At 37.1% G+C, this 115343-nt stretch carries 99 protein-coding genes, 14 tRNA genes, 3 rRNA genes, 1 pseudogene and 1 riboswitch (2 of these 118 running past the window's edge); of the genes and pseudogenes, 96 read left to right on the forward strand and 21 right to left on the reverse strand.

The features are described 5' to 3' along the window. The 13 genes from MKY30_RS14815 to MKY30_RS14875 all read left to right on the forward strand — a co-directional run. Positions 1–506: the 3' portion of a YfkD famly protein gene (locus MKY30_RS14815; RefSeq protein ID WP_246145265.1), read on the forward strand. It extends 235 nt beyond the left edge of the window; the window shows 506 of its 741 coding nt (coding positions 236–741); the start codon falls outside the window, past its left edge; the stop codon is at positions 504–506. Positions 507–855: 349 nt separating this feature from the next. Then, a complete protein-coding gene (locus MKY30_RS14820; RefSeq protein ID WP_341084484.1) occupies positions 856–2163 on the forward strand; it encodes a Na+/H+ antiporter family protein in 1308 nt (435 codons plus the stop codon). Between the two features lie 61 nt (positions 2164–2224). Next, positions 2225–3007 (forward strand): delta-lactam-biosynthetic de-N-acetylase, encoded by a 783-nt coding sequence (gene pdaA / locus MKY30_RS14825; protein WP_156987190.1) that lies wholly within the window; start codon positions 2225–2227, stop codon positions 3005–3007. A gap of 398 nt (positions 3008–3405) precedes the next feature. Then, positions 3406–5550 (forward strand): ATP-dependent Clp protease ATP-binding subunit, encoded by a 2145-nt coding sequence (locus tag MKY30_RS14830; RefSeq protein ID WP_341084485.1) that lies wholly within the window; start codon positions 3406–3408, stop codon positions 5548–5550. A gap of 445 nt (positions 5551–5995) precedes the next feature. Further along, positions 5996–7000: a LytR/AlgR family response regulator transcription factor gene (locus tag MKY30_RS14835; protein WP_341084486.1), complete on the forward strand. Its 1005-nt coding sequence runs from the start codon at positions 5996–5998 to the stop codon at positions 6998–7000. Between the two features lie 81 nt (positions 7001–7081). Then, positions 7082–10114: a hybrid sensor histidine kinase/response regulator gene (locus MKY30_RS14840; RefSeq protein ID WP_341084487.1), complete on the forward strand. Its 3033-nt coding sequence runs from the start codon at positions 7082–7084 to the stop codon at positions 10112–10114. Between the two features lie 582 nt (positions 10115–10696). Then, complete coding sequence (locus MKY30_RS14845; RefSeq protein WP_341084488.1) at positions 10697–13753, forward strand: hybrid sensor histidine kinase/response regulator; 3057 nt, start codon at positions 10697–10699, stop codon at positions 13751–13753. Positions 13754–14024: 271 nt separating this feature from the next. Then, positions 14025–15023, forward strand: coding sequence for a response regulator (locus MKY30_RS14850; RefSeq protein ID WP_341084489.1), 999 nt, complete (start codon positions 14025–14027; stop codon positions 15021–15023). Between the two features lie 530 nt (positions 15024–15553). Next, positions 15554–23272, forward strand: coding sequence for a Cna B-type domain-containing protein (locus MKY30_RS14855; RefSeq protein ID WP_341084490.1), 7719 nt, complete (start codon positions 15554–15556; stop codon positions 23270–23272). 762 nt (positions 23273–24034) lie between these two features. Beyond that, positions 24035–24232, forward strand: coding sequence for a DNA-binding anti-repressor SinI (locus tag MKY30_RS14860; protein WP_156987180.1), 198 nt, complete (start codon positions 24035–24037; stop codon positions 24230–24232). 277 nt (positions 24233–24509) lie between these two features. Further along, positions 24510–25388 (forward strand): ComEC/Rec2 family competence protein, encoded by an 879-nt coding sequence (locus tag MKY30_RS14865; protein WP_341084491.1) that lies wholly within the window; start codon positions 24510–24512, stop codon positions 25386–25388. Positions 25389–25462: 74 nt separating this feature from the next. Further along, positions 25463–26308, forward strand: a complete 846-nt coding sequence (locus MKY30_RS14870) for an SPFH domain-containing protein (RefSeq protein ID WP_147212376.1) — start codon at positions 25463–25465, stop codon at positions 26306–26308. Positions 26309–26320: 12 nt separating this feature from the next. Further along, complete coding sequence (locus MKY30_RS14875) at positions 26321–26500, forward strand: Arc family DNA-binding protein (RefSeq protein ID WP_077603689.1); 180 nt, start codon at positions 26321–26323, stop codon at positions 26498–26500. Between the two features lie 61 nt (positions 26501–26561). Here the strand turns inward: MKY30_RS14875 and MKY30_RS14880 are convergent, their stop codons facing one another. Continuing rightward, on the reverse strand, positions 26562–27125 hold the full coding sequence (locus MKY30_RS14880) for a GNAT family N-acetyltransferase (protein ID WP_147212377.1): 564 nt from the start codon (positions 27123–27125) through the stop codon (positions 26562–26564). Between the two features lie 494 nt (positions 27126–27619). Between MKY30_RS14880 and MKY30_RS14885 the strand changes: the two genes are divergently transcribed. Continuing rightward, the gene (locus tag MKY30_RS14885) at positions 27620–28762 is read left to right on the forward strand and encodes an Rpn family recombination-promoting nuclease/putative transposase (protein WP_341084492.1); all 1143 of its coding nucleotides are present in this window, start codon (positions 27620–27622) and stop codon (positions 28760–28762) included. A gap of 188 nt (positions 28763–28950) precedes the next feature. Here the strand turns inward: MKY30_RS14885 and MKY30_RS14890 are convergent, their stop codons facing one another. Next, positions 28951–29844: a TIGR01777 family oxidoreductase gene (locus MKY30_RS14890; protein ID WP_341084493.1), complete on the reverse strand. Its 894-nt coding sequence runs from the start codon at positions 29842–29844 to the stop codon at positions 28951–28953. Between the two features lie 82 nt (positions 29845–29926). On the opposite strand from MKY30_RS14890, the gene recX reads away from it, so the two are divergent. Together recX and MKY30_RS14900 are read left to right on the forward strand one after the other, a co-directional pair. Further along, entirely contained in the window at positions 29927–30748 is an 822-nt protein-coding gene (recX, locus tag MKY30_RS14895; protein ID WP_339285565.1) for a recombination regulator RecX, read from the forward strand. A 60-nt stretch (positions 30749–30808) separates the two neighbouring features. Further along, positions 30809–31141 (forward strand): YfhH family protein, encoded by a 333-nt coding sequence (locus MKY30_RS14900; protein WP_341084495.1) that lies wholly within the window; start codon positions 30809–30811, stop codon positions 31139–31141. 149 nt (positions 31142–31290) lie between these two features. Here the strand turns inward: MKY30_RS14900 and MKY30_RS14905 are convergent, their stop codons facing one another. Next, positions 31291–32280, reverse strand: coding sequence for a metal-dependent hydrolase (locus MKY30_RS14905; protein WP_147212381.1), 990 nt, complete (start codon positions 32278–32280; stop codon positions 31291–31293). A 72-nt stretch (positions 32281–32352) separates the two neighbouring features. Here MKY30_RS14905 and mutY point away from each other — a divergent pair, with 72 nt between their 5' ends. The 5 genes from mutY (at position 32353) to MKY30_RS14930 (ending at position 37167) form a co-directional block, all read left to right on the forward strand. Next, positions 32353–33429 (forward strand): A/G-specific adenine glycosylase, encoded by a 1077-nt coding sequence (gene mutY / locus MKY30_RS14910; protein WP_341084496.1) that lies wholly within the window; start codon positions 32353–32355, stop codon positions 33427–33429. Positions 33430–33602: 173 nt separating this feature from the next. Beyond that, the gene (locus MKY30_RS14915; RefSeq protein WP_147212383.1) at positions 33603–33779 is read left to right on the forward strand and encodes a gamma-type small acid-soluble spore protein; all 177 of its coding nucleotides are present in this window, start codon (positions 33603–33605) and stop codon (positions 33777–33779) included. A gap of 367 nt (positions 33780–34146) precedes the next feature. Continuing rightward, a complete protein-coding gene (gene ntdP / locus MKY30_RS14920) occupies positions 34147–34680 on the forward strand; it encodes a nucleoside tri-diphosphate phosphatase (RefSeq protein WP_147212384.1) in 534 nt (177 codons plus the stop codon). 177 nt (positions 34681–34857) lie between these two features. After that, positions 34858–36606, forward strand: a complete 1749-nt coding sequence (locus tag MKY30_RS14925; RefSeq protein ID WP_341084500.1) for an ABC transporter ATP-binding protein — start codon at positions 34858–34860, stop codon at positions 36604–36606. Positions 36607–36651: 45 nt separating this feature from the next. Then, positions 36652–37167: a GNAT family N-acetyltransferase gene (locus MKY30_RS14930; protein ID WP_147212386.1), complete on the forward strand. Its 516-nt coding sequence runs from the start codon at positions 36652–36654 to the stop codon at positions 37165–37167. A gap of 69 nt (positions 37168–37236) precedes the next feature. On the opposite strand, the gene MKY30_RS14935 is transcribed toward MKY30_RS14930, so the two are convergent. Then, the gene (locus MKY30_RS14935; RefSeq protein WP_147212387.1) at positions 37237–38535 is read right to left on the reverse strand and encodes a glutamate-1-semialdehyde 2,1-aminomutase; all 1299 of its coding nucleotides are present in this window, start codon (positions 38533–38535) and stop codon (positions 37237–37239) included. A 346-nt stretch (positions 38536–38881) separates the two neighbouring features. On the opposite strand from MKY30_RS14935, the gene MKY30_RS14940 reads away from it, so the two are divergent. The 4 genes from MKY30_RS14940 to perR all read left to right on the forward strand — a co-directional run bounded on the left by MKY30_RS14940 (position 38882) and on the right by perR (position 40964). Beyond that, on the forward strand, positions 38882–39316 hold the full coding sequence (locus tag MKY30_RS14940) for a potassium channel family protein (RefSeq protein ID WP_147212388.1): 435 nt from the start codon (positions 38882–38884) through the stop codon (positions 39314–39316). Positions 39317–39381: 65 nt separating this feature from the next. Then, positions 39382–39855, forward strand: coding sequence for a thioredoxin-dependent thiol peroxidase (bcp, locus tag MKY30_RS14945; protein WP_341084502.1), 474 nt, complete (start codon positions 39382–39384; stop codon positions 39853–39855). Between the two features lie 27 nt (positions 39856–39882). Then, positions 39883–40440, forward strand: coding sequence for a cob(I)yrinic acid a,c-diamide adenosyltransferase (locus MKY30_RS14950; RefSeq protein WP_339285569.1), 558 nt, complete (start codon positions 39883–39885; stop codon positions 40438–40440). Positions 40441–40538: 98 nt separating this feature from the next. Further along, entirely contained in the window at positions 40539–40964 is a 426-nt protein-coding gene (gene perR, locus MKY30_RS14955; RefSeq protein WP_341084503.1) for a peroxide-responsive transcriptional repressor PerR, read from the forward strand. A gap of 281 nt (positions 40965–41245) precedes the next feature. On the opposite strand, the gene MKY30_RS14960 is transcribed toward perR, so the two are convergent. Further along, positions 41246–41617, reverse strand: coding sequence for a DUF2614 family zinc ribbon-containing protein (locus MKY30_RS14960; protein ID WP_156987178.1), 372 nt, complete (start codon positions 41615–41617; stop codon positions 41246–41248). Between the two features lie 246 nt (positions 41618–41863). Between MKY30_RS14960 and MKY30_RS14965 the strand changes: the two genes are divergently transcribed. The 24 genes from MKY30_RS14965 (at position 41864) to MKY30_RS15080 (ending at position 55735) form a co-directional block, all read left to right on the forward strand. Then, the gene (locus MKY30_RS14965) at positions 41864–42745 is read left to right on the forward strand and encodes a nucleotidyltransferase-like protein (RefSeq protein WP_147212392.1); all 882 of its coding nucleotides are present in this window, start codon (positions 41864–41866) and stop codon (positions 42743–42745) included. Positions 42746–43752: 1007 nt separating this feature from the next. After that, a 16S ribosomal RNA gene (locus MKY30_RS14970) occupies positions 43753–45315 on the forward strand. Between the two features lie 254 nt (positions 45316–45569). Next, positions 45570–48486: ribosomal RNA gene (locus tag MKY30_RS14975) — 23S ribosomal RNA — on the forward strand. A 130-nt stretch (positions 48487–48616) separates the two neighbouring features. Then, positions 48617–48732 (forward strand): 5S ribosomal RNA (rrf, locus tag MKY30_RS14980). Together the 16S, 23S and 5S rRNA genes with 14 tRNA genes alongside form the textbook arrangement of a ribosomal RNA operon. 67 nt (positions 48733–48799) lie before the next feature. After that, positions 48800–48874: transfer RNA gene (locus MKY30_RS14985), tRNA-Asn, on the forward strand. Between the two features lie 3 nt (positions 48875–48877). Beyond that, positions 48878–48969 (forward strand) — tRNA-Ser (locus tag MKY30_RS14990). Between the two features lie 15 nt (positions 48970–48984). Next, a tRNA-Glu gene (locus tag MKY30_RS14995) sits at positions 48985–49059 on the forward strand. Positions 49060–49064: 5 nt separating this feature from the next. Then, positions 49065–49140 (forward strand) — tRNA-Val (locus tag MKY30_RS15000). 22 nt (positions 49141–49162) lie between these two features. Then, a tRNA-Met gene (locus tag MKY30_RS15005) sits at positions 49163–49239 on the forward strand. 4 nt (positions 49240–49243) lie between these two features. After that, positions 49244–49320 (forward strand) — tRNA-Asp (locus MKY30_RS15010). A 23-nt stretch (positions 49321–49343) separates the two neighbouring features. Continuing rightward, positions 49344–49416, forward strand: a tRNA-Phe gene (locus MKY30_RS15015). Between the two features lie 16 nt (positions 49417–49432). Next, positions 49433–49517: transfer RNA gene (locus tag MKY30_RS15020), tRNA-Tyr, on the forward strand. Positions 49518–49532: 15 nt separating this feature from the next. Next, positions 49533–49606: transfer RNA gene (locus tag MKY30_RS15025), tRNA-Trp, on the forward strand. Between the two features lie 5 nt (positions 49607–49611). Further along, positions 49612–49684 (forward strand) — tRNA-His (locus MKY30_RS15030). 36 nt (positions 49685–49720) lie between these two features. Beyond that, positions 49721–49795 (forward strand) — tRNA-Gln (locus MKY30_RS15035). Between the two features lie 5 nt (positions 49796–49800). Next, positions 49801–49875: transfer RNA gene (locus MKY30_RS15040), tRNA-Gly, on the forward strand. An 8-nt stretch (positions 49876–49883) separates the two neighbouring features. Continuing rightward, positions 49884–49957, forward strand: a tRNA-Cys gene (locus tag MKY30_RS15045). 7 nt (positions 49958–49964) lie between these two features. Beyond that, positions 49965–50048: transfer RNA gene (locus MKY30_RS15050), tRNA-Leu, on the forward strand. 256 nt (positions 50049–50304) lie between these two features. Next, the gene (locus tag MKY30_RS15055; protein WP_339233414.1) at positions 50305–51510 is read left to right on the forward strand and encodes an ISL3 family transposase; all 1206 of its coding nucleotides are present in this window, start codon (positions 50305–50307) and stop codon (positions 51508–51510) included. 183 nt (positions 51511–51693) lie between these two features. Further along, positions 51694–52350, forward strand: a complete 657-nt coding sequence (locus tag MKY30_RS15060) for an SDR family oxidoreductase (protein ID WP_339285573.1) — start codon at positions 51694–51696, stop codon at positions 52348–52350. 358 nt (positions 52351–52708) lie between these two features. Then, complete coding sequence (locus tag MKY30_RS15065; RefSeq protein ID WP_339285575.1) at positions 52709–53227, forward strand: AAA family ATPase; 519 nt, start codon at positions 52709–52711, stop codon at positions 53225–53227. 75 nt (positions 53228–53302) lie between these two features. Continuing rightward, positions 53303–54226, forward strand: a complete 924-nt coding sequence (locus tag MKY30_RS15070; protein WP_341084512.1) for a GNAT family N-acetyltransferase — start codon at positions 53303–53305, stop codon at positions 54224–54226. 28 nt (positions 54227–54254) lie between these two features. Further along, complete coding sequence (locus MKY30_RS15075; protein ID WP_339285579.1) at positions 54255–55169, forward strand: serine hydrolase domain-containing protein; 915 nt, start codon at positions 54255–54257, stop codon at positions 55167–55169. 56 nt (positions 55170–55225) lie between these two features. Continuing rightward, positions 55226–55735: a hypothetical protein gene (locus tag MKY30_RS15080; protein WP_147208786.1), complete on the forward strand. Its 510-nt coding sequence runs from the start codon at positions 55226–55228 to the stop codon at positions 55733–55735. Positions 55736–55781: 46 nt separating this feature from the next. On the opposite strand, the gene MKY30_RS15085 is transcribed toward MKY30_RS15080, so the two are convergent. The 4 genes from MKY30_RS15085 to MKY30_RS15100 form a co-directional block, all read right to left on the reverse strand. Next, positions 55782–56129 (reverse strand): hypothetical protein, encoded by a 348-nt coding sequence (locus MKY30_RS15085; RefSeq protein ID WP_341084516.1) that lies wholly within the window; start codon positions 56127–56129, stop codon positions 55782–55784. Positions 56130–56206: 77 nt separating this feature from the next. Beyond that, entirely contained in the window at positions 56207–56713 is a 507-nt protein-coding gene (locus MKY30_RS15090; protein ID WP_341084518.1) for a GNAT family N-acetyltransferase, read from the reverse strand. Positions 56714–56976: 263 nt separating this feature from the next. Next, positions 56977–57507, reverse strand: a complete 531-nt coding sequence (locus MKY30_RS15095; protein WP_341084519.1) for a DinB family protein — start codon at positions 57505–57507, stop codon at positions 56977–56979. A 12-nt stretch (positions 57508–57519) separates the two neighbouring features. Continuing rightward, complete coding sequence (locus MKY30_RS15100; protein WP_341084520.1) at positions 57520–58287, reverse strand: DUF2087 domain-containing protein; 768 nt, start codon at positions 58285–58287, stop codon at positions 57520–57522. A 311-nt stretch (positions 58288–58598) separates the two neighbouring features. Here MKY30_RS15100 and MKY30_RS15105 point away from each other — a divergent pair, with 311 nt between their 5' ends. The 11 genes from MKY30_RS15105 to MKY30_RS15155 all read left to right on the forward strand — a co-directional run bounded on the left by MKY30_RS15105 (position 58599) and on the right by MKY30_RS15155 (position 66826). Continuing rightward, positions 58599–59642, forward strand: coding sequence for an ArsR/SmtB family transcription factor (locus tag MKY30_RS15105; protein ID WP_339285586.1), 1044 nt, complete (start codon positions 58599–58601; stop codon positions 59640–59642). Between the two features lie 5 nt (positions 59643–59647). Further along, positions 59648–60880, forward strand: coding sequence for an MFS transporter (locus MKY30_RS15110; protein ID WP_341084522.1), 1233 nt, complete (start codon positions 59648–59650; stop codon positions 60878–60880). A 181-nt stretch (positions 60881–61061) separates the two neighbouring features. Next, positions 61062–61193, forward strand: a complete 132-nt coding sequence (locus tag MKY30_RS15115; protein ID WP_339285589.1) for a hypothetical protein — start codon at positions 61062–61064, stop codon at positions 61191–61193. Between the two features lie 155 nt (positions 61194–61348). After that, positions 61349–61504, forward strand: a complete 156-nt coding sequence (locus MKY30_RS15120) for a hypothetical protein (RefSeq protein ID WP_341084524.1) — start codon at positions 61349–61351, stop codon at positions 61502–61504. Between the two features lie 117 nt (positions 61505–61621). After that, a complete protein-coding gene (locus MKY30_RS15125) occupies positions 61622–62014 on the forward strand; it encodes a RidA family protein (RefSeq protein WP_147208774.1) in 393 nt (130 codons plus the stop codon). A 296-nt stretch (positions 62015–62310) separates the two neighbouring features. Further along, a complete protein-coding gene (locus MKY30_RS15130; RefSeq protein WP_339286286.1) occupies positions 62311–63555 on the forward strand; it encodes an MFS transporter in 1245 nt (414 codons plus the stop codon). 75 nt (positions 63556–63630) lie between these two features. Continuing rightward, positions 63631–64530: a PhzF family phenazine biosynthesis protein gene (locus tag MKY30_RS15135; RefSeq protein ID WP_339285591.1), complete on the forward strand. Its 900-nt coding sequence runs from the start codon at positions 63631–63633 to the stop codon at positions 64528–64530. Between the two features lie 65 nt (positions 64531–64595). Next, positions 64596–65075: a GNAT family N-acetyltransferase gene (locus MKY30_RS15140; protein WP_339285592.1), complete on the forward strand. Its 480-nt coding sequence runs from the start codon at positions 64596–64598 to the stop codon at positions 65073–65075. Positions 65076–65108: 33 nt separating this feature from the next. Then, on the forward strand, positions 65109–65552 hold the full coding sequence (locus MKY30_RS15145) for a GNAT family N-acetyltransferase (protein WP_341084526.1): 444 nt from the start codon (positions 65109–65111) through the stop codon (positions 65550–65552). Positions 65553–65581: 29 nt separating this feature from the next. Next, the gene (locus tag MKY30_RS15150) at positions 65582–66454 is read left to right on the forward strand and encodes a DNA-3-methyladenine glycosylase family protein (RefSeq protein WP_339285596.1); all 873 of its coding nucleotides are present in this window, start codon (positions 65582–65584) and stop codon (positions 66452–66454) included. 51 nt (positions 66455–66505) lie between these two features. Beyond that, positions 66506–66826, forward strand: a complete 321-nt coding sequence (locus MKY30_RS15155; RefSeq protein WP_339285598.1) for a hypothetical protein — start codon at positions 66506–66508, stop codon at positions 66824–66826. Between the two features lie 316 nt (positions 66827–67142). Here the strand turns inward: MKY30_RS15155 and MKY30_RS15160 are convergent, their stop codons facing one another. Beyond that, positions 67143–68411, reverse strand: coding sequence for an aminotransferase class I/II-fold pyridoxal phosphate-dependent enzyme (locus MKY30_RS15160; RefSeq protein WP_147208761.1), 1269 nt, complete (start codon positions 68409–68411; stop codon positions 67143–67145). A gap of 732 nt (positions 68412–69143) precedes the next feature. On the opposite strand from MKY30_RS15160, the gene MKY30_RS24175 reads away from it, so the two are divergent. From MKY30_RS24175 to MKY30_RS15185, 6 genes are all read left to right on the forward strand, one after another. Beyond that, positions 69144–69434: a Pr6Pr family membrane protein gene (locus MKY30_RS24175; protein ID WP_445667720.1), complete on the forward strand. Its 291-nt coding sequence runs from the start codon at positions 69144–69146 to the stop codon at positions 69432–69434. Further along, positions 69341–69595 (forward strand): hypothetical protein, encoded by a 255-nt coding sequence (locus MKY30_RS15165; RefSeq protein ID WP_341084531.1) that lies wholly within the window; start codon positions 69341–69343, stop codon positions 69593–69595. Before MKY30_RS24175 ends, MKY30_RS15165 begins: the two co-directional genes overlap by 94 nt. A gap of 27 nt (positions 69596–69622) precedes the next feature. Continuing rightward, positions 69623–71092, forward strand: coding sequence for an ATP-binding cassette domain-containing protein (locus MKY30_RS15170; protein ID WP_341084534.1), 1470 nt, complete (start codon positions 69623–69625; stop codon positions 71090–71092). 95 nt (positions 71093–71187) lie between these two features. Continuing rightward, complete coding sequence (locus MKY30_RS15175) at positions 71188–71403, forward strand: DUF3923 family protein (RefSeq protein WP_341084537.1); 216 nt, start codon at positions 71188–71190, stop codon at positions 71401–71403. Between the two features lie 122 nt (positions 71404–71525). Further along, positions 71526–72005, forward strand: a complete 480-nt coding sequence (locus tag MKY30_RS15180; protein ID WP_341084539.1) for an NUDIX hydrolase — start codon at positions 71526–71528, stop codon at positions 72003–72005. A 149-nt stretch (positions 72006–72154) separates the two neighbouring features. After that, positions 72155–72643 (forward strand): NUDIX hydrolase, encoded by a 489-nt coding sequence (locus tag MKY30_RS15185; RefSeq protein WP_341084542.1) that lies wholly within the window; start codon positions 72155–72157, stop codon positions 72641–72643. A gap of 193 nt (positions 72644–72836) precedes the next feature. On the opposite strand, the gene MKY30_RS15190 is transcribed toward MKY30_RS15185, so the two are convergent. Beyond that, positions 72837–73412: a nucleotidyltransferase family protein gene (locus MKY30_RS15190; RefSeq protein WP_341084545.1), complete on the reverse strand. Its 576-nt coding sequence runs from the start codon at positions 73410–73412 to the stop codon at positions 72837–72839. Between the two features lie 208 nt (positions 73413–73620). Here MKY30_RS15190 and MKY30_RS15195 point away from each other — a divergent pair, with 208 nt between their 5' ends. From MKY30_RS15195 to MKY30_RS15225, 7 genes and pseudogenes are all read left to right on the forward strand, one after another. After that, positions 73621–74568: a phosphotransferase enzyme family protein gene (locus MKY30_RS15195; RefSeq protein WP_341084546.1), complete on the forward strand. Its 948-nt coding sequence runs from the start codon at positions 73621–73623 to the stop codon at positions 74566–74568. A gap of 88 nt (positions 74569–74656) precedes the next feature. After that, a pseudogene (locus MKY30_RS15200) lies at positions 74657–75168 on the forward strand (ClbS/DfsB family four-helix bundle protein). A gap of 152 nt (positions 75169–75320) precedes the next feature. Beyond that, entirely contained in the window at positions 75321–76085 is a 765-nt protein-coding gene (locus MKY30_RS15205; protein WP_339285614.1) for a MerR family transcriptional regulator, read from the forward strand. Continuing rightward, complete coding sequence (locus tag MKY30_RS15210) at positions 76082–77098, forward strand: C45 family peptidase (protein WP_339285615.1); 1017 nt, start codon at positions 76082–76084, stop codon at positions 77096–77098. The genes MKY30_RS15205 and MKY30_RS15210 overlap by 4 nt, the downstream gene beginning before the upstream one ends. A 194-nt stretch (positions 77099–77292) precedes the next feature. Further along, positions 77293–78015 (forward strand): class I SAM-dependent methyltransferase, encoded by a 723-nt coding sequence (locus MKY30_RS15215; RefSeq protein ID WP_341084549.1) that lies wholly within the window; start codon positions 77293–77295, stop codon positions 78013–78015. Between the two features lie 363 nt (positions 78016–78378). Then, entirely contained in the window at positions 78379–79803 is a 1425-nt protein-coding gene (locus MKY30_RS15220; protein ID WP_341084550.1) for an MDR family MFS transporter, read from the forward strand. 237 nt (positions 79804–80040) lie between these two features. Further along, positions 80041–81048 (forward strand): ketoacyl-ACP synthase III, encoded by a 1008-nt coding sequence (locus MKY30_RS15225; RefSeq protein WP_341084551.1) that lies wholly within the window; start codon positions 80041–80043, stop codon positions 81046–81048. Between the two features lie 103 nt (positions 81049–81151). On the opposite strand, the gene MKY30_RS15230 is transcribed toward MKY30_RS15225, so the two are convergent. The 4 genes from MKY30_RS15230 to MKY30_RS15245 all read right to left on the reverse strand — a co-directional run bounded on the left by MKY30_RS15230 (position 81152) and on the right by MKY30_RS15245 (position 84602). Next, positions 81152–81871 carry an ABC transporter permease gene (locus MKY30_RS15230; protein ID WP_147208735.1) on the reverse strand — a complete coding sequence of 240 codons (720 nt, stop codon included), beginning with the start codon at positions 81869–81871 and terminating at the stop codon, positions 81152–81154. After that, a complete protein-coding gene (locus tag MKY30_RS15235; RefSeq protein ID WP_339286288.1) occupies positions 81864–82784 on the reverse strand; it encodes an ABC transporter ATP-binding protein in 921 nt (306 codons plus the stop codon). Before MKY30_RS15235 ends, MKY30_RS15230 begins: the two co-directional genes overlap by 8 nt. Positions 82785–82858: 74 nt before the next feature. Continuing rightward, a complete protein-coding gene (locus MKY30_RS15240; protein ID WP_341084555.1) occupies positions 82859–83899 on the reverse strand; it encodes a sensor histidine kinase in 1041 nt (346 codons plus the stop codon). Continuing rightward, entirely contained in the window at positions 83889–84602 is a 714-nt protein-coding gene (locus MKY30_RS15245; protein WP_156985574.1) for a response regulator, read from the reverse strand. Before MKY30_RS15245 ends, MKY30_RS15240 begins: the two co-directional genes overlap by 11 nt. A gap of 419 nt (positions 84603–85021) precedes the next feature. On the opposite strand from MKY30_RS15245, the gene map reads away from it, so the two are divergent. After that, a complete protein-coding gene (map, locus tag MKY30_RS15250) occupies positions 85022–85762 on the forward strand; it encodes a type I methionyl aminopeptidase (protein ID WP_341084557.1) in 741 nt (246 codons plus the stop codon). A 511-nt stretch (positions 85763–86273) separates the two neighbouring features. Here map and MKY30_RS15255 read toward each other — a convergent pair. After that, the gene (locus MKY30_RS15255; protein WP_341084560.1) at positions 86274–87752 is read right to left on the reverse strand and encodes an amidase family protein; all 1479 of its coding nucleotides are present in this window, start codon (positions 87750–87752) and stop codon (positions 86274–86276) included. A gap of 608 nt (positions 87753–88360) precedes the next feature. Between MKY30_RS15255 and MKY30_RS15260 the strand changes: the two genes are divergently transcribed. Both MKY30_RS15260 and MKY30_RS15265 read left to right on the forward strand, forming a co-directional pair. Next, positions 88361–89695: a hemolysin family protein gene (locus tag MKY30_RS15260; RefSeq protein WP_147208723.1), complete on the forward strand. Its 1335-nt coding sequence runs from the start codon at positions 88361–88363 to the stop codon at positions 89693–89695. Between the two features lie 365 nt (positions 89696–90060). Next, positions 90061–91485, forward strand: a complete 1425-nt coding sequence (locus tag MKY30_RS15265) for an aspartate ammonia-lyase (RefSeq protein WP_341084562.1) — start codon at positions 90061–90063, stop codon at positions 91483–91485. Positions 91486–91594: 109 nt separating this feature from the next. Here MKY30_RS15265 and MKY30_RS15270 read toward each other — a convergent pair whose 3' ends face one another. Beyond that, positions 91595–92128, reverse strand: coding sequence for a 2TM domain-containing protein (locus MKY30_RS15270; RefSeq protein WP_147208719.1), 534 nt, complete (start codon positions 92126–92128; stop codon positions 91595–91597). 95 nt (positions 92129–92223) lie between these two features. Between MKY30_RS15270 and MKY30_RS15275 the strand changes: the two genes are divergently transcribed. After that, positions 92224–92820 carry a TetR/AcrR family transcriptional regulator gene (locus MKY30_RS15275; RefSeq protein ID WP_147208718.1) on the forward strand — a complete coding sequence of 199 codons (597 nt, stop codon included), beginning with the start codon at positions 92224–92226 and terminating at the stop codon, positions 92818–92820. Between the two features lie 384 nt (positions 92821–93204). On the opposite strand, the gene MKY30_RS15280 is transcribed toward MKY30_RS15275, so the two are convergent. Then, entirely contained in the window at positions 93205–94434 is a 1230-nt protein-coding gene (locus MKY30_RS15280; protein WP_339285631.1) for an MFS transporter, read from the reverse strand. 104 nt (positions 94435–94538) lie between these two features. Here MKY30_RS15280 and MKY30_RS15285 point away from each other — a divergent pair, with 104 nt between their 5' ends. Further along, positions 94539–96302 carry an ABC transporter substrate-binding protein gene (locus MKY30_RS15285; protein WP_341084566.1) on the forward strand — a complete coding sequence of 588 codons (1764 nt, stop codon included), beginning with the start codon at positions 94539–94541 and terminating at the stop codon, positions 96300–96302. Positions 96303–96362: 60 nt separating this feature from the next. Continuing rightward, positions 96363–97238 (forward strand): phosphotransferase family protein, encoded by an 876-nt coding sequence (locus tag MKY30_RS15290; RefSeq protein WP_339285635.1) that lies wholly within the window; start codon positions 96363–96365, stop codon positions 97236–97238. Positions 97239–97326: 88 nt separating this feature from the next. On the opposite strand, the gene fabF is transcribed toward MKY30_RS15290, so the two are convergent. After that, complete coding sequence (gene fabF, locus MKY30_RS15295; RefSeq protein ID WP_341084569.1) at positions 97327–98553, reverse strand: beta-ketoacyl-ACP synthase II; 1227 nt, start codon at positions 98551–98553, stop codon at positions 97327–97329. A 109-nt stretch (positions 98554–98662) separates the two neighbouring features. Between fabF and MKY30_RS15300 the strand changes: the two genes are divergently transcribed. From MKY30_RS15300 to MKY30_RS15375, 16 genes are all read left to right on the forward strand, one after another. Then, positions 98663–99520: a helix-turn-helix transcriptional regulator gene (locus MKY30_RS15300; RefSeq protein WP_260052014.1), complete on the forward strand. Its 858-nt coding sequence runs from the start codon at positions 98663–98665 to the stop codon at positions 99518–99520. A 298-nt stretch (positions 99521–99818) separates the two neighbouring features. After that, positions 99819–100652: a GNAT family N-acetyltransferase gene (locus MKY30_RS15305; protein ID WP_260052015.1), complete on the forward strand. Its 834-nt coding sequence runs from the start codon at positions 99819–99821 to the stop codon at positions 100650–100652. A 95-nt stretch (positions 100653–100747) separates the two neighbouring features. Then, positions 100748–101275: a ClbS/DfsB family four-helix bundle protein gene (locus MKY30_RS15310; protein WP_260052128.1), complete on the forward strand. Its 528-nt coding sequence runs from the start codon at positions 100748–100750 to the stop codon at positions 101273–101275. 528 nt (positions 101276–101803) lie between these two features. Next, on the forward strand, positions 101804–102256 hold the full coding sequence (locus tag MKY30_RS15315) for an NUDIX hydrolase (RefSeq protein ID WP_260052016.1): 453 nt from the start codon (positions 101804–101806) through the stop codon (positions 102254–102256). A gap of 682 nt (positions 102257–102938) precedes the next feature. Next, the gene (locus tag MKY30_RS15320) at positions 102939–103517 is read left to right on the forward strand and encodes a type 1 glutamine amidotransferase family protein (protein ID WP_260052017.1); all 579 of its coding nucleotides are present in this window, start codon (positions 102939–102941) and stop codon (positions 103515–103517) included. 205 nt (positions 103518–103722) lie between these two features. Further along, positions 103723–104088: a hypothetical protein gene (locus MKY30_RS15325; protein ID WP_339285641.1), complete on the forward strand. Its 366-nt coding sequence runs from the start codon at positions 103723–103725 to the stop codon at positions 104086–104088. A 286-nt stretch (positions 104089–104374) separates the two neighbouring features. Next, positions 104375–104848: a hypothetical protein gene (locus tag MKY30_RS15330; RefSeq protein ID WP_339285643.1), complete on the forward strand. Its 474-nt coding sequence runs from the start codon at positions 104375–104377 to the stop codon at positions 104846–104848. 114 nt (positions 104849–104962) lie between these two features. Next, a riboswitch (SAM riboswitch) is annotated at positions 104963–105065 on the forward strand. Between the two features lie 95 nt (positions 105066–105160). Then, positions 105161–106276 carry a 5-methyltetrahydropteroyltriglutamate--homocysteine S-methyltransferase gene (locus MKY30_RS15335; protein ID WP_260052022.1) on the forward strand — a complete coding sequence of 372 codons (1116 nt, stop codon included), beginning with the start codon at positions 105161–105163 and terminating at the stop codon, positions 106274–106276. Between the two features lie 205 nt (positions 106277–106481). Then, positions 106482–106955 (forward strand): GNAT family N-acetyltransferase, encoded by a 474-nt coding sequence (locus MKY30_RS15340; RefSeq protein WP_339285644.1) that lies wholly within the window; start codon positions 106482–106484, stop codon positions 106953–106955. Between the two features lie 39 nt (positions 106956–106994). After that, positions 106995–107795: a GNAT family N-acetyltransferase gene (locus MKY30_RS15345; RefSeq protein WP_339285646.1), complete on the forward strand. Its 801-nt coding sequence runs from the start codon at positions 106995–106997 to the stop codon at positions 107793–107795. A 34-nt stretch (positions 107796–107829) separates the two neighbouring features. Next, on the forward strand, positions 107830–108204 hold the full coding sequence (locus MKY30_RS15350) for a cupin domain-containing protein (protein WP_339285648.1): 375 nt from the start codon (positions 107830–107832) through the stop codon (positions 108202–108204). A 2-nt stretch (positions 108205–108206) separates the two neighbouring features. Further along, positions 108207–108887, forward strand: a complete 681-nt coding sequence (locus MKY30_RS15355; protein WP_339285649.1) for a response regulator transcription factor — start codon at positions 108207–108209, stop codon at positions 108885–108887. Positions 108888–108993: 106 nt separating this feature from the next. After that, on the forward strand, positions 108994–109911 hold the full coding sequence (locus MKY30_RS15360) for an ABC transporter ATP-binding protein (RefSeq protein ID WP_341084581.1): 918 nt from the start codon (positions 108994–108996) through the stop codon (positions 109909–109911). Further along, positions 109908–110657: an ABC transporter permease gene (locus tag MKY30_RS15365; RefSeq protein ID WP_339285652.1), complete on the forward strand. Its 750-nt coding sequence runs from the start codon at positions 109908–109910 to the stop codon at positions 110655–110657. Before MKY30_RS15360 ends, MKY30_RS15365 begins: the two co-directional genes overlap by 4 nt. Before the next feature lie 17 nt (positions 110658–110674). Then, entirely contained in the window at positions 110675–111583 is a 909-nt protein-coding gene (locus MKY30_RS15370) for a sensor histidine kinase (protein ID WP_339285653.1), read from the forward strand. 245 nt (positions 111584–111828) lie between these two features. Next, the gene (locus MKY30_RS15375) at positions 111829–112701 is read left to right on the forward strand and encodes a helix-turn-helix domain-containing protein (protein ID WP_339285654.1); all 873 of its coding nucleotides are present in this window, start codon (positions 111829–111831) and stop codon (positions 112699–112701) included. Positions 112702–112819: 118 nt separating this feature from the next. On the opposite strand, the gene MKY30_RS15380 is transcribed toward MKY30_RS15375, so the two are convergent. Together MKY30_RS15380 and MKY30_RS15385 are read right to left on the reverse strand one after the other, a co-directional pair. Next, entirely contained in the window at positions 112820–113566 is a 747-nt protein-coding gene (locus MKY30_RS15380) for a hypothetical protein (protein ID WP_339285655.1), read from the reverse strand. A gap of 354 nt (positions 113567–113920) precedes the next feature. After that, complete coding sequence (locus MKY30_RS15385; protein WP_175637156.1) at positions 113921–114070, reverse strand: hypothetical protein; 150 nt, start codon at positions 114068–114070, stop codon at positions 113921–113923. A 222-nt stretch (positions 114071–114292) separates the two neighbouring features. Here MKY30_RS15385 and MKY30_RS15390 point away from each other — a divergent pair, with 222 nt between their 5' ends. Continuing rightward, positions 114293–115343, forward strand: partial view of a DNA topoisomerase gene (locus MKY30_RS15390; protein ID WP_339285656.1) — the 5' end (the start) only. 1115 nt of this gene lie beyond the right edge of the window; the window shows 1051 of its 2166 coding nt (coding positions 1–1051); it begins with the start codon at positions 114293–114295; its stop codon lies off the right edge, out of view.

The following is a 115343-nucleotide window of genomic DNA, read 5'->3' on the forward strand; positions in this document are numbered from 1 at the left end:
TTGGCTACCGCGGTATGGTTTATCTGGGAAGGTGGCCGATAAATTATCAATCCAGTGAATCAAATGTCAACTGGGAATATCAATTGATTAATAAAAATGAAATGAATAATATCGGTGGTGACCAGGCACAAGAAATGAGTTATTACCAACAGGAGCAAAAAGAAGTAAAAGGTGCTTTAACCAGTAAAATAAGTAATCCAGAACAGGTAAAAACAATGATGTTATTAAAGGCAAGCGAAAAAACAAAGCTGCCTCTCTCTTATCAAACCGTTATTGGGCATAATACAAAATTGGCAAATTCATATAACATCCCGGTTCAGAAGCATGGAATACTTGATGCCTATGCTCCTGCAGTTAATGAAAAGGGCCAGGTAACATTTGGAGAAGTCTATATTGAATTAAAAGGCTCCAATAAAACCATTCAAATTAAAAATGTAACAAAACAAGGAATTGGTGCCTGGATACCAGTACAGGATTATTTGTCCTTTTCATTCAAAGTCAAATAATAGCTCAAATTGTGATGGTCTGTCTTAAATCTTCTCGATTTTCGTTTGGGGCTGACATCAGTTATTTCTAAATAAAAGGAACAGATGGAACTGAGATTGGGAGTAGGACTGCGATTACCCACTCCATCTAATCCATTTATAAAACTCTAAGATATCTTATTCTAATAACAAAGGATTGTCTGAAGGCAGTCCTTTTTATCAATTTCTGGAAAAAACTTTCTGCCTCTATGCATGAGGGGAGTGTGGGAGTATTTCAAATGAGTATAAAAATTCCTTGCAATTTTATCTTTGTTGCTTTATCATGATAAAGTGTTAAAGAAATTGATGGTTATTTATTGGAGGAAGAAAAATGGAATGGGTTGTTCTTTTAGCAGTCCTATTAATGACTGTTTTATGTTTATTAAAGGTAAATGTTATTTTATCTATTTTAATTTCAACGATTGCTGCCGGATTAATGAGCGGTTTAGGATTTACGGATTCTGTTAAATTAATGGTGGCTGGGATGGGGGACTCTGCAAATACAGCACTCAGTTATATTTTATTAGGTGCTTTTGCAGTTGCCATCAGCTACACAGGTATTACTAAAATATTAGTCAATTTTATTATTCGTATATTGACAGGGAAGAAAACAATAATGCTATTTGCGTTAGCTGGTGTTGCGTGTTTATCACAAAATTTAGTGCCGGTGCATATCGCTTTTATTCCTATTTTAATTCCTCCCTTATTAAAATTATTTGATCAAATGCGGATGGATCGCCGGGCAGTAGCAGTAGCGCTGACATTTGGTTTGAAAGCACCCTATATTATGATTCCAGTAGGATTCGGTCTGGTTTTCCAAGACTTAATTTTAAAAGGGGTAAATTCAAACGGTGCAGAAATTACTTTGCATGAAGTAACATTATCTATGCTGATACCTGGTGCCGGGATGATTGTTGGGTTGTTAATTGGAATCTTATTTACTTATAGAAAAGATAAAGATCCTAAAGATACAGTAAAAGAAAATAAAATTAAACCAGAGGATTTAGTAGAAGAAGTAACATTCAATAAACAGCATTTAATGACGATTATTGCAATTATATTAGCTCTTATTGTTCAAATTATTACGCAAGATTTGATTTTGGGAGCATTAACTGGAATTATAGCTATGTTCGTTCTGGTAGCATTACCATTTAAAGTCTTGGACCGGGTGATGACAGAGGGTATCTCCATGATGGCTACCATCTCTTTTATTATCCTGGTAGCTGCAGGATTTGCAAATGTTCTGCAGAAAACCGGAGCAATAGGAGAATTAGTGGAAGTATCGATTTCTATGCTGGGAGATAATAAACCGCTGACTGCGTTTGTATTATTATTACTTGGATTGATTATTACGATTGGTATCGGAACTTCCTTTGGAACCATTCCAATTATTGCAGCATTATTTGTTCCAATTTGCCTTGCAGCCGGTTTCTCACCGCTTGCAACAGCATCTTTAATTGGAACAGCCGGAGCATTAGGCGACGCAGGCTCTCCAGCTTCAGACAGTACGCTGGGGCCAACCTCGGGGCTTAATGCAGATGGAAAGCATGATCATATCTGGGGTACCTGTGTACCGACATTTATACACTATAATATTCCTTTATTTATTTTCGGCTGGATTGCTGCAATGGTATTATAAAAAAAGCGTATAAAAGTAGAAGCAAAAGGAAAAGGTAAGAGAAAAACTGGGTGGGATTTGAATGAAACAACTAATCGCTTTCCTGTTATCACTTGCCTTTTTCTTTTGTGCTTTCACATGGAACACAGCTTTTGCGTATGGATGGGGCTACCAGAAAAATAATAATCATACGCCTCCGGAGATAGGGTCATATCAGGAAGTATTGGATAAATATAATGCGTTCTATCTGGATGACAGCGGGGAGAAAAACCTTTATCTCACCTTTGACAATGGCTACGAGCAGGGCTTTACCTCTGACATATTAGATGTATTAAAAAAAGAAGAAGTTCCAGCAACTTTTTTTGTAACAGGACATTATGTAGAAAGTGAGCCTGATTTAGTCAAAAGGATGGTGGAGGAAGGGCATATTATTGGAAATCACTCCTACCATCATCCAGACTTTACAATTATGAATAAGGAAGCCATTGAAAAAGAACTGACAGATTTAGAACAGGCAGTTGCCGAGATAAGTGATCAAGATGAATTAATATTTGTCAGACCTCCACGGGGGACATTCAGTTCAGATACATTGAAATGGTCAACAGAACTCGGACTTGTTCATGTGTTTTGGTCACTGGCTTTTAAGGATTGGGAAACAAACGCACAAAAAGGTGCAGATTATGCCTATGACGAGATTATGAAACAGATTCATCCCGGAGCAATTATTTTACTGCATGCTGTCTCCAGTGATAATGCAGCTGCCCTGGAAAAAGTAATTCAGGATTTAAAAGAAGAAGGGTATCAATTTAAAAACTTAGATGATTTATGGATGCGTAATCAATTGCCAAAGCAGTTTCCTTATTAAAGTAAACTGTCCTTTTATAGAAGAAAACGTAGTTATTCAGAAGAGTATATTCTGATAAAACGTTACGCTTCTAAAAGGACAGTTTTTTTGATATACTGCAAAAACAAATTCTCCTTATGAAAAAAGAAAGTCATTCTTTTCATAAGAAATTTGTATTTTTGAACCTCTTTGATCAGAAATCTGATAAACAGATAACTTGCTAAATCTCTTATGTAATAAGGCGTTGGCCTATATTCAATCTATCATAAATACAAAAGGTCAAAAAAAAATAAAAAAATTTGACTAAAACACTTGAAAGTCAAAGAAGGTCAGAGTATAATGTAATTATAGTCAAAGATAGTCAAAGTCAAAATAACGAATAAATAAGCTATCTGACTAATTTAAAGGAGGAATGAGAAATGAAATGTCAAAACTGTGGACAAAATGAGGCAACGATTAATGCACAAATGCAAATGAATGGACAACGTATGGAAGTGCATCTTTGCCATGAGTGTTTACAAGAAATACAAGGAAATATGATGAACAGTGACTTTTTCTCTAATTCTCCATTTGGCAATATGGATCAATCATTTGCCAACAACTTTTTCCAAGGTAATCAACAAAGTGGTGCAAGTGCACGCACTAGAACGAAACAAAAATCAAACAATGGAAATGGCTTAATTGATCAGTTAGCAAAAAATATTACTGATCAAGCGCGAGCAGGGAAGATTGATCCTGTCATTGGTAGAGATAAAGAAATTAAACGAGTTATTGAAACATTGAATAGAAGAAATAAAAACAACCCGGTATTAATCGGTGAACCAGGTGTTGGTAAAACCGCAATTGCAGAAGGACTGGCAGTAAATATTGTCGAAGGTAATGTACCTGCTAAATTAATGAACAAAGAAATTTATCTGCTGGATGTAGCTTCTTTAGTTGCAAACACTGGTATCCGAGGTCAATTTGAAGAGCGGATGAATAAACTGATTGCTGAATTACAGGAGCGTAATGATGTAATTGTATTTATTGATGAAATTCACCTTCTTGTCGGCGCGGGGACAGCAGAAAGCTCACAAATGGATGCGGGCAACATCTTGAAACCGGCTCTTGCACGTGGTGATTTGCAGGTAATTGGTGCAACAACATTAAAAGAATATCGTCAAATTGAAAAAGACGCAGCGTTAGAACGACGCTTACAACCTATTATCGTGAAGGAACCATCATTAGAAGATGCAGTAAAAATCTTGAAGGGAATTAAAGACCGTTATGAAAAATTCCATGAAGTACGTTATTCTGATGAAGTAGTCGAAGCATTTGTCGGTTTATCCAACCGCTATATTCAGGACCGCTTTTTACCAGATAAAGCAATTGACTTGATGGATGAGGTTGGTTCCAGATTGAATCTGGCAAACGCACAAAAAGATTCTGATTCATTACAGCAACGCTTAGATGAAGTTGTGAAACAAAAACAGGAAGCAGCAGAAAAAGAGGACTATGAGCGCGCTGCAAATCTCCGTTATCAGGAAATTCAATTACAAAAGCAATTGGATAAAGTAGAAGACGGAGAAAAAACAATGGATGTGGATATTTCTGATATTCAATTGATTGTAGAAGAAAAAACGGGTATACCAGTAACTAAAATGCAAAAAGATGAAAAAGAAAAAATGAAAAATCTGGCTGATGATCTTCGTGCCAAAGTAATCGGACAGGAAGAAGCTGTAGCAAAAGTTGCTAAATCAATTCGCCGAAGCCGTGCCGGATTAAAAGCAAAAGAACGTCCAATCGGTTCTTTCTTATTTGTCGGCCCTACTGGTGTCGGAAAAACAGAATTAACGAAGGTACTGGCAGAAGAATTGTTCGGCACAAGAGATGCCTTGGTCCGTCTGGATATGAGTGAGTATATGGAAAAACACGCAGTGTCTAAAATTATCGGTTCACCACCAGGATATGTAGGACATGAGGAAGCTGGACAGCTGACTGAACGCATCCGCAGAAGCCCATACTCTATTCTATTACTGGATGAAATTGAAAAAGCACATCCAGATGTGCAGAATATGTTCTTACAAATTATGGAGGACGGTCATTTAACAGATTCTCATGGCAGAAGAGTAAGCTTTAAGGATACAGTCATTATTATGACAAGTAATGCCGGAACTGGTGAAAAACAAGTGAATGTCGGCTTTAACAGCAAAACACATGAATCAGTTTCCACATTAGAAAATCTAAGTAACTATTTCAAACCAGAGTTTCTGAACCGTTTCGATGCTATTGTAAACTTTAATGAATTAAAAGAAGAAGATCTATTACAAATTGTTGACCTTATGCTGCATGATTTAGAAGCAACTATGAAGGAAAACCAAATCAGCATCACTATCTCTGACGAAGCTAAGCAGCGTCTTGTTAAATTAGGATACGATCCACGCTTTGGTGCACGTCCATTACGCCGTGTTATCCAGGATAAAGTAGAAGATCAATTAACTGATTTAATTCTCGAAGGGGAAGATGTAAAAGCAGTTCATGTGGATGTAAATGAAGAAGAAATTGTTGTTTCAAATGCATCTTAATAAAAAGTTAGAATAATTGCGTAAGGCATATTAAATAAAGGGATATACAAGGATCAGCTGACCCAATTAGTGGGTTAGCTGGTCTTTTTTTGTTAACAGGAAAGTTATAATAAAACTATGGTTTTAAAGGAACTGCGACTTAGCTCCCCCAAGTGTTCTTGTTCTGTATAAAGTGGCGGCTACGGATTTTTAGAGTATCTTCCGTAAATTAACAATAACAATAATTTTAAAAACGAAGGTTTTCTGAGTCGATATATGGTATAAAAAAATTAGATGTAATTTTTGTACAGGAATTATGATAAGGAGTTTTGAAAACCGATGCTTCATTCTGTATAGAATTTGTATAGAAAATTGTCGATTAAAGCTCTCATTATTATCATGTATGATATGTTTATATACTTTGTTTCTCAATGAAATTACAAACCTATTTTTAGGAGGCTATAAATTGAATATTTGTATCATCGATGATGAGCATTTAGCTTTAGAATACTTGGATTTTCTTTTTAATAAAATAGAAGGAGTACAGGTTACAGGCAAATATAACAGCCCTGGGGATCTAATAGATCATGTTCAAAGGGAAAGCATAGATGCTGTATTTATGGATATACATATGCCTGAGATAAAAGGGATTGATTTAGCGGAAAAACTATTAAACATACAGCCTTCCTTACAGATTGTTTTTGTAACTGCCTATAATGAATATGCAGTCAAAGCTTTTGAATTAAATGCATTGGATTATATTTTAAAGCCGGTTCAAAAAGTACGGTTAGAGATAACGATACAGAGGATAAAAGAAAGTAATTATATAAAATTAAATACAGCATTGGAATCAGATTCAGATAAAGCAAATTATAGAATTAAGAATTTAGGAGCTCTTCGCTTTTATAAGGAAAATAATCCAATCGAAGTAAAATGGAGGACATCCAAAGCGAAGGAGCTGTTTGCTTATTTTGTACAGAATCATGAAAATACAATTCGAAAAGGTGAATTAACAGATTTAATGTGGAGTAATCTTCCTTGGGAGAAGGCTCATTCACAGTTGTACTCCACTGTTTACCAAATTAGAAAGGTAACACAGCAAATTGGAATGCCGATTAAAATATCCAGTCAGGACGAATTCTATCATATAACTATAGAAGGTGTAGAAATTCAATCAGTTAAGTGGAAGCGTGCAGCATTGGATGTATTGAGAGATAACAATGTATCTGCAGCTGCATATTTTAAACTGTTAGAAGCATACCAGGGGAATTATTTGGAGGAAATTGAAGCAGCATGGGTTCTTAAAGAAAGACACAGTCTGAGAAAAATATGGCTGGGATTAATAGAAAATCTGGTTAAACATATCATTTATTACGAGAATCCTTCATCATATAATGCTTCCAAATTAAGTGCGCTTGTCAGCTCTGATGAGGAGGCTGTAATGTTATTGAATAAAAAATTACAACATTAGCAAAAGATTTTATCTCCAAGGACACCTCTATGTCGGCTGTGACATAGAGGTTGAAAATTGTATGTGGAAGAGTTGATAGGAATGAGAAAAAATTATATTCGACTGGGAGTTATTCTGCTCCTTTTTATTATTTGTTTATCTACTTTCCGCATGATTTGGATGGGGTTTTTTCAAAATGAGATTCAACCTGATATTCAAAATGGTGTTCTGGATATACAATCATGGGATCTGGGGGACAAAGAAACACTTGTTTTGGACGGGGAGTGGAAGTTCTATCCTTCTCAGTTTATTATGGAAGAAGTAAGCAGGGCAGGCAGTGAATCGGAAATTTTAGATGTGCCTGAAGGCTGGAATGATATCTTAAATTCTTCTTTTGGCTATGGTACCTATCGGTTACAAATCAAGGTTAACCCTGATATAGATCAGAATTATGGTTTATACATACCAAGTATTCGCAGTTCATCAGAAGTCTATGTTAATGGACGAAAGCTGTCTTCCTCTGGTGAGATAGCTTCAGATGAAGAGCAATATACAGCTAAAAATTTACCGCAAAACGTGGTTTTTACAGCAAATGAAGAAGGAAATATTGATATTGTTATACAAGCTGCCAACTATAAAGATATAAGAAGCAGCGGTATCATCCGTTCTGTGAAATTTGGTACGGAGCAGGCAATCTCAAGAGGAACACAGATATCCAGCTATTTTCAAATCAGTATCATTGTTATCTTTTTAATTCATGCAGTGTATACATTTATTTTATATCTGATAGGAAACCGGGATAAGTACCTATTCTATTTTTCCATTTTAATGTTATCGATAATCGTAACTTCTCTTTTAAGTAATGGAGATAAGTTAATTCATCAGTTTTTAAATATATCCTATGATTTTGATTTTCGTCTGGCAAACACCTTGCTCTTGGTGGGCTGTTATGCTTTGCTGCAATGTACGAATCACCTGGAGCTGCCATATTGGAGAAGGATATTTCCTTTTTATAAATGGAGTATATTCGGAATGGTGGGAATAACCTTATTCTTATCTATACCGCAGATCCTGTTCTTATTTCCTGTTTATTATCTGTTTGCTTTTATAGTGATTGTCGTTACATTTTGCTCGATTGCACGGATGTATAGACAAAATCCGGCGACAAATCTGTTCCTTGTCCTTAGTTTTTTTGCGGTTGTGCATCATTATATCTGGGATATAGGATGGAGGGAACAGAGTATCTATCTCACGTTTTATCCATTTGATCTGATTGTTGCAGTGGTTTGCTATATTACTGTCTGGTTCAAAGGTTATTTTCAAATGCATGAGGAGACCAAAGAATTGGCTGATAGTTTACAACGGATGAATCAGGAAAAGGATCAGTTTCTTGCTAATACGTCGCATGAGTTCCGCAATCCTTTGAATAGTATCTTATTACTTTCCAAGGCTGTTATGGACAGAGAAGAAACAGTATTGTCAGAGCGGAGTATAAGTGAGCTCCATACAGTATTGAATGTCGGAAAGAGAATGAATCTGTTATTAACCGATCTGCTGGAGGCAAGAAATTTAAATCGTACGAAACCGCGTTTAAATAAACAGGTAATTTCACTTGAACCAATTGCAACAGGAGTTCTTGACTTGCTACAGCTTTCATCAGATATGAAACAGTTGGAGATGATTAATAAGATTCCAAAGGAATTCCCGGCAGTCTATGCCGATGAAAATCGTGTTACGCAGATTTTATTTAATTTAGTTGGTAATGCCGTTAAATATACCAGTAAAGGCGGGGTAACTATATCCGCTGCGAAGAAAGAAAAGTATGCGGAAATTCATGTGACAGATACAGGTATTGGGATTAGTGGAGAGATGCAAAAGCGGTTATTTCTTCCTTATGAACAGGACAACGCAACAAGCGGCATGCAGGAAGGCGGGTTTGGTCTGGGATTGAGTATCACTAAGCAGCTGGTTGAGCTTCATGGAGGGAGAATTTGGGTCTCCTCGGAAGACGCAGAGAAGACAACCTTTACATTTACGTTGGAATTAGCTTCTCCGCAAGAAGCTGTACAGATGCCGGTGCAGACTGTGCGGACTGCTGGAAAGGGCGAAGAAAAAGTGGAATCCGGATTACCACAATTAAATGACGGCCGGGCCTCAGCAGTATTACTGGTTGATGATAATCCGGCCAGTTTATTAGCATTAAATTCAATTTTATCTGAGGATATGTATGATACTGTACCTGTTTCCAATGCGAATCAAGCACTGGAAGAATTGAAAAAACGGGAATGGGATATTGTTGTTTCAGACATAATGATGCCGGAAATATCGGGCTATAAGCTCACCGGTATGATTCGTGAACGCTATTCGCTGACAGAGCTTCCTGTCCTTTTACTTACCGGCGGGAATGCAGATATACAAGCAGCATTTCTAGCAGGAGCAAATGATTATATTACCAAGCCCGTTGAGCCGGTAGAGCTGAAAGCAAGAATGGATTCGTTAATAACCATGAAGCGGGTGGCAGAGCAGCAATTACAGTTTGAAACAGCATGGCTGCAGGCACAGATACAGCCGCATTTCTTGTTTAATACTCTGAATTCTATTTTGGCGCTGAGTGAATGGGATGTAGAGGAAATGAGAAAGCTGCTCAATGAGCTCAGTAATTTCTTGAGAAGTAAATTCCGGTTCCAGCGGATGAAAGACCTGATTCCGTTAGAAGAGGAATTAAACATTATTCGTTCCTATCTGTACATTGAACAGGTCCGATTCGGAGAAGCACTTCAGGTGAAATGGGAGCTGGAGGATTATCAAGGGATAAGCGTTCCTTTTTTATCGATTCAGCCATTAGTAGAAAATGCTGTACAGCATGGCATTCGAAATAGACAAGGAAAAGGCACAGTAGTAATCCGATTTAAAAAAGATACTGCCCGATCAAAAGCAATCATTACGGTAGAAGATGATGGGGCAGGGATAGAAACAGAAAATATTCCAAACATCCTGCAGGGGAATTCAGGCAGTGAATCAGGAGTCGGTATTCTAAATGTTGAAAAAAGACTGCATCAGCATTATGGAAAAGGATTAATGATTGACAGTTCTCTGAATAAGGGAACGAGCGTATCTTTTGAAATTGATATATAAACAAAACAAGACTTCATTCTGCAGAGGTGATTAAGCCCCGATTAGAATGGAGTTTTATTTTTATATAATCATTGTATGATTTTGAGTTGTATAGAATTTGTACATATTTATTTGGGAATATAGCTGCTTGGAACTGTTAAGATTTGTATAGTTTATTAAAAAAATAAATATATCCCGGAGAGCATATGACCGGCAATGGGTTGATTAATCATGCTCAAATAGAAATGCGGATGCTGTATTTGTAAATATACATTTGCCAAGTGAAAAGAGCATAAATTTTGTGAACAATTGTTGTATATAACCTTTATAAGTTTTGTTACCGCATATGATGAATACATGGTGAATGCGTTTAAACTAAATATAGAAAAATTATATTTGAAATCTTGTAAATAACAGAACGTTTATTGATATCCGTGAACTGGATAAAGAACAATTTATCATAAAACCAAGTATACAATCATCAGCATCAGCCTATAGAATAAAGAGTCTTATGCTTAAGCAGGAGAACTCTATCCAGTTCATTTGCCGTCAAAGAAATTTGAAGGATATATTTAAAATTTGACGTTAGAAGAGATGATATCAATGAGAAATAACTATATGAAGCTGGTGCTGATTTTACTGCTTGTTTTCGTCTGTTTATCAGCTTTTCGATTGATTTGGATGGAAGGTTTTCAAAATAGTACCCCGTTGGATATTCAAAATGGAAAGCTTGATTTAAGGGAGTGGAAAGCGGATGGGGACGAAACCTTGGTATTGGACGGGGAATGGGATTTCTATCCATCCATATTTATAATGGAGGAGAAGGGAGCAGTACTAGCAGATACAGAAACCATTCATGTGCCCGAAGGCTGGAATAATATATTGAATTCACCTATCGGTTACGGAACATACCGATTGCAAGTTCATGTGAATCCAGGTCAAGATAGTCATTATGAATTATATATACCGAGTATCCGCAGTGCCTCTGAAGTCTATGTCAATGGAAATAAACTCTCATCATCGGGAGAAATTGCCACGGAAGAAGAAGCATTTACCGCTGAAAACTCTCCACAAAAAGTCGCGTTTAAAGCAGATGAAAATGGCGTCATTGATATCATTATTCAAGCGGCCAATTTTAAAGATATCAGAAATTTAAATGGTGGCATTATTCGCTCGATTCAATTTGGAACAGAACAAGAGCTTACCAATGAATTGCAATTTTCGATTTACATGCAGATTGCCATGGTTGTTGTCCTGTTGATTCATTCAGGGTATGCTTTCATCTTGTATTTAATTGGAAACAGAAATAAACAGCTATTCTTTTTTTCTTTACTAACTTTTATATATGCTATTCTATTTCTTCTTAGTGGAAAAGATAAATTATTACATTCTTTTTTCTATGCACAGAGTGATTGGTGGAACCAGTTATTTGTAGCATTGATATTAATCGAGTGCTATGTTTTTCTGCAATGTACCAATCATCAAAAGCTTCCTTATTGGAATAAAATATTTCCTTATTTTCAATGGGGAGTATTTGGATTAGCCGGCGTTACGATATTTTTTCCTCTATCTCTGCCACAGCTGATTATGCAGCTGCCACTTTATCTGTTCGCTTGTTGTTCCCTGGTCGGTATTGGTGTTTTTGCAATAATACGGTCGTACAAACAGTCATTGAATACAGATTTCTTTTTAGTATTATCCGTTGCAGCAGCTATTCACCATGTTGTATGGGCTTTAATATGGAGAGGAAGCGGAGTATATATGCCGCATTATCCTTTTGATCTCATTTTTGCAGTGGTGTGCTTTATGATGGTTTGGCTTAAAGGATATTTTCGTACCTACAGGGAAACGAAAGAACTGGCCGAAACGTTACAGCGGATAAACCGGGAGAAAGATCAATTTTTAGCAAATACCTCTCATGAATTCCGCAATCCTTTAAACAGTATGTTATTACTTTCGAAGGGTGTACGCGATAGAGAGGAATCTGCTATAACAGAGCAAAGTATCAATGATTTAAATACGGTATTGAATGTAGGAAAGCGGATGAATCTACTGTTAACGGACTTATTAGAAGAGAGACAGCTGCAGCAGGGCAAGCCCAGACTAAACAAACAGGTTATTATTTTGGAACCGATTGTCACAGGAGTGATGGATTTATTACAATTTTCATTTGACATGAAGAAGGTTCAAATCATCAATCAAATTTCTAAAACATTTCCGGCAGTGTTCGCGGATGAAAATCGAGTGACGCAAATTTTATTTAATTTAGTCAAAAATGCTATAAAGTATACAGATCATGGAACCATTACTATATCGGCAGCTGTAAATGGAAATGTTGCAGAAATTCATGTTACTGATACGGGCGCGGGTATCAGTCCGGAGATGCAGAAGCGATTATTTCTTCCTTATGAGCAAGGAGATGCTCCGGAAGGGATAACACGGGACGGCGGTTTTGGGCTGGGACTAAGTATTACGAAACAACTGGTAGAACTTCATGGCGGGACCATTCAGGTTTCTTCCAAAAAAGGAGAGAAAACAACCTTTACCTTTACGTTAGAATTAGCATCATCCCGGGAAGCTGTTCATCTGCCTGAAGAGAATACACAAACAATCAGGAGGATCGAGGATTCGGAGCAATTGAAAATCCCGTCTTGGAAAAACGAACAAAAACCATCTGTTCTAGCAGTAGATGATGATCCGGCCAGTTTGTTAGCGTTACAAGCTGTACTGCCCGAGGATGCATATAATCTGGTTCTTGTTACCAGTGCCGTCCAAGCTTTGGAGAAGGTGGAAAAAGGAGGGTGGGATATTGTTATTTCCGATATTATGATGCCGGAAATCTCCGGATATAAACTCACCAGAATGATTCGTAAACGGTATTCTCTGACAGAGCTTCCTGTATTGCTGCTTACTGGCGGTAATTCAGATATACAAGCAGCTTTTGCTGCCGGTGCGAATGATTATATAACCAAGCCTGTAGAACCGGCAGAGTTAAAAACCCGGCTGGATTCACTAATCACTCTTAAGAAGGTTGCAGAGCAGCAATTACAATTAGAAACGCTGTGGCTTCAAGCGCAGATACAGCCACATTTCGTGTTTAATACTTTGAATGCTATCAAAGCATTAAGCGAATGGAATCTGGAGGAAATGAGACAGCTCCTGGATGAGCTTGGAAACCTGTTGCGAAGCAAATTTCAGTTCCAGCAAATGAATGCTTTAGTACCTTTAGAAGAGGAATTAAATATCGTCCAATCCTATCTGTATATTGAGCAGGTCCGTTTTGGAGAAGCCCTTCAGGTGAAATGGGAGCTGGAGGATTATCAAGAGATAAATATTCCATTTTTATCGATTCAGCCATTGGTGGAAAATGCTGTACATCATGGTATCCGAAAGGGAGATGGGAAAGGCTCAGTAGTAATCAGAATAAAAAAAGATTATACCCGTTCCAAAGCATTAATTACAGTAGAAGATGATGGAGTCGGAATAGAAACAACAGATATTCCGGGCATTTTACAGGGGAAATCTGACAGTAAATCAGGCGTCGGTATTTTAAATGTTGAAAAAAGACTGCATCGGCATTATGGAAAAGGCTTAACGATTAACAGTTCACATGGCCGGGGTACAAAGGTTTCTTTTGAAGTGGATTTAGCAGATAATTAAAATATTTATCCAGTGCATGACAAGACAAAAGATGTAACTTCATTTGATGGGAAAAAGATAGTATACCCATCAAGTGGAGTTTTATTTTTATTGGGCCATAATATAGTATTTTCAAGTATTGGAAGAAATAAAGGTAAGTGGAGGCGGGATAATTAGTAAACCAGAAAATTGTATAGAATTTGTTTAGAAAAAGGAAGATAGCTAATATTTATTGTCATGTATGCTTGAATTATACGTGATATATCGTGAAAATAATCAGGAAGGGGATTCTATGCTGCATATTGCTATCATTGACGATGAACATTTGGCATTACAATATTTGTATTTACTGTTGAATAAAATAGAAGGAGTACAGGTGACAGGAAAATATATAGACGCTGGCGACTTAATCCAACATGTACAGGTAACCGATCTAGATGCTGTATTTATCGATATACATATGCCCGTTATAAAAGGAACTGATTTAGCTGAACAATTGTTAGACATTAAACCTTCCTTACATATTGTTTTTGTTACGGCTTATGACAAGTATGCGGTCAAAGCTTTTGAATTAAATGCAGTAGACTATATATTGAAACCCGTAAAGCAGGAACGTTTACCAGTAACCATACAACGGATAAAGGAAAGAAAAGCGGTAGAACAGGAAATTGCGACCTGTAAATCATCGTTTGTTATTAAGGATTTAGGAGTGCTGCAAATTTATCATGGGAATAAATGGATAGAAGTAAAGTGGCGAACGTCTAAAGCGAAAGAATTATTTGCTTATTTTATCCATAATCATCAAAATACGATCCGGAAAAGTGAATTAATTGATTTGTTGTGGAGCAATCTACCTTGGGAAAAAGCAAATGCCCAGCTTTATACTGCCATATATCAGATCAGGAAGGTTATCCGGCAAATAGATGCTCCTATTAAAATCGTCAGCCAGAAAGAATTTTATCAAATAGATATGGGGGATGGCATACAGATTCAATCTCATGAATTTAAGCTCGATGCCCAATATTTATTAAAAGAAAATAAAGTAGATGTTGAACAATACTTTGCAGTGCTGGAAGTGTATGGAGGAGAGTATTTAGCTGAATTGAATTATTCATGGGCTGCTGCAGAGAGGAAAATGCTGAAAGATTTATGGGTTAAATTAATTAACAAATTTTCAGAGCATTTACACCTCCACGAAGAACCAGCATCCTATAATATTTCAAAAATGAAGGATTTAACAGGTTTTGATATAAAAGCAACAGATATTTTAAAAGAAAAATCCAGGGTTTAAAGAGGATGTTCAAGTCGGGTGGCGAACGGAATTTTAAATTATATATATCGAGAAATTCATGAAAATTCATTTTATAAAGCAGAAACAATGCTTTTATAAAATGAATTTTTTTGCTGACTTAATATAACCAAATATTGGGATATATTAGATTACCAGGATGTACAGAATTTGTATATATACACACTATTCTCTGGGACATATTCAGTAAGTTATTATGAAAATGACTACAGAGTCTCATTTCCAGTAACTCGATATTAATTGTAATTTTCTTCATAGAAACTAGTAAAAAGCTGCTGTATAGAGGATGAGTATGTAGTCAGAAGAGACTTTAAAATGTTTCTGTCAGTTGGATAAGGGTAATGCCAGGGCGTTTTCATAAATAGTGAATCTATTCATCTATTAGATAACGTTCTTTTACGCTTTTTCTGCAGAACAGAAATTATTTTAAAGATATAAAGATATTAGGAGGTGTTGGGTTTCACTATTCCAGCAGTTAATAAAAATAAAAAAGAAAAGGGGGACTGGACTAATTGAAGAGAAGAGCAAAAAGAGTAAGTATATTTATGATTTTTCTTCTTGTTATGCAGTCATTTGTAACAGGTTTTGCACCGATACAGACGGCATACGCAGAAGGAAATAAAAATGATACGTTCTTTGATTTTGAAAGCATTTCCGAGAGCTCTTTTACCGAGGAAGAAGATAGTCGGCTTCTACATATAGACTGGTCGCTTGCGGATTATGATCTAGAAGATGTAAGCCAACCTGTAGATTTCGATTCTCCTGTAGAATTAGCAGCGCAGAACGGCATCATCTCTTCAGATGAAGAAGCTGTGGAAATTGCTTCCTTTAAAACAACAGAAAATATGATTAGCGTCACGTTTAATGAAGTGGCGCTGGAGCATCCGGAAGCTGAAGGTACATTAAAGCTGCAGGTGCCTTTAGAGGAAGAGGAAGTTGTGGAGGAAGAAGAAGTAACTACTGAAGAATCTGTTGAAGAGGGGTCAACGGAAGAAGGAACCGGGGAAGTTGTAGAGGAAGAAGCGGTTGAAGAAGAAAGAACTGGGGAAGCAGTAGAGGAAGAAGTGGCTGAAGAAGGTGCCGAGGAAGCAGTAGAGGAAGAAGGGACTGAAGAAGGTGCCGAGGAAGCGGTAGAGGAAGAAGAGATTGAAGAAGGGACCGAGGAAGCGGTAGAGGAAGAAGAGACTGAAGAAGGGACCGAGGAAGCAGTAGAGGAAGAAGGGACTGAAGAAGGCGCCGAGGAAGCAGTGAAGGAAGAAGAGACTGAAGAAGGTACTGAGGAAGCTGAAGAAGAGAACACTGCGGCTTCTGCTGCATTTAATGTAGGACCGCAGGCTGAGTTAGGGAATATCTTTACCTTTGAAAGCTTAGAAATTGATGGTCAAACGATTGAAGATGGTGACATTATTTCCATCACTGAAGGTACTATTGCAGATCTTAGGTTTAGCTGGCATACACAAGGGATGAGTGCGAAAGCTGGTGACACAGCCGAGATTAGTCTTTCTGATGCCTTTAAGACGGTTACTACACCAGTTCAAGATCTCATAGTTGATGGAACAAAGGTAGGAACCTACCACGTTGAGGATGGTGTGTTAAAATTTGTATTTGATGAAGGCATTGAGACTTCAGACGTCCAAAACGGGTTTGTCAATCTTGGTTTAGAGTTCAATTTGGATAAATTCAGAGAAAATATTGAACAAGAGATTCCATTCAATGACGGTCACGAAAATAACATAACTGTCATTGCGCGGCCAAATATAGAACATAGCGGTATTGAAAAAGAAGGACATCCCGATACGGACCATGATGCAAGAGAAATTACATGGACGATTGACGTGGTCAATACTAATGATGAAGAGATAACGGAGGCAACATTAGCGGATAACATTCCTGGTGGATTAGGAGAAGCTAGAGATTTTGTTATCCATAAGCTAAACATTGGCTTTGATGGAGGTATAAGCGAAGGAGAAGACGTAACATCGACTCTAAATCCATCAGAATTCCCAATTGATTTAGGCACAATCGCACCTTTTAATGGCTATCGTGTCCAATATACGACAACCATTGAAAATTATGCAGAAGAATCATTTACTAATGACGCAACTTTTAAATACGGTGAAAAAAGTTTACCGGCTGAGGCTACCGTTGGAGGATTGACAAGAAGTAATCCGATTGAAAAGGATGGCTGGCAAGATGGAGACAGCGATGTTATTCAGTGGCAAATTGATGTTAATAAAAATGGAAGTCTTATTAATGAGGCTATAGTAGAAGATAGTCTGCCTCCTGGCTTAACCGTAGACCCAGATAGTATTGAAGTGGTTAGAATTACACAAAGTGAAGGAACTTGGACAGAAGGAGCTGCTCATGGCGGTTCGTTTATGGAGTTCCCGATAAACTTAGGGGCATTAGGACAGGATGATGCCTATCGAATTAAATTTAAAACAGATATAAATTGGGCAGATATCAATGATAGCAAATATCAAAAAGATAATGGCTTCTTAAATGAAGCAACCCTAAAAGATGGTGAAGATGAATTAAATAGTGATGATGCAACAGTTAACATTGTTAGAGATCCGGTCCTTCGCAAAGAAGGGGTATCCAATGTAGATTATGACAATAAAACGGTCAGCTGGACGATTCACGTCAATGAAGCAGGACACCCGATTGGGAATGCTGTGCTGACAGATTTAATTCCGGAAGGGTTAGCGATTTCTGAAAGTGATATTGTAATCACTGACGAAGAAGGCAATTCTTATACTCCTGTTAACATCAGCCTTGACCCTAATGCTGATGGTGGAACAGCAGTTGTTATTAACTTAGGAGATGTAGGTACACACAAGCTGAAAGTAGAATATACAACTGCGATTACCGATTTCACTAAAAATAATTTTAATAATAGTGTAGGTATGACAGGTGATGGTGTTGGTGAAGAGGGAGAAAATAGTAACGCTGAGATTAGACCAGCAGCTAACACCTATGGTAAGAGTTTCCGGGGAATAGATTATAATGCCAAAACGATGAATTGGCAATTAAATGTGAATCCAAGAAGAGAAGCAATTGATTCATTAGTAATAGAAGATACTTTCCCGAATAAAGGGATGATTCTATTGCCGGGTTCGGTAAAAGTAAATCATGCTGGGAACGAACTTGTAGAAGGTACAGATTACACGCTTGCACCTAGAACTGAAGATGGTGAAACAGGTTATCATAAAGGATTTACTATTACTCTTCTAGACAATGCGTTACCATTAAATGGAGGACAGCTAAGTGTTGATTATCAAACCTCTTATGACCCGCAAGAAGAAGTGGATGGTAATACGCTAGAACCTCATATATCTCGTGTAGGCGGAGAAAATCAAGATGGCGCCAGACTTTATGTCAATCATGCTCATTTTAAGGGAGAAACAGTAAATGAGAATCCGATTGATGAAACTCGTAATGCTGATACAAGGGTAAGAGAAGATTCCTGGAACAGCGGTAAAAAAGAAGGGCAGTTAGTCCATTTTGATGACGAAGGCAAAGCAGTAAATGGTTGGGTAAGCGGCAGTGAAAGAAAGGTCGCCTGGCAGTTGTACACGAATTATCAAAAACAAAACCTAGGATCAGATGTTTCGATAACAGATACGTTAGCTTATGCTGGAAATATTGATGCAGATAGTATCCGAGTATCGGTTTATAACGTAAATTCTAATGGTTCAACTGAAATTACTGGGCCAGTATTAGACCCGGGTAATTATTCAGTAGACGTTGATGGCGGCGAATTTACAATTACCTTTAACAATGAGGTAACAGAAAGATATGTGATTGAATTTACGACATCTGTACCAGACATCTCAAAACAAAGCTATACTAACAACGCAATAGTTAGTGTTGGAGATGTGGAATATCCTTATAGTGCTACCCTTAACTATGGTCAGTACGATGACTTCTTGAAAAAAGGAGCAATTGGTTTAAATGGTGATCGTGTATTCACAGGGGATGAAGTGGATTGGCAAGTTACGGTTAATGAGAGCCTTTCTATCATTAAAAATCCTGTGATTACGGATACCTTAAGCTCCGGTCACGTATATTTATCAGATAGTCTTGAAATCTATAGAGCGCAGGACTTAGAGAATGCTCTAGTAGAAGGAACAGACTATATACTTGATGTCAGCGCGACAGACGATGGTGAAAATGTTTTAACTATCAACATGGCAGAAGATTTACAAGATACCTTAGTTTTAAAATATACAACCGTTGTAACTGCAACAGATGGTGATATTGGTAACAGAATTTCATTGGATGGATCTGCTATTGATCAGCAATCTGTAGAGTCCAGTAAATTAAATGCCAGACAATTCTCTGATGCAGGCGGCGAATGGGCACCAAACAGAGGAGCTTTAAAAGTTACAAAAGTCGATGCAGAAGAAGAGGAAGTTATTGCAAATAACGAAGCGACCTTTACACTGTGGTACGATTTAAATGGAGAAAGAGTTCAATACACACAAGAAGAGGCATTTACTACGGTAGATGGTATCCTTCAAATTGGAAACTTACCACTTAGAACGTATTACCTAGTAGAGGAAGAAGCACCAGCAGGATATGTTATTTCTGAAGATGAGATAGAAATTGTTGTTAATAAAGCATATGGTAACGACGAAGAGAATATTGTGTCAATTACGTTTGAAAATACAAAAGAAAAAACTGACATAACAGGAACAAAAGTATGGGAAGGTGGGCCAAAGCCAACCATTGAATTGCAGCTGTACAGAGATGGTGAACCATACGGTGATGCAGTAGCGCTGGAAGATGGCGAAACAGAATATATTTGGTCTGAGCTAGACAAAACAGATATCGATGGGAATGAGTATAAATATACAATCGATGAAGTGGAAGTTCCTGATAATTATGAGAAGGCAATATCGGAAGATGGCCTAACTATTACCAATACTTTTGAATCAGGAGAAACAAGTATTAATGTAGCAAAGGTTTGGGAAGATGCAGATAACCAGGATGGTGTCCGCCCCGCGTCGATTACCGTTATATTGTTAGAAAACGATGAAGGAACAGAGCAATCAATCGTGTTAAATGAGAACAATAACTGGGAAGGCACATTTACAGGATTACCAGTCATCGATCAGACAGGTGCAGAAATTACCTATACCGTTAGAGAAATAGCTGTTGATGGATATGAAACAGAAACAGCAGGAAATTCTGCAGATGGTTATGTGATTACCAATACGCATGAACCAGCTATGATTGATTTAGAAGGTACGAAAACATGGGATGACGCCGATAACCAGGACGGTAAACGTCCAGAATCCATCACTGTTCGTCTGTTAGCAAATGGTGACGAAATAGAAGCTGTGGGAGTTTCTGAGGAAACAGAATGGAGTTATGTCTTTACAGATTTACCGAAATTTGATAATGGAGAAGAAATTAATTACACCATTCAAGAAGATAATGTAGAGGACTACTCTGCAGAAATTAATGGAATGGATATTACCAACAGCTACACACCAGAGCAAACAAGTATCAATGTAGTCAAAGCATGGGAAGATGCCAATAATCAAGATGGTGCACGCCCAGACTCGATTACTGTGAAACTATTGGCTAATGGTGAAGAAACAGGCCAAGAATTAACTCTAAACGAAACAAATAACTGGCAAGGAGACTTCATCGAATTAAATGTTTATAAAGATGGAGAAGAAATTCAATACAGCATAGAAGAAGTAGCTGTAGAAGATTATGAAACAGAAACAGCAGGAAATCCTGCAGACGGTTATGTGATTACCAATACCCATGAACCAGAATTAATTGATTTAGAAGGAATGAAAACATGGGATGACGCTGATAATCAAGACGGCAAACGCCCAGAGTCAATTACTGTTCGTTTATTAGCAAATGGTAGCGAAGTAAAAGCTGTAGAAGCTTCTGAGGAATCTGATTGGAGCTACATCTTTACAGATTTACCGAAATTTGATAATGGAGAAGAAATTAATTACACCATTCAAGAAGACAACGTGGAAGACTACTCTGCGGAGATTAATGGCCTGAACATTACCAATAGCTATACACCAGAACAAACAAGTATCAATGTAGTCAAAGCATGGGAAGATGCGAGTAATCAGGATGGTGCTCGTCCAGGTTCGATTACAGTGAAATTACTTGCAGATGGTGAAGAAACAGGTCAGGAATTAACTCTAAACGAAGCGAGTAACTGGCAGGGAGACTTTATTGAATTAGACGTCTATGCAGATGGAGAAGAAATTCAATACAGTGTTGAAGAAATAGCAGTTAATGCTTATGAAACGCAAACAGCAGGAAATCCTGCAGACGGTTATGTAATTACCAATATACATGAACCAGAATTAATTGATTTAGAAGGAACAAAAACATGGGATGATGCCGATAATCAAGATGGCAAACGCCCAGAATCCATTACTGTTCGTCTGTTAGCAAATGGTGATGAAGCAGAATCTGCGGAAGTTTCCGAGGAAACAGATTGGAGCTATGCCTTTACAGACTTACCAAAATTCGAGAATGGGGAAGAAATTAATTACACTATTCAAGAAGATAATGTAGAGGATTATTCAGCCGAAATTGATGGTCTGAACATTATCAACAGCTATACACCGGAACAAACAAGTATTAATGTAGTCAAAGCATGGGAGGATGCAAATAACCAGGATGGTGCACGCCCGGACGCGATTACAGTAAAATTACTTGCAAATAGTGAAGAAACAGGTCAGGAATTAATACTAAATGAAGCAAATAACTGGCAAGGAGACTTTACTGAACTAGACGTCTATACAGATGGAGAAGAAATTCAATACAGTATAGAAGAAGTCGCGGTAGAAGGGTATGCAACCCAAACAGCAGGGAATCCTGCAGATGGTTATGTAATTACCAACAGCTACGAACCGGTGCTAATTGACTTAGAAGGAACAAAAACATGGGATGATGCCGATAATCAAGATGGCAAACGCCCAGAATCCATTACTGTTCGTTTATCAGCAAATGGTAGCGAAGTAAATGCTGTGAAAGTTTCTGAGGAATCTGACTGGAGCTACACCTTTACTAACCTGCCAAAATTCGAGAACGGAGAAGAAATTAATTATACTGTTCAAGAAGATAATGTAGAAGATTACTCTGCTGAAATTAATGGTATGGATATTACCAACAGCTATACACCAGAACAAACAAGTATCAATGTTATAAAAAGCTGGAATGACGAAAATAATAAAGCTGGAAATCGTCCAGATTCCATTACAGTGAAACTATTGAAAAATGGAGAAGAAACAGGTCAGGAAATTACTCTGAGTGAAGATAATAACTGGCAGGCTGACTTCACTGGCTTGGACGTATACGCAGACGGAGACTTAATTGAATATACTGTTGAGGAAGAAGACGTTCCAAACTATGAAAGTAATGTAACTGCTGGTGAAGAGAATGGATATAATTTCACAGTAAAAAACAATTATAATCCGGCAAAAGTAAGTGTTGGTGACTATGTATGGTTTGACAAAAACAAAGACGGTTTACAAGACGAAACAGACATCCCGATTAAAGGAGTCGTCTTAACGATTGAAGATGAAGATGGAAATCCAGTAATAGATGTTTACGGAAATCCAGTAGGACCAGTAACAACAGATGAAAATGGATATTATATCTTTGAAAATCTGCCAATCGATAAAACGTACATTGTACGAATTGATCGGGAAGCATCTAAAGAAGCCTTGAAAGGGTATGTACCAACTCTGGAAGAGGTAGGCGATGATAATTCCATTGATTCCTCTTTATGGTTTGCGGTATCCCGTCATTTAACAGAAGACGGAGAACATGACCCGACATTAGACTTTGGTTTTGTAAAAGCAGAACCAGAAGAGCCGGGTAAAGAGCCAGAGGAACCTGGTAAAGAACCAGAGGAGCCGGGTAAGGAGCCAGAGGAACCTGGTAAAGAGCCAGAGGAGCCAGGTAAAGAGCCAGGAGAAGATCCAGGAGAAGATCCAGGTAAAGAGCCGGGAGAAGATCCAGGTAAAGAGTCGGGAGAAGATCCAGGTAAAGGATCAGCTGAAGTTTCAGGTAAAACGGATTCAGGTGATTCTAAAGAAACAGATAAAGGTGATGGTGAAACATTGCCGGGTACAGCAACATCTATGTTCAACTTATTGCTTATCAGCTTAGGTTTACTGGCAGCCGGTGCAATCTTAGTTATTGTCAACCGCTTCCGTAACCGTTCATCTGACTAGGTAAAGCAGATTTAAGTAAGAAAAAGGAGCTATTACTAATTTTCAGTAATAGCTCCTTTTTCAAATTTATTGGCAGGTATCTTCTAAAACATCTCCACTCCCCAGCTCCACCTTTTGTTTTTAGGGTTGATTACACATAATATGAAATCGGATATAATTATTCGCAAGAAATCAATTTTAATCAAAAAATACATAAACTATTAACATTCCTCAATATACAAATGTGTGAATATAGTTTATTATCCACATTAGATATATAATTCAGAAAAATTAACTGAATTATGACATATAACTATGAATAACCAGGAGGGGAAGGACTGATTTAGATAACTTTACACTGTCACGCATATTTACTTCTTTATCATATGTAAAGCTGATCAAAATGAAATGAGTATATAACATGATTAGTGTCCGGGAATCCAGATATCTTACTAAGGTTTACAGGAAGCTGCTATGGAAAAGCTTTAAAAGATAAGGGCATGAAAATTATTTTAAATGCAGTTGAATATAGAAAGCAGCTGAAAAGAAAAAGAGAATATATTAACTTGTTTTCTAACTGTTGTAAAAGAGCCGAGAAACAGTTAAATATAGTCATTCATACGTTGATTATCTTTTTTTACAAGAGGCAGGATGTCAATATTCGGAATAATCGGTCAATTATTTTATGTATGCTTCCATCTTGTTTGACAAAGTAGACTGTTTTTATACAACATGGGTGATGGAACATTGCTAATTATCTGGATTAATAATGGGGGCGAAAGTATGAAAAAGATAATTGAAAATGCTGCATATGATCAAGAATGGATTAGCTTAATTATAGAAGCGAAAAAACTGGGCATACCATTGCACGAGATTCGCCAGTTTCTGGATAGTGCAAATGAAAAATCAAAGTTCGATTTAATTTTCACAGATTTTACAAACAAAAAAACCCGCTCTTTCAGACGATTTGTTGAAAAATGAATGGAGCTTTCTAAAATAGTTAATTTTAAAATTATAGCAGTAAAATGCTTTAAAGGCTTTTAACCTATATAAATTAAAACAGGAACTTAAAAAGGTAAATCCTATTCCTTATTATGTTTTATTTTAACTGGAGAATAAATAATTATTCACGTAAGTTTTTTATATCCATTTTACTGGGCGCAAATAGAACCTTTTTCAACAATTACCAATCACCTTTCCTCATAGCATTCTTTTATTTTGTTTACACTAATGAAAAAGAAGGGGAGGTGTTTGAAGTTTGTGGAAAAAAGGTTTAATTTTTTTATTGCTTCTGACAGTTGTTCATTTTCATCATGCTTCACCCGCCCATGCAGAGCAGGAAATGCCGCCGCTGAAGGTACATTTTATTAATGTCGGTCAAGGAGATAGTATTTTAATCGAAACGCCTTTAGAACGGACCATTTTAATTGATGGAGGACCTCCGGAAGCTGGTAATGCTGTTGTTAAATATATAAAAGAGCTGCGGATTAATGAAATTGATTTAATGATTGCGACACATCCGGATATCGATCATATTGGCGGTCTAATCAATGTATTAGATGAATTTGAGGTGGGAAATGTGATTGATACAGGAAAGCTTCATCCGACAAAGACTTTTGCCTCGTATATGAATCGAATCCGTGATTTGCAAATCCCGGTTACTATTGCTGAAAAGGATACACCAATTGAAATAGACCCGACGATTTCTTTAGATATTTGGAATGCTGCACAGCCATTAACCTCTCCAAATGCATCATCTCTTGTATTAAAGCTCCGTTATGAAGAAACAGATATGCTCCTTATGGGAGATGTCGGTAAAAAGGAAGAAAAGGAAATACAGAGAATGCATAATGTGAATGCAGAAGTAATTAAAATAGGGCATCATGGCTCCAATACAAGCTCTTCAATGTCTTTTCTGAAAGAGGTAGATCCTGAAATAGCCATTCTAACCTACAGTAAAAATAATACCTATGGCCATCCTGTTTCCCGCGTTATCGACCATTTAAATGAAATAGACGCTTTGATTTATTCCACAGCAGCCTTGGACAGTATTACTGTTGAAACGGATGGCAGCGCAATAATGGTAAATCCTAAAATGAATCCAATCCAGAAGTTTATCGAGGAACAAGTTAGCTGATGATATATCATTTTACATTTTAATACAAAAGTGATATCATTATAGTATAATAAAGATATGGAGGAGAGGATCTCATGCAGGAACGTAAGGCATGGAGTATTAATGGTATTCTTGGAATAGGTTTAATCATCGTATTGCTGGCTTTAGGGGCATTCGGTATTTATCAGCAGTATTTTGCTTTAGGGATTGTGCTGATTCTGATTGCTGGTATTTTAATCAGCGGAATAACGATTGTACAGCCGAATCAGTCTATTGTTGTGATTTTTTTGGGGAAATATATGGGAACAGTACGTCGGGAAGGCATTTTGGTAACTGTACCATTTTCTGTACGCAGAACAATTTCTTTAAGAGTTCGTAACTTTAACAGTAACCGGTTAAAAGTAAATGATGTGAATGGAAATCCAATTGAAATAGCAGCAGTTGTTGTTTTTAAAGTGGTAGATGCAGCGAAAGCAGTTTTTGACGTGGACCAATACGAGGATTTTGTTGAAATTCAAAGTGAAACGGCTATCCGTGCAGTAGCGACAACGTATCCATATGATTCATTTACCAATGAAGAATTAACATTACGCGGGAATGCAGATGAAGTATCTAATCAGTTAACAGCAGAGCTGCAAGATCGCCTGCAGGTTGCCGGTGTGGAAGTAATTGAAGCACGGTTAACACATTTAGCTTATTCTACAGAGATTGCCCAGGCAATGCTGCAGCGACAGCAGGCAAGTGCAATTATCTCTGCCCGGGAGCAAATTGTTCAGGGGGCAGTTGGTATGGCGCAAGATGCAATAGCCCGCTTGGAAGCTGATAATATGGTGGAGTTAGATGATGAGCGCAGAGTGGCATTGATTAATAATCTGCTGGTTGCCATTGTCTCTGATCAAGGAACACAGCCGGTAATCAATACAGGATCGCTTTACCAATAAGCAGGGCTTACTATGGCTAAAAAGAAAAACTTTCCATTACGTATAGATCCCGAGCTCTATGATATTTTACAGCGTTGGGCAAAGGACGAGTTCCGGAGTGTCAATAGTCACGTTGAATTCTTGCTTAGAGAATCTGCCAAAAAGGCGGGAAGACTTCCAAAAAAGCATGATAAGAAAATAGGGGAAGATTAAATTAACCCTCAAAATATAAGCCTTAAGAAATCTGCTGCTGATTTCTTAAGGCTTATTTGATTTAAGATACTTCCTCATCAGAACTGACTGCGGTTTCCGAATGGAATTGCTGATAGGACAAATAATGCTCCTTCGTAATCACGAATAAATCATATATCACTTCATTGGAATTTGCATTAATACGTTCATACATAGATTGGTACAGTTCATTAGCAGCGGTGACATAGGGAAGCTTCAGGACGGCTTTCAATGAGCGTTTGTTGCTTTTTTGCACCTTCATAAAGACCCCGTCAATTTCCTTGGTTGTAAAAAGCTCGTGAAAGAAGGCATCTTTAGCTTGACGGTTATATCCTTTACCAAAATACGGTTTCCCAAGCCATGTAGCTAAAAAACCATAATTATCTTCAATATCAAAAAGGTTAATAGTGCCAATTGGCTGCTGGTATTCATCTAAGATGGTTCGTGAAATTAATTCGCCCCGCTCTTCCGCTTCTATCGTTTGTTTTGTTAAAAAATAGAATTCATCAACGGTTGTTGCTTTTTGTCTGACAAAAGGAAACACCTCAGGGGCAATCATAAGTTCAAATAACATAGGTACTTCAAGTAAATCACGTATTTTCAGCATGAAAATACCCTCCTTTTTTCCAGGCGGGTATTCTTACATGCAAAATAAACGCAGTAAGTGAGTCACCCACCCTCGAATTTTTATTTTAAAAGTAGCATTGAAACAAAAATTCGGGGTGGGAATCGAACCCACTAGAACCAGGAAACCCCGGTGGCGCACCATTTGCCTTCCCTATTTAATTGATTTTCTCTCAGTACAACCGAAACAGGCTGCTTATCAGCTCTTTTCAAATTCATTTTTGATAATTTTATTGTATGATTTTTTCAGTGAAATGCAAGTATTTTTTTATAAGAATACAAAAAATTTTACTTAGGAGTAATTGTGTCCAATTAAGTAACAGGGGAGATATATAAGGAAGAAGAGAGGATGATAAACACGTGAAAAAAGGTTTATCATTTAATAAAAACTTCTCGATAAAAGAACTTTTGTTCTGTGTAATGTAATCAGATTTACTCCTCAGAAGCCTGCCTCATAATATAAAAGGTTGTGTTTTTATGCCACGAATCAGTCTTCATAAAGTATACTCCTCACAGGCAACACCCTCTTTGCGTTTGCAGGAGGATCACAAATCATATAATAAGTATCAAAGAAGAAAAGGAAAGACAAAGAAAGTATTACATCAGATACAAGATATTCAGCTGATGGATTTAAAAGTAGACTACGCCTTTAAGCAATTATTTGGGAGCGAGAAGAATAAGGAAATTACAGTTGTTTTTCTCAATGCGATTTTAGCAAAATCAGGAAGAAGTCCTGTTAAACAGCTTTTCTTTCAAAATATTGAAATTGGCGGGGAGTATGAAGAGGACAAAAAATCCAGGCTGGATCTTCTTATTGAGACAGATAATAAGGAGATTATAAATATAGAAATTCAAATCAACAATGAGTATAATATGGTTAACAGAGCTTTATATTATTGGTCACGGATTTTTTCGGAACAGTTGAAAGAAGGACAAAATTATAAGACATTATATCCTGTTATCAGCATTAATATCATGCATTTTGATTTGTTGAAGGAACCAGACGCCTATCATAATATCTTCCGTTTATATGAAATGAATCAGAAATATCCATTAACGGATAGAATTGAGTTTCATTTTGTGGAGATTCCTAAATTAATCTCTGCCTGGAAGAAGAATCAGCTCAATCCATGGGAAGATGTCTTGACTCGATGGTTACTGCTGCTAGAAACAGTAGACCGGCAAACGAATCATTTTTACAATGATATTTATCAAGAATTGGAGGAGATTGCGGTGGAGGATAAGTCTTTAAATGTCGCTATGCGGTTCTGGGAAGATTTGGGCCGGACAAAAGAGGAGCGTCTGGCATATGAAGCATGCTTGAAGCAGATTTTAGATGAACGATCTAAGCTTCTGGACAGAGAACAGTTAGAACAGGAAATGGAAGAAATAAGAGCTCAGAAAAAAGTGATGGAAATGCAGAAAGAAGAAATAGAAGCGGGGAATCAAGAAATAGAGACACGAAATCAAGAAATGGAAATGAGAAACCAAGAAATAGAGACACAGAATCAAGAAATGCAAGACAAAATGGAAAAAGAAGAAATCAGAAGAAAAAGGCTGAATCTGCATTGGGAAAATCTGCAAAACAGATGGCGCTCCGCCTGTTGGAGCAAGGAGTAGAGCATGCAGCTATTATGCACGCAACTGGATTCACAGCAAAACAATTAGAGGTAATCCAGCAAGCATTGAAAATAGATAAAAAGTAAACCGCTAAAAGATGTAATAAAAGCGAAATTGACAAAGGAGCATGCTGATAAGTAAAGCAGTAACATGCTCCTTTGTTTTAAAAAGCTATAATTCCATATTTTTTAACTCTTTTTCAGATCCAATAAGGCTCGATCAAGGGATGCAAATTCATACTCGAAACCATTATTAAGTGCCTTCTGTGGATAAGCATATTGTCCTTTTATTATGAGCTGTGCCATTTCTCCTAAAGTAAAATAAAAGAATACAGCCGGTACATGCAGCCAATTTGGTCGATTATAAATCTTTGCTGCTTTTTTCATAAAGTCTTTATTTCGTTTTGGGTTTGGAGCAGTCACATTAACAGGCCCTTTTATGGTTTGATGTTCCAGGCAAAAAGTGATTAATTTGACAGCATCCTTTACGTGAATCCAGGATAGCCATTGTTCACCATCACTGGTATGTCCGCCGGCATATAATTTTATTGGCAACGACATAAGTGGAAATACACCGCCATCATTGCCGAGTAGCACACCAAATCGCGCATAAATCGTACGGATATCCATTTTTTCTGCTGCACCTGCTTCTTGTTCCCATTGACGCGTTATAGATGCAAGAAAGTCGTTTCCGGGCTGTACAGTCGCTTCTGTATAGATAAAATCCTCTGACATGCCATAGTATCCTACCGCCGATCCACTGATAAATACCTTTGGTTTCTCCTTCATATCTTTCATCAATTGAACAAGATATTTAGTAACACGAAGGCGGCTTGTAAGAATGGCTTCTTTCTTTTTTTTCGTCCAATATCCAAATAATGATTCACCAGCGAGATTAATGACAGCATCTATGTGAGGAAGTTCGTTTGCAGTCGTATTATAATCAATAAAAGTTATATGTGATGTATTCGATCTTTTCTCTGTAGAACGAGTCAGGATATATAAGTTATGATTTAGAACTGTGAGATGTGCAGCTAATTTACTGCCTAGAAATCCCGTGGCTCCAGTAATTAATATGTTCATAATAAAGAAACCTCCTTTAATTATATTTTCTATTGTTATCTGATTGCTGAAAATTTTGCTATGATGTTAAGAGAGGTGAATGATGTTGAGAAAAATTACCCGGATAACAACTCAAAAAAAACAGAAGCATCGCTATAATATATTTTTAAATACACCAGCTGGTGATGAATATGGGTTTAGTGTCGATGAAGATATCCTTATTAAATTCCGGCTTGAAAAAGGAATGGAATTAGATAATGAGCTTATCAAAACACTAAAAGAACAGGATAATCTCCATAAAATATATACCCTTACTATACACTTTTTAAGCTATAGAATACGCTCAGAAAAAGAAATTATCATGTATTTGCAGAAAAAAGAAGTAGAAGATGAACAAATTGCTGTTATTATGCAGCGCTTAAAGAAGGAAAAGCTCCTTGATGATCAGCAATTTGCAGATATGTTTGTACGATCGCGTATGAATACAAGCTCAAAGGGACCAAAGATTATAGAGCAGGAATTATTTGAAAAAGGAATTACCGGGCAAATCGCCGCCAATGCTTTAGAGCAATATACACCTGTACTGCAGAAAGAAAAAATTCAAAAGCTGCTTGGAAAGAAAATAAAGCAAACCTCGAAGGATTCTTTTCAAAAGCAAATAAACCAGGCAAAAAATATGATTTTGCAAAAAGGATTTAATCAGCAGCTTGTCTTTGCGGCTATTCAGACGATGGATCAGGAAGAAAACGCAGATCAGGAATGGGAAGCATTGAAATTTCAGGGAGAAAAGCTGTACCACAAGCATGTGAAAAAATATGAAGGCTTCCAGCTGAAGCAAAAAATAATGGAAGGTTTATACAGGAAAGGCTTCCGTTTTGATAGAATCCAGCAGTTTGTGGATGTATATATAGAAAATCAAGAATAAATTCAGGTTAACTCTACATTATTTTGGTACAATAGGAATCGAAAGCCAGGGGGGAGAAGAATGAAATTTCGTTACAGCGATTATTCCATCGAACAATTACATCAGGAAATTGGTAAATTAAAAGAACAGGCCCAAAAAGCAGAACAGCTTGGCAATGTTTCTGAGGTCCAAGTTTGTGAACGGAAAATGCAGGTAGCTCTTGCGTATACAATGAGTCCAGATGATTTTAAAAAAGAGGAAATTTATCAGCTTAAAATGGAAACAGGCTATAAATTTAAAATATCTTATGTTAACGGGGTCTTTGCGTGGGGTTACCGTATTGATTTATTAGATAAGGAAAGTGAAGATATAGAAGCTTTGCCAATTTCTTTATTAGGAAAAAAGGTAAGCTGAATAAAAACAACTCAGGCGAAACTTTACCTCACCTGAGTTGTTGCTTTTTTATATAGAGAATGGGAATTTCTGCTAAAAACGACCTTCATGAAAGGTTGAGTCTCTGTATAGATCCTGAAGGGTGCAGAAGTTATTTGGTCTTTTCAATGTTAAGGGGTTGAGTCACTTGGAATCAGTTTGCTTTGAAGCTTCTGTTCCGAGAAAATCCATCCTGTATAGGAAGTAATTACTTCCAGATTTTTATCCAGCTTCACAACGGCAACAAATGGATAATATCCTTTGCTGCGATAACGCAAATCAATAAAACGGACTTCTGTGACATCATCTTCATCAGTATTTATTTCCCAGCGGTATACTGGAGAAAAATTAAGGAAGGAAGAGATGTTTTTATCGTTTTTGGCAGCTTTTATGACATCTGTATCAGGTAATGGAACACGATAAAATTCATCAACAATCTCAATATGCCGATTTTCAACGCTGCCTACATAGTAACGGTCGCTAGTTGTTATTGCAACACGCCAATAATTTTGTTTGAGTGTAGGGGAGGTAGCGACAACCTCTGTATCTGGAAAATATTCTTTGATTTTCTGAACAATTTCTCTTTTGTCCATGTAGCGTTTAATGTAATATAGTACAATGACCGTATAAATAATGACCCAGGTATAACCCGGATTTGCGCCTAATGCCCAGGCAATGATACCGGCGACATTCAGGAAAAAAATGTACGGATCAAATGTATTAATAAACCCTTTTGCAATCCATTTTTTGGTGAATGGACGGAAGGCCTGCGTACCATACGCATTAAATAAATCGACAAATACATGAATAGACACAGCTAATAGTGTCCATAACCAAAGAGTCAGATAGCTTACTTCTGGAACAAATAAATAAATTGCTCCAGATACGAGCAGACTCCACATAAGAATAGCAGGAAGAGAATGCGATGCTCCTCGATGCTGTCTTATATAAGTTGCATTATTTTTTAATTTAAATATTGTATCAAAATCAGGAGCGTGTGATCCCACGACTGTTCCAACTAATACAGCATGAAATAGTGCAGGATTACTTTGCACAGCAGGGTCCAATGTTGCCAAACCGCCAAGTGCAACACCCATAACTATATGCGTACCAGTATCCATAGCTATATATCCTCCTTAAGTTGCTTCCATCAAAGCAATCCAATACTATTTTAACACATAGGAAGTGAAAACATGAACGATAAAAGGCTAGAACATATAAATATTTCAGCTTTTCAAGAAGACCTGCTCAAATGGTATGAAGAAAATAAACGAAATTTGCCCTGGCGTGAAAATAATAATGCTTATCGCGTATGGGTCTCAGAAATTATGCTGCAGCAAACGAAAGTAGATACGGTTATCCCTTATTTTAATCGGTTTATGGAGAAATATCCAACTGTATATGAATTAGCTGAAGCGGAGCAGCAGGACGTTTTAAAGCAATGGGAAGGACTAGGTTATTATTCCCGCGCAAGAAATTTACAAACTGCAGTACGTGAAGTCGTGGAAGCATATGACGGAAAAATTCCTGATGATCCGAAGCAGCTTGGCAGCTTAAAGGGAATAGGGCCTTATACAAAAGGAGCGATTCTTTCGATTGCTTATAACCAGCCTATACCGGCAGTAGACGGCAATGTGATGCGTGTTTTTTCCCGGGTTTTACATATTAAAGAAGATATTACGCAGAGCTCTACGAAAAAATTATTCGAATACTATGTGGGAGAAATGATTTCAAAGGAAGATCCTTCTTCATTTAATCAGGCAATCATGGATTTAGGAGCGACAATTTGTACACCAAAAAAGCCTTTGTGCATGTTTTGTCCTGTGATGGAGCACTGTCAAGCATATGTGGAAGGAGTACAAGAAAGCCTTCCAGTAAAAAAGAAAGCAAAAAAACAGCAGAAGAAGAAATATATTGCATTACTTATCCAAAATAAGGAAGGTAAATATATTATTGAAAAAAGACCGGATTCTGGATTGCTGGCAGGATTATGGCAATTTCCAATGATACCTGCAGATGAAATTGTTGAAAGTGATTGGCACCGGTGGCTTCTAGAAAATTATGAGGTAGATGCGGAGATAAAAACTTCATGCACAGCTATTAAGCATGTTTTTTCTCATATTATTTGGAATGTAGATGTAAGAAGAGCAGTAACAAATCAGGAAACAGTATCGGACAGCCGGTTAAAATTTGTTTCTATAGAAGAGCTGAAGGAATATCCTTTTCCAGTTCCGCATCAAAAAATGATTCCTTTTTTAGAAGAAAAATGAAATAAGAATGAAGGTAAGGCGTTAATTGTGAAACCTGTTAAAAAATCACATTATCAAAAAATGGCTGCAATACTTTGTTTTCTGGGGTTAATTATTTTTAGAAAATATTTTTTAAAAAAGTTTGGATAAAGAAATTCACTTCGGGAACATTAATTATTGCGGAGGTGATATTGATGGCTAAAAAACAAAATCAACAAAACCAACAAAATCCTGCAAAAACTAACGCAGCTGAAGTAAGAAAGCAAAACCAACAAGCAGCTCAAGGACAATATGGTACTGAGTTTGCTTCAGAAACAGATGCACAACAAGTGAAAAAACAAAATCAACAATCTCAACAAAACAAGCAATAACATCTGTTTTACCCCAAAAAGGGTTTCCAAATACGGAAACCCTTTTAATCATTTAATAAATGCTTATTAATAAAAAGGGACCCCCGAAATACGATTATCATTTGAACATATGAATAATTTATGCAAATTCATTAATAATGGATATAGACGAAATTGGTTTTCCGCATCATACACCGCATTGCCCGGTTTCTGCTTAAAATCCTCGAATTTTCTCTGTTCTTAAAGCGGGAGTGTTACAGCAAGTTATACTGCGATACATAAAAGCATTTCAATTAAAAAGGAGTTATCCTTTAACTTTTGTAGCTGAAGGCTTATAATAAAATATAATGCATAAATCACTGTATGAAAATGGAGAGGGAGATTTTGGATGGTTTCTCCAAACGCTGGTTCGAAAATGATGATACAAAGTTATAAGCATAGTGGACAACTTCATAGAGTCTGGAAAAATAGTGTGGTATTAAAAGGTACGGAAAGCGTTATAATTGGTGCAAATGACCGGACAAAGGTTATTGAAAGTGACGGCCATTCATGGATGACGAGAGAGCCTGCTATTTGTTATTTTGATGCCAGGCATTGGTTTAATATTATAGGTATGCTCAGGGATGATGGAATACACTATTACTGCAACCTCAGCTCTCCGTTTGTTTATGATGAAAATGATGAAGCTTTGAAATATATTGACTATGATTTGGACGTGAAGGTATTTCCAGATATGACTTTTCATCTTCTTGATGAAGATGAATATGAAGAAAATAAAGCCTTAATGCATTATCCTGAAGAAATTGACCGTATTCTTTATCAGCAATTAGACATCTTAATTCATTGGATTCGTCAAGGGAAAGGTCCGTTTTCTCCTGGATTCGTTGATGATTGGTATGAAATGTACTTAACATATCACTAAGCTGAAGAGTACAGAGACGTGAAAATACTTCAGAGCGATTTAATTGCAATTAGAATGAATAAAAGGGTATCCTTGTTACGAGATGGAGTAGCAAGGATTTTTATATTACATTTTAGAGAATGGATGTGAAATGACGAACATATTCCGTAATACCTTTCAAGCAGAGGAAGATGATGAATGAGCAGTATTAAGCAGTATATGCAATTTGTAAAACCATATAAATGGAAAATAATATGGACATTACTTATCGGTGTTATTAAATTCGGTATCCCATTGATGATGCCGTTAATTTTGAAATTTGTTATTGATGATATTATTACGGTAGAGGACTTCACCCAGACTGAAAAGATAACACGCTTATTCTGGATAATGGGTATTTCTTTTGTCGTATTTTTAATTGTCCGCCCGCCGGTTGAGTATATACGGCAATATCTGGCCCAATGGGTTGGAAATAAAATTCTTTTTGATATTAGAGGGAAATTATTCGACCACCTTCAAAAATTAAGTTTAAAATTTTATTCGCAGACAAAAACTGGCGAAATCATTTCCAGAGTAATAAATGATGTGGAGCAAACGAAAAATTTTGTTATGACAGGGCTGATGAATATTTGGCTGGACGTAACAACCATTTTAATAGCAATTATTATTATGTTTACAATGGATGTACCGCTCACCTTTGTATCAATTATTTTATTCCCTTTATTCGGTATCTCTGTTAAATACTTTTTTGGACGCTTACGACGGTTAACAAGAGAAAGGTCACAGGCCTTGGCTGAAGTGCAGGGGCATTTACACGAGCGAATCCAAGGCGTACCAGTTACAAGAAGCTTTGCGCTGGAGGATTATGAAGATGAACAGTTTGATAAAAGAAACAGTCATTTTCTGAATCGGGCTTTGAAGCATACAGATTGGAATGCCAGAACTTTTGCGGTGACAAATACAATTACTGACCTAGCACCGTTATTAGTTATCGCTTTTGCGGGTTACCAGGTCGTTATGGGTAATACATCTCTTGGTACGATGGTAGCTTTTGTCGGATATATGGAGCGGGTTTATAGCCCGTTGCGCCGACTTATTAACTCTTCTACAACTTTAGTACAATCGATTGCGTCTATTGACCGGGTGTTTGAATTAATGAATGAGCCTTATGACATTACGGATAAAAAAGATGCAGTTGATCCGGGACGATTGCAAGGAAAAGTAACCTTTAACCAAGTCTCTTTTCAATATGATGAAGAAACGGAACCTGTGCTCAAGGATATTGATCTCCATGTTCAAAAAGGAGAAACTATTGCCTTTGTCGGAATGAGCGGAGGAGGAAAATCAACATTAATCAGTCTGATTCCCCGTTTCTATGATGTGACTGGTGGATCCATTGAAATTGATGAAATGGATTTAAGAGATATGAAAGCACGTTCACTGCGGGACAATATTGGAATGGTGCTTCAGGATAATATTCTGTTCTCCGAATCAATTGCCACAAATATTCGCATGGGAAACCCCGATGCAACGGATGAGGAAGTTATCAGTGCAGCAAAAGCAGCAAATGCTCATGACTTTATTAATGAAATGCCGGAGGGGTACGAGACGATGGTTGGAGAGCGCGGTGTGAAATTATCAGGTGGACAGAAGCAGCGGATTGCGATTGCGCGGGTATTCTTGAAAAATCCGCCAATCTTGATTTTTGATGAAGCAACATCCGCGCTGGATTTAGAAAGTGAGCATCTTATTCAGGAAACACTGGAAAAGCTTGCTTCTGATCGGACTACCTTTATTGTTGCTCACCGTCTGGCAACAATTACACATGCAAATCGTATTGTCGTCGTTGAGAACGGAGAAATTGTTGAAATAGGATCGCATGAAGAATTAATGCGGCTCCGTGGACATTATTATGATTTGTATCAGATTCAGAATTTGGAGGAATAGGGAGAGCGTCTCCTTATTCCTTTTTTAATAAAAGGGAGGTTTTCGATGCAAACTTTTCGAGAGTTGAAAACAGAAGATGAAACAGCTTTTTACCGTTATATTAATCAATGGTATTTAAAAGAAGAAATAGTAATTCCAACAGCGACGGAGATAAAACGGTATAAAAATTATCAGCACTTTATTGAATATCTTTCTGCGAGTAAACAAGCTAATTTCAATCATAATTTCGTTCCTAATTCTACATTTTTTCTCTTTATTGGAGATGATATTGTTGGTGCGTCTAATATTAGACATGAGTTAAATGATGGGTTAAAAGAAATTGGCGGACATATAGGCTATGGAGTTGCGCCAAATGAACGCAATAAAGGATATGCAACAAAAATACTGGAGCATTCCTTAATTTATTTAAAAAAGATGCAAATTCAAGAAGCTCTAATAACCTGCAATCAAAAAAATCAATTTTCAGCTAAAGTTATTATAAATTGCGGGGGAGGAGAGATATCTTCTTTTAAAGATGAGAAAGGAAATATAACTAGAAGGTTTTTGATTTCATTAGTTTAACGGATACAAGAAAGGTCTTCACCGGATATAGCTATATCCGGTGAAGACCTTTCTATTGTGTTACCTTTATTATTGATTCTCTGCCATTTTTGCAAATACACGGCCAACCGCATCAATCGTATTTTCGATATCAGAATCTGTATGCTCTGTTGTTAAGAACCAGGCTTCGTATTTAGAAGGTGCCAGGTTAATGCCTTCTCTCAACATAAGCTGGAAGAACGTTGCAAAGGCTTCTCCATTTGAAGCTTCGGCCTCTCTGTAGTTTGTGACTTTGTCGACTCCGAAGTATACAGTTAGAGCTCCGCGGAGACGATTAACTGTAATATGAATATCATTTTCTTCTGCTTTTTCCAGAATACCTTCTTCCAGGCGTTTTCCGAGTCGTTCTAATTCTTCATATACACCGTCTTCTCTTAAAACCTCTAAGCAGGCAATACCTGCTGCCATAGAAGCGGGATTTCCCGACATAGTTCCTGCCTGGTAAGCTGGTCCGAGTGGTGCAACCTGTTCCATGATATCCTTTCGGCCGCCGTAAGCGCCGATTGGGAGACCACCGCCAATAATTTTACCCATTGCTGTTAAGTCCGGCTCAATATTGTAGAGCTGCTGTGCACTTCCATAAGTGAAACGGAATGCAGTAATCACCTCATCATAAATGACAAGAGCACCGGCGCGGTGGGTAAGTTCATTTACTTCTTCTAAGAAACCTTCAAAAGGTTCTACAATTCCGAAGTTACCTACAATCGGTTCAACGATTACAGCTGCAATTTCACCTTCCCATGCTTTTAATGCTTCTTTAAAGGCTTTTAAATTATTAAATGGAACGGTAATCACCTCTGCAGCACTGGAAGCAGGAACACCTGCTGAATCTGGTGTACCCAGTGTTGACGGTCCAGATCCTGCCTCCACCAATACAGCATCAAAGTGTCCATGATAGCATCCGGCAAATTTAATAATTTTTGTTCTGTTTGTATAGGCGCGGGCTACACGAATGGTTGTCATCACAGCCTCTGTACCTGAATTATTAAAACGAACCTTCTCTAATGAAGGCATGGCTTCTTTTAACATTTTTGCAAATGTGTTTTCAAGTTCCGTCGGTGTTCCGTAAAGAACTCCGGTTGTTGCTGCTTCAGCAATAGCTTTTGCAATATGCGGATGTGCGTGACCAGTTATGATTGGCCCGTATGCAGCTAAATAGTCAATATATTTATTATCATCGACATCCCAGAAATAGGCTCCCTGACCTCTTTTCATATATACAGGAGATCCTCCGCCAACAGCTTTATAGGAGCGGGAAGGAGAATTAACTCCGCCGACGATATGTTGTAAAGCTTCCTCATGCAGCTTTTCAGAATTTGTAAATTTCATTTTGTTTTCCTCCTCATTCTGCCCAACCAGTAAAGTATCTGAACGTTACCTTACAAGTTCATCTAAAAAAGGTAAAAAGCAGATTTTCTCTGTTTATTTTTACCCCAATTACTAATATAACAAAAAAATGAATGGAAAACTTGTACAAACTGTTTCAATTTCCGCATATACATTAGATAGTGAAGAGTGACTGTTTAAAGATGTAGTGATCTGAACCTGGATTTTGAACCGTTTAAATTTTATCTCTTCTGGTGTCTGGAGCTTGCTAATCGTATGCCGTATTAACCTTTATGCTTGTCACTAGCAGCTGTTCCATAGAAAAGATTATTTGGAAGGAGCAAAAGAAATGGGTATCCCTTGGATATTCTTTATCCTGATTATGGTTTTAATCGGTAAAAGCATCTATGATTTTATTCAATATAAATCAATTCATTCACGTATACAAATGAAGGAAGGGCATTTCTCTTTAGAAATTTTTATAGCAATGCTTGTTGTTTATTGCATTACAATGGTCGGTTATGGTCTGATTTATTTCATTTTATCCTTTCAAGGGATTGTCATCGTTGAGCATGGAGAATTAAGAGAGGTAACCATATGGGGATCAGTTATCCATTCCATCTATTTTAGCGGTGTAACAATATTGACCCTTGGCTATGGAGATCTGGCTCCAGTCGGCATTGGAAGAATTATTGCTATTTCCGAAGCTTTGATTGGGTACATTCTGCCTGCTGCTTTTGTATTAAAGGTTGTACAAATCAGCAGCCGTGACAGTGATAAATGAATCTAATTCTGTAATATGCTATATTTAAGAGAGAAAAGGGACTCATTTATAATTGGAGGGATTAGATGCCAATCGAATTAGGAACAAAAGTAAATGATTTTACATTACCAAATCAGGATGGCGAAAAAGTAAGCTTATCTAATTTTAAAGGAAAGTACGTTGTTTTATATTTTTATCCAAAGGATATGACCCCGGGGTGCACCACGGAAGCATGTGATTTCAGAGATAATCATGAAAGCTTTGAAGAGTTGGACGCAGTAATAGTCGGCATTAGTCCGGATCCGGAAGCTCGTCATCAAAAATTTATTGATAAGCATGATTTGCCGTTTACTTTACTTTCAGATGAAGATCACCAGGTGGCCGATCAATTTGGAGTATGGAAGCTGAAGAAAAATTTTGGAAAAGAATATTACGGTATTGAACGTTCTACATTTATTCTTGATAAAGAAGGAAACCTTGTCAAAGAGTATCGAAAGGTTCGAGTGAAAGATCATGTACTGGATGCTTTAAACTATTTAAAAGAAAATAGTGCAGATTAAGTATTTCGGGATTGGAGATGGAATAACATGCGAATCTATACAAGATCTGGAGATAAAGGACAAACATCGCTGGTTTACGGACAACGTGTACCGAAAAATCATTTAAGAGTAGAAGCGTACGGGACCTGTGATGAAGTGAATTCTAGCATTGGACTGGCAGCAAGTTATATAGAAGAAACAAGCTGGGACGGTAAGCATGCATTTCTTGACCAGTTACAACGTGTACAGACAATTCTTTTTCATGTTGGTGCAGAATTATCTACGCCAAAAGATAAAGAAGTTTATTGGAAGCTTGAGCAGAAACATATTGATGAGATGGAAAAACAAATTGATGAATGGGATAAATCACTTGAACCGTTGAAGAATTTTATTCTTCCATCAGGCCATCGGGCAGCAAGTGCGTTACATCATGCTCGCACAGTGGCCAGACGGGCAGAACGTTTAACAGTAGGACTGGAAGATGAAGTAGAGAATAAGCTTGTTTTCGGTTATTTGAACCGGTTATCGGATTATTTATTTGTTGCTGCCAGATATGTAAATCAGCAATTAGGTGGAGAAGAAAAGCAACTCCACACTGATGTTTGATTTACGTGAATTAATTGACATTATGAACACAGGGCGATAAACTAATTATAAGAATTATAATCTAATAATTTTATTAATTGGGAAGAGAGGTGTTTAGGGTGTCTGAAGATAAATTACGGCAAGCAATTGATACATTAAAACAGTCAGGCGTCCGCATTACACCACAACGACACGCCGTACTGGAGTATTTGCTTAATTCAATGGTTCACCCGACTGCGGATGATATATATAAAGCACTTGAAGGAAAGTTTCCAAATATGAGTGTTGCAACAGTATATAATAATTTGCGTGTATTAAAAGATATTGGACTGGTCAGAGAGCTCACTTATGGAGATTCCTCAAGCAGATTTGATTGTAATACATCAGATCATTATCATATCATTTGTAATCAGTGTGGAAAGATTGTTGATTTTCATTATCCTTCATTAGATGAAGTAGAATCACTTGCAGAGCAGGTCACAGGTTTTGATGTCAGTCATCATCGCCTGGAAGTTTATGGTACATGCAATGCCTGCAAGGAGTAGCATGCGGCAAAATAAGAGATTTTAAATATGTAAAAAAATGACTGGAGATAGTATTTATTAAGGCTCGTGTACTATCTCCAGTCATTTTTTGTTTTATGGCAGAAATTCTAGATTTTAGGCAGCTCTTCCGCGAACTAAAATTTAAATATATTGCATATAAGTATAGCATAAAATAGTTCAGGCTTACGAAAGAACAAGTTAATACAAGCTTTCAAATTATCATCAAAAAAGCACCATACTTAAGTGAGAATTTATTTTCACAAAGGCATGGTGCTTTTTAATTATTTATTTTCTTCACGGAATTTGCGATTATTATACCGTTCATCGAATTCCTTACCTTCTAAATTCTTATCTAATGTCAGCGGCTCTTTGCAATGCATGCAGGCATCTACCCGGCCTAGCATTTTTGTAGGCTTTTCACAGTTTGGACATATAACAGGAACTGCTCTTAAGGACAAGGTGCCAATCCATATGTATACAACACAGCTAAGTACAATCATCAGTACACCTAACACAAAAAGGATAAGCATTAACCATTCAATACGACGAGCCATAATTCCACCATACATTATTAAGATACCAGCGAACACAAGGATTAAGGCAAAGGTACGGATTTTATTTATTTTACTTGAGTAAGTTATTTGTTGTGCCATTTAAATCCCCCTTAAGATACAAATTTAGTATATCATAGAATATTAGAAGAATGAATATTAAAGAAAACTTCACAAGCCAAGCCGTAAAATGACATCGGATTGGTTACTTGTACTGAGGAACTGCCAGTATTACGATTACTATCCTTCAGTAAAATTTTATACTTTCCTATAGTTCAAAAAAGGGTTTTTAAAAGTATATATAGAATTATGTTTAATTAGAGGGAAAACAGGGAGGCAACTGTTATCATGGAGAATTTTCAAAGAATGATTTATCAAGAGCATGCAAGTAATCCAAATACATTAGGCATACTTGTTGTGGAGAAAACTCAATTTGACCGTCCAATTACGGATGAATTTGATAGTATTTTATTGATTATTGTTGAAAATCAAGAAGTGGATTGGTTTGTAAAACATTATGAGGTGAATGGACAAACGGTAGCTATGCATATTGTAACGAGATCGATTCTGATGGATTGGATTGACACAAGTGGTTACAGGCGTGCAGCAGAATGGGTTATCTATGGAAGAAAAGTTTATGACAGAAATGAGTTTATAAAGGGATTAAAAGATGAACTTCAATCGTTCCCGGAGGACAAACGTACACTCAGAAAGATAATTGATTTCGGAAAACTGTTGAAAAACTTTAGTGAAGGAAAAGCGTTATATGAATCAAAGGAGGTTATGGATTCTTATAGTAAAATTTTAAATGCCCTGCACTATTTAGCGAGGTTATCTGTTGTTGATCAAGGCTATTATCCAGAAGTAACTGTGTGGAATCAGGTAAAGAGTATTGATTTAGAAGTGTACAAACTATATGAAAAATTGATGGACAGCACAGAAAATTTAGAAAAGAGAATTGAATTAATGCTGATTGCAATGGATTTTGTTATGTTGAATAAAGCAGAGTCCGCCGCAGCACATCTGCTAAATTTATTAAGCAAAGAAGATGATTATTGCTCATATGCTTCTATTAAAGCTTTACCGGAGATAGAACACTATACCTTAGATTTACATGCAATTGTATCTTATTTAGAAGAAAAGGATATTATTGATATGAAACTGGTTCCTACTAAAAATCCGGATGTATTTCAGAGAATGTACAAGGTGAAAGAACTAGAGGAAGTATGATAATGGTATCTGAAACAGAAGTTTTCGGTGAGAAAACTAATTACTTATCCTGCAATTTTTATGAAGTTGTGGAATAAGTAATTTTTGGTTTCTGTTTCTTGATTATATCATTATGGCTGTAGCAGGTTTCAATTATTACTTATAGAAGATTATTTTAGAGAGAAAACTAAATTTAGCAAATCATATATACAGTAGAGAACTTTATTTCTCCTTTTGGAGGAGAGAATAACTGGAACTGTATTAAATGAAGTCTCGTTTTATGACAGGTATAGAGAAATGTATTTTTAGAATAGCAGCAAATACTTTGCAATAATAATATGTGAAAAGGATTGGACTTTGATTTATATCGGACCTGTATTTTTTACTGTACATAATGAAACTTCAAATATATCTGTAATTAATTAAAAAACTGACGTATATTATTTTATTTGAATTAATAAGGGGGACATTTAAGCCTTTGTATAAACTTTTTAACATGAGATTGGATATTTAAAATAGAAATAAACTTTTTTATGCATGTGTCTTAAGGGAATGACCGCATGTGAAAGAAAGAAAATCAAAATGCGTATTAAATGTGATTAATGCTTTTAGAAGGGGATACTCTATATTTGTATATGAAATACATAAGCTTAAGAAAAGGTGATATATCAATGTTTTATATTGTTATATTACTTTTGCCTAAGGTACTGTTTCAAGGCGAACCCTGATGGATCCGAAATTTGCTTTTAATAAATTTTAAAATAATCGTTGACTTTCTATTTTTAGCATGGTAAAGTTAATCTCGTTGCTGATTCGAGCAAGCGCTCAGTTAATAAAATATAAAAAAAGAAGTTGACAACAAACTTGAAATTATGTTATATTAATAAAGTCGCTGATTGAAGCGAAGCAATAAGAAATTGCTCTTTGAAAACTGAACAAAACAACCAGTACGAAAGAAGAAAAACACCTCGTTTTTCTTGAATATTTAAGTCAGAAGTTGACTTCTGAAAGCTAAAGAAACAAACACTTTTATGGAGAGTTTGATCTTGGCTCAGGACGAACGCTGGCGGCGTGCCTAATACATGCAAGTCGAGCGCGGGAAGCGGACAGAACTCTTCGGAGGGACGTTCGTGGAACGAGCGGCGGACGGGTGAGTAACACGTAGGCAACCTGCCTGTAAGACTGGGATAACTCGCGGAAACGCGAGCTAATACCGGATAATACTTATCATCTCCTGATGGTAAGTTGAAAGGCGGCTTTTGCTGTCACTTACAGATGGGCCTGCGGCGCATTAGCTAGTTGGTGAGGTAATGGCTCACCAAGGCGACGATGCGTAGCCGACCTGAGAGGGTGATCGGCCACACTGGGACTGAGACACGGCCCAGACTCCTACGGGAGGCAGCAGTAGGGAATCTTCCGCAATGGACGAAAGTCTGACGGAGCAACGCCGCGTGAGTGATGAAGGTTTTCGGATCGTAAAACTCTGTTGTCGGGGAAGAACAAGTATGATAGTAACTGATCGTACCTTGACGGTACCCGACCAGAAAGCCACGGCTAACTACGTGCCAGCAGCCGCGGTAATACGTAGGTGGCAAGCGTTGTCCGGAATTATTGGGCGTAAAGCGCTCGCAGGCGGTTCTTTAAGTCTGATGTGAAATCTTGCGGCTCAACCGTAAACGTGCATTGGAAACTGGAGGACTTGAGTGCAGAAGAGGAGAGTGGAATTCCACGTGTAGCGGTGAAATGCGTAGAGATGTGGAGGAACACCAGTGGCGAAGGCGACTCTCTGGTCTGTAACTGACGCTGAGGAGCGAAAGCGTGGGGAGCGAACAGGATTAGATACCCTGGTAGTCCACGCCGTAAACGATGAGTGCTAGGTGTTAGGGGGTTTCCGCCCCTTAGTGCTGAAGTTAACGCATTAAGCACTCCGCCTGGGGAGTACGGCCGCAAGGCTGAAACTCAAAAGAATTGACGGGGACCCGCACAAGCGGTGGAGCATGTGGTTTAATTCGAAGCAACGCGAAGAACCTTACCAGGTCTTGACATCCTTTGACCGCTCTGGAGACAGAGTTTTCCCTTCGGGGACAAAGTGACAGGTGGTGCATGGTTGTCGTCAGCTCGTGTCGTGAGATGTTGGGTTAAGTCCCGCAACGAGCGCAACCCTTGATCTTAGTTGCCAGCATTTAGTTGGGCACTCTAAGGTGACTGCCGGTGACAAACCGGAGGAAGGTGGGGATGACGTCAAATCATCATGCCCCTTATGACCTGGGCTACACACGTGCTACAATGGACGGAACAAAGGGAAGCAAGCCCGCGAGGTCAAGCAAATCCCATAAAACCGTTCTCAGTTCGGATTGTAGGCTGCAACTCGCCTACATGAAGCCGGAATCGCTAGTAATCGCGGATCAGCATGCCGCGGTGAATACGTTCCCGGGTCTTGTACACACCGCCCGTCACACCACGAGAGTTCGTAACACCCGAAGTCGGTGAGGTAACCTTTTTGGAGCCAGCCGCCGAAGGTGGGACGAATGATTGGGGTGAAGTCGTAACAAGGTAGCCGTATCGGAAGGTGCGGCTGGATCACCTCCTTTCTAAGGATATATAACGGAATTTTGTACTTGGTTGTTTGGTTCAGTTTTGAGAGAGCAATCTCTCAAGGAACTTCTGTTAAAACCGTCACGTCCATGTGACAACACAGAAGTCACCACATCCGTGTGGAAGCTTGTACCTTGAAAACTAAATAAGAGTAACAACGACATCAAACTTTAGAAATAAGGCAAAAAAAGCTATTGATATAGCAACACAACTGATTACGAAGTAATCAGCAAACTTATTCCAAAACTTTAGTTAAGTGAATAAGGGCGCACGGTGGATGCCTTGGCACTAGGAGCCGATGAAGGACGGGACTAACACCGATATGCCTCGGGGAGTTGTAAGTAAACTTTGATCCGGGGATTTCCGAATGGGGGAACCCACTGTTCGTAATGGGACAGGACATCTATCTGAATACATAGGGTAGATGAGGCAGACCCGGGGAACTGAAACATCTCAGTACCTGGAGGAAGAGAAAGAAAAATCGATTTCCTGAGTAGCGGCGAGCGAAACGGAAAGAGCCCAAACCAAGAAGCTTGCTTCTTGGGGTTGTAGGACACTCCATTGGAGTTACAAAGAAATTCTTTAAACGAATCGACTTGGAAAGGTCAGCCGAAGAAGGTAACAGCCCTGTAGTTGAAAAGGAATTTCCTCCGGAGTGTATCCTGAGTACGGCGGAACACGTGGAATTCCGTCGGAATCCGGGAGGACCATCTCCCAAGGCTAAATACTACCTAGTGACCGATAGTGAACCAGTACCGTGAGGGAAAGGTGAAAAGCACCCCGGAAGGGGAGTGAAATAGAACCTGAAACCGTGTGCCTACAAGTAGTCGGAGCCCGTTAATGGGTGACGGCGTACCTTTTGTAGAATGGACCGGCGAGTTACGATTGTATGCAAGGTTAAGTGGAAGACACGGAGCCGTAGCGAAAGCGAGTCTGAATAGGGCGAATGAGTATGCGGTCGTAGACCCGAAACCGTGTGATCTACCCATGTCCAGGGTGAAGGTCAGGTAACACTGACTGGAGGCCCGAACCCACGTATGTTGAAAAATGCGGGGATGAGGTGTGGGTAGCGGTGAAATTCCAATCGAACACGGAGATAGCTGGTTCTCTCCGAAATAGCTTTAGGGCTAGCCTCAAGATCGTGAGTACTGGAGGTAGAGCACTGATTGGACTAGGGGCCCCTACCGGGTTACCGAATTCAGTCAAACTCCGAATGCCAGTTACTTCAACTTGGGAGTCAGACTATGGGTGATAAGGTTCATAGTCGAAAGGGAAACAGCCCAGACCGCCAGCTAAGGTCCCAAAGTATACGTTAAGTGGAAAAGGATGTGGCGTTGCACAGACAACCAGGATGTTGGCTTAGAAGCAGCCATCATTGAAAGAGTGCGTAATAGCTCACTGGTCGAGTGACGCTGCGCCGAAAATGTACCGGGGCTAAACGTATCACCGAAGCTGCGGATTGTTCTTACGAACAATGGTAGGAGAGCGTTCAAAGTGCAGAGAAGTCAGACCGTGAGGACTGGTGGAGCGCTTTGAAGTGAGAATGCCGGTATGAGTAGCGAAAAAAGAGTGAGAATCTCTTTCACCGAATGCCTAAGGTTTCCTGAGGAAGGCTCGTCCTCTCAGGGTTAGTCGGGACCTAAGCCGAGGCCGACAGGCGTAGGCGATGGACAACAGGTTGATATTCCTGTACCACCTCATGATTGTTTGAACAATGGGGGGACGCAGGAGGATAAGGAGTGCGCACTGATGGATGTGCGTCCAAGCATGCGAGGAAGTCAGATAGGCAAATCCGTCTGACAAATTTCTGAGCTGTGACGGGGAGGGAAATATAGTACCGAAGTTCCTGATTTCACACTGCCAAGAAAAGCCTCTAGTTAGATCATAGGTGCCCGTACCGCAAACCGACACAGGTAGGCGAGGAGAGAATCCTAAGGTGAGCGGGAGAACTCTCGTTAAGGAACTCGGCAAAATGACCCCGTAACTTCGGGAGAAGGGGTGCTCACTTGTGAGTGAGCCGCAGTGAATAGGCCCAAGCGACTGTTTAGCAAAAACACAGGTCTCTGCGAAGCCGAAAGGCGAAGTATAGGGGCTGACACCTGCCCGGTGCTGGAAGGTTAAGGGGAAGAGTTAGCGTAAGCGAAGCTTTGAACCGAAGCCCCAGTAAACGGCGGCCGTAACTATAACGGTCCTAAGGTAGCGAAATTCCTTGTCGGGTAAGTTCCGACCCGCACGAAAGGTGCAACGACTTGGGCACTGTCTCAACGAGAGACCCGGTGAAATTATACTATGCGTGAAGATGCGCATTACCCGCGACAGGACGGAAAGACCCCGTGGAGCTTTACTGTAGCCTGATATGGAATGTTTGTGCAGTTTGTACAGGATAGGTGGGAGCCTTTGAAGCGTGAGCGCCAGCTTACGTGGAGGCACCCGTGGGATACCACCCTAACTGTATGACCATTCTAACCCAGGACCGTAATCCGGTTCGGAGACAGTGTCAGGCGGGCAGTTTGACTGGGGCGGTCGCCTCCTAAAAGGTAACGGAGGCGCCCAAAGGTTCCCTCAGAATGGTTGGAAATCATTCGTAGAGTGTAAAGGCAGAAGGGAGCTTGACTGCGAGACCTACAAGTCGAGCAGGGACGAAAGTCGGGCTTAGTGATCCGGTGGTTCCGCATGGAAGGGCCATCGCTCAACGGATAAAAGCTACCCCGGGGATAACAGGCTTATCTCCCCCAAGAGTTCACATCGACGGGGAGGTTTGGCACCTCGATGTCGGCTCATCGCATCCTGGGGCTGTAGTCGGTCCCAAGGGTTGGGCTGTTCGCCCATTAAAGCGGTACGCGAGCTGGGTTCAGAACGTCGTGAGACAGTTCGGTCCCTATCCGTCGTGGGCGTTGGAAGTTTGAGAGGAGCTGTCCTTAGTACGAGAGGACCGGGATGGACACACCGCTGGTGTACCAGTTGTTCCGCCAGGAGCATAGCTGGGTAGCTACGTGTGGAAAGGATAAGTGCTGAAAGCATCTAAGCATGAAGCCCCCCTCAAGATGAAACTTCCCATCACTTCAAGTGAGTAAAATCCCTCAGAGACGATGAGGTTGATAGGTCCGAGGTGGAAGCGTGGCGACACGTGCAGCTGACGGATACTAATCGATTGAGGACTTATCTAAGTTTTTTGATGTCACGTTACTCTTATTTAGTTTTCAGGGTGCAAAATTATACATATTTTTTAAAATTAGTACTTGATTTTTTCTCAAAAACGATTATAATATTGATTGTTACTGATTTTTAAAATCCTTGTCTGGTAACGATAGCGAAGAGGTCACACCTGTTCCCATGCCGAACACAGAAGTTAAGTTCTTCAGCGCCAATGGTAGTTGGGGGCTTCCCCCTGCAAGAGTAGGACGTCGCCAGGCAAGAGTATTCTCTTATTAAGTCCTTAAGGACAAGCGAATTACTTCTTTATTTAATATTATGGATTATTCCACAGTAGCTCAGTGGTAGAGCAATCGGCTGTTAACCGATCGGTCGTAGGTTCGAATCCTACCTGTGGAGCCATATGGAGAGCTGTCCGAGAGGCCGAAGGAGCACGATTGGAAATCGTGTAAGCCGCTACCGCGGCTTCGAGGGTTCGAATCCCTCGCTCTCCGCCATTAAAACTTTTACATGGCCCGTTGGTCAAGCGGTTAAGACACCGCCCTTTCACGGCGGTAACACGGGTTCGAATCCCGTACGGGTCACCAATAATGGAGGATTAGCTCAGCTGGGAGAGCACCTGCCTTACAAGCAGGGGGTCGCAGGTTCGAGCCCTGCATCCTCCACCATGTAAGACTTATAAATTCATATCGCGGGGTGGAGCAGTCTGGCAGCTCGTTGGGCTCATAACCCAAAGGTCGCAGGTTCAAATCCTGCCCCCGCAACCAAAATGGTCCGGTAGTTCAGTTGGTTAGAATGCCTGCCTGTCACGCAGGAGGTCGCGGGTTCGAGTCCCGTCCGGACCGCCATTAAAAGATTTAAAACAGTATATGGCTTGGTAGCTCAGTCGGTAGAGCAGAGGACTGAAAATCCTTGTGTCGGCGGTTCGATTCCGTCCCGAGCCACCTTTTTAATCTTCGTGGAGGGGTAGCGAAGTGGCTAAACGCGGCGGACTGTAAATCCGCTCCCTCAGGGTTCGGCAGTTCGAATCTGCCCCCCTCCACCATTTATAAAATTTCATAGGGGTATAGTTTAATGGTAAAACGAAGGTCTCCAAAACCTTTGATGTGGGTTCAATTCCTACTACCCCTGCCAATATGGCGGTCGTGGCGAAGTGGTTAACGCACCGGATTGTGGCTCCGGCACACGTGGGTTCGATCCCCACCGGTCGCCCTTTTTTATTTAATACATAAATTAATATTTAATCATTGGGCCATAGCCAAGCGGTAAGGCATCGGGTTTTGATCCCGTGTACCCTAGGTTCGAATCCTAGTGGCCCAGCCATTTTCGCGGAAGTAGTTCAGTGGTAGAACATCACCTTGCCAAGGTGGGGGTCGCGGGTTCGAATCCCGTCTTCCGCTCCAGAAGAAATGGCGGTATAGCCAAGTGGTAAGGCAGAGGTCTGCAAAACCTTTATCACCGGTTCAAATCCGGTTACCGCCTCCAAAAACGTGCCGGTGTGGCGGAATTGGCAGACGCGCGGGACTCAAAATCCCGTGTCCTCTGGGACGTGTCGGTTCGACCCCGACCACCGGTATTAGCAGGTCGATTTAGGATGATTTTAGAAATCATCAATATGCTTATGAATGTTGATATAACAACGTTCATAAGCATTTTTTATTTTATAGGAGTAACATATAAAAACATAGGTTTTTAAACTTACAGGCTCTATACTGAATGTGGTGGTGCCCTCCGTTCCATCGCCAGATGGAACGGAGACAAAAAAATACACTCTATTTCCTCTCTCTGGTAACCTTGAGTTGTCGAGACAAAAGGAATGGGAGAGGAAAAGAGTGCATCATCATTTTATCACAGAGTTGTTAGGAATTAAAGATACGCATGTAGATGTGTGGGATATCAGAGAAGAAGAAAGTTATTTTATTGCAGAATTATTCACGAAACAGCGTATGCAGAAATGTCCTTTTTGCCGTAAAAGAACCAAGCGGATACATGGCTATCGTTGGCAAAGCATTCAAGGACCAGCGTTTACAACCAAGGAAGTTCATCTTTCCCTGCGAAAACGACGTTATATTTGCACGTCGTGTCATCACACATTTTATGAGCGTCTACAAATGATTCATCGGTATCAACGTTGTATGGCGAGTGTGCAAACGACAGCGATGATGCATGCAGCGGTGAGTTCCTTTCGTACAGCGGCGCTAGTAACCGGAGTAACAGTGAATCGTGTCTTACGGTGGTTTGATCAGAAGGAGTTAACTACCAGCAAAGTGTTGCCGCGAGTCATTGCGATCGATGAGTTTAAAGGTGACGCGGATGGAGAGAGGTTTCAATTGAATGTGGTCGATGTGGAGAACCGAAGAATTATCGATATCTTGCCAAATCGAAAAGTGGAAACCATTGAAGCGTACTTAAAGTCCTGTGATACAGGTAAAGTAGAAATGGTAGTAATGGATTTATCTCAAGCGTTTAAACAAGCAATTCGAAAAGCACTGGGAAATCCTCTGATTATCGCTGACCGTTTTCACTTTATGCGTCAGGCCTATTGGGCTCTAGATGAGGTCCGCCGTGAAGTTCAAAAGGAGCTGCCCAAGAAAGATCGAATTCGAATGAAACGTTCCAAAAAACTTCTGTGGAAATCATGGACAACCTGTTCAGATGATCAGAAGAAGAAAGTCGAGCAATTATTAAGGATAGATCCCCGCTTAAAGGAAGCTTATGGTTTAAAGCATGAATTGGATACGTGGTTTAAGGAAAGTGATGCGCACAACGCAACTGCTGGATTAGAAGCGTGCCTGGAGAAGTTGAATGCATCCGCGTTAGAGGGATTTCATCGTGTCGCACGTACATTTAAAAGATGGCAACAAGAAATTCTGCATTCTTTTATGTATCCCTTTAATAATGGCTACATAGAAGGCGTTAATAATACGATTAAAGTATTAAAAAGATTATCTTATGGGATTAAACAGTTTGATCGAATGAGAAAGAAAATTCTATGGCAACAAGAGGTAAAGCTTGTCTTAAAGCAAGCTTATAAATAAAGAGGTGGAGGAATGATATTCCACCACCACATTTGACATAGAACCAACTTACAACACATTTGCAACACAAGTCTTAACTGGATATAAGCCATACAGATATCAGAGCTTTATTCTACTCAAACCAATTATTTAACATCTCTCCTTGGAACCTTTACAATAAAAAGAATAACTCAAAATGAAAGGATGAGGGTATTGAATATCTTAGTAGTAGGAGCAAATGGACAAATAGGGAAGCACCTGGTCAAGTTGATTCAGGAAAATGGAGATCAGGCACGTGCGCTTATCCGTAAGGAAGAACAAGCGGCTTATTTCAAGGAATTAGGAGCTGAAACAGCCATTGTAAACTTAGAGGATGAAATAGACGCGATTGCCAACGCGACAGAAGGTGTTGATGCGGTAGTATTCACAGCTGGATCCGGCCCTAAAACAGGAAAGGATAAAACCCTGATGATTGACTTAGACGCTGCTGTAAAAACCATTCAGGCCGCGGAAAAAGCGAACGTCAAGCGCTTTATCATGATTAGTTCGTTTGATACCAGCCGTGAAGCTATTCAAGCTGCGCCTGAGTCATTTGCACCCTATGTCGTAGCGAAACATTATGCAGACGAGTGGCTATTAAACACTGATTTAGACTACACCATCATCCATCCAGGTATGTTAACGAATAATCCTGGTACGAATCGGGTAAATCTTGGAGCCAGCGTGGAACGGGGAGAAGTACCACGAGAGGATATCGCTAAAGTAATTTATGCCAGCTTGAAAAATGACATAACCATTGGTAAAAGATTCCGGGCAGTAGGTGGACAAACACCTGTTGAAGAAGCAATACAGTCGGTATAATTATTAAAAATCGGGCAGACGCATGCCCGATTTTTTATGGGAGAAAATGGCCTTAAATAAGATATTTATGTAGAATACAGACAGTTTTTTATGAGCGTATAAACTTCAGACAGGAGGCATCCTTGCAAAATGAATAGAGCTTTTCAGTCATTGATGAGTTTAAGTAATCCTTCTCTTTATTTGAAACTGTACTTTTTCATCCCCAAATTGTTGTAATTTCAGAAATTTACAATTAAAGTATAAAATAGTATGGTAGTATGTGATTACAAGGTTGCTATATAAATAGAATTATTCAGCAGCCGTAAAAAAAGATTAGTTATTTACATAGTAAAGCTGCTGAATAGTTTGAGGTGGATAAATGAATCAAAAGTTTCCCGGGAAAATACATATTATAGGATCAATTGGAAGTGGAAAAACGACTTTGGCCAGGAAGCTTTCCGCTCAACTGCAAGTTTTTTATTATGAATTGGATAATGTTGTTTGGAAAAGATTTGATACAGGAGATATTAAAAGGACTCCGGAAGAAAGAGATGAATATCTGAAGAATATCGTTAATTCTGACAGTTGGATTATTGAAGGAGTCCATCATAAATGGATTGCTTCGAGTTTTCAAAATGCTGATGTTATTCTGTTTATAGATACTAAGCTATCAATAAGGAAATTTAGAATCATCAAAAGGTTTATTAGGCAGAAATTGGGCTTAGAAACAGCAAATTATAAGCCAACATTAAAGATTCTAAAAGATTTATATAAATATAATACTGCTTTTGAATATCATACTAAGCCAGAAATCTTGAATATGTTAAGACCTTATGAACATAAATTAATTTATGTTAAAAGTGACATTGAAATTATAAATTATTTTAAAAACAGCTGATATAATCTCCAGTAAGTAATTACTTGGTTTGTAAAAATATATTGTAGAACTAATAAGTAAGCGGGGGAATGTGTTATGCAAAGCAAATACATAATTAGAAACTATCAATCTGAGGATAAACCAGCTGCAATACAATTATATAAAAATTTGATTGAACACCATTCGGACATTATTTATTGGCAGCCTGGTCCAGAAAGTAATTGGAAGAATGTATATTGTGTTTTTTATAAGGATTTAATGATTGCTAAAGGGCAGTTAGAAGCGATTAATATTGTCTCGACAGACCATTCAGCCAATGCAAGTCATTTATTATTCTTTAATATAAAATTGCACTCTAATTGGGAAGATGATAATGAATTGAGGAATCTTCTTTATAAAAAAGTTCTCGAAGGAGCAAAATTATTGAAAAAGAAGCTTCCAGCTCAGTTTCCTGTGAAATTTTGTGTCGGAAATTTTGCATCAGAAGCAAAAGAAAATGCTTATTTGGAATCCAGAGGCTTTGACCATTTTAAAAGTCTGTATTGGATGCGCTGTAAATTGAACAACCTGATTCCGCAATCAGCTTTAAAAATACCAGACATTTCCGTAAAGCATTGGGATATGGGAACAAGAGTGGAAGAATTAGCATATTTGCAGGCAGAGCAGGGAATTTGGCCGGATGAGCCTACCAATTTAGAAAAATTACCTGCGTATAAAAGTAATCCATTTTGGAAAGCGATTACGGCTTTTTATAACGGTGAGATAATTGGGAGTATCATGGCTTGGAAAGAAAAACAGGAGGATATAGGAACTATCGAGAATGTTTTCGTAAAGCCGTACTGGAGAAAGTATGGACTTGCCAGTTACCTGATATCAGAGGGGCTCCACTATTTAAAAAGCTGCAATCTGAGTAAAGTACAGCTTCTTGTTGAAACGGAGAATGAATCTGCATTAAAGCTTTACAGGTCTCTTGGCTTTGAAACTATAAAAGAAGAGAAACGATATTGGATAGATCTATAATGAATGCAAGATTTCGGGGGACGTCAATATGAATGAAAATCTTATGAAGAAGTTTGAAAGAGAAGTAACAAAAGATAAAATTGACAGCTGTCTCATCCAGCATGATGGTAAGACTGTTTTTGAATATTATCGAAATAATAAAATGAAGGAAAGACAGCATAAGATATATTCTGTTACCAAAAGTATCTTATCAATCCTTGTCGGTATTGCAATTGACAAAGGCTATATACCACATGTGCATACGCCAATTACTGCATACTTTCCAGACAGCAGGAAGGATTCAGCTGGAGATGAAATTACGATTAAACATTTATTAATAATGACCTCAGGGCTGTATTGGCCAGGCAATACAGCGATGATACCGAGTAAAAATTGGGTTAAATTTGTTCTGAGCCAACCAGTTGAATATAAGCCGGGGGAAGAGATGATTTATAGCTGCGGTTCTTCTCAATTAATTAGTGCTATTTTACAAAAAGCAACTGGTTTAGATACTGTATCCTTTGCGCAAAAGCATTTATTTATGCCACTGGGTATAACACAATATAAATGGAACCGTGACTCGCAAGGAATTGCTATTGGCGGATTTGGATTGAATATGAAAACGGAGGATTTATTAAAAATAGGGATGCTCTATATGAACAATGGTCAATGGAAATCCAAACAGATTGTGCCAAGTGATTGGGTTAAGGAGTCTACTGCAGCCAGTGTTAAAATAGATAATACATTTTCATATGGTTATCACTGGTGGGTTTTAACAGGGGATGATCAAGAGTTTCCTAGACCTGAAACTTTTTTTGCTCTTGGAAAAAATGGACAGTATATCTTTGTTGTTCCAAGCTATAAATTAACAGCTGTATTCACAAGTGATATTACTGATGATTCATCTAGGCCGATAGAGTATTTTAAGAAGTATCTATTAGCTAACGCTTGTATTAAATCGTAGAAACTAAAATACAGCTACTGCATAAATAGATTGAATGGATTTAGAGGGGAAAAGACATGAATAAGAAAACAATATTTTTATCTATTGGCATTTTTACTATTTTATTAGCAATCTTTGTAGCCGGGAAATTCTTTACAGAGGAAAAAAATGAATCTGAGATAGTGTCGGAAATTATGGAGTATGCCTATGAAAAGTATCTAATATATGCTTATATGGCCGGCGATAACTCGTTATATTTTGAGATTGATGATACAGAGGATTATCATCAATTTCAGGAAGATATTACACAAAGATTAGATAAGCGTAACCTGTTGGGTAAGTATGAACTGGAAATTAAACAGACTTCAGATGAAGAGCATAGAGCTGAAAGATTAAAAATAGATATTGAGGGTATGATTTCCGATTACTTAGAGGAGCATAATCTTAATAATATAGATGTTGAATTTAATGATGACTCTAAATTAGACATTAGATTGCATCTATCTGATGATTCTGATCTGAGTGCAGAGGAGTTAAATAAGATGATGGAGGATTTTCTGGATGTTGAGATTTATGAAGATAAGTGAAATTGACTTGCTTATAAAAAGAGATTTTATAATAAGAGCCAGTTTCTTAAGCAAAAGGAGCCGGCTCTATATTTTTATTTGCTAAAAAGCTCCGACAAAGAAGTGCTCCGACAATACCTAATGTGGATAGGAACGTACCTGTAATCGATATTAGCATGAGGAGATTGTTCATTTTTTTCTCAGTTAATATAGTAGACAGGATAAAACAGATTGTACTTATTAAAAGTGCATATGATGTTCTCAATCCTATTTTATGTAAAATACCAATAGGAAGCGAATCGTTCCTGGATGATGGACGTAACGGACGTGAAAAAGCTTCTGTCCAAATTGTTGAAGCAATAAGGAAAAGCATGAAGTATCCAAATATAAGTAAAAAGTTTCTGGTGCTATTCATTCTTTCACCTGTTTAAATAATATTATTTGCTTCTTAATTTAACTGGAGTATCAGACATCTGAAGAAGCATTGCCTAGTCATTTAGTAGAATATAGATTTACATTTCTTCCGCCCAGCACAATTTCTTTATCTAATTCCATTCCAATTTTTCTCGCCACATTTTGGGAAGAAATATTATCAGGCTGAATCAATGAGATAAATCTTTGAGTATCAAGCTGTTTGTTGCCGTAATCTAACAGTGCCTCAGCTGCTTCAGTAGCGTATCCTTTACCCCAATATTTACGGGAGATCCAATAACCTATTTCCATTTCCAAAGTATTATCAATTGTTTGAGGAACGATACCTGCATGTCCGATTAGAGTGTTATCTTCTTTGCGGACTAAAAGCCTTAAACCTATATTTTCACCAACTTCATAGGTGCTGTATATCCAGTTTAAAAAAATATTTCCTCCATTTTCATCCCGTGTCTCTCCATTTCCAATAAAACGGACTACTTCAGGGTCTGACAATAAAGACATTAGAAAATCAAAATCATCATCGTGATATTGGCGAAATAATAGTCTTTCTGAGGTAATTGACGACATTTATAGCATCCTTTCTTTTTTTCATTGCTGCGTTCAGTGATTCCAAACGAAATGATAGGTTAAAATGAAAGTACTGCAATGGATAGTTTATCAATCTAAATTATAGTAAATTAGAGAAAGGATTGATATATATGATGGGAAACATCGGAATCCCGGGAATGATTATTACTGTTATCGTTGTTGGTTTTGTTATTTATTTAATTAGAAGAATGCTGAAAAGATAGAAGGGGAGCTTTATATAAGAGCTTTCCTCTACCATAAAACTATTTTTTAACAGAGGCATATTCAAAGCGGACATAGCCAATCTCGGCAGCATTTTTCATTAGTTCGAGATTTAACCATGAAGCTAATTGATGAAATTCTACCTCATTATTAAATGGAAATGCAGTATATGCTTTGCTGTAAAGCTCCTCTTCCTTTAAATTCATTAGTACCTCTTCCCATTTTGCAATTAGGGAATGAATGACTGTCTTCACTGCTTCAACATCTTCGTGAACTTTAATTTCCTCTTTCGTCAGCGTGCCAGCTCCGAAAGCATGATCCAATACCATTTCCCACCAGAAAGTAATATGCCATAATGTCCAGGCGAGGCTGGGAGTTCCAATATGATAAGCTTCCGTTTCAGGCAAATCAGCATACCATTCTCCGTTTTCCTCTTTAATATAAAGTCCGGCATTTGGTGACAGCCACCTGTATTCTTCCTGCTTCAATGAAGTAAGATGATATTCCAGCAGTTGTTTAGAGATACTAAATTGAAATGTGATGTTATTTAGCAGCGCATTATTTTCGTTCACACTATATCCTCCTTAGTTCTTTACCCAATATTCCATACCATCTTTACTGCGCTCCATAAAACCATACTCAATTAAATATCTTCTAATTGTAACAAAATCGCTGTAGACAGGCTTTAATACAGTATTTATTTCCTCCTCCGTATAAATCCTGTTTAATTCAAAATGGTTTATGATATTTTGCAGGACAATCAACTTCCTTTTTTCTTTACTTGGGAATTTGTCGAGTTGACCATTCAGGCCGTCTTTAAAATAAGTTGATAAAACCTTATTTTTCTCGTCCTCTGTAATGGCGTAACGATCATTCACCATTTTTGCCCCCTTGTGAAAGTGAATAAATTTATGATCGTTTTCCTGATGAGATTCTCTATTTAACAGATTCATTAATGCCAGGAAAACCTTTGCGCGTTTTTCCTTTTCCTTTAAGTTAAAGCGGTGACTCCGGATAGTGGAAGGACTTCCGCTGCCTAGTTCTTTGACGATTTCTTTATCAGTTAACCCCTGATAAAAAAAGGTTAGTAATTCTTTTTGATGGTCTGTCAATCCAGTGTATTTCTTTTCAAGTTGAATCAAATAATCAAATACGGAATCATGCTCCTGTTCAATATGTTGGATAACTGCTTTTTTTGCTTCGTATAATACGCCGTCTATTGGATAAATTATTCCATCTTCAAAATGTTTATTACATAGCACACATACATAGCTGCCGATATTATCAGCATAAGAATAACCTTTTGAAAGATCATCAACTGTGGTATCCCAAAAATGATTTTCATGTGACATACTAAACGACCCTTTCATTTGTCTTCTTATTTACAGACATTATATAATAACGTCCATTATTATTCAATGATTTCTAGACTGGAGAATAGAGATTAATAAAGCAAAAATCAAAATATAATGCCTGTTTTAAATAATTATAAGCATGAAGCTCCTTTTTATTTTTATATAAAAGTCTGGAGAAAGACATGGACAATAATAAGAAAATGTTCAAATAAATTCCTTCATGGAAAGAGTAAAGGATAAAAAATAACTTGTAATTATTCTTTTGTTAGATATACTTAAAATAACATATTTGATGGAGGTTAAATGTTATGAAAAACGTATCTGATAATTATTATGTAGAACAATCCGATGTATTTGAATTACTCGCGCTCATGTTCCGTTTAAATAATTATGAATACATGCAATCAGAAAAGCATCGCAAAAAAGAAAGCTTTAACCATTTTATACAGGATTCATTTTCTTTACTATCTGATGAAACAAAAAAGGAACTAGATTGCTTTTTTCATAAGGATAGTTTTTTTGGATTAACATTTGTTCAGCTTCTTTATCAGCATAATAAATGGCATGATATACCATCCTTTTTAAGTTTTATGGCGCAATTGGAATTTGAAGAAATCATTTCAGCGTTTTTGACCAGCGGTTACTCGTCACCAGAAAGAGTAGAGGATTATACGGATAGGCAGGAAGTATTTTCGCATATTCAGTCCTCTGTATTACCTTTTTCTGAACAGGCAAAGTTATTTTATTTATATTTTGATAAAGAAAATACCAAGCAACGTTTTTTAAAGGTTGTTGAAGAAATTAACGAGAAGATATATCAGCCTTCCATAAAGAAAATAAACGCTTATCATGAAGAAAGTATTCATAAATTATCGGGAATGAACAGAAAGCAAATATACAAAATAACTAATCCGCATTTTGATTCTTTTGAAGCAAATGAGCCAAATAAAATTATACTAGCTCCGTCTTATTTTTATTATAACAGCTCTTTATTTTCTTATAGCTCCGAGAGTGATATAGCTATTTATCTCATTGGTACAGAGATTATTGAACAGACGATGGATGAAAGCAGGGAAGAGGATAAGGTGATTGATCTGGCAAAAGCTCTTTCTGATCGGACAAAAATTAAAATTATAAAGGAACTAAATCGACAGCCGCGATATGGCTTTGAACTGGCAAAGCAATTGAATCTATCCAGTCCGACTATTTCGCATCATATCTCAAAATTATCTGATTTAGGTTTAATCACGGCGAAAAGATATGAAAATAAAATTTTCTATCAGGCAAATCAAAAGCTGATTGAGGAAGCATTAAAAAGTATGTCCGACATGTTGATACAGAAAGAGAGGTAAGGCAAGTGAGAGCATTATTTGCAAATCGTAATTATATGCTGCTGTGGGCCGGATTATCTGTTTCAAGGTTTGGATACCGTTTTTTTAATCTAGCTGTCCTTTGGTTTGTAATGCAGGGGACTGGGTCTGCATTATCTCTTGGTATGACCGTGCTTTGCTTTACAGTGCCAACTATTATTATAGAACCCTTAGCGGGAGTTGCAGCCGATCGTTTTGACAGAAAGAAAATTATGGTATTTTCCGATATTTTTACTGGAAGTACGATGCTGGTTATTGCGGTATTGATGATAAACGGGTCGTTATCACTCCCTTTATTATATGTTTTATTAGTCTGTTCAGCTGCTTCCATGGCTTTATTCAACCCTTCCGCAAATTCAAGTATACCTTTACTAGTTGAAGAAGAGCATCTGACAAAAGCGAATTCCTTAAACCAGCTCAGTACACAAGGAAGTAATATCTTAGGGCCAGCACTTTCAGGGATATTGATTGGATTCGTTGGAAATATTGGCTTTCTATTAATTATCAGCGGTGCTGCATTTGTCATATCAGCAATAACAGAATCATGGATAAAGGTTCCGCGTATGAATAACCATAAAAAAGATGGGAAACAATCATTTGTCTACGAAATGCTGGATGGGTTCCAATATGTGAAGAAAGACAGGGCGTTATTATTTCTGATTATTGTCGGCGGAATTATTATTAACTTTTTCTTAGCACCACTGACAATATTTTTCACATATATGAGTGATTATATTTTTGATGTTGGGGCATCCGGTTTAGGGTTTATTAATTCTGTTCTGGCTACAGGCGCGATGTTTGGGTCACTAATGATTATGTTTAATGTATTTAAAAATAAATACAGAATGGCAGTGGCAGGCTTGCTGCTTGAGGGTATTGCACTGCTTATTATGGGAATTGCATTAAGTTATTATGCTACAGTTGCTGCGGCTGGTTTATTAGGGTTGGGAGTCTGCTTTGCCAGCGTGGGCTTAAATACCATGTACCAGACTATGATTCCTAAAGAGATGATGGGAAGAGTATTGAGCTTAGTTTCTATGATGTTAGGTGCTTCCGTTCCATTGGGGCAATTATTTGGTTCGTTGATTATAGAACATTATTCGATGACTGCGATTTTAATGATATTTGGTGCTATTGTGAGTATCTCTTCGTTATCGCTAATTCGGATAGTCAGGGTAGAGAATAAAGAAGAGATTATTGCAGAAAAAGAAGTACAATAATTTATTTTAATTGAAATATTTCTACTTATTGTCTCTATAATATATCGTCAGTATCTTCTACGGGATGAAACAGAAATGATGACATCATAAGTCTTTTATTATTCTGTTCATATCTGCCGTTGTAAACAGAAAGAATGATGGTTTAGAATAGTGATAAATTAATTAAAAAGCTGGTGAACCAATGGATCAAAACGTTGAGCTGGAATTGGAGATAGAAAAGAAGAAATTTTTAAGGAAGCTAGGTTACCTGGCATGGGGGTTATTGCTAATATTTGGATCTTTTATTTCGGTTGCTGCTGTATTATTTTACTAAATAAATTTTAAAGAGGATACGCTTTTAACCAGTACTTCCCCAAAACAAACAAATACGATTGAAATTGTTGAAAAAGGAGAGGCGTTCTTTTTAAACCACATACTATTAGAATAAAGTATGATAGAGAAAATATAGATATCGAAGTAAATAACGGTTTGAAATCATTGAATGAATCAAATGTGAGTATTCGCTGGATAAGAGAAAATAAAGCTGAAATTACTCTGGGTGGAGAAGGACGGTCACCTGAAATAGTTATATTTTATGCGGAAGCTTCTCCACATTTTGTAGTGAAAGAAACAGATGAGGAATAAGGTGAAAAAGTAATATAGTAAATAATAATCAATGATAATGTTTTTATATTGAATAATTATCTTCACTAATTTATCATAAAGGTATTAAAAGGAAGAGAATAAAGGGGAGGTATCAGGATGATAGAATCTAGAAATCCCAAAAATGTACATAAACCATTGGCTCCGTATAGTCATCAAATCGAAGCTTCAGGGGATATCCGATGGTTAACCTTATCAGGACAGCTGGGAATGGATTTGGAAGGAAAGGTCCCGGAAGATTCAGTTGAACAATTAAAAATGGCTTTTGAAAACATCCGTATCAATTTACTGGAAGCGGATATGGACGTAAAAAATTTGATAAAGCTGGTGTTTTACATTGTTGGAGAAATGGACGCGGACAGAAGAAGAGAAGTAATAGGCGAATTTTTAGGTGAGCATTTACCATGTACCACAATGGTTTTTGTAGCTGGATTAGCCGGTCCGCAATTTAAAGTAGAGATAGATGCATGGGCATGTAAAGAGAATACATAAACATCTAATTAGGTATTATAACTGATTTGATTTTTAGAATGTTTTTATTACTCAGTTTAATTTTACAGAGTAATAAAAAAGACGTAGAAATATAAGCTGATAATTAATACAGTTTTACATGTAAAGAATAATCTTGTAATTATAAGGAGCTAAATAAAATGGATCGTCCAATCTAATATTCTCTCTGTTCAAATATTTAACCAATATTAAACAGGGAGAAACGGTTAAACGGAAGAGAATGTGAGTCCTTGAAGCAGTGTTTCTCCCATATAGAGGAGAGAATTAAATTGAAGACGGTGCTTATTAATAGAAATTTCAGATGTATGTGGGGATCAGAGCTTCTTTCTATCTTAAATAGCAGATTTAGAGAATTAGTGATTCCATTGGTTGTGTTGGGATTAACCAGTTCACCGCTGATTACAGCACTTGTGGCTTTATCACAGCAACTAGGTACAATTTTATTTGCTATACCCATTGGAACATGGGTGGAAAATAAGAATAAGGTCAGGGTAGCAGGGATTTGTCATTTTCTATATGGTGCAGGGATCTTTATACTTGCTTTTCTGATAGCAACCAATAATGTAAGTGCAGTTATTATTGCTTCATTATTATTTGTAATGGGATTACTTGCATTAATCAGCAGAACAGCGTTTACTACAATGATTCCTGCTATTGCGGGCAGAGAGAACTTATTGAGAGCGCATACAAATATCGAAGCTGCTGATGCTATTGCCACTGTAATCGGTCCTGCATTGGGCGGGGTGTTATTAGCAAAAACAGATTCAGTATTAACATTGATTATTTGTGCAGCTTTATCCCTTTTGTCTGCTTTATTTATTGCTTTTATTCGTAATGAGGCAGATTTTATAAAAGTAGACAAGGAAGAATCGGAAACAAATAAATTGAAAGTGTTTTTAGGGAAATCATTAGAAGGCTTAAAGATTTTGGTAGATAATCCACAGCAGTTGATCAGCACATTGGTAATGTGTATATTGGGTTTTATAACTGTATTTATTACATTAACCATTATTTTTTATGCCCAAATAACGATGGAGCTGTCAGAAGGGCTAATTGGTATTTTGCTATCAAGTGCCGGTGTGGGTAATATTATAGGTATTTTTTTGATAAATAAATTTAAAAATAATAATTGGATTATGCTGATGGGTTTATTAATGGTTATCTCCGGAATAGGTATATTAATAATTGCAGCAACAAATGCTTTCCTTATAATGTGTATAGGAATGGCGGTTTTTGATTGTGCTCTCTCTATGGCATTTATTGTACAGGGAGCTGTGCATCAGGGAATTACTCCAAACGAATTTTTATCCAGAGTCAGGAGCTCAACCTATGTTATCGGAGGTATATTCACGATGCTTGGCACTTTTTTAGCTGGAGCTATCCCGGAGTTACTTAATGGGGAAATTGCATTGATAATAGGCGCTTTTATCCTTTTAATCCCGGCTTTCATACTGATCAGCTCCAGAAAATTTGGTGTGAGATTGAGCAAGGTTGAGCCCATTTACAAGAAAAGAAAAGTGTAAGCAACATAGCATATTAGGGTTCTCGATGAAAATTACTCATCGAGAATTTTAATATAATTATTGGAGGAATTTATCATGAGATCTGTAGAAGTATTTCATTATGATGCGTTCAGTAAAGAACCTCATAAAGGAAATCCGGCTGGAGTAGTTCTAGATGGAGATAAATTAACAGAGGATCAAATGCAGGAAATTGCATTTAAGGTAGGATTTAATGAAACAGCCTTTCCGGTTATGTCTGAAGCAGCAGACCTTGGCATACGTTTTTTTACACCAGGGCATGAAATGAACTTATGCGGGCATGCGACGATGGCAACGGTGTATGTGTTAAAAACAAAGGGATTGTTAGGAGAAAAAACAGAGCTGACGATCGAAACAAGAGCAGGGATTTTACCTGTAAAGCTTCATTCAACTGCCAATAAAGAAATAATAATAACAATGAACCAGGCAGCGCCAATATTTAAAGCATTTCATGGTTCAAAAAGAGATTTAGCTCATTCTATAGGGTTAGAAGAAGCCGATATCCATGACACCTTACCAATTTTATACGGAAGTACAGGGACTTGGACGCTGTTAGTCCCAATAAAACACCTAGAGGCTTTTCGTAGAATGAAACCCCAAAATGAAGATTTTCCTTCTATATTAAAAGAAATACCTAAGTCATCTGTTCATCCATTTAGTTTAGAAACTTATGATGAAGAGGCTGACATGCATGCCCGGCACTTTTCCTCTCCCTATTCAGGAACTGTTGAGGATGCAGTAACTGGTACTGCGTCAGGGGTTATGGGTGCTTATTATGCCGAATATATAAGAAAGGATAGAAAAGAAGCTTTGAAGCTTGTGGTTGAGCAGGGGAATGAAATTGGCAAGAATGGCAGAGTAGGTGTCCAGGTTTCTGAGAACGGTGAGTTATATAATGTTCAAATTACAGGAAGTGCTGTTTTTGTTAACGAGTTAAATATTATGATAAATGATTAAAGAATCCCAGTGGATAGCAGCTCAATAAATGGGTCAGAAATGATTAGGGTCAAAGGAGAAATAATGTGCAAATTAAAGTATCTCAACAATTACCTAAAGACAAAATTAATACCTTTTTTATAAAGCAATGGGGAAGTCCTGAAATGGTTATTTCCAGCGGTGTTTTTGATTGTACCACCTTGGAAGGATATGCAGTGTTAAATAAAAACAGTGAGATAATCGGTTATATCTCATATGTTATAACGGATAGTGAGTGTGAAATAATCTCTTTAGACAGCATAGAAGAGGGCAAAGGAATTGGAACAGCTTTAATTCAGGCTGTAGAGCATATGGCGAAGGAAAGAAGCTGTCAGAAAATCAAACTTATTACTACAAATGATAATTTACATGCATTAAAATTTTATCAGAAGCGTGGATATTGTTTAAGCGTCCTACTTAAAGGAGCAGTGGACAGAGCAAGAGAACGCAAGCCAGAAATACCGCAATTGGGGAATGAGGGAATTCCGATTCGGGATGAAATTCTTTTGTCTAAATGGTTGATTTAAAAAGCTGTCATCATAGGATAAGGAGTTGAAAAAATGGAGCACAAAATTGATATTTGTTTAGAAAAAGACAACAAATTCACCGATTTTTTACACCAGAAGATTAAAGATTATAATAATAAGCACTCCCCCCACCATAGACGAATAAGAGAAAAAGAAGCAATACACCCAATAAATATTATTGTTTCTGATAACGATAATAATTGGATTGGCGGTTTAAGTGCAGAGGTTTACTGGGGATGGCTGGAGGTTGATTATTTTTGGATTTGTGAAAAGCATAGAGGTAAAGGCTTAGGAAGGAGAATTCTTATTGAAGCGGAGATGGTTGGTAAAGAAAAAGGGGCAACGAAGGCTTTGCTAACAACTTTTGAATTTCAGGCCCGTTCCTTTTATGAAATGAATGGATATCAGGTTGCCGGTGAGATAGAAGGATATCCGCCTGGAAGCAGTTACTGCATGATGGTGAAATCATTACTTTAAAACCACCCTTTAATCAGGAGGAGATTATCTTGAAAAAGGTCATTGAATTACCAGAAAAATTTAATTTCAAAGCTGCAACTACAGATCATGGCTGGTATATGCTGCCTCCCTTTCACAGTAATGATGATATGAGTGCTTTGAACAGAGTGGAAAAATTATCAACTGGTAAGATCGTTATGCTTCACATCAAACAAGATAATGCTAAATTAATTATTGAAATAGAGGACAAGAAGACCTTAACAAATAAAGAAAGTGAAGAGATAATTCGTAAAATCAGCTGGATGTACCGGCTGGATGAGGATTATAGTGCCTTTTATAAAATGTGCGCAGATAACAAGGACATGCAGGAAATCGTAACAGAAAATAGAGGCAGACTATTACGATCACCGAGTATATTTGAAGATATTGTAAAGACAATCCTCACAACCAATACTACCTGGAGCCGGACGATTTCCATGACAACTAATTTTGTAACACTTTTAGGAGAAAGATATTCGGACGATTCAGGATTATTTACGTTTCCCACACCTGAAGCAGTTTTAAAAAAAGATAGGGACTTTTTAAATCAAACTGTCAAATTAGGATATAGAAGTGACTATATTTATGAGCTTGCATTAAATATAGTAAATGGCGTCTATAATTTAGATGTACTAAAAAATCCGGAAATTTCAACAGAGGACGTTGTGCTTAAAATGAAAAAAATTAAAGGGGTAGGACCATATGCGCTCAGTAATATTCTAATGCTGTTGGGAAGGTATGACTATCTGCCTGTAGACAGCGAATTTAAGAAGCATGTAAAAAATAAATATTTCTCAGGTGAGCTTCCTCCTAATGCACAGCTGCATCAATTATATAAAGAGTGGGGAGAGTATAAATTCTTGGCTTATTGGTTTGACAGGTAATCTTCATATGCAGGGAACGCTGGAGCAAAAATGGAGCAGGGAGTTTAATCTATGATGTTTTTTTCACGCTGGACATTATTTCAAGGTATTATAATTATTTCTTTGGCAGGGCTTGCCTTTATAGCGGATTTGTTTAAGACAGAAATTGCCATACCTGCTTCTGAAAGTATGGAAGCAAATGGATCTGAGGTGATGACATTTTTGTTTATAATAGCTGTAATTGGTTTGCTAAGCCTGTTAATGTATTTCCAAACGAAGAAAAGTCACACATTTTTAAAGCACCCGTTATGGGATAAAATGTACATCCTGATGCCCGTTTTATTTGCTATATCTTTTTATTTTGATATTCTTTTTGATAGATTCAGTAAGTAATATAAGTAAGTAATATAATAGAAAGTCACCGTTGGCTGCTATATATCTTGTTTTATTATATGCTATTTTTAATAAATTTAGTGGTGTTGGCATTTATCTATAAATTAAAAAAGAATACAATCCCAAATGAAAATAAAATCATGTTTTCTTTTATTTGGACTACATTAATTCTCTTTGTAATTTATTTTCTGCTGTAATTTTTATATATACTGCTCTTGTGTAGAACCGGAATAGATTTTTTGAACCCTGCCTTTAAATCTTATAAAATAAGCAAAAAACCATTTAACGTTTTAATGCCAAATGGTTTTTCCTTATTTTATAAAAGCTTATTCGTACTTACGAGGATAATACAAATACATAAAACCTCTATTGCCTGCTCTACTTCCTCTAACGTTGGGAAGGATGGTGCAATGCGAATATTTCTGTCGCGCGGATCGTTTCCATATGGAAAGGCTGCTCCAGCTCCGGTTAATGTTACTCCGGCCTCTTTGGCAAGCCTGATTACTTCAGAAGCGCAGCCATCCATGGTATTCAGGCTGATAAAATAGCCGCCCTCAGGCTCTGTCCATGTAGCAACACCATAGGAATCTAATTTGGAATGGAGTATATTTAATACTGCATCGAATTTAGGTTTCATAATATCCGCATGCTTCTTCATATGTGCCAGGATATTATCATAGTTTTTAAAAAAGCGGACATGGCGCAGCTGATTTACTTTATCGGGACCGATTGTCTGTACGCTAAGCTGTTCCTTAATAAAATTAATATTTTCCTTGCTTGCCGCTACTACTGCGACCCCAGCTCCAGGGAAAGTGATTTTCGAAGTGGATGCAAACATAAATACTCTGTTCGGGTTGCCATGTTTTTTACATGCTTCCAAAATATTTTTTAGTCTTGGAGAATAATCGGTTAAGTCATGTACAACATAAGCATTATCCCAAAAAATCTTAAAATCATTTGCTTTGGTCTCCATTTTAGCTAAACGCTCCACAACATCATCGCTGTATGTAACACCATCAGGATTACTGTATTTGGGAACACTCCACATACCTTTGATGGACGCATCATTTCGGACAAGTTCCTCCACTTTATCCATATCCGGACCATCTTCCAGCATATCGACGGAGATCATTTCGATATCGTACTGTTCACAAATCGTAAAATGTCTATCATAACCAGGGACCGGACAGATAAATTTAATTTTATCCTCTTTGCCCCAAGGAGCTTCACTATCGACAACACCTTTAATCAATGCTTTTGAAATAAGATCATGCATGATATTCAGGCTGGCATTGCCTCCGATTAGAATCTCTTCTGTATCTACTCCAAGCATATCCTTAAACAATGCTTTTGCTTCCGGTATCCCATCAACCAGCCCGTAATTCAGAACAGAAAGATGATCACCGATATTTTCAGAATTCACACTGTCTAATAGTTTCAATGATAATTTCAGCTGTTCAGCGCTAGGCTTTCCTCTAGCCATATTTAAAGCCAGGTTCTGTTTTTTTATAGATTCAAATTCTTGCTTTGTTTTATTATAAAGATTTTGCAGACTGGAATGATCCATCTGTTTTAACTCGCTCATTTTATCCCTCCGCAGTACTTACCTTGATTTTGTCTCTTGTTATTATTTTATTGCATTCAATGGGAATTGCAAAGGGGAAATGCGGAAAGTCGCAAATTTGTCAGTTAAGATATTTTTTCTTCAAATAATTGGATAATTGAAACGTTTGCAGGCTTTAATTCGTAAGCTAATATAACAATATAAAAAGGGAGAACTGAAATCCGTGAATGAATGGTGGAGAAAGAAAAAGTCAAAAACAAGAAAAAGCAGAAAGAATAAAGGGGATTATACAACAAGAGATTTTCTGTTTGATATTTTCTTTTGGATTCCCGAAATCATCATATCTCCAATACGTCTTCTTTTTTGGTCCTTCAGAGGTTTGTTTCGATGGATAACTGAGGTGTTCTAATAAGAATGGCAGCCTGTTTGGGAGACATATAGAAAATACAGCTATAAAAGCAGGATAAATGTTAAATATGGAGAATTATGTATATAGGCAGGGGTTCAGATTTATATATGTAACATCATTTTCCTGCAGCACTATTACTGACAGAAAATGAAAAATAGGGGCCATTTTATGGGAAATATAATTGGAATATCATGGAGGTTTAAATTAAAGCTGGCATTGCATCTTCTAATTACTGTCACAGGATTTATCAGTGTGATTTTACATGTTTTGTAATCTCCTGACCTTTGGGTTTCTTTAACTAAACTCACCTTTCAAGCAAATTTGATAGTTTCAATAACCTTCTTATGAAGCGGTCTTGTCCTGTTTTTTTAGGAAGAAGCAGACTCCGTTTTTGTATTTTTACATATCATTTTCTTCTCGCCAGCGGCGGTCAATATGCTGGAATCTGGGTTATCACAAATTTTACGCTTCATTATTTTATTCCTTTAGCCGTTGTTATTAATTGGTTTCTTTTTGAATCGAAGAAAATGTGCAGTTATAAGTGTATTTTTTATTGGGTGGTCTATCCAGTTCTTTATTGTATTATTTCAATTGTGAGGGGATATTCGATGGTTTTTATCCTTATTTCTTTTTAAATCCAAATGGGGAAATTTCGTCTGGTGTTGGCAGTTACTCGAATGATGCGGCCTTTATTGCTGTTTTTCTATTTGTTTATATCATGCTGAGTTTTTTATTAATTATATTAAACCGAATATTAATGAATGGGGATAATAAAAAAGATATATTTGATAATTAATAAAAATAAGGAAAGGGGGTCACGTATATGGCCGGTAATATACTCATCAGTAATTTGACATTTAAATATCCATCCATGATTCATCCTTTATTTGAAAATATAACAGTGAATATTGATGAGAATTGGAAGCTGGGGCTGCTTGGGAGGAATGGTCGCGGCAAAACGACTTTCTTTAAAATCCTTTTAGGAGATCTGGATTACGATGGGAATGTTCAATCCTCACTTATATTTAAGTACTTCCCGATATTTCCTGCTCCAGATAATCATCTTACTGCCGAAGAAGTATTGCTTAAGGAAAATTCAATGATTGAACGCTGGGAATTGGAGTTGGAGTTATCCTATATGGATTTACCTGCGGAAGTGCTGGACAGAGATTTCTATGTTTTAAGCGGCGGTGAACAGACAAAAATTTTATTAATAGAGTTATTCCTCAATGAGGATGCTTTCCCGCTGATAGATGAACCGACAAATAATTTAGATGTTCATGGAAGGAAGGTTGTCGGGGATTACCTGAATCGGAAGAAGGGCTTTATCGTCGTCAGTCATGATCAGCATTTTCTGAATCAGTTTGTTGACCACACTATGGCAATTAACAAAGAAAGCATTGATGTAGTAAAAGGTGATATCGATACATGGGCCTATGAGAAAAAGAATGCTGATGAACTTGCTAAAGAAAAAAATCATAAACTTCATCATGAGATTAATAGACTGGAAACTGTTTCAAAAAGAGTTGGCTCATGGGGGCATTTGAGAGAGGATAGTTCCAAAGACGCCGCCAGCAGAAGATTAGCAGCAAAACAGATGAAGCGCTCCAAAGCAATCAAAAAAAGAACAGAAGAAAAGATAGTGGAAAAACAGGATCTGATTCATAATATTGAAACTGTGGAAGCATTAAAAATGCGGGTGGAGCAGCCTCACAAACAAATACTTTTACTTCGGGATTTTTCTGTTTTACAGAATGGGAGATGCTTGTTTGAACCGGTTAATATAGATGTTTATCCCTCCGAACGTTTATTTATAACAGGGAAAAACGGGGCAGGGAAAACAACTTTGCTGAATTTTATACTTGGAAATGGTCAGTTTGAAGTTACTGGGGATTATCAAATTAGACTTCCGGATAAAATCTCTCTCTTACAGCAGCAAAATCAGCTTGATGAGGATCATGCCTCTATCCTTCAACAACTAACAGCAGAGGAAAAACAATCTTATCTGCATTTGCTGCGGCAGTTAGGTTCCAAACGATCCAGTTTTGCTGATCGTTCAAGTGAACATTGGAGCTCGGGGGAGCAGAAGAAAGTATTTTTGGCAAATGCGTTGTTAGGTAACCATTCCTTATTTGTATGGGATGAAGTAACAAATTATTTAGATATGATGGTAATTGATCAATTAATGGCAGCAATAAATAAATATAAACCGACAATGATCGGCGTAGATCATAATGAGCATTTTGTAGATTCTGTTGCTACGAAGACGCTGGAGCTGATTAAGAGAGGTTGATTAGTGGGAGTGGTGTTTTTTGGGTTTATAAATCAAAAATAGATATTTACATATGGATGATTAAGCTCAAACAAGAAAAGGAACAGGTGATATAGATGATGAAAATATGGTGGGCAACAAATGTGCTTTGGTTAATATTTTTTACAGGGACTTCAATTGTTATTGGAGTTCGAAATGTGGATGGAGCTGGAGTAGCGCAGACTCCGGAATTAAAAATGCTGGCGTTTATTATTTTGGGAGGTTTTTTCGTCGTTGTCTTAATTGGGCAGCTGCTATTCCTCTATTTTGTCAGAAAACGAAAAGCAGTTTAGTTATTGCGTTTTTATTCTGAATATTATTTCTATAAGATTACTATAACGGAAGTTCAGGCTGGATCACAATAAGGAATCCGGCCTTCATTTATCATAAAATAGCAGCTATTGGAGGAAAAAACATGGTCCGCTTAAATGCTTTTAAATTATATCGAATCGTGTCTTCCATCATTTTAGAAAATGAAAGAATTCTTTTAGTGCAAAACAAAGATGAATATGCTAACTATATCTGGAGCCTACCCGGCGGCCAAATTGAAGCAGGAGAAACGATTAAAGAAGCATTATCGAGAGAAGTGTATGAGGAAACAGGATTAAGCGTAACAAATTTTGATATAGCTTATATTCACGAAAGCTTTATACCTGAACATGCTGCACATAGCTTAGTCACTGTTTGTAATATATCCGTTAAGCATGGAGAACGTATTAAAATAAATGATCCAGATGGTGAAATTACAGATATAAAATGGGTTCCTCTTACAGAGATTGAAAATTACATAAAAAATACAGGTGTGTCCGCTCCATTATCAGAGTGGCTGAAAACTAAATATACTTGTTTTTATAGGCTGGATAAGGATTTAGTCTGGAATGATACGAATAAATAAAACAACCTGCTTATAAGTAACAAAGAGAATATTTATACATATCTGCTTAGCTGATCCCAATTAATATAGTTTATTAATAAATAAAACACTTCAGTTAAGATTCGATAATCAAGATAGTTGTGAGAACAGTTAGAAGAGGGAGGGTAATAATGATTTATACAAATGTTAGGGCTTTCATTATAAGAGAAACAGAACAAGGGGAGGAGGTACTAGTCCAACGTCGTGTCAGATCTGATGAACAGCGAGCCCCGATAGAATTGCCTGGAGGAAGACTTGAGGAGTTTGAAACTTTGTTGGATTGTTTGGCAAGAGAGATAAAAGAGGAAACAGGACTTGAGATGGAGAAGGTAATAGATCCAACTGACAGAGTGGAAACTGTTACAGATGAAGGATTCAAAGTCGAATGCATGGCTCCTTTTGCAGTCTACCAAACAATAGAGGGACCAGTAGATTCTTTTGGCGTATATTTTAAATGTAAAGCTGCTGGTAAACTTCTTGAAAAAGGAGATTATACAGACAATATTAAATGGATCACAAGAAACGAATTAGCTATTTTACTTAAGGAAGGTAAATTAAGCTTTGTTGATAAGGCTGGTGTTCAATTTTTTCTTAATAAAAAGAAGCGGGTAACAGATTAATGGAATAACAATTTGTACAACTGCTTCTGTTGGCTTAGCTTTAGTTTTCTTCGACGAAACAAGAAAAATAAAGAGAAATAACAGATAGATTAAATGTTGCTTAGTGTTTGCCAGAACTCAAAGACCATCACTATGAATTTTTTCGTTGGATATAAAAAAGCCATTTCATCAAATGAAACGGCATATCCCGGGATCAGTTATTTATTATATGGTGAACTTTAATTTTTTGCCAAACAGCCTTCCAATTCTTTTTTACAATCCGCTCCTCGTAAATTGCAGCAAGTTCTTTTGTTTCGATAAAGAAGGGAGTCGGTTTCAATTCTAAATTAATGACATCATCTATTCCACAAGGAGTAGTAAGAGCCAAATTATGATCCTTGTCCAGCTTGACTCCCAGAGCAGTTGCAGTTTCTGGAAACTTTGAAATGGCATCCTCCGAAGAAGTATAGGGAGGAAGATTATTAAGGACGTGCATTCTTGCTTCATTTTTAACAGACCAAGGTATATTAGGGATGATGCTTATCAGCTTATTCTCTAATTCCTTTTCAAAATTCTCATTAATGTTTGTGTTATCAAAGTAGATAACATCAACATCTGGGGTCTCCGTTCTTTCATTAAACCCGTGCAATGTGTCCCAGATTTTTGAACGTATAAATCCTGCACATATCCACCAGTCAGGTAAATTCAAAGTACTTGCAGCCTTTATAATCTCCATCATCTTTTCATCACTTTGGATTAGCTTTATTACATCTTCTTTATTCTCTAACATTTTTAAGTTACCTCCTCTTTGGAACCGAACGTATATTCTTATGTTAACACATAGAAACGGAAAGAGGGAATATTCTATTAAAATTTTCAATCAAACTTAATATTTAAAAGCAACAAAGCATACGAAAAAGCCTAATCAAAAGAAGCAGTTATTAGATTAAAGAAATAAAGAAATAATAGACTTTATTTTTGAAAGGAAGTAGAAGCTCATGATGAATCCAATTATTTTGGAACAAATAAAATCATTGTATACAGAAAACATCGAACCTCTTGAATTACTGGGAGGCTTTCATAATAATGTATTTCTCAGCCGTAACCAGAAGATGGTTATAAAAATATTGGACGCGGAAACATATAGAAAAATTAATTTACTCAATGAACAGGAAATAATAAATTTAATGCTTCTGCATGGAATAAAAACAGCCAGTCTTATCCCTTCAAAAAACGGTTCGCTTATAGAACAAATCAATCCGAAAGAGAAAAAATTCTATGTGATGGCATATTCATACATTGACGGAGAGGTTTTGTCTCCCCATTTGAAAGAAGATCATTTAATAAAAGCATGGGGGAAGCAGCTTGGCAAAATGCATGAAATAACCAAATTGAATAATCATGCAATGAAGCAAAATTATTTAGAGTGGGATCATGATATTAAAAATGAAGATTTTGCTAAGGGTCACGGTAAAATAATTGAAGAGAAGTGGAAGGGATATATGGACGCGTTTTCTACGCTCTCAAAGAATGAAAATAATTATGGAATCGTCCACCACGATCTCCATAATGAGAATATTATGATTGCAAATAAAGATATGTATGTTTTAGATTTTGGTGATGTCCGCAGAAGCTGGTATGCCTATGATGCTGCTATTCCAATTTTTCATTTTATGGAAAATAATAGACACCTTAGCAGATTAGAACAGCAACAAATCTATCAAAATTTTACAAAGTTATTTTTTGAAGGTTATGCAGAAGAAACAGCTTTGTCTGAATCTCAATTGAAGATGATCCCTAAATTTCTGGAATACAGACTCTTATACTCATTTTTATTTTTCAACTATTCATTTAAGGGTAGAGAAATGAGTGCAAAAGTTAAAAAACATTTGGAAAAGATGCGAAGTCGGATTGAAAATGAGGTGCCCTTTCTACCTGTGCCATAGATACAAATTAATTGAGTATATGATATAAAAGTGTAGTGGTTATAGGCCCTGGAGACAAGAGATTACATATAAGGAAGGATGATTTGAAATGCAAGCTTATGACAGTAAACAAGCTCTAATTGATGAAATTACCAAAAGAGCAGATCTGTTTATCAGTGAATTTGCACCAATTAATAATTCAGATAAAGATATCTCCGTAAGTGAAGTCGATCGAACACCGGCACAAATGATAGCCTATCAGCTGGGCTGGATGAATTTAATCTTATCCTGGGAGCAGGATAATCAGAATGGAAAGGATGTTATCACACCAACTCCTGACTATAAATGGAATAATCTTGGAGGTCTCTACCAAAGCTTTTATGACAAGTATGCGGATACTCCACTCGAAAAGCTGATTGAGACGTTTCGTCATGATGTTGCCCGTATCATTCAATTAGTAGAAAGCTATCAGGATAAAGAATTATTTGAGCAGGGAGGCAATGGGCGACGACGACACCTTCCAGCTGGCCGATTTGGAAATGGGTTCATATTAATACTGTCGCGCCATTTAAAACATTTCGTACAAAAATTAGAAAATGGAAAAAGGTACGTGGAGTATAATTAGATTGATTATATAAATTAAAAACAGACTATCAAAACACATTTAAATTCAGATTTTAAATGTGTTTTAATATGCAAAAAATGATGCTTGACATTAAAGTTACTTTAAGGTTTATGCTTATAATTAGAAAAGGTGATAAGGGGGAGTGAGCATGTTGATGACCATACAGACATTTTCAATGAAGACCGGAATTCCGAAAAGTACTCTTCGTTTTTATGAAGAAAAGCAACTTTTAAAATCAGTGAGGCACGAGGATAGTAACTATCGCATGTATTCAGAGGATCAAGTCCCTCTTGCTAAGATGATTGCAAGCTTGCGGATAGCAAAGGTTCCTATTTGTGATATTCAGCTTTACTTAAAAGCTGATGAAAACAGACAGATGCAGATGAAGCGAAAATGGATTGAGGCAATAAAAGAAAACCAGAGACAGCTGGAAATCAGTCTCCGCTATTTAGAAAGTGATTATGGAGAAGAGGAGATTTATATGCTTGAAAAACCTGCAGAGAAGGTTATCTGGTTTGAGGCGGAAGCTTCTCCAGGACAGTTTACCGTGGAATTTGAGTTAAGACGCAAACAGATGAAGCAGCATCATATTCCAGTTAAGAATACGTACTTACGGTATTTGTCCGGAAACAGCAAGCAAATCAATGCAGAAATTGGCTTTGGTGTACCAGCTAATATAAATACAGCCCCTGTTCCAGAAGCTTTTTCAGAAGAAATGAGGAGGAGCTTCTGTATTGGCCTTGCTTTCAAAGAGGATTTTTCCAAAATAGAAGCCGCTTACCGCAAATTAATTCAATATTGTATGACAAATAACTGGGCTCCGGCCGGTTCTATTTTTGAATGGTATCGCGGTGATCAGATGGACGAAGCGGATATCATTATACCCGTCACATATATAGGAGGGAAGCCATGAGTCAAAGAAAAAATTTACAGGTGGAAGTTGTTGAATTAAAAGGCTCTGCTTATGATATAGGAGTGAAACAGGGCGCTGCACTAAAATTACATCCAAAATGGAGACAACAGGCAGAATTACAGATAAATGAAGATATGGTAGAAGCAAGGAAGCAGATAGAGAAAATTTCCCCAACTCTTTTGAAAGAGATAGAAGGTCTGGCTGCAGGGATGGGGATCAATATAAATACCGCAATAAAGCTGTTTGGAGGCTATAATATGCAGATGCCTTCTATGGGCTGTACGACACTGGCCAATGATTCCTTCTATGTAAGAAATTATGATTTCAATGATGAATTATATGACGCCAGACTTGTCCTAATCAGACCGGACAACGGATACGCAAGCATCGGGTTCAGTCAGCAGATTACAGGCAGACTGGATGGCATGAATGAGAAGGGGCTTGTTATTGGGCTGCATTTGGTAAATGAAAGGATCGGCCAAGAAGGGTTTTTGGCAACAGCGGTTTGCCGCCTTGTTTTGGAGCAATGCGCTGCCACAGATGAAGCGGTATCGCTTATTAAACAAATTCCTCATCAATATTGTGTTAATTTTTCTATAATGGATAAGGAAGGAAATAACGCCATTGTGGAAGCGGCACCTGAAAAACAGATTGTTCGTAAAAATGCGCAGATTATTTGTACAAATCATTTTGAATCTGAGCAGCTAAACAGGAAAAATAGAGTAGTCATTAATGGATCATTAGATCGGAAAAAATATTTATCAGTACTAGAAAAAGAAAAGCTGACGCCAGACTCTGCTTATTATATTTTTAACAGGGAACACTCACCATTGTTTTTCAAACACTATAAAGAATTTTTTGGTACATTGCATACAGTTGTTTATTGCCCAAAAGATTTAAATGTAATGATTGGTATTGGTGGAGATTGTGCTCCTTATGAATTTTCCTTTACTGAATGGCTCAAAGGAAAAGAAAAACTGCCTGGCATGCTTGAAGGGAAGATAATAAGTTAAGCAAGCATTCCTGCCGGCGTCAGAAATCAATAATGATACATCCTGAATTTTCAATATCTGATATAATAAGTATATTACTTTGAAAGGTTGTGGTGCGAATGAAAAATATAAATAACTTCCATCAAATATATGCAGGTGAAGCAAAATAATAGATCACAAATATTTTGCTTCGATATGTAAGGAGGAGCAAATTTTTGAAAGAGATATTTGAAAATAACTTTGAAAAATATGAAAACCCTGAGAAATATGATGAAATGTATAGAAAATATCAAGATGATTTACTATATTTAATGGATTATGCAAGTGGAATGCATGAACCTATCATTGATCTTGCTTGCGGCACAGGCAGATTAACGATACCTATGGCTAAAAGTGGATTAAACATGACAGGAGTAGATTTGCATGCTGGTATGCTGAGCAGGGCAAAGCAAAAAGCAGATGATGAACAGATAAATATTATTTTTGAACAGCAAGATTGTACGGAATTAGATTTAGCTTATAAATCACCATTGGTTTTTATGACTGGTAATTCGTTTCAACATTTTTTAACAAATGAAAGCCAAGATGCGTTATTACATTCAGTGAAAAAACATTTATTAACGGGGGGACAATTTATATTTGATACACGAAATCCGAATATAGAGGAGTTGTCTGTTCCCGGGGAATTTGAGGAATCTTATATAAATAACGAAAATCAAACTATAATCGAAAAGAGCCGTGAAGAGTACAATCATGAAACTCAAATTTTGAATTGCACAACGCATACTGAAATTTTTGAAAATGAGCAATTAATTCATACGGCAAGTGATTCCATTTCACTGCGTTATGTTTATCCAATGGAGCTGTATCGCCTATTAGACTCACATGGTTTTGAATTAATAAACTTATATGGTTCCTGGAAAAAAATACTTTTGTGAAAGATAGCACTTCAATGATAGTTCATTGCCAATTAAAATAGGAATGATTTCTTTTAGTTGAATGATATTACAAAGTTAAAGGCGTATTAGTCAGATTCCTAATACGCTTTTAACTTTGAAAATGATATCCAATAGAAGAGACTTTCATTTGCTTTTTTATACAAATGCAGCTTGGTTTTCATATATGCCTTTTGTCGAGATGTCATTATATTTTGCAGAAGTCTAAGATACTTATTTTAGAAAATACTTCTATATGTTTATGGATGAAAATGTGATGAAAAGCACATTCATCGACAAAACGAGAGGAGTCCTGTAACATATCCTCTATTGTAAATTATTATTAAGGGAGGTAATCACTAAAACGTGCAATCATTTAATAAAACACCTATCATTATTGTTCTTCTCATTGGCGGATTCATTTCAATTTTAAACCAGACAACCATGATTACCGCAATTCCGCCAATCATGGAAGAAATGAATGTGACTGCTAATACAGGGCAATGGCTGACGACCGTTTTCATGCTCGTAAATGGTGTGATGATTCCTGTTACAGCATTTTTAATGGCGCGGTTCACGACAAGACAGCTGTTTATTACTGCAATGACAGTATTTGCTGTCGGTACAGTATTTTCTGCTCTGGCTCCAAACTTTGGTATGCTGATTTTAGGCAGAATTATTCAATCCAGTGGAGCTGGTGTGATTATGCCACTGATGCAGACTGTTTTTCTATTAATTTTCCCTGTTAAAAACCGCGGGATGGCGATGGGACTGGTGGGCCTCGTAATATCTTTCGCTCCGGCGATTGGACCTGCTTTGTCTGGATGGATCATCACCAATTATTCCTGGCGTGCTGTATTTTTGATTATATTGCCAATTGCTATTATTGTTATCCTGGTCGCTGCCAAAGTGATGAAAAACGTTACAGAATTAACATATCCAAAGCTGGATATCTTATCAATTATCTTATCGTCTTTCGGCTTCGGGGGATTTTTATACGGATTTACAAGCGCGGGCAACAACGGCTGGGGAAGTATTATTACGATTACTACGCTGGTTATTGGGGCTGTGTCTCTGGTATGTTTCATAATCAGGCAATTACGTATGAAGACACCTATGCTGGAGTTCAGGGTATTTAAAAACCCTATTTTCACCCTGTCGACTATCATCCCCATGATTGCGTTTATGGGACTAATTGGTGCGGAGACATTGATTCCTCTTTATATGCAAAACGCACGCGGCTTCACAGCAATGGAAGCAGGAATTGCTCTTCTTCCCGGTGCACTTGTGAATGGAATGATGTCTCCAATTACGGGGCGTATATTTGATCGCTTCGGTGCAAGGTGGCTTTCGATTATCGGGCTTACCATTATTACAGCTTCAACTTTCGCACTTTCCAATCTGGGCCCTTCTACATCGATGACAATGATTATGATTTTGTATGCGGTTCGGATGTTCGGCCTTTCCATGGTTATGATGCCTGTAACAACGGCAGGCTTAAATCAGCTTCCGAGAGAGTTGATTTCACATGGTACAGCAATGACCAATACCATGCGACAGGTCTCGGCATCAATTGGGACAGCTATTGTCATCACCGTAATGACAACGACGGAAGTATCTGCGGAGCTTAATCCCGAAATAGCCTATCCGATGATTCATGGTATCAATGTTGCCTTTATGGTCATTACCGTACTCTCGCTGATTGGGATTATAATTAGCTTTTTTATCAAGAATGGCAATTCACCAGCAGAAGAGCAAAATCATGTACAGTATAATAAAGGAAAACACTAAAAAAATCATGTATCCCGGCAAATATTTCAATTAGAGTTTAAAAAGCGTTAAGGTGTTCCTTGGCGCTTTTTTAAGGTTATTATACTTATTTAATATAAAGATACTTGTTTCCCTTTATTATCATTCAGCATTTTTTTAGCCAGTTAAATATTCATTTTAGAAAGCTGTCAGATATTTTTTATGTTATAATTAGTACCAAGTAATAATACTAACTTCTAATTAAATTGGAGGGGTTTGATGACAGGAACAAGAGTGAGCGCGATAGGAAGTTATGTACCTGAGAAAAAATTAACCAATTTTGATCTGGAAGAAATGGTTGAGACAACGAATGAATGGATTGTTCAAAGAACAGGAATTCATGAACGGAGAATAGCGCGTTCCGATGAATTTACAAGTGATTTATGTGTTTCAGCTGTGAAAGATTTAATGCACAGATATAATAAAACAGTAGAAGACGTTGATATGATTATTGTTGCAACAAGTACACCGGATTTCCCTTTTCCGTCAGTTGCCAGCATCATTCAGAATCGGCTGAATATCACACAGGCAGGTGCAATTGACCTGAGTGCAGCATGTGCAGGCTTTGTTTATGGCTTGCATACAGCGCATAGTTTAATTCGCTCTGGTCTTCACAAAAAAGTACTTGTAATTGGAGTAGATGCACTATCTAAAATAACAGATTACACGGATAGAAGTACCTGTATTTTATTTGGTGATGCTGCCGGGGCGGTACTGGTTGAAAAAGATGAGGAATCAGAAGATTTTGTTGGATTCCACTTGGGAAGTGATGGAAGTGGAGCACAGCATGTCTATCAAACAAGCTTATCCAAAACAGTTAATGGAGTAGAACTGGTTGATACACAATATCTTGTCCAAAATGGAAGAGAAGTTTTTAAATGGGTAGTAAGGAATGTACCGAAGAGTATCAGAGAGCTTTTAGAGAAAACAGAAACGAGCCTGGATGAAGTGGATTGGTTTATTCCACATAGTGCAAACTTGAGATTGATTGAACCTATTTGTGAGAAAATTGGACATCCAATCGAAAAAACACTTTATAGTCTCGTGAAATTTGGAAACACTTCAGCAGCAACCATTCCATTAGCGCTTGACCTTGGAATCCGGGAAGGAAAAGTAAACAATGGAGATAAAGTACTTATGTACGGGTTTGGCTCTGGTTTAGTCCATGCAGGCCAGCTGTTAAAGATGCATTTTGATGAACAAATCAATAATCCGATACCATTATAATTAAATATTTGCAGTAAAGAAAAAGGATTTTCGTGTGTCATGAACGAAAATCCTTTTTAATCAAGCTTCTAAAGCAATTATTAAAAGTTTTCATATAATCATATTAATGAATATCTGTCTTTTTAAAATAAACAAGCATACTTATCAATCCAATAATAGCTGTAGCTGCAATAATAATATTCGAATATTCAGCCGGATAAGTCGAGGGAAGTGTATGATTAGAAATATCTCCTGCAGCTGCCCATGGAAATAACCCTCTATGTTCTGAATTTCCAGCCATAACGTTAATCAGCGTAATTACAACCGTAAAAATAATGGTCGGCACATAATTTTTCAGCACTAATGTCACCAGGATAATAGGAGTGGAGAGGACAAATAATAATAACCCTCCTGTACTAAATTGTTTTAATGAATCCAGCAATAAGGAAGTGTCTAAACCATCAAACTGTGTTAATAAGCCTAAAGTTAATGTGAGTACCCAGGCTATTATTGATAGCATCATGATCCACATAAACAGCAAAAGCATTTTACTAATAATAAAACTCATTCGTGACACAGGTATCGTTAATAAATTTTTCAATGTATTTTCCGCATATTCTCGGTTGAAAAGATACGTTGTCACCACGCCATATAAGGGGACCCCTATGATGAGAACGGTATACAGATTAACATTGTAAAACAGATCCTCAAAAGGAGTGGCTGGTTCATGAATAAATGTAGCTATTACTACTACAAAGGGGGCGACAGCTGCTCCAAGTATACTTATCAGGAACATGCTGGAGCGCTTAAGTTTTAATAATTCCGTGAATAATAAATCAGCCAATTGCTCCACCCCCGACCAATTTTGTAAAGTAGTCCTCTAAATTGTCCTCGCTTACTTTTATTTTTAACACTTCAATATCATTTTCAACGAAAACCTTATTAAGCTTACCCTGACTTCCTAAATGGGAATATACACGAATATTTCCTTTATCATGGACTTCATAATCCGAAATACCGAAGTGGCTTTCCAGGAGCATCGCTGCTTTATTATCATTAGAAACTTGAAACTCTAAATATTTGCGGTTCCGTTTCCTGAGATTTTCAAAAGCGATTTCTTCCATGAGCTTTCCTTCATGGATAATTCCCATATGATCTGCCAGCTGTTCGATTTCTGATAATATGTGGCTTGATACAAAAATGGTTATATTTCTTTCTTTAGCCAATGATTGGATAAGACTTCGCATTTCCTTGATGCCAATTGGATCTAAACCATTAGTAGGCTCGTCTAATATTAACAGCTCCGGATAATGAAGCAGCGCTCTGGCAATGCCTAATCTCTGCTTCATCCCTAAAGAATATTTGCCGACAAGTTTTTTCGTTTCATGATGTAAATCAACAATCTCTAAGGCTTCCTCTATTGCATTTTTCTTATGCACACCGATGATTTTAGCATTGATTAAAAGGTTTTCCCTTGCCGTAAGATTTTCATAAAACCCCGGAACTTCCACTATTGAACCAATTCTTCTTAAAATTCCTTTTTGATTCTTAAACAGATTTTCACCAAATAATTCAATTTGACCGGAAGTAGGTTTGATCAGCCCTAATAGCATTCGAATTGTAGTAGTTTTCCCGGCTCCGTTTCGGCCGAGAAAGCCATAAACTTCTCCCTGATTCACAGTAATATTAAGATGATCCACCGATTTCTGCTGTCCATAAACTTTCGTCAGATTTGTAGTTTTAATGATTTCACCTATTTGAAACACCTGCTTTCAATTGAGTCTATAATTAGATTATAAAGAGCAGATTTTAATCCGGGCTTAACCGTTTCTTAATTGTTTCTTAATTCAAGCTGGAGGGGGTGTTTAGGAATAGAAAAGCCAAAGGCAGTTCTTTCCCATGGAATACTTTCGACCCAAATCTTGCCATGATGTTTTTCTACTAATGCTTTTGCAATAGACAGACCGAGCCCGCTTCTACCGTATAGCTGATTTCTTGACTGATCTCCACGGTACATTCTTTCAAACACATGTATTACATCTTTATCTGCAATTCCCGGTCCCTGATCCCATACAAGTAATTGATAGTCTTTAGGAGTTTCTGTAAGTTCTATCCCTAATATTTTTCCTTCTCTGCCATAATACAAGGCATTCTTGATTAAATTACCTACGATTCGTTTAAGGCTCAAATGATCTGCTGTGATGATACATTTTTCTTCCGGAATAACGGTTTTTAATTCAATATTTTCTTTTTTTAAATCAGGCAGGAACTCAATTAAGGATTCTCTTGTAATTTCAGCAAAGTCGAGTTGTTCTGCCTTTAATGTAATTTCATCCGCATCAATTTTTGCCAAATGAAAGAGTTCATCTAATAATTGCTTTAGGCCGTTTGCTTTTCTGGATATAATTTCAATATACGCTTTCTTTTCTACTTCTGAAGCAGCGATATCATCTTTTAGAGCATCAACATAACCGATAATAGACGTAAGGGGTGTACGGATATCGTGTGAAATTCCTGACAGTATTCCTTTTCTTGCTTTTTCTGATTTTATTGAATGAACTTGGATCTTTTCCAGTTGTTCCACTAACTCGTTAATAGAAAAAACAAATTCATTTAATTCCTTATCGTGTTTAGTTAATAATCTTGTTTTTACGTTTCCATCAACTGCACGCCTTATTTCTATATTCATCCGTTTTAATTGTGTAAGAAATCGAAATCTCAAAATAAAAAAAGCAGTGGATATGAGAAATAAGATAATGTATAAAGACCATTTTAATGCGTCTCCTGAATGGGCATTGATATCTACAATACATACTCCTGCCAATATGACAAACTGAAAAATAATAAGAAGGAGAACCTTGTCATTCTTCATCCATTTCACCAACAAATTTATAGCCGATTCCCCATACCGTTTGAATGAATTTAGGATTAGAGGGGTCTATTTCTATTTTCTTTCTGAGCTTTCGGATATGTACCATTACAGTATTATCATCTTCTATATAATCGCTTCCCCAGACATTACGAAATAATTGTGTTTTAGTAAAAACTTGTTCAGGCTGGGAGGCCAAAAATTTAAGAAGTTCAAATTCTTTTGCAGTCAGCGGAATTTCCTTCCCGGCAATGGTTAGTGTATAGTTTTTAAGATTAATCGTGAGGTCTTTAAAGGTGATCGATGATTTTTCAAGGAAACTATTATCCATCTCCCGTATAAAGGATCTTCGTAACAGAGCCTTTACTCTGGCGACCACTTCATGGATACTAAAAGGTTTTGTAATATAGTCGTCTGCACCAATTCCTAAGCCTAAAAGTTTATCGATCTCCTGATCCTTCGCAGTAAGCATCATGATCGGGACGTTTGTTTTTGCTCTGAGTCGCCTGCACACCTCTATCCCATCCAACTTGGGCATCATCAAATCTAAAATGACAAGATGATATTGCTTTCTATCAAATAATTGAAAGGCTTCTTCACCATCTTTAGCCAAATCTATTTGATATTGTTCTCTTTCTAAATATTTTTTTAATAAATCTCTAATTTCTTTTTCATCATCAGCTATCAGAATTTGAATGTTCTCCATATTTCCACCTGCTTTTTAAGGTTAAATGATATATTACTGCTGGTTTGCGATTCATAAGTGTGTTTCTTCCTTCTGTTCCTTGACGTTATTTTTCAGGTTTCATACACAATCTTTATTTTAATGTTTGACGTATTCATTATATTTCTCTTGTAAAAGATCTACAAGTTTATGAATACATGCCATTAAGTAAGGTGATTTCGTATATGCTTTTATTCGTACAGAATCTATAGATAGAGCATACTATAACAAATAAAGACAGCCAAAAAAAGACATATAATCATTTTTAAGAATGGAAAAGACCGTCTTTCAAATTACCTGTTCTTTCAACGAATCTTTAGCTGAAGGAAAAATCATTGCATATATGTTAAAATCTAAAAGAACTATAGCTCATAAAATAAATTTAAAAGCGAGGATATATAATGATTGCAAAGACAGAAGAGGATTTTAACGGATTAAAAGAAATTGGTAAAATTTGCGGAGCAATCCGGGATGAATTAGTCCAGCGTGCTAAACCTGGAATTACCACGAAAGAACTGGATGAATTTGCAGGGGAGATGTTTGAAAAAGCTGGTGCTCAATCTGCACCGAAAGGAGAGTACGATTTTCCTGGGTATACATGTATCAGCGTAAATGAAGAAGTAGCGCACGGGATTCCAGGGAAACGGGTTATTCAAGAAGGAGACATTGTTAATATCGATGTTTCGGGTTCGAAAAATGGTTACTTCGCAGATACTGGAATTTCTATTGTAGTCGGCAAGGGAGATAAAATGTTACAGAAAATATGTGATGTGGTAAAAGAAGCATTTAACGCTGGTCTTGAGAAAGCAAAACCAGGCTCGAAAAAAAGTGCACTTGGGAAAGCTGTACACAATGTAGCAAAACAGCATGATTTAACGGTTATCAAAAATCTTACTGGACATGGTGTTGGACGATCTATCCATGAAGCACCAGACCATATTTTCAATTATTATTCCCGTTGGGATGACGAAATTTTAAAAGATGGAATGGTCATTGCTTTTGAACCATTTATTTCTACATTGGAAGAGGAAGTTTTACAATCCGATGATGGCTGGACTTTTTTTACAGATGAAAGCTTTGTAGCTCAATATGAACATACGATTATTCTGACAAAGGAAGGGCCGATTATTACTACATTGTAGGAAGTACTCTTACTTTTTTGTTAAAGAGTAAGAAAGTATATATAAATGAACGCATATACAATAAAGAACAAGGACTAAGATATCTTCAAAATAAAATTAGCGAGTTTGAAAGTGAACAAAACTTATAATTTTTTTGGTCGAATATAATAAGTAGTTTATTCAATAGAAGGGCGGTGCGGCATAATAAATCCATAACCGTCCTTTAATAATTTCTATCTAAAAACAGAAGCAAATTACTTAACACCCATAGAATACCTGCTATTTGAGTTATGATATAAAATATCAGTTCAACAGGCGTTAAGTTTCTTTTCTTTTTGATTTTTTTAAATGAAAATAATAATAAACGGCACATATCAATAAAGCTGTTCCAGATAATTGGTATATATTTTCTAATAAGTTTACCAACAAATTCTCCTCTCTTTTTAACAAGAATTATTCTATAGCTGAATCATCGCAATTCCAGTTTGGCAACGCAATTGTGTCAAAGTTTTTTATGAAAATCAAACATAATTTAGCCTTCTATATTAAACTTCGGACTTCTGCGAATATTGGCTGCTTGTTCAAAAGCAAAAGCAAGCTTAATTAATTCTCCTTCACTGAAAGAAGTCCCGGCAAAAGTTATCCCAAAGGGTCTGCCACTTTCCATATAGCCGGCAGGAACCGCTATAGAAGGATATCCGGCTCTAGCGCTAATTGTTGATCCTATATAGGAAGGGAAGACAATCGCGTCAAGATTATACTTTTTCAATGCATAATCAATTCCTTGTTCTTGAGAATAGTATAAGTCCTCTATTTTTGCATTTAAGTATTCAGGATTACTTAATGTATTAGGAAGCTGTTCTATGCGTTCCAAAGTATCCTGCCCATATTTCAGCGCTTTTTCTTCTATGCTTCTATTAAAATGAATCAATTCAGATATTGAATGTACTGGCATATGTGAAGGTAACTTTGTAAGGTAATTATCCAGACTATGTTTCAACTCATACGAAGTTACTTCCTTTTTCCAATCTCTGTGAAAAGAAGGAATTTCAATACCTTCCATAATAGTAGCGCCTTGCTTAGCTAAAACATGAATAGAATTTTTAAACAACTGCTCATCATACTCATCAGATTCATAATATTCTTTATGTGCATCATTAAAGATACCAATTCTGGCACCTTCTAGTCCTGCCGGATCTAAATAGGTTGTATAATCTTGCTGCGTTTTGCCTTCACTTTTATATGTGGCAACGTCATTTTTGTCTATACCGGTTAGTGTGCCTAATAATATAGCAGCATCTTCAACAGTTCTTGCAAATGGACCTGCAGTATCCTGGGAATATGTAAAAGGAATCATTCCGCTTCGGCTTATTAAACCGGTAGTAGGTTTGATACCGACAACGGAGTTTTGAACAGCGGGACTAAGAATAGATGCATCTGTTTCTGTTCCAACAGATAAAACAGAAAAATTCGCAGCAACTGCCACTGCCGAACCTGAGCTGGAACCACCTACAAAAAGCTTGGGGTCACCATATGGATTTAACGTTTGTCCCCCTCTGGAACTATAGCCAGCCCACATTCCACTCGCCATCCCGTTAGCTAATTCCGTCATATTGGTTTTACCTAGTATAACAGTACCTGCGTCTCGAAGCTTTTTCACTAGAAATGCATCTTTATCAGCTAAATGATTTTCTAATGCAATTGCCCCAGCACTCGTATGCATGAAATCATTTGTTTCAATATTATCTTTAAGCACAACAGGAATACCGTGAAGGGGACCTCTGGTTCCTTCTGTTTCTCTTTCATTATCTAGCCCTTCAGCAATAAATATTGCTGAAGGATTTATTTCAAGCATTGAATTAATTCTTGGACCAGCCTGATCATACTTAGCCATCCTATTCAGGTAATACATCACCAATTCTTTTGAAGTTATTTCACCATTATTCATAGCTGTTTGTATTTCATTGATTGTTAATTCTTCTTTAAAAAAACTTTTAAACCTTATACTCATTCAATTTCTCCATTCTTTAACGTTTCTTTGGCATTATTTAACTTCTACATTTGCATGAAGAAGTCCTTTTTAAATTGTAGAAATTCCTATTTAGAATCGTAGTATCTCCGTTCCTGGTTTGTATTAAAATATTAATGAAACCATAATAGTACCTATCTTTTAAGAGAATGGAGGGTATTTGGAACAATATTTTAATGGGATAAATATTGATTTCCTGTTTTGCGGAAATAGATTATTTAATAGAATGATGAATAAGGAAAAATACGTTTATATAGGGGGCGTAATTAATAAAAAGTTTGTTAGTGTATTTATTGTACAATGTTGGAAATGCTTTTAAACAATTGCGTCATACTGTAAGCTTTTTTACATTTATTATATAATTAAGTATAGACAATGAATTTGGAGAGCTGTTAAAAATAAAACGTGCCTCTTCCAATTATCAATATTATTATGATAAACAAGAAAATTTATAGATGCATTTCAAAATCATTTATCTAATATCATTGAGCTTAATAATAAATAAAATTGTACATGTTTTCATGATTTTATCAATTAAATTTATTTCATTTGGAGGTGAAATCCTTACATATTTATGTGTAAGGAGCATTTTGGATATATTCAGTCTTATAATGGTAGTTATTTTAATTCTAATATCATCGTTTTTTGTTGCAACAGAGTTCGCGATTGTCAGAGTGAGAAAATCAAGAGTTGACGAGCTGGTAGCACAGGGCAAACCCGGGGCAAAAGCTGTTGAAAAGGTTACAGGTAATTTAGACGGGTACTTAGCTGCCTGCCAATTAGGGATAACAGTTACCTCGCTTGGTATTGGCTGGTTAGGGGAGCCCGCAGTCGCTCATCTGATTCAACCACTATTTGCTTTACTGGGACTTTCAGAAGCGATTGTATCTACAGTGTCGGTAATTATTGGATTTGGTATTATTACGTTCATGCACGTTGTCATTGGTGAGCTGGCACCAAAATCATTCTCAATCCAAAAAACAGAGGCAGTCAGTTTATTGGTTTCTCCATTATTAATTATTTTTAATAAAATTATGTATCCATTTATCTGGGCATTAAATGGAGCCTCCCGTTTTTTAGTTGGTCTGTTCGGGTTACCGCCTGCAACGGAAAATGGAGAGGTTTACTCAGAAGAAGAAGTACGTACGATCTTATCATCCAGCTACCAAAGCGGGGAAATTAATGCTTCGGAAATGGGTTACTTAAAAAATGTTTTTGATTTTGACGAACGGGTGGCAAAGGAAGTCATGGTTCCAAGAACAGAAATTGCCTGTATTTATAATGATAATACGTACGAAGAAAACCTGGATGTCCTGAAAAAAGAAAAATATACAAGATATCCTGTAGCGGAAGAGGATAAAGACCAAATTATCGGTGTTATTAACACGAAAGAATTTTTTAACGATTTTCTTAATGAAACACCAAAAGAGGATTTCAAAGGGTATATTAAACCAATTGTTCATGTTGCTGAAAATACACCCGTCCATGAAGTACTGACTAAAATGCAAAAGGAACACAGTTATATGGCCATTGTTGTCGATGAATACGGTGGAACAGCCGGTCTTGTTACAGTTGAAGACATTATCGAGGAAATTTTTGGTGAGATACAGGATGAGCTTGATATAGATGAAATACCAATGATGCAACGAACAGGCGAGGATACTTATTTACTGAATGGCAGGTTGCTCATTTCAGATACTAATGAATTATTGGGTACTGAGATTGATGATGATGAACTCGATACTATTGGCGGGTGGATTTTTAATCAGTTGGGTGAAGCAAAACCTGGTTTATCGATTGAATATGACAACTACCATTTTACAGTGAAAAAAGTGGACAGGTATCAAATAAAATTAATTGAAGCCAAAAAGATAAACAAGGATAATGAAGCTAATTATTCAGATGATCAAACAAAAAATGAGTGATTGTATTTTTACCACATTGTAATTTGCTGTAAGACTCCGTTTTAAGAATAAAGAAAAAACAAAAATTCTAAGTGGAGCAGGCAGCTAATCATGGCCAAATTAGTTCAGGGGACTTTAAGAAGACCGGTTTTTGTTCATTCCTTTAGGTGCATATCCTGGGGACATCAACAAATTTTTATGATGGGGTGAGTAATCGTAGCCCCATCATTTTACGTATGAATTAATATTCTATTGTATTCTAAAAACTTACGGAAATTAAGCAGACCATATGGAACGAATATGAACATAAAGGATGGGTAGGAATAATTTGCTTTTGATAGTATAATGAACGTGATAGATTAGTATTAGTACAGGAAGTGTATATAATGAAGAAAACTAGCTTTAGAACTGAAAAAGACTCTTTGGGTCAAAAAACGATTTCTCAGGACGTCTATTACGGCGTTCAAACAGTACGTGCTCTTGAAAACTTTCCTATCACGGAAATCCCCGTTCATAAAGAGTTAATTCTCGCTCTTGCTGAGGCGAAAAAAGCAGCAGCAATGGCCAATATGCATACTGGAATGCTTCCGGAAACTATTGGGGAGGCTATTGTAAGCGCTGCCGAGGAAGTGATTGAAGGAAAACTATTGGATCAGTTTGTTGTAGATTCCATCCAGGGCGGAGCAGGCACCTCCATTAATATGAACATGAATGAGGTTTTGGCCAATCGTGCTTTGGAAATATTGGGAAAAGAAAGAGGCGAGTACAATTTCTGTTCGCCTAATACGCATGTCAACATGTCCCAGTCCACAAATGATACAATACCAACGGCTTTAAAAATTGCGTCCTATCGTATGGCTCAGGAATTAATCACGACTTTGAAGAGATTGGAAGAAGAACTGCTGAAGAAAGAAGCGGAATTTCAGGATGTGCTAAAAATGGGAAGGACCCATTTGCAGGATGCTGTGCCGATTCTGTTAGGCCAGGAATTCAGTGCATATTCGGAAGTGGTTGGCCGCGATATTAAAAGAATTAAGCAAGCGGCGGAGGCAATGCTCACGGTCAATATTGGTGCAACAGCTGTCGGGACAGGGCTTAACGCAAAACCTGAATATATAGAAAAGGCAGTAACGCAGTTATCCGCCCAGCTTGGTGTAAAACTTCATTCAGCGAAAAATTTAGTTGATGGTACACAGAATACGGATGCTTATACAGCACTATCAGCAGCATTGAAAGTGCTGGCAATGAATATGTCCAAAATTTGTAATGATCTGCGCCTGATGGTATCCGGACCAATGACAGGCCTTCAGGAAATTATTCTTCCCGCAAAGCAGCCGGGTTCTTCCATTATGCCTGGGAAAGTAAATCCGGTCATGATCGAAGTGGTAAATCAGGTTGCTTTTCAAGTTGCGGGCAATGATCAATCGATTTGTATGGCATCTGAAGCCGGGCAATTTGAGTTAAATGTGATGGGGCCTGTTATCATTTTTAATTTGCTGCAGTCCCTTAAAATAATGGATAATGGCTTAGATGTATTTACGCGCTATGCAGTAAGCGGTATAGAAGCCAATGTGGAGAAGTGTCGTGAGTATGTGGAAGAAAGCTATGGCATTATCACCGCATTGAATCCACATTTAGGATATGAAACAGCTGCCAAGGTAGTCAAGCAGGCAATTGAAACAGGGCTGACTATCAAAGAAATCTGCAAAGCACATGACCTTTTATCGGAGAAGGAATTGGATACTATTCTGGATCCAAATGAGATGACTACACCAGGAATTGCCGGGAACGAGTTTCTGGTAAATAAATGAACATAAACAAAACGGCAACCACCTGCTTGTATTTTAAAGGAAGTGGTTACCTTTTGTTTAATTAAACTTCACGCATATAATGTCCTGTTTCTCTTCCAAAAATGTATTATCACGTCTTTTGCTTCTTTGGAAAAAGCGTATAACTGAAGCTTATGAAAAAATCGATGACCACAATCAGAGACCAGAGCAGCATTATCTGCAATAACACTTCCGTTTGATAGGAATTGTTAATATAGAAAATGATAATTATTAGGATTCCACCACCAATTATCAGGGAAAGCAAATGACGATACCATGCTTTACGTTCTTTTCTGGCGTGCTCTTTTCCATATTTAATTTTCACAGGTTTATTCCCATCTCCAAACCGATAATTAAAATGGCTGTCTGCCCATTGAATCATTCGATGGCCAAAGCCTATACTTACCCCAATATAAACCGCAGCTATTCCATGCATCGCGGTAGCAACAGCGCCATTTTTTAAATCGAATATAGTTACAATAAGCAAGATGAGATCCACAAAAGGTGTACAGATTAGCAAAAATGTACCCAATTTTTTCTTTTTCAATATATACCTGGATACTAATCCAGCTAAAACAAAGACCCAAAATCCAATTTCACAAGCTATAATCAATAAACCAATCAAATGGAGCACATCCTTTATGTTTATTTTAGTACAAATGTATTAAAATAAATGGTAGCATAATTGTTTATTTAATACAAGTGTGCTAAAATAAAAATATGCCGAAAAAAGTTGATCATCAAAAACGTAAAATTCAAATCGCAGAAACAACATGGAAAGTCATTGTGGAAGAGGGGCTCGAGCAGGCAACAGTGAGAAAAATTGCACAGGCTTCAGATCTCTCGGTTGGTGCTGTAAGACATTATTTTGCATCACAGTCGGAATTGCTGCATTTTTCCATGGAACTTGTGTCAGAACGGGTAATTCAAAGAGCTAAAGAAAGGAAGTTTTCAAAAGAACAAAATCCATTGGAATTTGTGGCAGAGGGAATATATGAAGTACTGCCTATCGATGAAGAACGAAAAATAGAAATGGAGGTATGGCTGGCTTTTTCAGCAAAGGTTCTGATCGATAAAACACTTCAGGAATTGAGCAATAAAGTATATCAAGATATGCATCAAGGATTAAAAAATGTCGTTCAGGTATTACAATTATTTGAAATTGCCAAGGAGGGACTTGACCTTGAATTGGAGGTGAACAGGCTCCATGCAATCGTCGATGGGATGGCGATGCATCACTTATTAAATCCGGAGCAGTTTACACATGAAGAAATGATTAAGACTTTAAATTATCATCTTCAATCTCTTTTACAGTAATGCAGAGCTGCTAAATTTCTTGAGAAGGGGATTATATACTTTAGAGTGAAACTAAATTCAGTATCAATAACTCTAGCAGAATGATGATGGAGCGGTTTGGATACATGAAGGATAGAATGTAAAAAAGCATAGAAATATTATTCTATTTTTGTTTAACGACTGAACCGGATTGTGGCATGAAATTAGATATAAGAAGAAATATCTAATTTCATGCCATCAAACAAAGCGGGGAGCGCTGAGATGAGAACAATACCAATAGCTGTCAAAATAAATTTTAATAAAATACAATAGTAAAGCCCCATAAACTGCGCTCCCTTTCACCTTTTGTTAAAAATTAACACAGTTTAAATAAATTTACAAATAAGTTTTAATATTTGTAACCTTTTATCTTGCTTTTAATCTACTGTCCTGAACAGACCAAAAGAAACCCAATATTCCAAGTCCGCCTATTAATAAGAACAGTCCTGCCATCGTTGTATTGGATAATAGAGCACTAACCATTAGTCCTAAGCTGCCTAAGATTTGTCCTGCATCCATGGATAATCCGCTCACTGCTATATAAGAACCTCTTGAATTCTTGTTTGCCAGCTGTGCTACATAGGTTGACCGTATAGGCTGAAAGAGAACTTCTCCAACCGTTGCAATAGCAATTGCGATAGCCAACACAATGATCAGCTCACTCCATGCTAAGAAGCTGTAACCTGCTACATACAAAAACAAGCCCGCAAACAAAGTAGTCTTTATATTGAACTTTTGAGCTGTTTTACCAATGAAACCAGAGGCAAAAATCACAATTATTGTGTTCGTGATAATGAGAATACTTAACATCCTTGGACCATCAATGATGATGCCGAACACCGAAGTATGAATATCCTCATTTAGGCGGACTGCAATAAAGCCGTAAAGCTGCGATTCTAAAGAGAGGACAAGTAAGGTTGAGATGCAAAGAATCATAAAACAAGTGTCTCTTAATACTTCTACGTAGCTGAAAAATAATCCTGAAAATACATTATTTTTTTTATCTTTTTGAGGTACATAATCATCCTGAATCCATCCTAGTGTCAACAGAAATGTAAAGATGGAGAGAATGGAAAATCCTAAAAATAACTCAAATTTATGCTCTTGAAAGAATAAGGCCCCAACAATAATGCCAATAGAGAATGCCAGATTTGTAGACCAGTAAATAAAACGATACATCAATGGCTGTTCATTTTCTGAACTGGCATCTATCAGAAGAGCTTCTGAAGCAGGATCGATAAATCTGCTAGTAATACTTAATAAGAAAAACATAACAAAAGTCAGCCAGACGGATTCAAACCATGGTGAATTAGCAAGCGCAATAATGATAAATGAGGCTGTTTGGATGATGCTTCCCGATACTATAACTTTTTTTCTTCCAAATTGATCTGCAAAAAAACCTCCATACATACCAAAAGTAACAGCTACAACGGTTGTCAATGTTAAAATTGCTCCTGCCCAAGCTATTCCTAGATTACTGGAAAAGTAAATGGCCATAAAAGGGAATATACTCATCTCTGCAATATCCGAAATAAATGAAACAATCATACGGATTTTAATATTTAAATGAAACTGTTTAAATTCTGATAAATTCATTATTCGTCTTCTCCTTCCACTTTTTTTATTGTATATTGGAAAATAGGAAGGAAAAAGAGCAAGGTGTATTTTTATATTTCCTATTTTAGAAGGAGTATATCTTAATGGATGTTTTAGAGTACTATATTGATTTAAAATGCCTGCCAGAATACCAGCAGGCATACGAAATTCGCATATCTAAACAAGAAATCGCAGATATTTTATTCTGCTCTTCCAGAAATGCGCACTATATATTACAAAAATGGGTACAGGAAGGGTATATTGGCTGGCAGGGACAACGCGGAAGGGGTAAAAAATCTAAGCTGACATTTCTAAAATCTCTGGATGAAGCGGCATTTCTTCATGTGGAAAATTTGGTTCAAAGGGAGAAAGTGAAAGAAGCAGTAAGCTTTGCAACAGAAGGTCATTTTTCTGCTCGGCTAAAAGAGCTGCTCCTAAATACTATCCAAAGGGCATTTGGCATCCAGCATATAGAACAACAAGAGGAAATGAATGACGTTTTGCATATTCCGCTGCAGCATAAACTGTACAATATGAACCCTTTCTTTGTAACAATCGCTGTGGAGGCTCATATTTTAAATGAAATTTTTGACACATTAGTTCGGTATAATGTTGACAGTAAAACGGTTGAACCCCATCTTGCACATGGGTGGGAAGTGAATGAAGACTACACCTTCTGGACCTTTTATATTCGCAAAGGGGTTCGGTTCCATGATGGGAGTAGTCTAACCAGTAAAGACGTGCAATGGACATTTCAAACAATTATAAACGAAGAAATAAAAATTCCAAACAAATGGTTATTTGAAGGGGTACAGGAAATTATAGTTCGGGACAAATACACCATATCCTTTCATTTAAAGAATGGAAATAGAGTATTCCCTTATTTTTTAAGTGCCGTTTTTACATCTATTGTTCCTGAAGAATCAGATATCAAAGGCTCTTCACTGAAAGGAACAGGGCCTTTCAAAATAGAAGATGTCAATGATGAAAAAATGATTTTGAAAGCTTTTGATTATCATTTTCGAGGAAGACCTTTTCTGGATAAGGTTCATATGTGGAAGCTGCCTGAAAGTAAGCTTGATCCTCTGAACTTTTTCACACATGAAAATTTGGAGAAAGAAAAAAAGAATCGCTCCACATATACCATCGATGATAATGGCAGTAATTACATTATCTTTAATATGAAAAAGACAGGTATTCACCAAAACAGTTTTTTTAGGCAGGCTGTAAGTGAAATGATAGATTCGCGGCAAATGGTACAGGAACTGGGTGGACCAAGAGTTGCCCCTTCCACAGGTTTTATTCCGGACAGGAGTGACTACAGTAATATCAGGCATTCAACTCAGAAAGCAAAACAGCTGCTTAATCGATCTGGGTACAAAGGAGAAACCATTCATTTAGCTGTATTACGTTTTGATGATTTTTTAGAGGATGCCCGTTGGATGGAGCAAAAACTCAATGAGATTGGTATGAAGGTCAAGGTTCATCCGATTGAGCTGTCTGATATCTATAATGAAGACTTCATGTTAGCCTTTGATGCTGTGTATACAGGAGAAAGTTTTGAAGATAATATGGAGCTGGCAATTCTCATATTACTTCGGAATGAGTATGGAATTCGAATATTTCTTAATCCATCTCAATTGAGCGAATTAGACAATGGATTCAAATCTATCATTAAACAGCCGGATTATGAAAGCTTTCTTCAGGAATTTCAAGCAGTGGAGGAAAAGTTGAAAGAAAGTGGTACTATTATATTCACTGTCCATGCTTCGGAGCAGAATACCTTCCAATCCAATTTACAAGGCATTCAAATCAGTGGATATGGCTGGCCGGTGCTTCATAAGTTATGGATTAAAAAGGGATGTTGAAGTAAAGTGGGAATAGGTTATAAATATTTTTAATACAAAAACATAGGAAGAAGGGTGAAAATGTCTTTTAAATATATAGAAAGCATTAAACAGATATATCCCGATCTTACCATAGAAAATTATTATCCTAATGAAATTGGCCAGAATAATGATGTACTAATTGTAAATAATTCATTAGTATTCAGGTTTCCAAAGTATAAACAAGGCATCATTCAATTAAAAAAAGAAACAGAACTATTGGAGTACATAAATGAAATAATCACAATGCCAATCCCGCATCCGACATATCAGTCTTTTGAAACTTCAAAGCCTGGAGAAGTATTCGCAGGGTATAAATTAATTGCAGGGGTTCCATTATGGAAAGACAGCTTACAAAATATAAAGAATGAAGAATTATTGAAGGGGCTGGCATCACAGCTGGTGACTTTTCTGATGGAGCTTCACTCTATTTCTAAAGAAAAAGCAAAGAATGATCTAAACTTAAATGATAATAATCCTGCTGCGGAAATGTCCGATCTATTTAATAGAATACAAAATAAGCTGTTTCCTTTTATTAGAGGAGAAGCGCAGGAGGAAATAATCCAAGCCTTTGAATCCTTCTTGAACGGAAAAGCGGCTTTAAATTTAAAAACAGTACTGATACATGGAGATTTCGGAGCATCTAATATTTTATGGAAGCCCAAATCTGGAAGTATTTCAGGGATAATAGATTTTGGAGGTTCAGGTATAGGAGATCCAGCATATGATTTTGCCGGAATATTGTCCAGTTATGGAGAGGAATTTTTTGATATGTGTATCGGCCGGTATCCTAATGGAAACGAGATTTCTGAACGGGTAAAATTTTATAAAAGTACGTTTGCATTACAAGAAGCATTGCATGGAATTGAAAATAATGACCAACAGGCATTTGAAAATGGAATAAAAGATTACAGATAAAATAATAAGCTCAATTTGATAGGGATATAAAAAGGCTGACAGAGAAGATTCCACAACGTGACATCCTTCTCTGTCAGCCTTTTACAAATCATAAATATTTCTTTAGTAAAATCGTGGCATTATGCCCGCCAAATCCAAATGAATTAGACAAACCGATATTTATTTGCTGTCTTCTCATTCCCTCTGAAACATAATCCAGATCACAATCCGGATCAGGATTATTCAAGTTAATTGTCGGAGGGATAATGCCATGCTTTATACTTTCGATTAAAGCGATTGCCTCTACACTCCCTGAAGCACCGAGCATATGACCCAGCATGGATTTATTAGCTGTAATTGGTACGCCGTAAGCTTTTTCACCAAATGCTTTTTTGATGGCAAGCGTTTCAGAGATATCTCCAATTTTTGTACTGGTTGCATGTGCACTAATCAAATCTATTTTGTCTGGTGTCACATTCCCGCTTTCCAAAGCTTTCTTCATCGATAGGTAAGCACCGATTCCTTCTGGATTTGGAGATACCATGTGATACGCATCGGAACTGGAGCGATAGCCTATAACCTCACAAAGAACAGGTGCTGCTCTCTTTACAGCACTTTCTAATGACTCAAGAACCAATATCCCGGCGCCTTCACTGATCACAAAACCATCTCTTTCCTCATCAAACGGGCGGCTAGCAGAGGTAGGGTCCAGATTTTTAGTTAAAGCCTGGGCATTTCTAAAGCTTGATAAAGATAAACTATTAATGGCAGCTTCTGTTCCGCCGGCAAAAATAATATCTGCATCTCCGTGTTTTATCGTGTTGAAAGCTTCCCCGATAGATGTGTTTCCAATTGAGCATGCAGTGACCGGTGAAATTGATGGGCCTAGTGCGCCCAGCCGAATACTGATTTGTGCTGCAGCGGCATTGGGTATCATGGTTGGAACTAAGCTTGGACTGACCCGGCTTGATCCTTTTTTATTCAGGATATTCACATTTTCAATCAGCGTATTTATACCGCCAATGCCAGAGCCTACAAAAACACCCAGCCGTTCTTTATTTGTTTTATCCAAATCCAGCTCCGAGCTTTCCAATGCCTGTTCTGTCGCTGCCAGAGCAAATTGCGTGAAGCGATCCATTTTTCTGGCCTGTTTTTTACCAAATATCTCTACAGGATCAAAATCATGTACAACACCAGCAGCAGTTTTTCCATAATCTTCATCGACATCTAATATAGAAATCCCTGATTTTCCCTGCTTTAAATGATTCCAAAATGTATGAACGTTATTACCTAAAGGTGAAATAATACCTGCGCCGGTAATGACTACTCTGTTCAAAAGAATTCCTCCTTACTGTATCTACATTTTATTTTACGGAAACTTTATCCCATTACAAGTTGGCATTTATCATAGTATAATTAATACTATGTAAGAGGAGGCAGAACGAATGGAAAAAGAAACAAGGCTTTTAGAGCTATCCAATTTCTTAAAGAGTAAAAGAGCTAAGCTTCATCCGCAGATGGTTGGCCTGCCGGCAGGAACCAGAAGAAGAACTCCCGGACTGCGGAGGGAGGAGGTAGCTCAAATAGCCGGAGTAAGTACAACATGGTATACATGGCTTGAACAGGGAAGAGATATTAAGGTATCTGGTTCTGTATTAGATGCTGTTTCGAATGCTTTAAGATTAAATAAAGATGAAAAACAATATTTGTATGCTCTTGCATCCGGTGAAAGAGCAGTGGAAAATTCATCTACTATAAATGAAGCAGAGAAATCCTTGATGACCCCTTCCTTGAATAGAATTCTCCAGGAACTGCGGCATTGCCCCACTATTATTTCGGATAAATACTGCCGCATTGTCGGCTGGAATAAAGCAGCAGCAATGGTTTTTATCGATTTTGAGAAAATACCTGAAGAAGACCGGAATATTATCTTTTTATTATTTTCGAGAAAAGAATTTAAAAGTCTCGCAGTAAACTGGGAGCATTTTGTAAAAGGGTATCTCTCCATCTTTAGATCCTACTATGGGCAATATGTGGCTGATGAATGGTATAAACAATTTATCGAGAAAATGGAACAGCAATTTCCGGAATTTAAGAAGCTGTGGGATGAGGAAGAGGTCAGCTCAGCACCAGATGTTTTGATTGAATTCCGTCATGCGAAGGCCGGGAAAATGTTATTTAATTTGACCTCTCTGCAAGTTCAGGGTACTTCGGATTTACGGTGCAGTGTATATACTCCGGTAATGGATACAGATACAGAATTAAAGTTAAGGAATTTATTGAATAAATCAGCTGGTAAATAGTTTATCTGTGTTTTGTATTAGTACATGTGCAAATAAAAGGAAGGAGGTTTATAAGTATGACAAAAAAGAAAGCTATATTAGTTGGCCTGGCAGGTTTTCTCACTTATTTCGTGGTTACAACCATATATCATCTTATTTTTTAAGTTAGGATATATTTTAGGACCTGGACAATTTGGCTGATTCAGTTTTTGGCTTTTTTACATTCAGGGATAGTAATTAAGCAAATGATTTGAGCCTGTTAATAAGATATTAAGATCATTTGATAAATTTAAGTAAGAGAGGAAAAGAGGAATTAATAATGATAACAGAATTACAAAGTTCAGAATTCTACAAATGTAAAGAGTTATTACATGAGCAAGGTCAATTAGAAGCGAAGGCAGTCGTGGAAGGAGTAAACCCTGGCCGTGTTTTTGTTGATAATGTAGAGACTCCTGCTTCAGGGCTTATCTGGTTAGGTAATAACGATGGTTTTTTCTTTATTGGTAACGAGAGTAATGAAGCATTTAATAGTGAATTAAATTATTTTATTGATACGATAATCATACCGGAAGCGAGAAAGATTGAGCTAACTTGGTTTGAAGGGATTGGTGATCATAACAAATGGGATAAGACGATAAAAAGGGTGTTTGAAAATCGTCATTTAGGAAGCTGGGATCAGAGAGTTTATATTTTGCAAAAAGAGGATTATAAAGGAAACAGCTTTGAACCAGTTATTAAAGCAGGTTATAGTGTAGTCAAAATTTCTGAGAATCTTTTTCAAAATAGAGATCAATCAGTTGAAAATATCGATTTTTTACATTCAAGGATATTAGAATCCTGGTCTTCCATCAACAGCTTTTTAGAAAAAGGCATAGGTTATTGTGTGATATATAAAAATAAAATTGTAAGCATCTGCTTTTCAAATTTTGCAGTTGATAATATGCACGCTATTGCAATCGAAACCATAGAAGAACACCAGGGTAAAAAGTTGGCGCAAAAAGCAGCTCTAGTTTATGTGAGGGAGTGCTTGAAAAATAATCTTATTCCATATTGGGATTGTATGGATTCTAACAAGCCCTCAATTGCAGTTGCTGAGAATATCGGATTTAGAAATGTATTTAATTATACAGGCTATGAATTTAAGATTGAGTAATGTTTTACTCAATAATTAGCAGATTATTTTTCTGGAAATTAGTACAATCATAAAGATTTTTATGTTAAAATATAGTAAAAAAGGGGGTAATTATCATAGCTGAGAAAAGCGGGAAAGAAATTTTATTAACAGAAAGCGAAAAGAATTTTAATGCATTGTTTGAGTTGATTGAATCCATCCCTGCCAGAAAGAGAACGATTACCGTTGAAACTGGAGAGAGGGATAAAAATTTTCGTGATGTATTAATGCATCTTTATGAGTGGCACGCAATGCTTGAGAGATGGTACAGAGAAGGGATGAATGGAGATATGCCTTTTATGCCGGCGCCGGGTTATATGTGGAGAACTATCAAACTCCTTAATATGCAGATTTGGGAGAATCACCAGGATGTAACGATAAATCAAGCCATGAAAAAATTGAAGCTGAGTCATGAAAGAGTAATGAATCTTGTTCAATCACATACGAATGAAGAAATTATGACGAAGAAATATTATAAGTGGACAAAAACAAGTAATTTATATAGTTATTTTGCTGCGAACACTTATAAACATTACATATGGGCAATAAAAAAATGTGAGGTTATTGCCGAATCTATTAAAGTACGTGATCAAAAAGTCCTGTAAACAGGACCAAGAAGTTCAAGGCGACGAGCTTTTTCTGAACGGACTTGCGCGTGTTGTGATGACTTCTGTGTTGTCCACAAATGTTTTCGGTGGGACGAGTAATCGCAAAAGCCCTTCGATGGGGCGAGTAATCGCAGTCCCAGTCTCATCGGAAAAAGCTCGTCAACGCACTTCCGCAGGATGCGGTGGCTTCTACGTTGCCCACACGACGTGGGCGTTCTTAGTAGAAGATCCTCTTATCGCCGTGTCATCTTTATTGGACTTTTTGAACATCCTCTTAAAGAAAAAACTTTAAAGTAATAGTCATTATATAGTGTAGTAATGTAAAGGAGCAAAGACTGAAAGAAAATTCATTGTTAATTAGGAGAAACAGTATGGAAGATTTAAGTTTTAAAAAGTTTCTTAAAAGAAGGATGAATTGGTTATATTAATGACAAGTAATGTTTGGAATTTCCATTCTAGAGTAGTGGATGAGTCTAGTACAGGCAAATTATCGTATTTTTAAATCTGATAAAAGAAGGGGATTTAATGGATTATGTAAAAGAATTAAGAAAATTAGTCGGCACCAGACCATTAATTTTACCTGGTTCTGTTGTAATTATGCTTAATAATGATAATCAAATTCTACTTCAGCATAGACATGATGGAGGTTGGGGAGTGCCAGGAGGATTAATGGAACTGGGAGAAAGTCTGGAGGATACAGCAAGAAGAGAAGTGAAAGAGGAAACGGGTCTTACGGTAGGGAGTCTGAAGCTGCTTGATGTATTTTCCGGACCGGACTATTATTTTAAAGTTTCCAACGGTGATGAGCTATATTCCGTGACTGCTGTTTATTTGACCAATGATATACAGGGGGAAATGAATATAGATAAAAATGAATCTATTGATTTTAGATATTTCCATACAGATGATTTACCGGACACTTTAACGTTTGAAGCAAAGAATTATATGAAGCCTTATCTTAACCTTAAAAATAAATGATATAAGGAAAAATGGCATGCATACAATTATTTCAACTGAATTCAGATTATTAAAAACTTCTGCTATCTACGATTAAAAATGTAGATCAAATATTTATGTTAGATAAGGGAATGCTGGTGGAACAAGGAAGTCATCAAACATTGTTATCACAAAAGAGTCATTACTTTAAGCCTATTCAGGCTGATGAATTGGCTGGCAGTAAGTTAGGAAGCTAGGAGATTTAGATTGTTGGAATAAAGCAATAATAAAATAGCGCATAGATTGTAGAAAAGTACCGCTCAGGCTGGCGGGAGTATTCCTTAGTCTGAGCGTTATTTTAAAGTAGTAACTCCATCTTCACTTACTTTGACATTTTGATATGGAAAAACAGTATTTAATATAGAATAAACTATTAGAAAAATAACTTGTGTTAGGAACGTTTGTTTGGTAACCTTGATATAAGGTTGAAAGTTTTGATTTACGATGAACCAAAATGAAACGATACGCTATAATATCTGTTTAGAAAAGTTATCGTTGCCCAAATATTTATGTTTACTCTAGATTAAGGATTTTATAATATTTAATGGCGGAATATTCGAAATGATAAATATATTTTTACTGAGATAGATGAACAATGGAAGACAGTTGAATTAGCCATAATAAAAAAAGATAAAGTAAACTTATCAAAAAGGAGTGTAAACCTATGAAAAAAGAAATTTTGATTTTTCTGCCAGAGAATTATGCAGATTGGGAGGGATCTTATATTTGCTCCGAATTAAATAACCCGAAAACCGGATATGCTGTAAAAACATTATCCCTTAGCAAGAATCCGGTCAAATCAATGGGCGGATTTACTGTTATTCCAGACTACACAATCAATGAAATACCCGAAAATTTTCATATGCTTATTATGGTTGGAGGTACAACCTGGGCGAAACCGCAAAATGAAGTTGTTAAATCAGTAGTAGATATGTGCGTAGAAAAGAAAATCCCGGTTGCAGCAATATGTGATGCTTGCACATTCCTGGCAGACAAAGGATATTTAGACCATATCAAACATACCGGAAATTCAGCTGCTCATTTAATAAAAGGTGCCCCGGGTTACAAAGGCAAAGAGCATTTCATCGAAAAACAGGCCGTTTCAACAAAGGGATTTATTACCGCTAACGGAACAGCTGCAGTTGAGTTTGCGAGAGAAATTCTAAAATACTTTGAGATTATGGAGCAGGCTGAATTGAAAGAATGGTATCAAATGTTTAAAAAAGGGTTTTATACAAGTTGAGGTTGATCTGAAGGTTTTATTTTCAAAAGCAGGTTTTGGTCGCAACAGAGCAAGTATGTTCATTTTAAATTATTTATTAAAAGTCTTCTTTTCCTTTTTGATAGAAGCCTTTTTAATATAAAATTTCCAGGAGAGGGGATGAAAAAAAACAGCACATATTGTATAATAAAAATATCGTATTTAAGCGGTGAAGGAGCGATTTTGCATGAGTAAAGAAGTAAAAGTGACAAATGAAGCTTTAATGCTAGCTATAAAGGAATTAATACAAAAAGTAGATAATCTGGGTTCAAAAGTCACTTCACTGGAAGGGAAGGTAGATAATCTAGATTCAAGAGTTATTTCGCTGGAAGAAAAGGTTGACAAACTGGATCTAAGGGTCACTTCACTGGAAGAAAAAGTAGATAAACTGGATTCAAGGGTTATTTCATTAGAAGAAAAAGTAGACAGACTGGATTCAAGGGTTACTTCATTAGAAGAAAAGGTAGACAAAGTAGATTCTAAATTAGATGTTTTATCAACAGAATTATTATCTACCAGGGCAGACGTGAATATTTTGAAGAAAGCTAAGTGAACATATTTTCCAAATAAAGTAAATTTATTGTTTGATAGAATAATAAATAAATCATAGATTATTTCAAACCATTAGTGTATCTAATATTAGATAGTGCTGTGGTTTTTTGTTGTAGAACAATTAAAGAGTATTCCTGCATAATAATCCTGTAGTAGAGTAACGAACAACTGTATTGTACTTCATTTATGATACAATTGTAAGTAGCCTCATTTGGAACGATTAAAATATTTTTTTAGAAACTTATATATAGTAAAGGTTTATACAAAGGAAGGCGGTCCTATAAATTTTGAACAAGAAAAAAATAGACTATTCCAACCTTATTGCTAATCTGCTTCTTGCCGGCCTCGTAATTGTTAGTGCAGCAGTTATTGTGGCCATCCCCATTATGATAATATATGGCTTATCAAATATCTTAGCAGGCTGGAATCTTATTGAAATACGATTCTTTGATAATATTTTCATTAATATTCTTTATTTTGGCGGCTTGCTTTTTCTTTCTTATCTTGTAGGAATAATTTTTAATCTGTTATATCAGTTTATTCTTAAATTGGCAAAGATGAAAGAAACGAAGAAGGTAATGTTTCTGAGTTATATGGTGCAGCTGCTATGTAGTGTTATTTTTTATAAAAGCTTTATTGAGCCTCTATTTACGAGAATTAATATATCATGGGAAGGAACAGCCATTTTATTCTTCTGCTTGTATTTGTCTGCTTTTGTTATCAGCGAAGATTATAAAATTTTTTCTGATAAAAAAAGCTGACACTATCTTGATTTTAAATCAATTGCAGCAGGATCCCTATATTTTGGGATTACCCTTGACGAATCCAACGCTTCCATGTAAAGTAATCTGTAATTATTCGTATAATTCCATATATTCTTATCCAGAAAGGTGTAGGGACTGGCCCGTTGAAGCCTTAGCAGCAGACACTAATTTGTACTGTGCTAATTCCAGAAGCATTTTTGCTTGAAGATAAGAAGAGATTTTACTATACCAAACCTCTTCTATTTTCAGAAGGGGTTTTTTAATTGGATTATAGAATGAAGATAGCAGGTAGAGAGGAAGGGGTATTCGATGACAATATCAACAGAAACAAAAAATACACGAGCTCCGTTCAGAGCAGATCATGTAGGGAGCTTTCTCCGTCCCCAGCGTTTAAAGGAAGCTCGCGCGCAAAAAGCAAAAGGAGAAATCAGTCCTGAACAATTGCGGCAGATTGAAGATGAGGAAATTATCAAACTGGTAGAGCAGCAGAAGGAAGCCGGTCTTCAATCAGTGACAGATGGCGAGTTTCGCCGTGCCTGGTGGCATTTTGATTTTCTGGAAGGCTTAGATGGTGTAGAAGGTTACACCGCTGAACAAGGTTTACAGTTTACGGGAGTAGAAACCAAAAAGCGGGGTATTAAAGTAACAGGTAAAATTGGTTTCAGTGACCATTATATGCTTGAGCATTATAAATTTCTTCATGGTATTGCCGGAGATGCTGTTGCCAAATTTGCGATTCCAAGTCCGAATATGCTCTTTTTCCGGGCGGATTTTGAAAAGGGTATTTATGAAAGTGATGAAGCAATTATCGATGACCTGGTTACTGCTTATCAAGGAGCCATTCAGGCATTATATGATGAAGGCTGCCGCTACTTACAGCTGGATGATACTTCCTGGGCAACCTTTTTCTCAGAAAAGGGGAGAAACTCTTTGATTGAAAAAGGAAGAGATCCCGAGAAAACAGCGGAATTATGTGCAAGAGCAATTAATGAATCGATTGCAAACAGACCGGATGATATGCTGGTGACGATGCATATTTGCCGGGGAAATTTTCAGTCTACCTATATGTCAAGCGGCGGTTACGAAGCCATGTCAGAAACCATTTTTGGAGGTCTGCAGGTTGATGGACTTTTCCTGGAATTTGATGATGATCGTTCGGGCGGATTTGAACCGCTGCGTCATGTGAACCGCGATGATTTGTATATTGTGCTTGGGCTTATCACTTCTAAATTCAGTGAACTGGAAGATCCAGAGGCTGTTAAAGCAAGAATAGCAGAAGCTGCGGAATATGTACCGTTGAATCAGCTTTGTTTGAGCCCTCAATGCGGGTTTGCTTCCACAGAAGAAGGGAATTTGCTGACTGAGGCGCAGCAATGGGGAAAAATCCGCCATGTTGTTCAAATAGCAGAAGACGTGTGGAAATAAATTTTACTAGAAAAAGGGGATTTGGAGAGGGATCTTTCCGAGTCTCCTTTTTAATGTCATTCTACATATGTTTATAGCGGCGTTTATTTTAAACAGGGAAAGACATTAATATAATTTTTTGATATATTAGAAATGTACAATAAGAATATTCGGCTATTTTTATTCCTTTTTAAATGGATAATATAACTTAATAAGGTGGTATAAAATGGAGATACGCAGTTTAATAAGCTCTGATTATGATGTCTTGGCTCCAAGGATAAATGATTGGTGGGGCGGCCGTGATATGGCAGGTATGCTGCCTAAGTTATTTTTTAATCACTTTAAAAATACAAGCTTTGTTGCAGAAGAAGGTAGTGAAATTATAGGATTTGTAATCGGGTTCCTGTCCCAGGATGAGTTAGATGAAGCCTATATTCATTTTGTTGGTGTCCATCCGGATTACCGGAAGAAAAATATTGGAAAAGTCCTTTATGAAAAATTCTTCGCCAAGGTTAAAATGGCAAATCGAAGTGTCATCCGCTGCATCACTTCACCAGTAAATAAAACGTCAATTGCCTTTCATCAAAGAATGGGATTTGTTATTGAACATGGAGATAAAATAGTAGACGGGGTGTCTGTAAAGGCGAATTATGATGGATTGAATAATGATAGAGTTTTGTTTAAAAAAGATCTGATATAAGTCCTTGTAAAAATGCCTATATTAATTGGAGGAAATTAAATGATACGAAAACTGACAAAAGAGGATCATACAAAAGTAATGGAGCTGATTGAGCCGAAAGCTGCAGAAAACCTGTTTATAATCGGTGATATTGAAGCGTTTGGCTACGATTCTGATGTGCAGGACGTCTGGGGACAATGGGAACAGGATAATCTAATCGCTATTCTCCTGCGCTATCGTGAGAATTACATAATTTATAGCGAAACGGAATATGATCTGAAAGGGTTTGCGGAGATTATTAACAGCTATAAGCAACGATGTAATTTTAGTGGTCTGAAGTATATTGTGGAGCCATTATTACCATATATTGATAAAGTTACCCGTGTACATAGAGAAATGTATTATGCAGCTTGTGAAGAATTAAGCTATACGGTGAATGCAGAACAAATAAAGCAGGTTGAGCATTTGAAGCCGGCTGATTATGAAGAGAATATAAAGATGCTGGCCTCTATACCTGAATTTTCATCCAGTAATATAACAATAGAAACAAGAGAGAATGAGGAGAAAAATAGAACAGGCCGTACCTATTTTATCCGTGATGAAAAAGGTACGATGGCTGCATCTGCATCGACGACTGCTGAGAATTCTCATTCTGCAATGATCGTTGGCGTATGCACACGGCCGGGATATGAACGGCAGGGTTTTGCAACGAAATGTATGGAAAAACTATGTCTTACCTTATTAGAAGAAGGAAAATCACTTTGTCTTTTCTATGACAATCCGGCAGCCGGGAATATTTATAAAAGATTGGGATTTGAGGATATTGGAATGTGGACGATGCTTCGCTATGAGGCGGAATAATTTTTAATTTTATCTAAATAAGGAGATGGCAGCTTTGAAAATTATTTCTTTTGAAAAAGAATTTGGAGCATCTGTAGATACTGAGTCAGCGAAATTTACTGCCAGCCGGATTTTGCTGGATGCCAGTGATATCCGAATGGGATATATGTACCTTGGAAAAGATGATAAAATTCCATTTCACGAGGCTCAGGCAGATCAGTTTTTTATGATTGTAACGGGAGCGGGCTGGGTCTGTGATGGAGATAAGAATAGACTTCCTGTAACCTCTGGAAAAGCGGCTTTTTGGAAAAAGGGAGAATTTCATGCTGCTGGAACGGATTCTCAGATGACTGCGATGGTTATAGAAGGACAGAATTTAAATACGCAAAATATGCCTGTTTTAAAGAATGTTATCAAAAGTGAGTGGTAAACATGAATAAGGAGAAAAGAATTTTAATTATTGAGGATGATCAGGAAATCAGCAAACTGTTGCACGTTATTTTAACAAAAATGGATCTGACGCCAATATCTGCTTATTCGGGTACAGAAGGTCTGCTGCAGCTGAAAAGTAGTACATTTGATTTGATTTTATTAGATTTGATGTTGCCGGGAATAAGCGGAGAAGAATTTATTACACAGGTCAGGGAAGAGAGTACAATCCCCATTATTGTGATTTCCGCAAAAGTCGGTATTGATGATAAAGTTCAACTCTTGAAGATGGGGGCCGATGATTATATAACGAAGCCATTTCACCAGAAAGAAGTAGAGGCCCGCGTGGAAGTGCAACTGCGAAAATCGGTTGTCCAACCCTCCCAAGAAGACGAAAAAGTATGGCGCAATCTGAGAATTTTTCCAGAAAAGCTGTCTGTCACATTGGAGAACAAATCATTGCAGATAACCAATGCGGAGTTTGATATTTTGAGCTTATTAATCGATCATCCAGAGCACGCATTTTCTAAAAGAGAAATATATGAAAAAATTTGGAAAGGCACGTATGTAGGGGATGATAATACTATTAGTGTCCATATTTCCAATCTGCGCAGAAAAATGGCCGGGGTGACCGCCGAAGAGTATATCAAAACAATTTGGGGAGTAGGCTTTATGTTGGTTTAATCCCAATTTGTTTTTCTTTACGAATTCTTTATGATTCGCTTAAAGAATTTTAAAGGATCCTGCGCTAAACTAGGTAACAAGAACATTTAGTGAAGGAGCCGAGAAGATGAGTGCTGTTATTCAGACGTACACATTAACGAAGAAGTTTAAGCAGGATGAAGTTATTAAACCGCTGGATTTTTCTGTGGAGAAAGGAGAGATTTGTGCTTTAATTGGTAAAAATGGAGCCGGAAAATCAACTATTTTTAAAATGCTTTCGGGCCAGTTAACGCCGACAACTGGAGAAATTTACTTATTTGGAAAGTCAGGCAAAGATATGATTCAAGCAAAAAGAAGAATGGGATTTATGATTGAGACACCTGTCTTTTTTCCGGATTTTACAGCAATTCAAAATTTGGAGTACTTCCGGATTCAAAGAGGAGTCGCAGAAAAAAAGCGGATAAATGAAGTGTTAGAAATTGTCGGGCTGGCAAATCAAAAGAAGAAAAAATTTGGAGAATACTCCATGGGTATGAAGCAGCGGCTGGGAATAGCTCTTTCTCTCTTAAGCAGCCCGGATTGTTTAGTGCTTGATGAGCCAATTAACGGTTTAGATGCAGAAGGTATTATGGAAATTCGCAGACTATTAATTCAGTTAAACCAGGAAAAACAAATAACCATTTTGATTTCCAGCCATATTTTGACGGAATTGCAGCTGGTAGCAACCCGTTTTGTATTTATTAAGAATGGTGTGATTGTCGAGGATGTCAGCAAGCAGCTTCTGGATGAAAAAAGCAGGAAACAAATCCATTTAAAGGTGGATGACACAGGAAAGACCGCACAGCTTTTAGAACGTGCCTATGAGGATATCCAATATAAATCCGTTCCTGATCAAATAATCACCATACAAAATCATATAGAAAAGGCTGGGGAAATAAACCGCCTTTTAATCAAAAATGATGTACTTGTGATGGAATTCCGTGTGGAAGCGCTGAATTTAGAAGAATACTTCTTAGGATTAGTGGAGGGGGCAGGAGAGAAATGATCAACTATTTGAAAAGTGAGAACTACCGTATATTGCGTAAAAAAAGCCTTTATTTGACGACGGCTATTTGCTTTATTCTAATTACTGCAGCAGCATTTGTTCTGTATTATTTTAATGAAGCAGATGCGCATTTTCCTTATGGCACAAGTTCGTTTTTTTATTCAAATGTTCTTGGTATGGGTGTGCTGATTATAATTATTTCCTTTGTGTATAATGCAACATTGACAGGGAAGGACATATCTCTTACTAAACAAGCTGTCTCCTTTGGTATTTCCCAAAGTAGTATTTTCTGGTCAAAATTAATGCTGACTTTATGTTATTTTATGTTCGTTTGTATAGCTGGTATACTCCTGATGATTGGATTAGGAGAGATCCTTTTTGCTAAAGAGCCGGAGACAACCGGCAATTTCTTAATTGCCAGCTTTAATATGGTGCCGATTGTACTTAGTGGCTTTATATTGATACACACATTGAAAATGCTGAAAATCAGTGATATATATAATATCATTATTATTGCATTTATATATATTTTCTCAGGTGATTTGCTGTATTTCGTATTTCGTCAAATGAATGGATGGAATGAGTTTTACTTATTTGCCCCAAGCACACAGCTGAATGACAATTTAATGAGCTTTATGCATCAATCTGTGCAATTAGATTATCATTATTGGGTGACAGGTATTGTAATCAGTGTTATTGCTTTATTCATCGGAGCGGCAACGTTTACGAAACAGGATATTGGTTGATTTATGGAGGGATAGAAGTGAACAGCTGGTTGATTATTGTTATATTGAGTATATTATTAATTGTTTGTATCGGCATGCTGTTGTTACTTCATTGGGATATCAGAAGGATAACTGCTCAGCTCAAAGATATTAATGAAAACTTTGGTACAAATGAATTAATCCGTACAAATACACACAGCAGAGGCCTGATTCGGTTTATTACCAATATCAATCAGCTGATTCATTTATTTAAGAAGGACCAGCAGAATAACCAGAAGAGAGAAGAAGAATTAAAGCAGGAAATTACCAATCTCTCGCATGATTTAAGAACACCCTTAACCTCGATTAAAGGATTTTCAGAATTGCTGACAGATTCCTCTTTGTCAGATGCAGAGAAAAAAGAGTTTTTATCTATTATTCAAAAGAAGATTGGCAATCTGACTATGATGGTTGATTTATTCTACGAGCTCTCTCAAATAAATTCCTCTGATCAGCAATTAAGTATGGAACGAGTATCTTTGGACCAGCTGATTGTGGAGACAATGCTGATGTTCTATCATGATTTTGAAGAAAAGGAGCTTAAAATTGAGATAGATGAAACTCCTGTATCTCCTGTTTTAGCTGATAAAAAAGCAGTCGATCGGATTATCAGCAATATTGTTCAAAATGCTTTAAGATATGCGGAAACTTACTTCACTATTAAGCTGAAGGAAGAAGGGAAATTTATCCTTCTTCAGGCAGAGAATGATATCTCTGATTTTCCTGAAACCGAGCTTCAGCGGATTTTTGACCGGACATACCGGATGGATAGCAGTCGAACGGGAGACCAGCTTGGATTGGGTCTGCATATTGTCAGGCAATTGGTTCATAAGCTGGAGGGAAAAATAGATGCAAATGTCACTGGAGATAAGTTTCAGCTGGTTGTATCGTTAAAAAAATGGGCGTAACCACTCAAAGACAGTATTAAAAAGATAGAAAACCTCATGTGTTTTAGAGATGCTTTCAATACAGCTGCTTATTTTAAGTAAAAGCACCTGCGTTTGAAGCATTTTTTTATTCCTTTTGATTTCCTTCAACATAGCACCAGCAGCCCTGTCTTTGTTGAACTGTTTATAACTATATGATATAAATAATAAATAATGAATATTTTTTAATTATAAAGCATCTCTATCATGATAATGGAGGAAAACGGATGGAATTAAATATGGGTACAAATATAAAGAAAAGACGTCAGGAGTTAGGTCTCACTCAAAAAGAGCTTGCGTCAGGTATATGCACACAGGCACAAATAAGCAATATTGAAAAAGGTGTGCTGAATCCTTCCAGTCTTGTTTTGTTTGAACTCAGCAAAAGGTTACTGGTTGATATGAATTATTTCTTTGACACCAATCCTGTAAAGTCCAATGGGCATTTTAATGAAATAAAAAACATGATACACCAGTTGAAAGCGCAAAGGAACTATACTTCCATTAAATATATTGTAGACAATGAGCTGACAGTTAATATAAATAGATATTCTTCTTATGAACATCGCTATTTATTATGGCATAAAGGGATTTCACTTTATCATCTAACAAATAAGTTTAAAGAAAGTGTCCGGATGCTTGAGGATTTATTAAGCGTAGAAAACACCGATTCTGATAAATTGCTGAATATTAATGTAAAAACAAGTATTGCCACCATATATCAGGATGAGAAAGACTATCATAAAGCTCACCAGCTATACAAAGAAGCCTGGGATCAGTTAGAAGAAATGGAAGAAACAGATGATTTTGAAACAGAGCTGAAAATTCTGTTCGGTTTATCTCAGGCGCTGACTTATTTAGGGGAATACAACGAATCAAAATCGTATAGCTTACGGGCAATATCTATTTGTGTGAAAAGAAATACACTCTATATGCTTCCGGACAGCTATTATCAGACTGGTAATAATCTGGTGAAATTAAATAGAAAAGAGGAAGGCTTAGCTTATATCCAAACAGCAAAGACTTTATTTGAGATTCAGGGGAATACGAATATGGTGAATATTGTGAAGGGAATTTTAGAGGAACACAAATCTATATAGGAATGTGTATTGTGGGTAGTATAATGTAAAAAGATGAATATTGCTGCAGATAAACATAAAGCGGATAGAATTAACGTTTTCTATCCGCTTTATTGTATATCGTTCGATTGACTGTCTATCAATCAATAATATACATTTTTTCAATAATATTTTTAACCTTTTCATCATCGCCGGGATCAATAGAGACTAATTCTGGATTTTCAAGCATCTCTCTCATTTCCTCCTTAACGTCTTCTAAATCAATATCGTCAGGACGAGGAGTGCCTCCATACCAGCGATTTCCGTATGGAATGTTATAGACATTGATGGTGCCGTCGCCATTGCCGCTATATGTTACCATACCATCTACAATACGGGAGCCGGATACCTGAATAACATCCTCCGGGTAACTGACATCATTCTCCTCATCATTTGGATCAAGCGGTGTGCCTGCAGGAACATGATCTACATATAATTCATCGATATCCTGATTTGGTCCAAGCTGTAGCCAAACGCGGGCATATTCAATTTCTTCGGAGGAATAGCTGGATAATGCATTATCATCATCTTCTGAAGAGCTGTCATTACTTTCTTCATTTTCAACTGAGCTGTCGTCAGAAGAATCAGTATCCGATTCTTCACTTGAATTATTATCCGTATCATTTTCGCTGGAATTTTCATCAGACTCGTCTGTTGCTGTACTCTCGTCAGATTTATTATCATCTGTCACATTGTCATCTTCTGCTGTACCAGGTTCTTCAGCCGCTTCATTTGTTGCAGAATCATTATTATCACTCTCGTTTGTATTATCCGAGCAGGCAACCAGTACAAAGGTGATAAAAAGCAGAAGAAGGATACAACTGGTAAACTTTATTTGTTTCTTCATTTTATGACCGTTCCTTTCTTTTAATTAAAAATAGTTGTTATGCTATGAATGCCAATTCAATAAATATGATAAATTAATCATAAAGTATTCTGGGCGGCTTGTAAAACTTCGATAATCAAAGTAAATGGATAATTGAAGAAATATACTAAAAAATGAAAATCCGAATTGATAAAACGCATAATAAAGGCGAACTGACTTATTGGACAAGAAAAAGCTTTTGAAAGCAAGGATTACAGACAATAAACTCGTTTAGAATAAAAGAATTAATGCTGAAAAAGCAGTATCTGAGAAATTATATGTACAAAAAAACTGAGTCGAGCTTTAGCAGCTTGATTCAGTTTTTTTAGATAAATATTATCTTTTTCGTTTATTTTTCTTATTATCTAAGTTCAGGAACTCGCTGTTTTCACTTGCAAATTCCGTATCATGACCTGTTTTATTATGCTTATTGCGATTATTTTGTTTTCCTTTATCCTTGTTGCGATTTTTATTTTGTTCAGACATGATGGCACCTCCTGTAAATATTCATGATAATTTATACAATTAGTTTAACCATACATTTAAAAATTATAGGTGTACCATAAATATAAATTGTGAAGCAGGTATCTATTAGAAAAAAAATAGAATGTATGACATAATAGTATATCGAACGAATGTTTCTAATAAGTGAAAATAATAGTTGAAAACTGATTAATATGGCTTTAATGGAAAGGCGATGAATTCGAAATGGGAGTCCGGTTAATTTTAGCAGAAAAACCATCCGTCGCAAAAAATATTGCAGACGCATTAAAAATAAAAACCAAGAAAGATGGTTATTTTGAAGGGGATAACTATGTCATTACCTGGGCATTTGGCCATCTGGTCGAGTTATATGATGCAAAGGACTATGATGGAAAAATGCGAAGCTGGAAAATGGATAATTTTCCTTTTATCCCTTCTGAATTTAAATATAAGATAAAAAGCAGTCCCAGAAACCGGGCACAGACAGATGGCGGAGCTGCAAAGCAGTTAAAAACAATCCATACTCTGATGAGACGGAATGATGTAGAAGCAATTATTTCGGCATGTGATTATGACCGGGAAGGGCAGCTGATTGCTGACAGTATCATCTACCGGGGCGGTAAGAAACCAAAGGCTGCGGTGTATCGCCTGCTCTTGAATGAATGGACGCAAAATGAGGTGCTGCAGGGGCTGGAAAATCTCAAGCTGAATGCGGAGATGCAGCCGTTGCGGGATGCAGGGGTCAGCAGGCAATGGGCTGATTGGGTTATCGGCATTAACCTGACCTCCGTAGCAACTTTAAAATATCAGCAGGGGAAAAGTAAAGCACTCAATATAGGAAGAGTACTCCTGCCAACATTAAAAATCATCTATGACCGCGATCAGGAGATAAAAAATTTCAAACCTGAGGATTATTTTAAACTGACTGCAACCTTTCAGACAGCAGATAAACAGGAATATGAAGGTATTTATACAGAAAAGAAAGAGGATAAATTTAAGAAAAAAGAATTATTAGAGCCAATTCACGAGGCAATTCAAAACAAGCAGGCTGTCATTACAGATAAGCAGGTGGAGAAGAAAAAGGAATTTCCTCCGTTTTTATTCAATTTATCCAATCTGCAGGGGTTTATAACGAATAAGTACAAGGGATGGACTTCTGATAAGGTGTTAAAGGTGGCTCAGTCACTTTATGAGAAAAAGCTGATTACCTATCCAAGAACGTCCAGTATTGCACTGGAAGAGAGTTTGGTTGGAAAAACAGTCCATGTGTTAAAGG

It is taken from the genome of Oceanobacillus sp. FSL W8-0428, from assembly GCF_038004405.1.
GTDB classification, from domain to species: Bacteria; Bacillota; Bacilli; order Bacillales; family Amphibacillaceae; genus Oceanobacillus; species Oceanobacillus sojae.

Excerpts from the sequence above, each read along its gene's own strand:
- MKY30_RS14840 (WP_341084487.1), top strand. The coding sequence starts at position 7,082 with ATGAGAAAAAATTATATTCGACTGGGAGTTATTCTGCTCCTTTTTATT.
- MKY30_RS15290 (WP_339285635.1), top strand. The coding sequence starts at position 96,363 with ATGTCTTTTAAATATATAGAAAGCATTAAACAGATATATCCCGATCTT.
- MKY30_RS15280 (WP_339285631.1), bottom strand. The coding sequence starts at position 94,434 with ATGAATTTATCAGAATTTAAACAGTTTCATTTAAATATTAAAATCCGT.
- MKY30_RS15375 (WP_339285654.1), top strand. The coding sequence starts at position 111,829 with ATGGAATTAAATATGGGTACAAATATAAAGAAAAGACGTCAGGAGTTA.
- MKY30_RS14930 (WP_147212386.1), top strand. The coding sequence starts at position 36,652 with ATGCAAACTTTTCGAGAGTTGAAAACAGAAGATGAAACAGCTTTTTAC.
- MKY30_RS15300 (WP_260052014.1), top strand. The coding sequence starts at position 98,663 with ATGGAAAAAGAAACAAGGCTTTTAGAGCTATCCAATTTCTTAAAGAGT.
- MKY30_RS15205 (WP_339285614.1), top strand. The coding sequence starts at position 75,321 with ATGTTGATGACCATACAGACATTTTCAATGAAGACCGGAATTCCGAAA.
- mutY (WP_341084496.1), top strand. The coding sequence starts at position 32,353 with ATGAACGATAAAAGGCTAGAACATATAAATATTTCAGCTTTTCAAGAA.
- MKY30_RS14830 (WP_341084485.1), top strand. The coding sequence starts at position 3,406 with ATGAAATGTCAAAACTGTGGACAAAATGAGGCAACGATTAATGCACAA.
- bcp (WP_341084502.1), top strand. The coding sequence starts at position 39,382 with ATGCCAATCGAATTAGGAACAAAAGTAAATGATTTTACATTACCAAAT.
- MKY30_RS15365 (WP_339285652.1), top strand. The coding sequence starts at position 109,908 with ATGATCAACTATTTGAAAAGTGAGAACTACCGTATATTGCGTAAAAAA.
- MKY30_RS15070 (WP_341084512.1), top strand. The coding sequence starts at position 53,303 with ATGCAAAGCAAATACATAATTAGAAACTATCAATCTGAGGATAAACCA.
- MKY30_RS15175 (WP_341084537.1), top strand. The coding sequence starts at position 71,188 with ATGATGAAAATATGGTGGGCAACAAATGTGCTTTGGTTAATATTTTTT.
- pdaA (WP_156987190.1), top strand. The coding sequence starts at position 2,225 with ATGAAACAACTAATCGCTTTCCTGTTATCACTTGCCTTTTTCTTTTGT.
- MKY30_RS15065 (WP_339285575.1), top strand. The coding sequence starts at position 52,709 with ATGAATCAAAAGTTTCCCGGGAAAATACATATTATAGGATCAATTGGA.
- MKY30_RS15125 (WP_147208774.1), top strand. The coding sequence starts at position 61,622 with ATGATAGAATCTAGAAATCCCAAAAATGTACATAAACCATTGGCTCCG.
- MKY30_RS15255 (WP_341084560.1), bottom strand. The coding sequence starts at position 87,752 with ATGAGTATAAGGTTTAAAAGTTTTTTTAAAGAAGAATTAACAATCAAT.
- MKY30_RS15100 (WP_341084520.1), bottom strand. The coding sequence starts at position 58,287 with ATGTCACATGAAAATCATTTTTGGGATACCACAGTTGATGATCTTTCA.
- MKY30_RS15170 (WP_341084534.1), top strand. The coding sequence starts at position 69,623 with ATGGCCGGTAATATACTCATCAGTAATTTGACATTTAAATATCCATCC.
- MKY30_RS15240 (WP_341084555.1), bottom strand. The coding sequence starts at position 83,899 with ATGAAGAATGACAAGGTTCTCCTTCTTATTATTTTTCAGTTTGTCATA.
- MKY30_RS15060 (WP_339285573.1), top strand. The coding sequence starts at position 51,694 with ATGAGGGTATTGAATATCTTAGTAGTAGGAGCAAATGGACAAATAGGG.
- MKY30_RS14940 (WP_147212388.1), top strand. The coding sequence starts at position 38,882 with ATGGGTATCCCTTGGATATTCTTTATCCTGATTATGGTTTTAATCGGT.
- MKY30_RS15190 (WP_341084545.1), bottom strand. The coding sequence starts at position 73,412 with ATGTTAGAGAATAAAGAAGATGTAATAAAGCTAATCCAAAGTGATGAA.
- MKY30_RS24175 (WP_445667720.1), top strand. The coding sequence starts at position 69,144 with ATGAAGCGGTCTTGTCCTGTTTTTTTAGGAAGAAGCAGACTCCGTTTT.
- MKY30_RS14845 (WP_341084488.1), top strand. The coding sequence starts at position 10,697 with ATGAGAAATAACTATATGAAGCTGGTGCTGATTTTACTGCTTGTTTTC.
- MKY30_RS14925 (WP_341084500.1), top strand. The coding sequence starts at position 34,858 with ATGAGCAGTATTAAGCAGTATATGCAATTTGTAAAACCATATAAATGG.
- MKY30_RS15185 (WP_341084542.1), top strand. The coding sequence starts at position 72,155 with ATGATTTATACAAATGTTAGGGCTTTCATTATAAGAGAAACAGAACAA.
- MKY30_RS14935 (WP_147212387.1), bottom strand. The coding sequence starts at position 38,535 with ATGAAATTTACAAATTCTGAAAAGCTGCATGAGGAAGCTTTACAACAT.
- MKY30_RS15210 (WP_339285615.1), top strand. The coding sequence starts at position 76,082 with ATGAGTCAAAGAAAAAATTTACAGGTGGAAGTTGTTGAATTAAAAGGC.
- MKY30_RS15075 (WP_339285579.1), top strand. The coding sequence starts at position 54,255 with ATGAATGAAAATCTTATGAAGAAGTTTGAAAGAGAAGTAACAAAAGAT.
- MKY30_RS15335 (WP_260052022.1), top strand. The coding sequence starts at position 105,161 with ATGACAATATCAACAGAAACAAAAAATACACGAGCTCCGTTCAGAGCA.
- MKY30_RS15385 (WP_175637156.1), bottom strand. The coding sequence starts at position 114,070 with ATGTCTGAACAAAATAAAAATCGCAACAAGGATAAAGGAAAACAAAAT.
- MKY30_RS15105 (WP_339285586.1), top strand. The coding sequence starts at position 58,599 with ATGAAAAACGTATCTGATAATTATTATGTAGAACAATCCGATGTATTT.
- MKY30_RS15275 (WP_147208718.1), top strand. The coding sequence starts at position 92,224 with ATGCCGAAAAAAGTTGATCATCAAAAACGTAAAATTCAAATCGCAGAA.
- MKY30_RS15085 (WP_341084516.1), bottom strand. The coding sequence starts at position 56,129 with ATGAATAGCACCAGAAACTTTTTACTTATATTTGGATACTTCATGCTT.
- MKY30_RS15355 (WP_339285649.1), top strand. The coding sequence starts at position 108,207 with ATGAATAAGGAGAAAAGAATTTTAATTATTGAGGATGATCAGGAAATC.
- MKY30_RS15340 (WP_339285644.1), top strand. The coding sequence starts at position 106,482 with ATGGAGATACGCAGTTTAATAAGCTCTGATTATGATGTCTTGGCTCCA.
- MKY30_RS14950 (WP_339285569.1), top strand. The coding sequence starts at position 39,883 with ATGCGAATCTATACAAGATCTGGAGATAAAGGACAAACATCGCTGGTT.
- ntdP (WP_147212384.1), top strand. The coding sequence starts at position 34,147 with ATGGTTTCTCCAAACGCTGGTTCGAAAATGATGATACAAAGTTATAAG.
- MKY30_RS14965 (WP_147212392.1), top strand. The coding sequence starts at position 41,864 with ATGGAGAATTTTCAAAGAATGATTTATCAAGAGCATGCAAGTAATCCA.
- MKY30_RS15180 (WP_341084539.1), top strand. The coding sequence starts at position 71,526 with ATGGTCCGCTTAAATGCTTTTAAATTATATCGAATCGTGTCTTCCATC.
- MKY30_RS14880 (WP_147212377.1), bottom strand. The coding sequence starts at position 27,125 with ATGCTGAAAATACGTGATTTACTTGAAGTACCTATGTTATTTGAACTT.
- map (WP_341084557.1), top strand. The coding sequence starts at position 85,022 with ATGATTGCAAAGACAGAAGAGGATTTTAACGGATTAAAAGAAATTGGT.
- MKY30_RS14900 (WP_341084495.1), top strand. The coding sequence starts at position 30,809 with ATGAAATTTCGTTACAGCGATTATTCCATCGAACAATTACATCAGGAA.
- MKY30_RS14875 (WP_077603689.1), top strand. The coding sequence starts at position 26,321 with ATGGCTAAAAAGAAAAACTTTCCATTACGTATAGATCCCGAGCTCTAT.
- MKY30_RS15195 (WP_341084546.1), top strand. The coding sequence starts at position 73,621 with ATGATGAATCCAATTATTTTGGAACAAATAAAATCATTGTATACAGAA.
- MKY30_RS15080 (WP_147208786.1), top strand. The coding sequence starts at position 55,226 with ATGAATAAGAAAACAATATTTTTATCTATTGGCATTTTTACTATTTTA.
- MKY30_RS15285 (WP_341084566.1), top strand. The coding sequence starts at position 94,539 with ATGGATGTTTTAGAGTACTATATTGATTTAAAATGCCTGCCAGAATAC.
- MKY30_RS15360 (WP_341084581.1), top strand. The coding sequence starts at position 108,994 with ATGAGTGCTGTTATTCAGACGTACACATTAACGAAGAAGTTTAAGCAG.
- MKY30_RS14905 (WP_147212381.1), bottom strand. The coding sequence starts at position 32,280 with ATGGATACTGGTACGCATATAGTTATGGGTGTTGCACTTGGCGGTTTG.
- MKY30_RS15090 (WP_341084518.1), bottom strand. The coding sequence starts at position 56,713 with ATGTCGTCAATTACCTCAGAAAGACTATTATTTCGCCAATATCACGAT.
- MKY30_RS15155 (WP_339285598.1), top strand. The coding sequence starts at position 66,506 with ATGATGTTTTTTTCACGCTGGACATTATTTCAAGGTATTATAATTATT.
- MKY30_RS15380 (WP_339285655.1), bottom strand. The coding sequence starts at position 113,566 with ATGAAGAAACAAATAAAGTTTACCAGTTGTATCCTTCTTCTGCTTTTT.
- MKY30_RS14885 (WP_341084492.1), top strand. The coding sequence starts at position 27,620 with ATGCCACGAATCAGTCTTCATAAAGTATACTCCTCACAGGCAACACCC.
- MKY30_RS15115 (WP_339285589.1), top strand. The coding sequence starts at position 61,062 with ATGGATCAAAACGTTGAGCTGGAATTGGAGATAGAAAAGAAGAAATTT.
- MKY30_RS15345 (WP_339285646.1), top strand. The coding sequence starts at position 106,995 with ATGATACGAAAACTGACAAAAGAGGATCATACAAAAGTAATGGAGCTG.
- MKY30_RS14890 (WP_341084493.1), bottom strand. The coding sequence starts at position 29,844 with ATGAACATATTAATTACTGGAGCCACGGGATTTCTAGGCAGTAAATTA.
- MKY30_RS15145 (WP_341084526.1), top strand. The coding sequence starts at position 65,109 with ATGGAGCACAAAATTGATATTTGTTTAGAAAAAGACAACAAATTCACC.
- MKY30_RS14915 (WP_147212383.1), top strand. The coding sequence starts at position 33,603 with ATGGCTAAAAAACAAAATCAACAAAACCAACAAAATCCTGCAAAAACT.
- MKY30_RS14820 (WP_341084484.1), top strand. The coding sequence starts at position 856 with ATGGAATGGGTTGTTCTTTTAGCAGTCCTATTAATGACTGTTTTATGT.
- MKY30_RS15225 (WP_341084551.1), top strand. The coding sequence starts at position 80,041 with ATGACAGGAACAAGAGTGAGCGCGATAGGAAGTTATGTACCTGAGAAA.
- MKY30_RS15325 (WP_339285641.1), top strand. The coding sequence starts at position 103,723 with ATGAGTAAAGAAGTAAAAGTGACAAATGAAGCTTTAATGCTAGCTATA.
- MKY30_RS14860 (WP_156987180.1), top strand. The coding sequence starts at position 24,035 with ATGAAAAAGATAATTGAAAATGCTGCATATGATCAAGAATGGATTAGC.
- MKY30_RS15160 (WP_147208761.1), bottom strand. The coding sequence starts at position 68,411 with ATGAGCGAGTTAAAACAGATGGATCATTCCAGTCTGCAAAATCTTTAT.
- MKY30_RS15305 (WP_260052015.1), top strand. The coding sequence starts at position 99,819 with ATGATAACAGAATTACAAAGTTCAGAATTCTACAAATGTAAAGAGTTA.
- MKY30_RS15265 (WP_341084562.1), top strand. The coding sequence starts at position 90,061 with ATGAAGAAAACTAGCTTTAGAACTGAAAAAGACTCTTTGGGTCAAAAA.
- MKY30_RS14960 (WP_156987178.1), bottom strand. The coding sequence starts at position 41,617 with ATGGCACAACAAATAACTTACTCAAGTAAAATAAATAAAATCCGTACC.
- MKY30_RS14870 (WP_147212376.1), top strand. The coding sequence starts at position 25,463 with ATGCAGGAACGTAAGGCATGGAGTATTAATGGTATTCTTGGAATAGGT.
- MKY30_RS15320 (WP_260052017.1), top strand. The coding sequence starts at position 102,939 with ATGAAAAAAGAAATTTTGATTTTTCTGCCAGAGAATTATGCAGATTGG.
- MKY30_RS15315 (WP_260052016.1), top strand. The coding sequence starts at position 101,804 with ATGGATTATGTAAAAGAATTAAGAAAATTAGTCGGCACCAGACCATTA.
- MKY30_RS14850 (WP_341084489.1), top strand. The coding sequence starts at position 14,025 with ATGCTGCATATTGCTATCATTGACGATGAACATTTGGCATTACAATAT.
- recX (WP_339285565.1), top strand. The coding sequence starts at position 29,927 with ATGTTGAGAAAAATTACCCGGATAACAACTCAAAAAAAACAGAAGCAT.
- MKY30_RS15245 (WP_156985574.1), bottom strand. The coding sequence starts at position 84,602 with ATGGAGAACATTCAAATTCTGATAGCTGATGATGAAAAAGAAATTAGA.
- MKY30_RS15135 (WP_339285591.1), top strand. The coding sequence starts at position 63,631 with ATGAGATCTGTAGAAGTATTTCATTATGATGCGTTCAGTAAAGAACCT.